75 protein-coding genes, 5 tRNA genes and 1 pseudogene (2 of these 81 only partly in view) are annotated in these 115,343 nt (G+C 55.5%); 29 read left to right on the top strand and 52 right to left on the bottom strand.

Annotated elements, in window-relative coordinates; translation table 11 throughout:
* From RB_RS16520 to RB_RS16490, 7 genes are all read right to left on the bottom strand, one after another.
* Positions 1-1,264, bottom strand: partial view of a C25 family cysteine peptidase gene (locus RB_RS16520; RefSeq protein ID WP_231845707.1) — the 5' portion only. The gene continues 374 nt to the left of window position 1, outside the view; the window shows 1,264 of its 1,638 coding nt (coding positions 1-1,264); its start codon is at positions 1,262-1,264; the stop codon falls past the left edge of the window.
* A gap of 124 nt (positions 1,265-1,388) precedes the next feature.
* Positions 1,389-1,910 (bottom strand): Holliday junction resolvase RuvX, encoded by a 522-nt coding sequence (gene ruvX, locus RB_RS16515; protein ID WP_007331673.1) that lies wholly within the window; start codon positions 1,908-1,910, stop codon positions 1,389-1,391.
* Between the two features lie 177 nt (positions 1,911-2,087).
* Positions 2,088-3,188, bottom strand: a complete 1,101-nt coding sequence (locus tag RB_RS16510) for a glycoside hydrolase family 43 protein (protein WP_011121700.1) — start codon at positions 3,186-3,188, stop codon at positions 2,088-2,090.
* Positions 3,189-3,330: 142 nt separating this feature from the next.
* The gene (pilM, locus tag RB_RS16505) at positions 3,331-5,526 is read right to left on the bottom strand and encodes a pilus assembly protein PilM (RefSeq protein ID WP_011121699.1); all 2,196 of its coding nucleotides are present in this window, start codon (positions 5,524-5,526) and stop codon (positions 3,331-3,333) included.
* 296 nt (positions 5,527-5,822) lie between these two features.
* Positions 5,823-6,416: a hypothetical protein gene (locus tag RB_RS16500; RefSeq protein WP_164922118.1), complete on the bottom strand. Its 594-nt coding sequence runs from the start codon at positions 6,414-6,416 to the stop codon at positions 5,823-5,825.
* Between the two features lie 680 nt (positions 6,417-7,096).
* Entirely contained in the window at positions 7,097-9,199 is a 2,103-nt protein-coding gene (locus RB_RS16495) for an ATP-dependent DNA helicase (protein ID WP_011121692.1), read from the bottom strand.
* The gene (locus tag RB_RS16490) at positions 9,196-10,458 is read right to left on the bottom strand and encodes an N-acetyltransferase (protein ID WP_164922117.1); all 1,263 of its coding nucleotides are present in this window, start codon (positions 10,456-10,458) and stop codon (positions 9,196-9,198) included. Before RB_RS16490 ends, RB_RS16495 begins: the two co-directional genes overlap by 4 nt.
* Here RB_RS16490 and RB_RS16485 point away from each other — a divergent pair.
* The 3 genes from RB_RS16485 (at position 10,457) to RB_RS16475 (ending at position 14,751) form a co-directional block, all read left to right on the top strand.
* Complete coding sequence (locus tag RB_RS16485) at positions 10,457-11,284, top strand: RNA methyltransferase (protein ID WP_164922116.1); 828 nt, start codon at positions 10,457-10,459, stop codon at positions 11,282-11,284. The two genes, RB_RS16490 and RB_RS16485, sit on opposite strands and share 2 nt — an antisense overlap.
* A gap of 409 nt (positions 11,285-11,693) precedes the next feature.
* Positions 11,694-13,433 (top strand): hypothetical protein, encoded by a 1,740-nt coding sequence (locus tag RB_RS16480; protein WP_231845705.1) that lies wholly within the window; start codon positions 11,694-11,696, stop codon positions 13,431-13,433.
* A gap of 79 nt (positions 13,434-13,512) precedes the next feature.
* Positions 13,513-14,751: a hypothetical protein gene (locus RB_RS16475; RefSeq protein ID WP_011121687.1), complete on the top strand. Its 1,239-nt coding sequence runs from the start codon at positions 13,513-13,515 to the stop codon at positions 14,749-14,751.
* 113 nt (positions 14,752-14,864) lie between these two features.
* On the opposite strand, the gene RB_RS16470 is transcribed toward RB_RS16475, so the two are convergent.
* The gene (locus RB_RS16470; RefSeq protein WP_007327008.1) at positions 14,865-15,254 is read right to left on the bottom strand and encodes a DUF4339 domain-containing protein; all 390 of its coding nucleotides are present in this window, start codon (positions 15,252-15,254) and stop codon (positions 14,865-14,867) included.
* Positions 15,255-15,256: 2 nt separating this feature from the next.
* Positions 15,257-15,937 carry a PH domain-containing protein gene (locus RB_RS16465; RefSeq protein WP_011121686.1) on the bottom strand — a complete coding sequence of 227 codons (681 nt, stop codon included), beginning with the start codon at positions 15,935-15,937 and terminating at the stop codon, positions 15,257-15,259.
* Positions 15,938-16,263: 326 nt separating this feature from the next.
* Between RB_RS16465 and nrdR the strand changes: the two genes are divergently transcribed.
* The 3 genes from nrdR to RB_RS16450 all read left to right on the top strand — a co-directional run bounded on the left by nrdR (position 16,264) and on the right by RB_RS16450 (position 22,918).
* A complete protein-coding gene (gene nrdR, locus RB_RS16460) occupies positions 16,264-16,734 on the top strand; it encodes a transcriptional regulator NrdR (RefSeq protein ID WP_007327006.1) in 471 nt (156 codons plus the stop codon).
* A complete protein-coding gene (locus RB_RS16455; RefSeq protein WP_011121684.1) occupies positions 16,734-17,936 on the top strand; it encodes an FtsX-like permease family protein in 1,203 nt (400 codons plus the stop codon). The genes nrdR and RB_RS16455 overlap by 1 nt, the downstream gene beginning before the upstream one ends.
* Before the next feature lie 149 nt (positions 17,937-18,085).
* Positions 18,086-22,918 carry an outer membrane protein assembly factor BamB family protein gene (locus RB_RS16450; protein ID WP_164922115.1) on the top strand — a complete coding sequence of 1,611 codons (4,833 nt, stop codon included), beginning with the start codon at positions 18,086-18,088 and terminating at the stop codon, positions 22,916-22,918.
* Between the two features lie 6 nt (positions 22,919-22,924).
* Here RB_RS16450 and RB_RS16445 read toward each other — a convergent pair whose 3' ends face one another.
* Genes RB_RS16445 through RB_RS16430 form a run of 4 tightly spaced genes read right to left on the bottom strand, consistent with a single transcriptional unit; the run spans position 22,925 to position 29,768 of the window.
* Positions 22,925-26,905, bottom strand: a complete 3,981-nt coding sequence (locus RB_RS16445) for a hydantoinase B/oxoprolinase family protein (protein ID WP_164922114.1) — start codon at positions 26,903-26,905, stop codon at positions 22,925-22,927.
* Between the two features lie 4 nt (positions 26,906-26,909).
* The gene (gene serB, locus RB_RS16440) at positions 26,910-28,178 is read right to left on the bottom strand and encodes a phosphoserine phosphatase SerB (protein WP_007327002.1); all 1,269 of its coding nucleotides are present in this window, start codon (positions 28,176-28,178) and stop codon (positions 26,910-26,912) included.
* 47 nt (positions 28,179-28,225) lie between these two features.
* Complete coding sequence (gene trkA / locus RB_RS16435; RefSeq protein WP_007327001.1) at positions 28,226-29,572, bottom strand: Trk system potassium transporter TrkA; 1,347 nt, start codon at positions 29,570-29,572, stop codon at positions 28,226-28,228.
* A 4-nt stretch (positions 29,573-29,576) separates the two neighbouring features.
* Positions 29,577-29,768 (bottom strand): hypothetical protein, encoded by a 192-nt coding sequence (locus tag RB_RS16430; RefSeq protein WP_007331653.1) that lies wholly within the window; start codon positions 29,766-29,768, stop codon positions 29,577-29,579.
* 204 nt (positions 29,769-29,972) lie between these two features.
* Here RB_RS16430 and RB_RS16425 point away from each other — a divergent pair, with 204 nt between their 5' ends.
* A complete protein-coding gene (locus tag RB_RS16425) occupies positions 29,973-31,181 on the top strand; it encodes a lactonase family protein (protein WP_164922113.1) in 1,209 nt (402 codons plus the stop codon).
* Between the two features lie 66 nt (positions 31,182-31,247).
* Here the strand turns inward: RB_RS16425 and RB_RS16420 are convergent, their stop codons facing one another.
* Entirely contained in the window at positions 31,248-32,594 is a 1,347-nt protein-coding gene (locus tag RB_RS16420) for a sulfatase-like hydrolase/transferase (protein ID WP_231845704.1), read from the bottom strand.
* A gap of 144 nt (positions 32,595-32,738) precedes the next feature.
* Between RB_RS16420 and RB_RS16415 the strand changes: the two genes are divergently transcribed.
* Positions 32,739-33,476: an SDR family oxidoreductase gene (locus tag RB_RS16415; RefSeq protein ID WP_011121677.1), complete on the top strand. Its 738-nt coding sequence runs from the start codon at positions 32,739-32,741 to the stop codon at positions 33,474-33,476.
* Positions 33,477-33,661: 185 nt separating this feature from the next.
* Here the strand turns inward: RB_RS16415 and RB_RS16410 are convergent, their stop codons facing one another.
* The 6 genes from RB_RS16410 to RB_RS16380 all read right to left on the bottom strand — a co-directional run bounded on the left by RB_RS16410 (position 33,662) and on the right by RB_RS16380 (position 42,559).
* Complete coding sequence (locus RB_RS16410; RefSeq protein WP_164922903.1) at positions 33,662-35,377, bottom strand: serine/threonine-protein kinase; 1,716 nt, start codon at positions 35,375-35,377, stop codon at positions 33,662-33,664.
* Positions 35,361-36,023 carry an ECF-type sigma factor gene (locus RB_RS16405; protein WP_007326995.1) on the bottom strand — a complete coding sequence of 221 codons (663 nt, stop codon included), beginning with the start codon at positions 36,021-36,023 and terminating at the stop codon, positions 35,361-35,363. The genes RB_RS16410 and RB_RS16405 overlap by 17 nt, the downstream gene beginning before the upstream one ends.
* A 62-nt stretch (positions 36,024-36,085) precedes the next feature.
* Positions 36,086-37,144 (bottom strand): formylglycine-generating enzyme family protein, encoded by a 1,059-nt coding sequence (locus RB_RS16400; protein ID WP_011121674.1) that lies wholly within the window; start codon positions 37,142-37,144, stop codon positions 36,086-36,088.
* Complete coding sequence (locus RB_RS16395; RefSeq protein ID WP_011121673.1) at positions 37,141-38,472, bottom strand: DUF1552 domain-containing protein; 1,332 nt, start codon at positions 38,470-38,472, stop codon at positions 37,141-37,143. The genes RB_RS16400 and RB_RS16395 overlap by 4 nt, the downstream gene beginning before the upstream one ends.
* Entirely contained in the window at positions 38,469-41,000 is a 2,532-nt protein-coding gene (locus tag RB_RS16390; protein WP_231845701.1) for a DUF1592 domain-containing protein, read from the bottom strand. Before RB_RS16390 ends, RB_RS16395 begins: the two co-directional genes overlap by 4 nt.
* A gap of 260 nt (positions 41,001-41,260) precedes the next feature.
* Positions 41,261-42,559, bottom strand: coding sequence for a sodium:calcium antiporter (locus RB_RS16380; protein ID WP_011121670.1), 1,299 nt, complete (start codon positions 42,557-42,559; stop codon positions 41,261-41,263).
* Between the two features lie 506 nt (positions 42,560-43,065).
* Here RB_RS16380 and RB_RS16375 point away from each other — a divergent pair.
* A complete protein-coding gene (locus RB_RS16375) occupies positions 43,066-44,250 on the top strand; it encodes a DUF1571 domain-containing protein (protein ID WP_011121667.1) in 1,185 nt (394 codons plus the stop codon).
* 252 nt (positions 44,251-44,502) lie between these two features.
* On the opposite strand, the gene RB_RS16370 is transcribed toward RB_RS16375, so the two are convergent.
* The 5 genes from RB_RS16370 to RB_RS16350 all read right to left on the bottom strand — a co-directional run bounded on the left by RB_RS16370 (position 44,503) and on the right by RB_RS16350 (position 49,965).
* On the bottom strand, positions 44,503-44,688 hold the full coding sequence (locus RB_RS16370; protein ID WP_007339170.1) for a hypothetical protein: 186 nt from the start codon (positions 44,686-44,688) through the stop codon (positions 44,503-44,505).
* 117 nt (positions 44,689-44,805) lie between these two features.
* A complete protein-coding gene (locus tag RB_RS16365) occupies positions 44,806-46,008 on the bottom strand; it encodes a DUF1559 domain-containing protein (RefSeq protein ID WP_011121665.1) in 1,203 nt (400 codons plus the stop codon).
* 319 nt (positions 46,009-46,327) lie between these two features.
* Positions 46,328-47,785 (bottom strand): sulfatase family protein, encoded by a 1,458-nt coding sequence (locus RB_RS16360; RefSeq protein ID WP_011121664.1) that lies wholly within the window; start codon positions 47,783-47,785, stop codon positions 46,328-46,330.
* 64 nt (positions 47,786-47,849) lie between these two features.
* On the bottom strand, positions 47,850-48,923 hold the full coding sequence (locus tag RB_RS16355; RefSeq protein WP_011121662.1) for a dihydrodipicolinate synthase family protein: 1,074 nt from the start codon (positions 48,921-48,923) through the stop codon (positions 47,850-47,852).
* A 4-nt stretch (positions 48,924-48,927) separates the two neighbouring features.
* Positions 48,928-49,965, bottom strand: coding sequence for an NAD-dependent epimerase/dehydratase family protein (locus RB_RS16350; RefSeq protein WP_011121661.1), 1,038 nt, complete (start codon positions 49,963-49,965; stop codon positions 48,928-48,930).
* 78 nt (positions 49,966-50,043) lie between these two features.
* Here RB_RS16350 and RB_RS16345 point away from each other — a divergent pair, with 78 nt between their 5' ends.
* On the top strand, positions 50,044-51,894 hold the full coding sequence (locus tag RB_RS16345; protein ID WP_164922112.1) for a sulfatase-like hydrolase/transferase: 1,851 nt from the start codon (positions 50,044-50,046) through the stop codon (positions 51,892-51,894).
* Positions 51,895-51,928: 34 nt separating this feature from the next.
* On the opposite strand, the gene RB_RS16340 is transcribed toward RB_RS16345, so the two are convergent.
* The 4 genes and pseudogenes from RB_RS16340 to RB_RS16330 form a co-directional block, all read right to left on the bottom strand.
* Entirely contained in the window at positions 51,929-53,410 is a 1,482-nt protein-coding gene (locus RB_RS16340) for a DUF1501 domain-containing protein (RefSeq protein ID WP_011121659.1), read from the bottom strand.
* A gap of 44 nt (positions 53,411-53,454) precedes the next feature.
* Positions 53,455-55,464, bottom strand: coding sequence for a DUF1553 domain-containing protein (locus tag RB_RS28600; RefSeq protein WP_338111411.1), 2,010 nt, complete (start codon positions 55,462-55,464; stop codon positions 53,455-53,457).
* A gap of 63 nt (positions 55,465-55,527) precedes the next feature.
* Positions 55,528-56,480 (bottom strand): annotated as a pseudogene (locus RB_RS28140) (DUF1549 domain-containing protein); the annotation flags it as partial.
* Positions 56,481-56,668: 188 nt separating this feature from the next.
* Positions 56,669-58,084 carry an isoaspartyl peptidase/L-asparaginase gene (locus tag RB_RS16330; protein ID WP_011121656.1) on the bottom strand — a complete coding sequence of 472 codons (1,416 nt, stop codon included), beginning with the start codon at positions 58,082-58,084 and terminating at the stop codon, positions 56,669-56,671.
* Between the two features lie 268 nt (positions 58,085-58,352).
* On the opposite strand from RB_RS16330, the gene RB_RS28135 reads away from it, so the two are divergent.
* Complete coding sequence (locus RB_RS28135) at positions 58,353-58,844, top strand: hypothetical protein (protein ID WP_231845698.1); 492 nt, start codon at positions 58,353-58,355, stop codon at positions 58,842-58,844.
* Between the two features lie 57 nt (positions 58,845-58,901).
* Here the strand turns inward: RB_RS28135 and RB_RS16320 are convergent, their stop codons facing one another.
* Positions 58,902-59,510, bottom strand: coding sequence for a hypothetical protein (locus RB_RS16320; RefSeq protein WP_007339182.1), 609 nt, complete (start codon positions 59,508-59,510; stop codon positions 58,902-58,904).
* A gap of 600 nt (positions 59,511-60,110) precedes the next feature.
* On the opposite strand from RB_RS16320, the gene RB_RS16315 reads away from it, so the two are divergent.
* Positions 60,111-64,079 carry a PVC-type heme-binding CxxCH protein gene (locus RB_RS16315; RefSeq protein WP_164922111.1) on the top strand — a complete coding sequence of 1,323 codons (3,969 nt, stop codon included), beginning with the start codon at positions 60,111-60,113 and terminating at the stop codon, positions 64,077-64,079.
* A gap of 545 nt (positions 64,080-64,624) precedes the next feature.
* Here RB_RS16315 and RB_RS16310 read toward each other — a convergent pair.
* Positions 64,625-65,116 (bottom strand): YegJ family protein, encoded by a 492-nt coding sequence (locus RB_RS16310; RefSeq protein WP_011121651.1) that lies wholly within the window; start codon positions 65,114-65,116, stop codon positions 64,625-64,627.
* Positions 65,117-65,246: 130 nt separating this feature from the next.
* On the bottom strand, positions 65,247-66,890 hold the full coding sequence (trpE, locus tag RB_RS16305) for an anthranilate synthase component I (protein WP_011121650.1): 1,644 nt from the start codon (positions 66,888-66,890) through the stop codon (positions 65,247-65,249).
* A 232-nt stretch (positions 66,891-67,122) separates the two neighbouring features.
* Here trpE and RB_RS16300 point away from each other — a divergent pair, with 232 nt between their 5' ends.
* From RB_RS16300 to RB_RS16250, 11 genes are all read left to right on the top strand, one after another.
* Positions 67,123-67,644 carry a UvrB/UvrC motif-containing protein gene (locus RB_RS16300; RefSeq protein WP_007334154.1) on the top strand — a complete coding sequence of 174 codons (522 nt, stop codon included), beginning with the start codon at positions 67,123-67,125 and terminating at the stop codon, positions 67,642-67,644.
* Complete coding sequence (locus RB_RS16295; RefSeq protein WP_007328432.1) at positions 67,641-68,732, top strand: protein arginine kinase; 1,092 nt, start codon at positions 67,641-67,643, stop codon at positions 68,730-68,732. Before RB_RS16300 ends, RB_RS16295 begins: the two co-directional genes overlap by 4 nt.
* Before the next feature lie 53 nt (positions 68,733-68,785).
* Positions 68,786-75,421: an excinuclease ABC subunit UvrA gene (gene uvrA, locus RB_RS16290; protein WP_011121648.1), complete on the top strand. Its 6,636-nt coding sequence runs from the start codon at positions 68,786-68,788 to the stop codon at positions 75,419-75,421.
* 21 nt (positions 75,422-75,442) lie between these two features.
* Entirely contained in the window at positions 75,443-78,253 is a 2,811-nt protein-coding gene (topA, locus tag RB_RS16285; protein ID WP_007328430.1) for a type I DNA topoisomerase, read from the top strand.
* Entirely contained in the window at positions 78,250-78,621 is a 372-nt protein-coding gene (locus tag RB_RS16280; RefSeq protein WP_007334157.1) for a hypothetical protein, read from the top strand. Before topA ends, RB_RS16280 begins: the two co-directional genes overlap by 4 nt.
* A gap of 570 nt (positions 78,622-79,191) precedes the next feature.
* Positions 79,192-80,475, top strand: a complete 1,284-nt coding sequence (locus RB_RS16275) for a tetratricopeptide repeat protein (RefSeq protein WP_011121645.1) — start codon at positions 79,192-79,194, stop codon at positions 80,473-80,475.
* 197 nt (positions 80,476-80,672) lie between these two features.
* Positions 80,673-81,368, top strand: a complete 696-nt coding sequence (rsmG, locus tag RB_RS16270) for a 16S rRNA (guanine(527)-N(7))-methyltransferase RsmG (protein WP_007334161.1) — start codon at positions 80,673-80,675, stop codon at positions 81,366-81,368.
* A 105-nt stretch (positions 81,369-81,473) separates the two neighbouring features.
* Entirely contained in the window at positions 81,474-82,385 is a 912-nt protein-coding gene (gene cysD, locus RB_RS16265) for a sulfate adenylyltransferase subunit CysD (RefSeq protein ID WP_007334163.1), read from the top strand.
* Between the two features lie 143 nt (positions 82,386-82,528).
* Entirely contained in the window at positions 82,529-84,472 is a 1,944-nt protein-coding gene (cysN, locus tag RB_RS16260) for a sulfate adenylyltransferase subunit CysN (protein ID WP_011121644.1), read from the top strand.
* A complete protein-coding gene (locus tag RB_RS16255) occupies positions 84,421-86,661 on the top strand; it encodes a M3 family metallopeptidase (protein WP_011121643.1) in 2,241 nt (746 codons plus the stop codon). Before cysN ends, RB_RS16255 begins: the two co-directional genes overlap by 52 nt.
* 439 nt (positions 86,662-87,100) lie before the next feature.
* A complete protein-coding gene (locus RB_RS16250) occupies positions 87,101-87,445 on the top strand; it encodes a hypothetical protein (protein WP_231845697.1) in 345 nt (114 codons plus the stop codon).
* 1,336 nt (positions 87,446-88,781) lie between these two features.
* Here the strand turns inward: RB_RS16250 and RB_RS16230 are convergent.
* The 3 genes from RB_RS16230 to RB_RS16220 form a co-directional block, all read right to left on the bottom strand.
* On the bottom strand, positions 88,782-91,916 hold the full coding sequence (locus RB_RS16230) for a protein kinase domain-containing protein (RefSeq protein WP_011121636.1): 3,135 nt from the start codon (positions 91,914-91,916) through the stop codon (positions 88,782-88,784).
* A 124-nt stretch (positions 91,917-92,040) separates the two neighbouring features.
* The gene (locus RB_RS16225; RefSeq protein ID WP_011121635.1) at positions 92,041-92,769 is read right to left on the bottom strand and encodes an RNA polymerase sigma factor; all 729 of its coding nucleotides are present in this window, start codon (positions 92,767-92,769) and stop codon (positions 92,041-92,043) included.
* 95 nt (positions 92,770-92,864) lie between these two features.
* Positions 92,865-93,518, bottom strand: a complete 654-nt coding sequence (locus RB_RS16220) for an RNA polymerase sigma factor (RefSeq protein ID WP_007324482.1) — start codon at positions 93,516-93,518, stop codon at positions 92,865-92,867.
* A 129-nt stretch (positions 93,519-93,647) separates the two neighbouring features.
* Here RB_RS16220 and RB_RS16215 point away from each other — a divergent pair, with 129 nt between their 5' ends.
* Positions 93,648-95,927: a serine/threonine-protein kinase gene (locus RB_RS16215; protein WP_164922110.1), complete on the top strand. Its 2,280-nt coding sequence runs from the start codon at positions 93,648-93,650 to the stop codon at positions 95,925-95,927.
* Between the two features lie 40 nt (positions 95,928-95,967).
* Here RB_RS16215 and RB_RS16210 read toward each other — a convergent pair whose 3' ends face one another.
* Positions 95,968-96,681 carry a hypothetical protein gene (locus RB_RS16210; protein ID WP_164922109.1) on the bottom strand — a complete coding sequence of 238 codons (714 nt, stop codon included), beginning with the start codon at positions 96,679-96,681 and terminating at the stop codon, positions 95,968-95,970.
* 143 nt (positions 96,682-96,824) lie between these two features.
* Positions 96,825-97,256, bottom strand: coding sequence for a hypothetical protein (locus RB_RS16205; protein WP_011121631.1), 432 nt, complete (start codon positions 97,254-97,256; stop codon positions 96,825-96,827).
* Positions 97,257-97,502: 246 nt separating this feature from the next.
* On the opposite strand from RB_RS16205, the gene RB_RS16200 reads away from it, so the two are divergent.
* The 4 genes from RB_RS16200 (at position 97,503) to RB_RS16185 (ending at position 101,761) form a co-directional block, all read left to right on the top strand.
* Positions 97,503-98,432, top strand: a complete 930-nt coding sequence (locus RB_RS16200) for a hypothetical protein (RefSeq protein ID WP_011121628.1) — start codon at positions 97,503-97,505, stop codon at positions 98,430-98,432.
* Between the two features lie 82 nt (positions 98,433-98,514).
* Entirely contained in the window at positions 98,515-99,741 is a 1,227-nt protein-coding gene (locus RB_RS16195; protein ID WP_011121627.1) for a S1 family peptidase, read from the top strand.
* A 128-nt stretch (positions 99,742-99,869) separates the two neighbouring features.
* Positions 99,870-100,862, top strand: a complete 993-nt coding sequence (locus tag RB_RS16190; RefSeq protein WP_011121626.1) for a hypothetical protein — start codon at positions 99,870-99,872, stop codon at positions 100,860-100,862.
* Between the two features lie 56 nt (positions 100,863-100,918).
* A complete protein-coding gene (locus tag RB_RS16185) occupies positions 100,919-101,761 on the top strand; it encodes an alpha/beta hydrolase (protein ID WP_007334178.1) in 843 nt (280 codons plus the stop codon).
* Here RB_RS16185 and RB_RS16180 read toward each other — a convergent pair.
* Together RB_RS16180 and RB_RS16175 are read right to left on the bottom strand one after the other, a co-directional pair.
* Positions 101,736-102,434: an RsmD family RNA methyltransferase gene (locus RB_RS16180; protein ID WP_007334179.1), complete on the bottom strand. Its 699-nt coding sequence runs from the start codon at positions 102,432-102,434 to the stop codon at positions 101,736-101,738. The genes RB_RS16185 and RB_RS16180 overlap by 26 nt on opposite strands.
* Positions 102,435-102,448: 14 nt before the next feature.
* Positions 102,449-103,609: an ABC transporter ATP-binding protein gene (locus tag RB_RS16175; RefSeq protein ID WP_164922108.1), complete on the bottom strand. Its 1,161-nt coding sequence runs from the start codon at positions 103,607-103,609 to the stop codon at positions 102,449-102,451.
* 478 nt (positions 103,610-104,087) lie between these two features.
* Here RB_RS16175 and msrB point away from each other — a divergent pair, with 478 nt between their 5' ends.
* Positions 104,088-104,672 carry a peptide-methionine (R)-S-oxide reductase MsrB gene (gene msrB / locus RB_RS16165; RefSeq protein WP_011121622.1) on the top strand — a complete coding sequence of 195 codons (585 nt, stop codon included), beginning with the start codon at positions 104,088-104,090 and terminating at the stop codon, positions 104,670-104,672.
* Between the two features lie 40 nt (positions 104,673-104,712).
* On the opposite strand, the gene rplK is transcribed toward msrB, so the two are convergent.
* From rplK to RB_RS16100, 13 genes are all read right to left on the bottom strand, one after another.
* On the bottom strand, positions 104,713-105,138 hold the full coding sequence (rplK, locus tag RB_RS16160; RefSeq protein WP_007324993.1) for a 50S ribosomal protein L11: 426 nt from the start codon (positions 105,136-105,138) through the stop codon (positions 104,713-104,715).
* Between the two features lie 148 nt (positions 105,139-105,286).
* Entirely contained in the window at positions 105,287-105,964 is a 678-nt protein-coding gene (gene nusG, locus RB_RS16155) for a transcription termination/antitermination protein NusG (protein WP_007324992.1), read from the bottom strand.
* Positions 105,961-106,419: a preprotein translocase subunit SecE gene (gene secE / locus RB_RS16150; RefSeq protein WP_007324991.1), complete on the bottom strand. Its 459-nt coding sequence runs from the start codon at positions 106,417-106,419 to the stop codon at positions 105,961-105,963. Before secE ends, nusG begins: the two co-directional genes overlap by 4 nt.
* Positions 106,420-106,540: 121 nt before the next feature.
* Positions 106,541-106,613 (bottom strand) — tRNA-Trp (locus tag RB_RS16145).
* Positions 106,614-106,683: 70 nt separating this feature from the next.
* Positions 106,684-107,880 carry an elongation factor Tu gene (gene tuf, locus RB_RS16140; protein ID WP_011121621.1) on the bottom strand — a complete coding sequence of 399 codons (1,197 nt, stop codon included), beginning with the start codon at positions 107,878-107,880 and terminating at the stop codon, positions 106,684-106,686.
* 217 nt (positions 107,881-108,097) lie between these two features.
* A tRNA-Thr gene (locus RB_RS16135) sits at positions 108,098-108,169 on the bottom strand.
* A gap of 2 nt (positions 108,170-108,171) precedes the next feature.
* Positions 108,172-108,242 (bottom strand) — tRNA-Gly (locus RB_RS16130).
* A 117-nt stretch (positions 108,243-108,359) separates the two neighbouring features.
* Positions 108,360-108,441: transfer RNA gene (locus RB_RS16125), tRNA-Tyr, on the bottom strand.
* A 166-nt stretch (positions 108,442-108,607) separates the two neighbouring features.
* Positions 108,608-108,680 (bottom strand) — tRNA-Thr (locus RB_RS16120).
* 164 nt (positions 108,681-108,844) lie between these two features.
* Positions 108,845-110,638 (bottom strand): DUF6798 domain-containing protein, encoded by a 1,794-nt coding sequence (locus tag RB_RS16115; RefSeq protein ID WP_011121620.1) that lies wholly within the window; start codon positions 110,636-110,638, stop codon positions 108,845-108,847.
* Positions 110,623-111,678, bottom strand: a complete 1,056-nt coding sequence (gene pdxA, locus RB_RS16110; RefSeq protein ID WP_011121619.1) for a 4-hydroxythreonine-4-phosphate dehydrogenase PdxA — start codon at positions 111,676-111,678, stop codon at positions 110,623-110,625. The genes RB_RS16115 and pdxA overlap by 16 nt, the downstream gene beginning before the upstream one ends.
* Entirely contained in the window at positions 111,675-113,792 is a 2,118-nt protein-coding gene (mutL, locus tag RB_RS16105) for a DNA mismatch repair endonuclease MutL (RefSeq protein WP_011121618.1), read from the bottom strand. The genes pdxA and mutL overlap by 4 nt, the downstream gene beginning before the upstream one ends.
* Positions 113,793-114,102: 310 nt before the next feature.
* Positions 114,103-115,343 carry the 3' portion of a sulfatase-like hydrolase/transferase gene (locus RB_RS16100; protein ID WP_011121616.1) on the bottom strand. 214 nt of this gene lie beyond the right edge of the window, so only the last 1,241 of its 1,455 coding nucleotides appear in the window; the start codon falls outside the window, past its right edge; it ends in the stop codon at positions 114,103-114,105.

The raw sequence follows: 115,343 nt of genomic DNA, 5'->3' as shown, positions 1-115,343 counted from the left end.
GGTCGCCAAGTAGTTGATAGAGCGCAGCGTGTTCGAGTCGTTCTTGCTTGAGATCCGTTCCGGCTGGAGAGATCATCGAGGCGAGCGTGTCGACCATGACTCGCATGGTCGATTGTTTACCTTGTTGTTTGGATTGCAAACTGCGGGCGGCATGCAACATCGCGTCACCGATACGGTCGCAGCCGGTGTTTTGAGGGCCACTCGAGTACACCGATTGCAGCAAGCCCAAGCCCATGCACGCGTTGCCATAAGGCATTGACAAGCGAGACGAAGCGATCACGGCGATCGGGCCACCTTCGGCGAGCACCATCCGCTCGGCCAAGCAGTCTCCGGGGGCGTCGTAGGCACCCGCGAAGCAAGCCAACAGCACAGCGATCGTCGCCCCTTCGGGAGCACGTTCCAACTGCGTTGCGTTTTGATTGTTTAGCAAGGACTCGACCGACCAATGTTCGCGGGCTGCCGGTTTTCCATCCGCCGCAGTGGTTTGCAGCAATTCGAGGCGATCGATTTGGCCGTGACCCGCATACACCCAAAAGCGAGCGCCCGTGCGATAGCGATTCAGGACCGCATCGGTGAAGGATTCACCGGGAGGACAAAACGGATGGTTCGGGCTGGCGTAGGCAATCTGTGGTTTTGCATCGGCCGGCAGCACCGTGGTGATCACGCCTCGGGTGACCGATTCGATGGCGGTGTCAACCATCGCACCAAAGCCACCCACTCCACCGGTCAACTGAAACGATCGTCGCCAGAGTCCGAAGTCGTCGGAGTTTTCATAGGCCTCGATTCGCCCGATCACGCTCGCAAGTTGTTCGGCTGATCGCACAGGTAGACGACCAATGGCAGCGTCGCTGACCCGATCGCCATCTCGGTCGCCGTATGGAAGATCGGTGGGCAGCGTTGATGTGGATCCGAACCGCGAGGTGACCGGGGCCGGGATCATCCAAGTAGGAATTTGATGCGGTTGGTTTCGAGGCGTGTCGTAATCCGGCGTGTCGCCGACCAAGACGATGTAACGAGTGTCTGCGCCGCCCACATTCCAGATTTGCTGGTGAGTGTCCGAAGCATTGTCGGCAGGACGAGCGATGGCCACTCGTAGCCCCTCTTCGGATCGCATTTGGATCCAAGGTTCAAGGGTTTCGTCGAACTCCGGTGAGGCAACGACGACCACGTCCGCGGCATCTGTTGCGGATGGATGGATGAAAGCGGAGCAAAGTCCCAGCAGAGCAAACGTGCACGAGTGGAATAAAATCGAGCGACTGGTCATTGCGATCCATCTCATCAGAGGTTTCTGATTTTGCCAAACGAATGGTTGGCTCATTCAAATCGGCTGCTTATTCATAACAGGCAAGCGTCACACGGGGCATCATCACGCCACGTGTTCTGTTCCATCATGCATCATCGAGCGACTCATCGGAAGTTGAATCTTCCAGGCAATGGCCCGCCAATTCACCGCGGTATCGGCAGGCTTCCAAAAACGATTCCAACAAGACTTGTGCGGCGACGGCATCAACGCGTTGTTTGGTCTTTTTGCGTGTTGTTTTTCCCTGCCGAATTTTGGCGTTGGCCGCGACAGTTGTGAAACGCTCGTCAAAAAGCCGCGTCGGCAGTCCGGTGGTTTCTTTCAACCAAGCGGCAAATTTCCGGCTTTCTTTACTTTTATCGCTCTCGCCGCCATCGCAGTGGATTGGCAAACCGACGACCCAGGCGGCAATTCGCTCCGATTTTGCCAGGTCGATGAAATACTGTGCGTCCTTCTCCGGCGTGCTGACCGGATGAACCTCAAGGGGACTGGCCAGGATCCAATCTGGATCGCAAATCGCAACGCCGATGCGAACGGTTCCGTAGTCGACCGACGCCAAACGACCGGTTGCTGGAAATCCGTCTTCGGCTGTGGTGGTGGTCGTGGGCATTCAGATGGTGGTCGAAATGGAGTCGAATCAAAAAAGAATCACTCGCCGGTTGTTGATTTGTCCGACGAGTGATCCGGTTGATTCTATCTTGCAGGGCCGAAAAAGAGCACTCCAAGTCATGTCCCACTTCAGTGAACAAGACAAGGAATCGTTTCGAACCACGTGAACCGGTCCGCCCTACCTCTCTTCACCGAGTGCTTGGCCGCTCGGACGTTGAATCGGAGTCGTGCGGTCCAGCGGCGAACCCAGAAGAGGCGTTCCATCGTCGGCGACGTTCATGGGTTGCAAATGGAGGGCTCGGTTCCATCCAGGTTCGGGGCCGACCTTTGCGTGAAAGATATGCCACCACTGTTTGCCGTCGAGTGATTGGACAAAGCAAGAGTGCCCAACACCGTAGACTGATTCGGTGCTCTGGAAGGCTGGTTCCGGCATCTTTTGCCATGCACCATCCGCCAACGGATCGTCCTTGACGAGTTCGAGCCGACCAAGTTTGTAGGTTGGCAGCCACGAAGCGCCGCAGGAATAGAGCAGCGATGTCTTTCCCTTCGCTTGGAAGATCTCGGGGCCCTCATTCAACCCACGTTGGGATGCGTCCGGTTCGATGCGTTCCCAAAGATGGTCATCGTTGTCGCAGACAAGAACACGCGGGCCCGAAATTTTCGTTGGGGAACTCATCGGGGCGATGTACAGGAATTGGTTGTCGCTGCCCGGTTGGTCCCACCCAGACCAAATCGCGAAAAGATTGTCGTTGTGTTGAAGGATGGTCATGTCGATCGCCCAAACATTGGGCGATTGGCCGTCTTCGCCATCGCCGGTGGCCATCGGTCCATGCAGGGTGTACTCGCCAAGTGGGTCGGACGTCTTGGATTTTAAGACGTAAGTGAGATGGTTCGCATTGTCGCCATCCGAGGCGGCAAAGTAGACGTAGTACCGATCTCCGATCGCGTGCAGTTCGGGTGCCCAGACCTCTTTTGAATAAGGTCCTTCGTCAGGTGCTTTCCAGACAAGGTGTCGCTTGCCGAGTTTGGTGAGGTCGTCGCTTTCGAAGATCAAAATGCCGTGATCGTTGTCCGATTTGCACCACAGATAACGAGGGTGATGCGGGTCTCGAATGACCCAAGGGTCGGCTCCCTTCGCGATTGGATTGTGAAAGAATGGTTCTTTCTCGGCGGGCGAGGATTCCTGAGCATCCGCTTTGGGCGCAGGCGGGAGGCCGAAAAGACACGTCAAGAACAGTGTCGCCATCAGTTGCACACGCCGTCCGCCATCAACGCTCATCGATCTTTCCGCTTGTAAATGAAATCAACCTGTCTCCATCACAGTGTGTGTGATGCAAAGATTGGTTGTCATCCTAGTCCATTGGCCCGGCCGGAGACAACAGAGAGGAGATTTTGGCGGAATCGGAGAGAGGTTGATTCTGCTATTTCATCATCACACGACGTAGAAAACCGTGTTGTTGATGAGCGGAGCCGACGCACCAAGTTGCTTGGATATCGAAATGGCGGAATGTTTTGTCGGCTTCTTCGTAGAGTTTTCGAAGTCGGGCACGAGTGATTTCCTGTTTCTCGAGAATGTCGTCGTCGACTTCATGAGGCTCCTTGATTGATGCCAGGTTTCGCTTGGATTGCTCTGCATCCTCCGCGGTGGTTTTGGTTCGTCGAGCGACCACGGCGGTGATGTCTTCGCCGCCACTCTCGTGAGACCAAAACCAGATGGATATCGGAGAGATCAAAAGCATCGTCGTTTTGGATGCACCCGCGTCGATCAGTGCGAGCGTCGGTTGTTTGCTCGAGGAGGTCAGGCTGAATGATTCGTCTTCGCTCGACTCGTCCGATGTTTCTTCGACGGTCTTCGATTTCTTCTTTGCCGATTTGTCGGCCGGCGGTGCGAGTAGCTCAGAGAACTCGTGAGCCGCGAAGTTGGCCAGCGCGATGGGAGATGGAACCAAGCCATCCAGTTTCAATCCACCGATGCCAAGTAGGTCGACACGTCGGCTAACGGTGAGCTTTGTTGCGGCGGCCATCACGACGGGACGACCGACGGTGCTCCCCTTTTGCAAAGGTGCAACCCAGGTGATCAAAGCCAGATCTTCGGTTGAAATCGGAATTCGGGTTTTGACCTCTGTTTCAATCAATCGTTCCGCGTCTTTGTCTTTGACTGGGGGCAGTTCGCAGAACCGAGCGATGCCCTCGCAAGCAGGCAAATTCGCGTAGACCTTTGAGTCGGATACATCGATTTCTTCCATCAGTCGCGTGATGGCTTCGGGGATTAATTCGCTTGCCGATTTGGATCCACCGCGGCAAGTTGGATTCTTCAGCTCTACACGATGGGCGGCTTCCACGATCGGCTGGTCAGAGCCTTTTTCGACTCGCATCTTGATCGCGTTGATGCCGGATGCACCAACGTCGATGCCCCAAACCGCTTTGCTTTTACTTAAGCCGAGTTTTGACATCACGCCTTTTTTCGGCAGCAGATTGCCACTGATGCGGCTGAGTCCGAGTGCGTGCAATGCCAGGCCAATGGCTTCCGCAAAAGACGCGAATGATGGCGGGCTTTCAGCCAATTCGTCGAAGTTCAACGATTGCGGATTGGCGAGAATGCCAACTCGTCCACCAATCCAGCTTTCAGCTTTGGTTCGCCAAGGTGCCAAGCCATCTCTTGCAGTGGTGCGCTTCGATTTCACCGCTTTGGAAAGTTGTTTAACACAATCAGACGCCTTCCCGTCAGAAGGAAATTCCTTCGCATAACGCATGGCCAGCCGGCCAAGAGCATTGGTTGCGTACGGTTCCACATCGAATTGTTTCGACAACCAACAAGCCAATTCGCTGCGACGTGAAAGGTCGGCGAATTGAGCGTTGTGGCAAATTGTCGGAAGCGAATTCAGTGCGTTACGGGCCGTCTGGTATTCCTGCCGAGCACACAGTTTCTCAGCACGACGCAGCAGCTTGTCTCCAACTTGTTGCGAAAGTTGTTGATACTTTTGGTTGTCGGGTTGCAGTTCCAACAGTTGCTGCAGAAGTCCAGCGACTTGTGAATAGCTCTTTTCGGCCAATGCTTGCTGCAGTTCGCCATGCAGTGTTTTGAGTTGATCCAGGTGCACCTGACTGCTTTGACGAATGGAGCGGGATTCGTCGTCGAGCAAATTTTCAGGAACTTGAGCCAGCAATTTGACTGCAGTTGAAAGATCGTTTTGCGCGTGAGCTTCTTTTGCTGCGGTGATGCGTTGGCTGGCTTGTGCGTGGACCTTCTTCTGCAGGCTCTCGACCTTGTCTTTCGCAGCAGCAGCTTGTTCGCGAACGGATTGGAATCGGTAGTCACCGCTTTTCGCTAAAAGGTTGAGCAGACCTAGCGCGCGTTCGTACTCGTGGCATTTCACGGCGGCCACCGCATCGGAGAGTTTGGTCTCTTGTTCCGCGATTCGTTTTTCCAGCCACGCGTTCAGGTCTTGTCCGCAGCCAACGCAGAACTTCTGAGTCAGGCTTACCGAGTCGCCACACTGAACACATTTCTCATGCAGGAAATGCCCGCATCCGCCACAGAATTGAGCGCCGGGAGCGTTGTTGTGTTTGCACGCGCCACACGCCAATGATGTGGAAGCAGAAGAAGTGACGGACATCGTTCAGGATCCAAGTCAGGCACTGGAGAAGTCAATCGCCTGAGCTTAGTGATGCTCTGCTTCGCGGGAAGGCTTTGGTACGCCGGTTCATGAATCTCACGCTAAACGTTTATTGTTTCTTCACTTTGGGGCTTGGGGGTAATCGCAGTCGTCGCGATTGAGCGACAAATCAGTCTTGGAGCTGACGAGAAGAAACGGGATCGCTGAAGAGAACGAGATCAAGCCATCACGAAAGAGCAAAACAGCAGTGCCAATAAAAGAGGTTTCCATTAGTGCCCGTGATCCCACGAGCCATGTCAATCGTTTGTCGAAAGTGCTGCTTCAGGACTCGAGTGTGGTTCCAGCCCATTTTGAACCGTTTCTACAGTTTGTTCTTCGGCAAAACCTTGCAAGCGAACGACCAGCACTTGTGTGATTGCTCTTTCACGTCCGCTTCGCTCCAGGCCTGTCAGTACGAAGCTCGTGCCTGGAGACAGTTTGAATGCCGAGTCGACCTTTCTTATCGCGGTTCGTCGGGCGATGTCCTTTCCCGGTGCGAGAGTTTCTAGCGAGGAGGTGACATGGAACGTGTAGCTTCCCTGATCTGCAGGTTGGACCTCCAAGTTCAATTTGAATGTGGTGTCGTCCATTTTGGTCGATTGATTCACCCGACTACCAGAAGTGACACTCAATTCATGCTGCACCATCAAGCGTGCGGATTCGCATTCGCGAAGTTCGGTGAGAACCGTGTCGGAGTTCTTGACCTGACTCGAACGTGCCAGCTTCTTCGTCAGTTCGGGCTGCTCCGTCGAGTCAAGTTCGAACCACTGAATCGTCAAGCGATTCTGTTCGGCAGATAGACAGGGAGCAGCGAGACCAAGCACGATCAGCGGTAGAGCGATGAGACGCATTAGGAAAAACCAAACGGGACAAGAAGAGCGATGGAGGACCCCATTGGATACCAAATCGAAATTTGGTGGTGGGAAATTGATGTCGCCCGCTAAATAGGGTCAGAAATGATCGGGCATAACGATGTGAGCCGGTTAGGCGCGGAAACCGTGGCTAACGCCAAGCGGCCAATATTTCCGACGACACCTGTGTCCATCGATGCCGGTATGATGGCGGATGACCTTGGTCGAATGCAGCGGCTTGACTCGATGAAGGTGCAGCGATCGATGGACCTGTTCGAAACCAATCCACATCGCGAAACATGATTTGGATCATTGTGGCGTTCGCTCGTGGGACACGACTTCTGTATGGCTGACTTTTTTTTGATTCCGACTTCAGCTTTTCTGCATCTCGGAAGGGATCACAGATTGTGGGCGGAGGGTGCCGCGTAGCAGCGCACCCCCGGAAACGAAAAACTCGATCTGACCCTGAAAGGTGCGAAGTCTCTACGACCCCTTCAGGGTCGGAAATTGCCCAAGGGGCATGAATCCGGTGGTGTTCACTGCGTTCAAACCACCGGCTACCGTCTGCAATCCCTTCGGGATAAAGCTTGCGAAAACTTACACCCTTGGCGGATCAACGCTTTGACTGCATCGCATTCGCAACGGTTCCTGCACACATCCAATAAGCGAACTGCGCTTGCTCATTGCTTCTTTGTCTTTTGTCGTGGGACGGTGCCGACATCGTGACATGGCAAAGGCGGAAGTGCGCTGAGGAAAAGTCGGCCGTAGGGTTTGGATCGGATTCGTGGATCCAGAACCACGACCATTCCGGAGTCATCGCGGGTGCGGATCAGGCGTCCAAACCCTTGCCGGAATTTGATCACGGCTTCGGGCAATTGGTAGTCAGGGAATGGGTGGCCGCCGCGGGCGCGGATGGTTTCTAGCCGTGCTTCCAGTAGCGGATGGTCGGGAACAGAGAACGGCAGCTTCGTAATCACGACGTTGGTGAGAGCGTCGCCAGGAACGTCGACTCCCTGCCAGAAGCTGTCGGTGCCAAGCAGCACGCCACGTGGATCTTTGCGGAATGAATCGAGCAGTTGCGTTCGGTTTTGATCGCCCGCTTGGCTGTACAAGTGCAGGTCACGTTCGATGCACCACGGTGTGATCGCCTCAGCACATTTGCGAAGCAACGAGTAACTCGTGAACAGCACAAACGCGTGGCCATCGGTGTGTCCAACGAATCGCTTGATTTGTTGGGGAAGCGCCGCTTCGAATTCGTCTCGTTTCGCTGATGGATCAGGGAGTCCACGAACGATGATCAGCTTGGCTTGCTTCTCATAATCAAACGGGCTGCCGACTTGGAGTGAGCGGCCAGTCGTCAGGCCAACGCGACTGCGGAAGAATTTGAACTTGTCTTGTTCGCCGGTCGCCAACGTGGCACTGGTCATGATGACGGAGCCAATTTGTTCATTCTGAAACACTTCTTCGCGAAGCGTTTGGCCAATATCGATTGGGGAGGCGGACAAAGAGACTCGGTCCATTCCGCGACGGCTGCCGGAGGTTTCAACCCAATAGACCGATTCTTGTTTGAGCGATTGGTCGAGCCATTCGCGAAGGCCACCGGCCAAGGCGAGAAGTCGATCGTGAGCGGATTGGAAGTCTTGCCGATCGGAGTCGTTGTCTTGTGCGTCGGCGTGAGCACGCAGCCGCCGAGCGAGAATCTCCATCGGTTCGCTGAGCGGGTTGGGCACCACTTCGGGATGATGCACCCGGCCGTTGCGAGAGCGTGATTCTTGCATCCAGTCCAGCACACCGGCAAACATTTCGCTGGCCGCAAACCGGCATCGGTCGACCATCTTCTGCAACGCATCCAGGTTGTGCGCGACGAGCAAACCCTTTTGTTGGCGGTCGTTGTAGAGACGGTCGAACAGGTAATCAAATTGGCCGCTGGTCAATCGAATGCCGAGGTGGTCACTGGCGACGGATTCAATGGTGTGGCATTCGTCGAGGATGATCGCGTCGTAGTCAGGCAGCAGTGAAACACCCTGCCGTCGCATTGCGATGTCGGTGAACAGCATCGCGTGATTGACGATCAACAGTTGTGCGTTCTGGGCACGGCGTCGGGCTTGGAAGTAAAAGCAGTCCTTGAAGTTCGGGCATTTATTGCGAAGGCAATTGCCCGTGTCACTGCGGACCTCGTCCCAAACCTGACCGTCGGGTTTGATCGGCAATGTTGAGAGCGAGCCGTCAGGAGTGTTGTCGGACCACTTGCGAATTTCGCGAAGCTGCTGCATTTGGAAATCATTGGCCATCAATGACACTGATTTCTCGACCGCTCGTCCCATCCTTCGTAGCGACAAGTAGTTGTTGCGGCCCTTCACCAGCACCGCAGAAAACTCTCGTGGGATGACGCTATTGAGCAGCGGGATGTCTTTGCCAATCAGTTGTTCTTGCAGGCTGATCGTGTGTGTTGAGATCAGGACGCGTTTTGGCCGATCGGATTCTTTGTCCCGATCACCAGCGGGGCCAATACGATCATCGACATCGTCCGACGAACGCTTGGGTTTTTGCGAACCCGATTCTGTTTGATCAGATGTTGCGTGAAGAATCGCGGCAGCCAGATAGGCAAAGCTCTTACCGGTACCCGTGCCTGCTTCGACGACCAAATGCTCGCGGTCGGTCAATGCCGAAGAGACCGAACGAGCCATCTCGAGCTGCTGTTCGCGAGGTTCGTAGCGTGGTAGTCGTCGGCTGATGCTGCCGCCGGGGCCCAATATCGAATCGATCGAGAGTGGTTCGCTCACGTGGATGCCTGTTCTGATTCCGGTGTCAGCGATCGATCATAAATGCGGTGCGTTTTGCTTCGGGTTGCACCACCGCGCTCGATCGTACCTCGTGAAAGTTGATTGCTTTCGAGCACCCAAGAGAACTCACCCATTTCGATTCCAAATTTGATCGCTTCCGGCAAAATTTTGTAGAGCGTGACCAAACCCAGACCCCATTTTTGGTACTCGGGTAGCACATTGGCGCTGACCAAACGAAGACGCTTGAGTTTCTTGCGTCCCATCAAAAGTTTTAACCAACCGAATGGAAGCAGCTTCCCGTTGATCTTTTTGATCAAAGGGTTGTAGTCCAGCAGACCAAAACCGGCACCGACGGGTTTGCCATCGATTTCGGCGATGCTGGTGAGTTTGGGAAGCAGCAGGTTTTTCAGACCGTTGCTTTGGTCATCGACTTCCGCTTCGCTCATCGGGACGTAGCCCCAAGTTCGCTGCAGTGATTGGTTGTAGATGTCCAGGAACACTCGGACGTCCGCGTTAAAGTTCTTCGGGTCGATCGAACGGCACACAGCATTGAAACGTCGCGTCGATTCTTCGATGACAAACAGTAGTTTCGGGTCGAGCGTTTCGAGGATGTCGATCGAAGCTTCGTAACTGTAGAGATCCTGCGACTTCTCAAATCCAGCAGCTTGAATCAGGCGTTCGTAGTACGGATGGTTGTAGGGGATCAAGAAAGTCGGCGGCGTGTCGAAGCCATCAACCAACAGTCCAACTTCGTAGTTCAGGCTGGGGTGAACCGGGCCGCGTACACAGGTCATCCCGCGTTGCTTCAACCAGTCGCCGGCGGTGTCGAGAAGTTCGATGGCGGCCTCTTCATCGTCCTCGCATTCGAAGAAGCCGAAGAACCCGCGAGTCTCGTCGTGGTAGCGGTTGTGGGCGTGATTGACGACCGCCAAAACCCGGCCGACGACACGATCGCCACGACGAACCAGAAAGGTTTGGCCTTCGGCGTTATCGTAAAATGGGTGGTGCTTGAATCCGACCAATTTGACCCGTTCGCTCCATAGCGGCGGCACCCAGTTCGGATCGTCGCTGTAGAGACGCTTTTCGAGATCGAGAAATGCCTTTTGGTCTTGGCGTCCGGAAACGGGTTGGCACAACACATTTTCGGACATTCGAGCGTTCAGGGGTTGGTAGCAGAGAAGCTGTTTGGCAAACGTTAGAAGATAGCAGACTCGGGTTGGTTCTCCCATCGAAGCGAATGTGCAAAAGTGTTGCCCCATGGAAACCATACGAAGTCTGCAAAATGCCGCCGTCCGCCGAATTGTCTCGCTGCGCCGTTCCCGAAAACGACGCGCCGCAGGAGTCGTTTTGGTCGATGGCCCACGAGAGTCCCTGCGAGCGATCGAGGCGGGGTTGAAACTGACGGCGTTCTACGAGATCGAACCGAAACTATCCGAATCGGCGGGGCCGCCGGATATGCCCGAGCAGGCCGTCGCAAGGCAGCACGCGATTGATTCCGGAGTGCATCGCTGGGTCACGTCAGAAGTGTTTCGCAAAATCGCTTACACGGCTTCGACGGATCGCTGTGTAGCAGAGTTTGTGGCTCCGGACGATTCGCTGGAGCAGCTTTTGGAGCGTTCTTCATGGAATGACGGGTTGATCTTGGTGCTGGATCGAGTTGAGAAACCTGGCAATTTGGGGGCAGTGTTTCGTTCGGCCGATGCGGCAGGCGTATCAGCGGTCCTGTTGTCGGATTGTCCCTCAGATCGATTCAATCCCAACGCGATTCGTGGATCATTGGGAGCCGTGTTCACCGTTCCGTCGGCGTCGGGGAGCGAATCGCAGATGGAGGCATTCCTGAAAACACATGGCTACCGCGTGGCAGCAATGCGAGTGGAAGGCTCGCGGCCCCTTTTCGATTCAGATTTGCGAGGAAAGGTGGCGGTGGTGTTAGGCAGCGAAGCGGATGGGTTGGCGGATCGCTGGGCGGGTGACTCCATCGATCCGGTGGCGTTGCCGATGGCCGGTCACGTCGACAGTTTGAATGTTTCCGTTAGTGCTGCGATTGTGGCTTTCGAAGCGGTTCGGCAGCGAAGTAACGGCTGACGAATCAAACGAGCAAGTGATTCAGTTTGCTTTGTGACATTGCCGTCTCGCAGTGCTGCGTCTCGCGATGCTGTTCGTGAAACACCGTCGCGGCTGAAACAGCCGAGTTGTGAACACGTATCGCCTCGCTGGTGGCTGAGCGTTTCCGCTCAACGGAGTGGGCGTGGCTGGTCCAAGCCGTATCTGTGTCAAGACCGATCCAGCAGAACCAAACGTTCGATCTGGCAAAATCGTTAATGCCGGAACCACCCGACGACGATACAGAGGGTGTTCGGAGGTCCGGTGGATAATTTCACTCGGCCAACGACGCGGAAAATGTGCCGGGGGGGTACATGATCCTAAAAGATCGTGAGCGTAAGGATCCGCCATGCTGATTGGCAAGACAATGAACCCGACGGGCTCGAATCGAATGAGCAGCTGCCGCAAACGCGAAAGGCTGGCTCGTTGGTTGACCCAAGCTTTTGTTTGGGGTGGTTGCATTGCCGCGAGCCAAGTCGCCGGAAACACGGTGTTGGCGGACGACGCGGTAGCCGCGAAACTTCCACCGATTCGCTTGGTGTCAGGGACGATTCATAGCAACCCGTTTGTGGAGCGACCTGCTGCACCGACTGGCGTAGCATCGACCGTCGCCGGTAAGACTGTCTCGAGCAACGTGAACCTGATTCAAACTCAGGGCGATGCTGTGTCGGGCGGAACAACGGTGTTGTATCCAATCCGCCAAACATCCGACCAAACGATGTCGGAGATCAAGCTGAAATCGATTGGCACCGCTGTCGGTTTGCTTCCGATTGGTGCTCCCGCGACGCAGCAGACACCGTTGGTCGTGGAGCCAGCCCGGACTCCTTTGCCGAGAATCAATCCGCACGCTCAACCAGATTACGATCGAGCTGAATCAAACGGCATCGTTGAGCTGACGCCTGCTCAAGTCTCGACCAACGTCGAAGCGAAGCAATCCATTTCGATGGATTTCGAAGTCGACCAAACTGAAGTGCAATGGCAGCAACCCAAGATTGCGAGCGAGCCAGCACCCGTCGTCGAACAAAATGTTGTTGCTGAAGAAGACATCGTTCTAGCACCCGCTGTGCAGGAACCAGTCTCACCGCAGCCAGCCGAAGTCGAAGTTGAAGCCGTTGATGTTGCACCAATCGAAACGCCGGTTGTTGCAAATGCTGAAGTGTCAGAACCGATTGAGTTTTCGCTCAATGACGCGACGGATTCGTTGAGTGATGCAGACGATTCGATTTCGCTGAGTTTCTCTGATTCAGATGAACCGGGCGAGAACTTGGTCGCTGATGAATTGGTCTCGATGCCTGAGCCAATGAAAATTGCGGTGCCGACGAAGATCGCTCCGCCCGTGGAACAACCCACTGACGAATCGACTTTGCCGCGGCTGCCAAAGCCGGTGCAAATCAAGACTCCGTCGGAAATGATGGTCCAGCAACAGCGTCATCTGCCGGTGAAGATTGACTCACCAACGCAGTTGGAACGAGCTGATTCCGAACGCATGCAGAATGCTCCCGTTCGACATCGCGCGGCGGTCGCCGTCGAAGCACCACCAATGGTTGCGGTGGCCAAGCGAACCGCTTCGGTCTCTTCCGAATCCCGAGTCAGTGCCGCACGGATCGTTCCTGCAGCATTGGCAAGTCATCGCGGTGAGTTTCATCGTTCGGTTCCGGCAACCGAGGCCGAACGGTCGTTGCGAATCGAAGACACCATTCAGTGCGACGCGAACGATGTCACTTCGCTGACCGTGGATGGCGTCATTGAAGCGGTCCGCGTCGAAGACGATTCAATCGCTCGAGTCATCGGCAGCACCTCGCGTCACTTGCGATTGATCGGGGTTCGCCCCGGCAAGACTCGAGTGTTGGTGCAGCAAAAATTGGCGGGCGATGCAGAATCGATCCGTGAGATTTACGAATTGCATATCACATCACCCAGCAACGTTCGTGGTGGCGAGAGCCAGCAAGAGCAATCGTTGATGGAGCTGATCGAACAAAAGTATCGCACCGCGTCGGTGCAAATCTCGCGTCAGGGTGATCGCATCATCGTTCAAGGTGAATGTGATGATTCCCGCGACGCAAAAGAAATCGTTCGTTTGATTCGAAAGACCTACCTGGTGCCAGTTGAAGATCAACTGATCCTTCGTTAGTCCCTGTCACGTTCGTCAACCTACCACTACCCAGCCACCGTCGGTCACCGTGCCGCTTTGTTCGTCCTGAGGTTCAATTATGAACAACAACTGGTTTCCACGATTCGCCGCACGATTGTTCGGCACCCTCGCCGCGGTTGGTTTGGCTTGGTCGGGTTTGGGCAACGCTGCCACGCATGCTCAGCAATTCGGCGGCCCATCATCCAGCAACACGATGATGCACGATGGCCAAGCGTTTCGTGTCGTGCAAGCCTCTGATCCTGCAGCCGGTGGCTGGGATCTCGGTGCGATGCAATCAGCCATGAATGCTTCTTCGTCCTCCTTCGGCAACGAAGTCGCTCAGGTTGGGCATCATGGCCTCGGCCAAGCTCAAGCATGTGGCAGTTGCGGAACGCAGTGCGGCGGGGCGTGTGGTTCGGCCGGATACGGCGGTGGAATGGCATGTCCCACGTGCGACCCTTATCGCTACGCCAGCGTCGAAGCGTTGTTCATGCGTCGCGAAGGGATCGACAACTTCACCGTTGCTCGTGACTTTGCTCTCGATGATCTGGATTTCGAATGGGCTCCAAGGATCACGGTTGGCGTCGTTCCTGACTGCGTCAATGGTTTCGAAGTGGGCTTCACCGGCGTCCTGGATTGGGAATCGGATGTGTCGGTCGCAGCGGTCGATGGTCTGTCAACACTGTTGATCGAAGATCCACTGCAACCAGGCACACTTGGGACCTTTGGTTTCGACGCTGCAGACGAAGCCGACGCACAACGCCAAATCTATGAATCCCGGTTCTGGTCGGTTGAAATGAACCGAACGATGATGGCGTGGGACGTGGCTAAGTTGCTGATTGGTGGACGCTATATTGATTTCGAAGAAGACTTCAACTACTCGACCGTCAACGGTGCCAACACTGGCCTGCTTCGGAACAACGCTGCCAACCGAATGATTGGTTTGCAGGTCGGAGCGGATATCTACAATCCAATGGGCCGATTCTCGTCGAGCTATGTTCGAGCTCGAGCAGGCGGATTCCTCAATATCGCTGAATCAAGTGTGTTGGTCCGCAACGAAACCGACATCCTCGCAAACGGCTCGGAAGAATCCACCGAGCTGAGCGGAATGTTCGAATTCGGAACCGGTGTCCGCTATCAAGTTGGCGAACTGATGGCTGTCCGCGGAGGCTTTGAAGCTTGGTACCTGACCGGAGTGGCCACATCCGAAGAGCAAATCAGCTCGGCCACCGTCACGCCAACCTTCGGTCGCTCTCTGATTGCCGATGACGATGTGTTCTTCATCGGTTTGACCTTCGGTGCCGAACTGAAGTATTGATCCTGTCACGCGACATCCATGATCGCTATTGAAAGAGAGCGGTCATGACTGAGCCGCAAGCAAAGACAATTCAATGCCATCGATGAGACCGCAATCGGATCTCATCGGTGGCATTATTTTTTGTCCCGTCGGATCTTCTTTTGAAGCCAACGCTTTGCTGAGTCACTGGGCCCGGCGGAAGGTGTGTCGGATGAGCGTTTGGATTGTCCAATGCTGTGTTCGATGATGCGAGTCTTGGTCCGGTCCAAGTCTTTGCCGCACTCGGGGCAGATCGTGGGCGGTTGGCTCACGCGAACGTTGCACTGTGGGCAGTAGTGTTCAATCGATGGTCGTCGCGCGGCTTCAAACAATCCTCCGACCTCGGAGGCTGTGAACCAGTTGGAATCGTCCTTGCGAATCCTGGTTTCCGCGACGACCGATCCGTCTCGCACCAAAGCCAATAATTCGGCGGGCTTGTACGGACCGAGTTGTTCATCGCCTTTCTGAACAAACCAAACGGACATGCTTAATTTTGCTCGATATGAATGCTGCGCCGTCGTCGTTCGGCACGTCGAATGTCATCGATCAAACCGGCCACTTCACCGACGTTGTTGATTCCAACCAACTCCAGCTTTGGATCGCTCTTGTCGGTGCTGATGATGGAGATTGAACCGACCTTGAACATTCGCTGGATCGGGCCCTGTTCGTAGCTTACATCGCTGATGTCGATCACTTCAATGCGATCAGTGCGGCGAGTCAGGATGCCGGTCCGGTGAATGAATCGTTGGCTAGTGAGTTCGTACTGCACGCCCAATCGTTTTGCGGCATAGTTCAGGCCCACCAGGATCCAAAGCACCACGATCACGATCAACGCGATGCCGAACGTGAATTGTTCGATGAATCCAGCGGCGACCAGCAACACGATGCTCAGTAGGGACAATCCAATCCATGAACCGATCATCGCCTTAGGGCTGTAGCCACCTTCCCAAAGAGATTCCTCCGGATCGTGATCGTCGAGGGATTGCTTCTTGGCAATCTGTTCCATGAAGCGTTCCCGAGGCGTGTCAGCTCTTGGTTGGGCTGGGGCACCAGAATCGGAAACGGGGGTGGACGAAGCGGCCGACGAAAGCGGATCGGGGACCGAATCCGTTTGGGCGGGAGTTTTCGAGGTTGCGTTTTCGTCTGTTGGGTTGGCCGGGTCTGTCATCGTTGAGTCGTTCCTGTTGATTCAATTCGAGGGTTGGTTCACGAGCGGTTTCAATCCAAAAATCATGCCAATGTTGGCAAGTCGTCGCAGAACCAAACAATTGTTCTGAGCCGAAACCGTTGTCCTACTTGGCCGAAATCACCGCGTTCTGGGGCGCTACACTGTGATGGCTCGGTCTGTGATTGTCGGACCAGACACCTCGCATCCGAAGACGTTCTGGACGATCATAGCACACCTTCGAAAGACTCGTGAATCATGCTTGCCCAGTCCACCGGGGCGGAGCGTTTGAATTTCGGGTCAATTTTCTACATTGAATTTGACTGCAAATGCGTTGCCCGTTCTGTCATTCCGATAACGACAAAGTCCAAGATTCGCGGACGGCCGAGGCTGGGTACGTGGTTCGGCGAAAGCGGCTGTGCCAAACGTGTCAGCGTCGTTTTACCACGCTGGAACAAATCGATGCACTGAATGTTCGGGTGGTCAAAAGTGACGAAACCCGCGAGCCGTTTGATCGCGAAAAAATCAAACGCGGAATCGAGCGAGCGTGTTCGAAACGTGCCGTCACCAGCGACGAGATCGAAAAGACGGTCCAGAAAATAGAAGAAGCGATTTACGCCGAATTTGACATGGAAATCCCCACCGCAACGATCGGCGAAGTCGTGTTGCGGAAACTCGCGACGCTGGACGAAGTCGCCTACATTCGTTTTGCCAGCGTTTACCGTGACTTTGACGACGCGAAGGATTTTCTGCAGATCGTTTCCAACCTTCAGCGTGACGCTGAAACAGAGGGTCGCTGATGAGTCCACGCACCCCACTTGCCTGGAAAAATCTGATCGGCAATCCCGCGAGATTGTGCGTGGCCGCGGCGGGAGTGGGGTTTGCCGCCGTGCTGATGTTCACTCAAAACGGTTTTCGCAACGCGTTGCTCGATAGTCCCGTGCGATTGATCGAGGTCGTCGATTGCGAGTTGGTCGCGATCAGCCCTGCTCGTTACATGTTGCCAGTGGACGAAAGGTTCCCGCGTTCTTTGCTCCGCCGAGTCAAAGCGGATCCGGCGGTGACGGACGTGCAAGCGTTGTTGATCGAGCGAACCATGGCACGGGTGCGAGTCGAAGGCAGTCCATCGCGACCGATCCGCGTGATTTCGGTCCCCAACGCAAGTCTTTATTCCACGGGGGCAGGCGATTCACCACGGCCCTGGTTGAATATCGCCGGCCTGGACGAAAACCGAGATGCCCTGCGGCAACGAGATACCGCACTGGTCGATCGCAAAACTCGATCCGAATATGGTTTTCAGTTCGACCATTCAGGAAATCCAGCGGACCAGCGAATCGAGTTGTCGAACCAATCGATCGAACTTGTGGGTTCGTTCACATTGGGGACCGACTTTGCCAATGAGGGATCGTTGCTGATCGCCGAGTCCTCGTTTGCAAACTATTTTCCCCGACGTGGCTACGGCAAGCCATTGGAGACGGTTGACCTTGGTTTGATTCGATTGCAAGACGGCGCATCCCCGGAAGAAGCTGCTGAACGACTAACGGAAATGGCCGCCGGTCAGTGGCAAGTCTTGACTCGACAACAAATTCGAGATCGAGAGCAGACGTTTTGGAGCGAGCAAACGCCAGTTGGAATGATCTTCTTGATTGGCACCCTGATGGGATTCGCGGTTGGAATCATCATTTGCTACCAAATCCTTTTCACCAATTTGCAAGACGCGATGTCGGAGTACGCCACGCTGAAGGCGATGGGATACCCCAATCGATTCTTCGTCGGGTTGGTGGTGCGACAATCGGTGTATCTGTCGGTTCTGGGATTCATTCCCGCCGTCTTGATCGCTTTGTTGTTGTTTCGAATGCTCGAATCGCTGACCGGTTTGCCGATGGCATTGACGGTCTCTCGCGCCGGGTCCGTGCTGGTTCTGACGACGCTCATGTGCCTGATCAGCGGATTGCTGGCCCTGCGGAAACTGGTTCGGGCGGATCCGGCCAGCCTTTTCTAATGCGGCGAAAGATTCCTTCGGCCACCCGTTCGGCGGAAGATCACACTGGTTTGTGAGGAACGCGGGGCGATACAATGAGATCGCGATTTCGTGTGCCCTCGCGGGCGAAGTGCGTTTGTTCGATAGCTTGTTTTTAATTGGTCTGAGTAGTGAATTTCCACGCCAATCTTCGTTTCGATGCCAAGGTCTCCTGGATGACTCGATTAACGATCGCAGCGGTGACTGTTGCCGCAATGTTTTTCGCGATGTCGCTCCAATCGAAAAACGCTCAAGCTCAAGGGCTATTTGATTCGCGGATGCAGATGGGGGATGCGGAGTTTCTTCCCCCACCACGAAGCATGCGGCAAGTCATTCGCGACGCGGAGGAAGCGATCGATGAGAAACGTTACAGCGACGCGGTCGTGCACTTGGGAAACCTGTTGCTTCGATCCGGTGACAACCCGTCCTCTGAAATGATGCAGGACTATTATTATCCGATTGCCAGGGCTGATGATGATGATCAGACCGATCGACCTCTCAGTGACCAACGAGGCATGTTGGACCGCGATGGCCAATTGATTGAGGACGAGACGGATCAAGCGGAGGCTTTGGCAAAATTGCGAAGTCAGTTGCCAGCTAGCTTGCTGGAACATGTTCGTGATCTGATTGGTGAGCTTCCGAACCAAGGTCTGGAAATCTACCAGCTTCGCTACGGTCCCCTGGCGGAAAAACTGCTGGAAGAAGCCGGGCCAAAACGAGATTGGAAAACAGTCGAGCGCGTGCGACGCGAAACGTTTCATACCGAAGCGGGATACAAGGCTTCGGTTTTGTTGGCGGTGCGTGAATGGACGCTTGGGAATCCGCTGGCTTGTTCGCTGCTGCTGGATGATCTGGTCAGTCAGGAACGTATCGTCGAACAAGTTGGTGAGTCCGTGGTGATCTTGCATGCCATCGCGTGTGCTCGGGCGGACCGGATGATTCCATCACCGTTGAAGTATCCTCAATCGTTCACGTCGATGTTCCCGAACGGCGAAGCCGATGAAGTCGCTTGGAAAGAATACATCCGAGCGCAGAGCGAATCCGACTTAGTCACCGCTGAAGCGTTGGCGGAGAATTATCCCTTGTTGGGTGGCAGCGCGGATCGCAACAGTTCAGGCTCCGGTCAAATGCCACTGAGCAACCCGCGATGGATGGTGGAGTCGTCCACCAGCCCTCGCCAAGAACGGATGATTCAGGAGAAGACACAGCAGCTGAAAGCTACCGGTCAATTGCCGCCGCCCTCTTGGACTCCGTTGCAGGTGGGCGATCAATTGTTGATGCGAACAACGCAGCGTTTGTTGGGTGTTGATTTCCGAACCGGAAAACGCGTCTGGCAATACCCATGGTTTGCTACCGCCGAAACCGCTTTGTCGCCCGAACTGACGGACCCGATGGAGGAGGAAGAAGACCCGGTTGATATCCTCGTTCAGCGTGTCTGGAACGACGTGCCGTTCGGTCAAATTTCGAGCGATGGACGCCGAGTCTTTCTGATCGACGACTTGAGCAAAATTGAGATCGAGCGGTTCAGCCCTTTTGCGAGCCGTGGCATGTCTTCATTGGCGAACACATTGGTGGCGTTGGATGTAAAAACAGAGGGCAAAATTCTTTGGCGAATCGGTAAATCAGAATCCACTCCGTCGGAATTGTCCGAAGCCTTTTTCCTGGGGCCGCCGCTTCCGTTTCGAGGTGACCTTTATGTGATTGCCGAGATTGCCGGTGAAGTCGTTTTATTGTGCTTGGATCCCGCCGACGGCTCCGTTCAATGGCAACAAGTCCTGGTCGCGGTGGAGTCCGGCGGGATTGGTTCTGATCCGGTTCGCCGCGTCGCCGGAGCCATGCCAACTTATCATGACGGGTTGTTGATTTGTCCGACCGGAGCCGGCGCCACGGTCGCAATCAATTTGGTTGATCGAACGATTCGTTGGGGAAACCAAATCCCGCGAAGTCAAGAGTTTGTTCACAGCATCTATCGTCCCAACACTCGCGTGTCGGCGAATCAACTCAGTCGTCGCTGGACACATTCGTTGGCGATTGCAAAAGGCACTTCGGTGGTCCTAACTCCGATTGAATGCGATCGATTGCAAGTTCTCGATGTCTTGACTGGACGCAATCGTTTCACACCGAAAAACCGCATCCGATTGGCCTACGTTGCCGGTGTCAAAGATGACTTGTTTTTCGTCGTTGGTGCTGATGAAGTGTCAGCGTGTTCGTTAAACGATGGATCAGAAGTTTGGTCCACGCCACCGACTTTGGTTCGTCCTGGGCAACGGATCTCGGGCCGCGGCGTATTTGGAACGGATCGTTACTATCTGCCCACGACCACGGATGAGCTGATCGAGATCTCATTGCAAAATGGCGAGGTTTTGCAGCGACGAACCGTGCGTTTCCCTTTGGGCAACTTGATCGCGATCGACGGCGAATTGATCTCGCAATCCGCGACGATGGTTGCGGTGGCCTATGGCGAGCGTTCTTTGCAACCACGCGTGGATGCTCTGTTGCAGCAAGATCCCGATAACTTCTTTGCTCTCGTCCGAAAAGCGGAATTGTTGATCGAGCAGGAACAGCGACCTCGAGCACTCGAGTTGCTTCGAAAGGCTCGCGATTTGGATCCCGACAACGATGAAGTGATCATGTTGTCGGTGGAAGCGATGCTGGGCAGTCTCCGTCAAAACCCGAGCGACTCCAGTGTCGATTTGGAAGCTTTGATGAAGCTGATTGATCAACCCGAACAGCGAGCCGAGTTGTTGGTTTTGCAAATCAAAGGATCCGTCGATCAATCGGCTGATTCCATTGATCATCCCAAGGCGTTGGAGTTGCTGCTGGATTTGTCCGAATTGGTGCTGCGACATCCGACGCTCAATCGCGACATGGACGCGGTCTTTCCCAATGCGGCACGACAGTTCACCGTTGACGATTGGATCAGTGCACGCGTGGCACAATTGGTGTCGACTGCCTCGGAAGATGAGTTGGTTGAGATGACCGGAAAGGTCGAGTCACTAGTTTCATCACGGGGAAACATGGATGGAGCGGCGCTGATGCGGACGCTGCAACACTTTTCACCTGTCGTGGCAGCGACCAACGGTTTGCGCCGGGACATGGCCGCCCGTGCGTTGCTCATGGAAGATGGTCTGTTGGCCGAACGTTTGATTTGGGCCGATAAGATGACAACAGACGACGCATTGCAATCATTGAGCAATGAGCGTTTGTTGATGCTTGCGAAACTGTACAGCAAAGAAGCGTGGAACTTAGATCGATTGGCCGTCGGGGAGCTTTTGGGCCAACGTTTGAGCGATAGCGAACCGGTCGGAGCAGACACTTTCATCGAAGACGCACTGCAAGCCAATCCTATCCGAGGACGTGAATATGACATGGGCGAACAGTGGCCTCGCGATGTCGATTTGGAATGGCAGTCGATGAGAATGCCTCGGTCCAGCGGCATGATGATGAATGACCGACGCTACGCAAAGTCGACTCACTTGATGGGACGTCAACTTCGCGGTTGGAATGCGATGAGTGACAACATGAACTCGTTGGCGTTGATTAACCCGTATGGCATTCATCGCTCGATCCCCCTCGAAGGTTTTTCGGGAATGCGATCGCTCGGCAACGAGTTGACGTACAGCGGTGGGTTGTTGCTGTTATTAACCCAGTCGGAACTGATCGCAATCGACCTGTTCCGAACACTCGGGGCGAACGGTGAAGACGCAATTCGATGGAGGCGAACACTCGGGACCGACGGCCAACCGGTCGCTAAACGCCGAAGTGCCGCGACCCCGTTCGGCAACCAGATCTATCGAAACATGATGGTCTCAGCGACCGCAGACAATGGCGAAGCGCAGTTGATTCTCGGTCCCGTCTTGGGCGATCGATTGTTCTTGCTTCAAGGAACCGAACTGATTTGTCTGGATGCCGTCTCGGGCGAAGAACGTTGGCGAACACCAACCGAAGCCGTTGGAAACGCGGTCGTTCACGCCGAAGGTCGGGTGTTGGTGGTCAGTAAGTCGCAAAATCAAGTGGAGAGCTATGACATCCACGACGGTGGATTGTTGGGAATCCAAAAACGCTCGATTGGAACCGTGATCTCGTCGCTTGGATCGCACGTGCTGACGGTGACGCAGGTGAATCGAGAAGCCAAGGTGCCGTCTGATGCGGCCGAAGAGTTGAGAGCGAGCCTGGAGGCTGCCAAGGAGATGCATGACCCTCAATTGGTTGAGTTGGTCGACATGAGTTCCGGAGAAACCGTGCTGCATCGGGTTGCCGACAGCCAAAACGTCAACGAGGCCTCAGCCTATGCGGAGATGACTGATGGACGTTACTTTACGTTGCTGGATCACAATGGACGGACAACGATTTGGGATTTGTTGTCGGGACGTGAAATTGCTGATGTGATGGTGCCAGCTCGAAAGGGCTTGTATGGCGTGTCAGTGATGTCTATCCAGGATCAAATGGTGGTGCTGCCAAGGCATCGCAAGCCGAGTCGCGACCTTGCGTCATTGCGTTCGGTGGCTGTCTCGGGTGGAGCGACGGTTCAGCCAATCACCGCGATGCATGCGATCTCGACCGTGGATGGATCAATTCGTTGGAGTCGTTCATTCGATGATGCCTGGGGCTGCACCGTGGAGCAACCTTGGGTCACGCCGATGCTACTTCTCGTGCGGGCTCACCTGACCGTTCCGGGCAACGGCGTGCGGCGTCGACAAATGGATGTGATGGGAATCAGCTCGGTTGATGGCGAAACGCTGCATGAGATCGATCGCAAAGAAACGAGCAGCAACACGAACGTCATCGAAAGTCGTGTGAAATTGATCCCGCATCGCAACACAATGTTGGCCGAGATTCAATTGGAGCTTTTGACTTACACGTTCAAAGAAGAAGGATCCGATGACAACGGGGATTCTGAAGCGGATGTCAAAACGGATGAAGGCGACGAGTCGGACGAACAAGCAGAAGATGTGTCCGAGTGATCGGCCTCAAGGGAGTTCCGACGTTGCTGTCGATAGTTCTTTGCCGTAACCTCCGCCGCCGGGAGTCTCCATGATCAAGCGATCGCCTGCATCGACTTCTTGGCTGGTCGCGAAGGGAAGTTCCGTCCGCTGAGACTGATGCACCAGTGTTTGACGCCCTGGCTGGCCTGGTTCTCCACCGTTCATCCCGTACGCGCGAGTCGTTCGTCTTGAGGTGATGAGTGATAGCGTTAACGGGCGAAGAAATTCCATTTCGCGAATCATTCCGTCGCCGCCACGATGGAGACCCAGGCCTCCGCTGCCTCGGCGGATCGCGAAACGCCAAAGGCGAACCGGCAACCGCGACTCCAAGATTTCGGGGTCGGTGATTCGCGTGTTGGTCATGTGTGTATGGACAGCGTCCGCTCCCGACGCGTATGCCGTTGCACCCGCCCCGCCACCAATGGTTTCGTAGTATCCGAACGTTGAGTCACCCAGCAACAAGTTGTTCATTGTTCCTTGAGATGCCGCTGCGACGCCCAGTGCGCCTAGCAGCACATCGACCACTCGATTGCTGGTCTCGACATTTCCGGCGACCACCGCGGGGCTGGTCTCCGGCGTTGAACCAGCGAGAGGTGAGAGCAAGCCGTTTGGGATGATCAACTCGATTCGCTTGAGCACTCCGTCGCACAGAGGCAATTCGCCCGGCACGACACAGCGGAGCACGTACAATACGGCCGCGGTCACAATTGACGGTGTGGCATTGAAGCCGTTGTCATGAACTGGGCCGGTGCCCGTAAAATCAATTCGCAAGCGACCGGTGGTTTGGTCCGGTTGCAGTTCGACTTGGATCGGGGTTCCGTCGTCGAGCGCATCCTCAAAGTTTCGCGGTGCGGCTCCCAGGGTTTCGATCCAGGCAGCGGTCGCTTCACCAGCGACATGCAGTAGCTGTTTTAGCAGTTCCGTTAAACGAGTCTTCGTCATCGAGTCGGCAAGGGTTCGAATTCGATTCGCACCAGCCTGCCCTGCCGCTTCCGCCGCCGCAATGTCAGCCATGTTCTCATCGACATTACGCGAAGGATACGTTGCACTGCTGAGCAGTTTGCGAATGTGCGCGTGGTGAGATTGCCCGTTGCGAACCAAACACTCGTTGTGCAGCACAACGCCTTCTTCTGCCAAACAAGTTGCCGCGGGTGCCATGGATCCAGGGACCATGCCGCCGATTTCAGCATGGTGGCATCGCGAAGCGACAAAGAAGTCGCAAGGCCAATGATTTGGGCGTGAAGAGAGGGGTGTGTCATCATCACAAAAGACCGGGGTCACGACGGTGATGTCAGGCAGATGCGAACCACCGGCATACGGATCGTTGCTGATGTAGGAATCGCCCGGCGACATCTTCGGGTAGTCTGCGATCAAACTACGAACCGTGTGGCTCATCGCACCCAAGTGCACGGGCACGTGTGGCGCGTTGGCAACCAAGGAACCGTCGCCGAGGAAAACGGCACAGCTGTAGTCGCGACGCTCTTTCACGTTGACGCTGACGCTGGTGCGGCGAATGACTTCGCCCATTGCTTCCGCGATGCCCTGCACTCTTCTCGCCGCGATCTCCATCGCGATGGTGTCGTCCAGTTGCTCCGTGCTGAGTGCCGATGAGTTTGTGTTGGCTGAACAAGCAGGCTCCTTGCGGATCTCCAAAATTCCGTCGCTCGACATCGTCGCCATCCAACCTGGTTCGACAACCAAAACGGAATAGGGACCCGCCACAACCGATGGTCCGGAAATGACCTGCCCTGCGAGGATCGAATCGCGGTCCCATAGGTCAACTTTTCGAAAAGCTCCTCGAACCCACATCGAAATCACGTCCGCCTTCGCGGGTGTGCGAATCGTCTTGGTTGAACTTGCCGACTTATCGCGTGCCAACTCGTTTGCGTTTGACGTCCGCTCAATCGTGGCTTCGCAGCGGACCGTCACGATTTCAATGGGCATGGATGTCCGGGCATAACCAAACGTGGACTGATGCTTCGCGTCAAAACGATTGGGAAGCGTCTCTAGGGGAAACAGATCGATCGGCAACGTCGACTGCGTCCCCAATGGTCTGGCGTCACACTGATGCACGACGTGCAAAACAGTGTCCCGTGGAATGTTTTCTTCTTGTCGAAGCTGTTGTTCGCATTGGGCGAGTGTCCGCTTCGCGGCCGATTGCAATGCCGGGATCTGCCCGGAAAGGAACGTTCGTGATGCCGTTGTATCGGCAGTTTCAGGAATCGCCGGGGCGACGGTGATTTGCACTGATTCGGTAGCAATACGGCCGATCGACGCGGCACCCATACCGACCGCAGATAGCAATCCCGAATCAGGGTGATCAATCACATGAGTCATTTCGAGCGAGTCCGCGATTTGGCAAAGGTGACCTCCCGCGGCGCCTCCGAAACCGACCAATGCCATTTGTCTCGCATCACTTCCGGCGGCAGTTGTGACCACTCGGACTGCTTCGGCCATTTGCGTGATCGCCAATTGCAGAAAACCGTCGGCGAGTTGTTCCGGTGAAAGAGTGCTGTCGGTTGGCAGTTGTTGATGTGTTTGTCGCAGCACCGTTTGAGCCGCTTCCAAATCCAACGGGAAGGGAAAGCGATCGATCGGCAGACGCCCCAGCAGGACATTGACGTCGGTGATCGTCAATGGTCCGCCATGGCCGTAGCAAGCCGGGCCTGGAAAGGCTCCCGCACTGTCGGGACCAACCGTCAAGCGTCCGTCGCGGATGGCACAGATCGAACCGCCGCCAGAGGCGATTGTGTGGATGTCCATCATTGGAGTGAGCACGCGGATGCCGCCGATCATGCTTTCTTGTCGGCGTCCGACTGCACCTTCAAAGCGACTGACATCGGTGCTGGTGCCTCCCATGTCCAAGCCCACCGCGCCAGAAACGCCACATTGTTTGGCGACTTCACCAAGTGCAACCACACCACCGGCGGGGCCCGACAATACGCTGTCCTTGCCACGGAAACCGGCCGAGGCAACAAGATTGCCACCGCTGGTCATCCATCGCAGATGGCACGTCGTTTCCCCACCAAATTGTTCCCAGACTCTCGCAACATAGGATTCAAGTATGGGCAGCAAGTAGGCATCCAGCGTCGTCGTCTCGGCCCGCGGGACGATCCGAGGAAGCGATGCCACCTCGGTCGAACAAATGACATCGTTGAATCCGACCTCGCGAGCAATCCGTTGGACAATTTGCTCATGGGCGTCATTGCGATGGGCATGCAGTAAGCAAATCGCTAGCACCGCTTGTTCGGAGCTGTTGGCTCTGAGTTGGAGCAAACAGGATCTCAAATGTTGTTCATCAACGGGAATGAGCTCTTCGCCGCTCGCGTTGAGTCGGCCGCGAACCTCCAACACTTGGCTCGTCAACGGTTGGGGCTTCACGATGTCGAGTGCAAAAAGGTTCGGTCGGTCTTGAGTCCCAATGGAAAGCAGGTCCGCAAACCCTTCGGTGATCAACAATGCAGTCGGCGCACCGTTGCGTGTGAGCAACGCGTTGGTGCCTCGCGTGGTGCCCATTCGAACGGAAAGCGGTGGCAGTGAATGTGGCAACGGGCACGAAAGCAATATTCGCGTCGCCAAAATGGGCGATTCAATCTCGGCATCCAGCACCCAGTGTTGATCGCGGCGAAGCTGGGTCGCTGGTTCGTTCAGCTGCAGTTGAACCTTGCCGGAACTTTTTCGCTGGCAATTCAATACAGTGAACGATTGAGGTGCGTTCGCCGGTTCAGCTTGCTCGCGAAGTTTGGCGGTTTCCCAAAACGCGTCGATAGCAAAGGCGGGTGGGAGTTCGACTTCGACCTGCGTGAAGTCGTCGCTGTGGTCCAGCACTCGAACCGACACCAACCCGCTGCTCAGAACTTTGATGGCCTCGCGTTGGCGATGTCCATTTGAATCGGTCTGTTGAACGAGACAATCGGTGAAGGTGCCGCCGACATCAACCCAAACTTCAATCTGTTCAGCGTCCATGGAGTCACTCAACCAGATCGCGGTCTCTGACGCCGAGCAGATAGAGAACGGCGTCCAGCCCCAATGTGGACATCTGATGTTCAGCGGATTCACGCACGATCGGTTTGGCGTGAAAGGCAATCCCGAGACCGGCGCGGGAGAGCATGGGCAGATCGTTCGCACCATCACCGATCGCGATCATCTGTTTGCGATCGACGCCCTCGTTGGCGGCAAGTTGTTCGAGCAGCAACGCCTTGCGTTCGGCATTGACGATGGGGCCGAGGACTCGTCCAGTTAGCTTTCCGTCAACGATCTCCAGTTGATTGGCGTGCACATGATCGATCCCTAACAGCTTCTGAAGGTGTTCGCCGAAGTAGGTGAAACCACCACTCAAGATCGCGGTCGTGTAGCCAAAACGACGCAGGTTCGAAAGCAATCGTTCGGCACCTTCGGTCAACTGCAAACGCTCGGCGACTTTGGGAAGGACGCTCTCGGGTAGCCCTTCCAAGGATTGCACCCGCTGACGAAGCGACTCGTCAAAGTCGATCTCGCCTCGCATTGCTGCCTCGGTGATCGCACTGACTTTCTCTCCAGCACCGGCTTCTTTTGCCAATTCGTCGATCACCTCGGCTTGCAGCAAAGTCGAATCCATATCGAGCGCGACGATGCGTCGGTTGCGTCGGAATGCGTCATCACGTTGCCATGCCAGATCCAAATTCAAGCGATTGGATAATTCCAACAGGCTGGCTTTGAGAGCGTTGACATCCGTCGGATCTCCTCGCAAGGAGAACTCCACGCACGCACGCGTCAGTTCGTCACCCGGTTCGCGTTTGGGGCGTCCGGACAATCGCGTGATCACATCGATGTTCAGTCCTTGGTCCGAAACCAACCGACTGACCGCAGCAAATTGTTCGGCAGTGACCGAACGCGACAACAGCGTCAGGATGAATCGCGATTTTCCTTGTCGATCAACCCAAGCGTCATAGTCCGGATCGCAAACGATCTTGGCTTTGCATTTCAGACCGAGTTTGCGACTCTTTCGCCGCATTTTTCGAATCAGGCGTTCGGGGTCTTCGCTGCCCGGAATCTGGACAAGCATTCCTAACAGCAGCGATCGATGGATCACCGCTTGGTTGACGTCGATGACTCGGCAATTGAACCGATGCAACCGTTCCGAAATGGACGCGGTCAAACCCGGGCAATCGTCGCCGGTAAAACGCAGCAGGACGATTGTCGGCGGACTCGGCGCGATAGGTGAATTCCCAAGAGTGGAGGGCAAAATGGAATCGTTCACAACAGCGTTGGGGGTTGGCTTAGGAGCGTTCGTGGTGACAGGCACAATCAATCGCTGTGAAAGAGTGAAAGGACTTCGTCGGCATCGGATAAATCGATCAAGGCGACAATGATGTCGTTGACTTCCAGCACGTCGCTGGCGGTTGGGACGCGAACAAATCCGTCGCGTTGTATCGCGGCGATCAGGCATCGCCCCGCCAAAGGCAGGTTGGCCAGCGACGCCTGTGTGACGGCGGATCCTTCCAGGATTTCCAATTCGTAGACACCGATGGAACCGTTTGGCAATTTGCTTTGGCTGATGATGGCTCCTTCGTTAAGGAACCCAAGGATTTGGCGAGCGACCACGTCTCGTTCACTGACCGCCAAATCGATGCCGAGCTTTCCGACCACGTTGGCGTAATCGGGACGTCCGACCACGCACATCACACGCGATGCGCCCAACTCGCGAGCCTCAACGCCCGCCATGATGTTGTTTTCATCGTTGCCGGTGCAACCAACGAAGTAGTCGACCGTGCCGCCACCTTCGTCTTCCAAAACGCTGCGCCGGTTGGCGTTGGCATGCACCACGGTGACGTCAGGCAGCAACTTGGCCAATTGCTCGCAACGTTTCGCGTCTTGTTCCAACAGCACGGTGCGAAAGTCTTCCCGACCGAGCAGTCCAGCCAAGTGATAACCCGTTTCGCCGCCGCCGGCGATCATGACCTTGGATTGTTTGCGACGGCGTTTCTCACCACCAAATATTTGGCGAGCAACGCTGACGGCATCCGGCATCCCAACCAGGCTGACTCGGTCACCGGCTCGTGTTTCGTCGGCACCGCTGGCGATCCACATGCGTCCTTCGCGTGCGAGCGATCCAACACGAACGCTCGGCGGAAGTTGCAATTCCATCAACTTCTTGCCTGCCGCCGCGGAGCCCGCCGCGACATCCATTTCATAGACCTGCAGTTGTCCGCGAGCGAAGTGTTCCAGCGGAATCGCATCGGGGTTGCGGATGGCTCGAGCGAGCTCCGAAGCGGAGAGTTGTTCGAGTGACAGCAAACTGTCGATTTGGAAGTGACGTTGGTAGTCAAACGTCGACAGGTCACGAAACGCGGGGGCGTAAACGCGAGCGATCGCGCGGCGAGCCCCCAGTGCTTTGGCCATGCTCGCGGCGACAATGTTGACTTCGTCGTCTCCGGTGACGGCGAGGCACAAGTCGGCACTCAGAACGTCGGCCGAGAACAACACGGTGCTCTGCGAGGCGTTGCCCTCGATTGCCCGGACATCCAATTCGCTATTGATGGATCGAACGATCTCAGGGTCGCTGTCAATCAACGTGACACTGTGCCGGCGTCTGCACAGCATGTCAGCGATCCAGCGTCCAACCGTGCCGCCACCGAGGGTCAAAATCCTCATCGGCTCAGACCATCCAGTCCAAGAAGAGAACCAGGGCGAAAACGACCGCCATGAAGCCGGTGATCCAGCGGGCCGTGTGGAAGGCGTGCCGAAGGATCAGCGACAAATCCTCGTGCCGTGTTGCACCAAATACCAACGAGATCGCAATGATCAATGGCAGGTAGTACAGCAAATAGGTGGGCGAAATTGAAAGCACAGCGGATTCCAGGAAAGGTTCGAAGAACGAGCATCCTAGATCAAACCACCGCCGATCGGCAATGTCACGGGAGGAGAAGCTCCTAGCTCGTGCTCCTGTGGCCCTGTGGCCCTGAGCCACTTTCCTCTCTCTCCCTCCACGCCTACTGGGGTATGATGCCCCCTTCAACGAGTTTTTCTCACCAGACAGCCAAGAATCGCAACCATGATCGGAGAGACGCAGATGAGCAGCGAATTGAGCGGCGACCAGCAAACAACAACGCGAGCGTACTTTGGGATGAAATTTGGCCTGATGGCCATGGTTGTTTTGGCCGTTTTGCAAGGGAGTCCGGTGATGGCGGAAACACTGAACGTTTGGTTTGGAACCACAACGCCCCGAGGCGGTGCCAGCGAAGGGATCTACCACGCCACTTTCGACACCGAATCGGGCAAACTGAGTCCGGCGACCTTGGCGGCCAAGGCACAGCAACCCGGGTTCTTGGCGATGCATCCAAACAAGCCCGTGCTATACGCCTCCAGCGGGAACGGCGTCACGGCTTATCGTGTGCAAGCCGATTCCACGGGCGCAAAATTGGTTGAAATGGGGTCGGTCGAGAGCGGTGATGGTGGAGTCGCACACTTGGCAACCGATCGCACGGGAAGCGTGCTGCTCTCAGCACAATACGGCGGTGGCTCGACGACGTTGTATGAACTGGCCGAAGACGGTTCGGTCAAACGCCGTGTGCAGGTCTATGAACACGATGCCCTGTTGTCACCAGCGGGATCAGGCGTGGTTGGAAACCGCCAGGACGCACCGCACGCTCACTGGGTCGGGACATCGCCCGATAACCGATTCGCTTTCACGCCTGATTTGGGCATGGATAAAGTCGTGATTTGGAAATTGGATCCAAACGGTCCATCACTCACCCATCATGGTTTTGGCGAAGGGATCCCCGGTGGCGGGCCACGCCACATGAAGTTCAGCCCAGACGGTAAACGCATTTATCTGCTCAACGAGTTGGCTCTTTCGGTCACCGTGTTTGATTACGAAGCGAAGGCGGGGACGATGACGGCCGGGCAAACCGTCCCTGCCCTATCGGAAGAAATCAAAGCGAAAGAGCGTTTCAACAGTGCGTCTGAAATTCGCGTTCACCCGTCGGGCAAGTTTGTGTACTCCGCCAATCGCGGCCACGACAGCATCTCCGTTTTTCGCATTGATGAAGCGGGGCAAATGGAACTGGTCGAGGTCGAAGCCATCCGCGGTGGTTGGCCTCGCAACTTCAACCTTGATCCCAGCGGTCGCTGGTTGATTGCCGCTGGCAGAGACAGCCATACCGCGACGGTGTTTGAAATCGACGCGGACACCGGCGAGCTGACTTTTACACGCCAGACCCAACAAGTCCCCACACCGATCTGCGTGCTGTTCAGCAAGTAGGTGGAATCGAGTGGTAATCCGCGACCGAGCTGTCGATTCATCTCGGTCCCGGAAGTTGTTTCTCAATCACTGGGAGGCGTTTTGATGAAGCGTTCGAAAAACTTTCTCGAGTCGGACGCGAGCTGATTCGGCGTGTTCATCATTCGCTGCCGCTGGTGATTCGGCCGGCAGTTCGCGGGCGTCCCACAATTGGTCCTTCTGACTGGATAGTCGCCATGAACCGTCGAACAGACTGTCTCCTTTTCCGCTAATCGCGTGGTGCACCCACGGACGATGCTTCCCGGTTTGGCCGTGAATCTGCGGCGCGATGCTGCGGCCATCGACCCTCAGTGATTCAGGGATTGTCGTACCGGTCAATTCGCAATAGGTGGGGAACAGATCCACGACATCCACCAAGTCGTCACAAACCTGGCCGGCGGGTACCGATGGCGGTCCCCAGACGATCAGCGGAACATGAGTGCCCGCATCATTCAGGTCGAACTTGCCGCCGTTGACATTTCCGGCACGCGTATGACGAGTGTGTTTTTGTTCCCCCGGTTGTCCAAATTTCGGATTGTCAAAGTCAACCTCGTGAGTGCCATTGTCACCCATGAATACCACGTAAGTGTTGTCTCGAATTCCGAGTCTTTCCACCGCATCGAGTAACCGTCCGACCAATTGGTCCATGTATTCGATCATGTGCGCAAGACGAGGTTGCCGCTTCAGCCTTCGATCCTCGGGGGTTTCAACGATTGGATCGTGCGGAAGCAATTCATTGTGGATGATCAAGAAAGGTTGTTGCGACGCTTGCGCCTCGGCCATCTGATCAATCACATGGTCGACCAAAACATCGGGACCAAATCGTTGCTGGATGTCTTCCCGGATATGGCCGTCTTCGTTGAACGTCGGGTTCCAATGACGTGACGTCTTTTCGCCGTCTCGCCAAATTTGCCAGACGCACCAGGAATCAAAGCCTGCGTTGCGAATATGGTTTGGCCAGACTTCAAGAGTCGCCAGTTGCCATTTGCCGGTGACGCTGGTCGTGTACCCACCTTCCCGCATTAATTGCGGGAAGGTCGGCATTTTTCCAAAGTCCACTTTTTGGCGTGTTCCCTTGTGTACCGGTAGGACTCCAAGATGCGAATGTCGAAACGGATACAGCCCTGTCAGTAGGCTGACCCGTGAGGGTGTGCAGACAGGGCTCGCGTAGGCCCGATCGAACCGCACACCTTCCGCTGCCATCGCATCCAGTTTTGGCGTGGCGAAATCGAGGCCGTCATAACACTGCAGTGCTTCATAGCCGAGGTCGTCGGCGTAGATCATCAAGATGTTTGGGTGAGTCGTGACGCCGGAGGGCTCAGTGGCATTGGATGACGCGAAAGGCAAAAAATAAGTGAGTAGCAATGTAGAAAGGAGAGGTAAGACTCGGGACATGAAGAGATTGACCAGGAGAAACGCGTGCCATGAAAACGGGGGTGGGTTTGTTGAAATAGTGTAAAGGGCCGGCGTACTCTTCGGGTGCAAGGTCATTACTTGAGGATCATTTCAACATTTCACTAGCGAAGAAAGCATTTTCAAATGAACAACAACAACCGGGTTGCCATTGTCACCGGTGGGTCACGCGGGATCGGTGCGGCAATTGCCGAACGATTGGCGAGCGACGGATTTTCGGTTGTGATCAACTACGCAAACAGTTCCAAGGCGGCCGATGAACTGACCCAACGCATCACAGAAGCAGGTGGTTCGGCACAGTCATTTCAAGCCGATGTGAGTGACTCGGACGCGGTCGAGAAACTCTTTGATTTCGCGACGGAGTCGTTTGGCGGGGTGGACGTGTTGGTCAACAACGCTGGCGTTCTGAAGATGCAACCGCTTGCTGAGACCTCGGACGAGGATTTTGCTCGGCTGGTCGATGTCAACCTGAAGGGGTGTTTCCACACGATGCGAGAAGCGGCCTGCCGACTTCGCGATGGTGGTCGGGTGATCAATCTGTCGTCCAGCGTCATCGGATTGCGAATGCCGAATTACGGTGTTTACTCCGCAACAAAGGCGGCTGTGGAGGCCATGTCATCTGTGCTGGCGAATGAATTGAGAGGACGACAGATCACGGTCAACTCTGTTGCTCCTGGCCCAACCGCGACCAAGCTTTTCCTGGACGACAAGTCAGATGAGTTGATCGATCGGTTAACGAACATGTCGCCGCTGGAACGTCTGGGACAACCCGATGACATCGCATCCGTGGTGTCCTTTTTGGCCGGTCCGGATGGGTCTTGGGTGAATGGTCAAACGCTGCGGGCAAATGGTGGGGTTGTTTGAGAGTGGAAAGAGCCACAGAGCCACAGAGCCACAGAGCCACAGTAGCCAGTAGCCAGTAGCCAGTAGCCAGTAGCCAGTAGCCAGTAGCCAGTAGCCAGTAGCCAGTAGCCAGTAGCCAGTAGCCAGTAGCCAGTAGCCAGTAGCTAGAAGCTAGAAGCTAGAAGCTAGAAGCTAGAAGCTAGAAATCAGCGGATGTTGGTTTGCTCGATTTCGGCGAGCTCTCGCTCGGCATTGGTGACACTTCGCCCGCCGAGTTTTTGACGCCAGGGTTCTGATTTCATCGCCATCGCGTACAACCCGCACGAGCCAACGAGTCCGATCACACCCAGGATCAGCGATGGATAAAGTGAGTTGGGATGGAGGATGGAATCGAATCCTGCGGCGACGACGACGGGGATCCAAATCAACCACCATGCAATTCCGATGATCGGACCGACCCGAAGTGAGAAGCTTCTGACTGCATTCAGCCTTTCACGGATTTCGTTGATCGGTTGGGAGGTGTCGACGCGTTTGATTCGAACCAAAACGTTGGCAGCCACAATGATCAGCAGCAAACCATAGACGTGCACGATCACGCCGCTGAACAATCGATGTGGCACATGCGTGTTGGGCGCCCAGCAGTAGGCTCCCAGGGCGATCAGTGCCACGCCGACGAAAATCTGAAGCACCTGTCCGGCGAACAGAGGTCGCAGCGATGATTCGACCCGCTCCATGAGTTGGCGGCGGGTCAACAACAATCGGCCCGCGAGTTCCTGGTCGTGGGCGCCCGAGGACGAGTGGGCATGATCACGCTGGGGATCCGATGGCATGACTTGAGTCGGTGCCAATGCGGCACGGTCACCCGAGGCAATGGATTGCACGTCCGATTTGATTTGGCTGGCTCGCTGATACCGACGTTGCGGTTCCTTCTCGAGCGTTCTCAAAACAACATCATCCAATCGAACATCGATCTGGACCTTCTTCGATGGAACCGCGAAACGACCGATTGGAAGTTCACCAGTCAGCATCTCGTAGAAGACCACGCCGAGCGAATAAATGTCGGCGCGATGGTCGACTCCACGGGCACCTTCGAGTTGTTCCGGTGCCATGTACCGCGGGGTGCCCATGATCTGGTGGGTTCCAGTGAGCGCCGAAGGTTGGTCTTGATCGCCAAGGATTCGCGAAAGTCCGAAGTCGGCAATTTTTACCGAACCGTCGACGGCCATCAGAATGTTTTCCGGTTTGATGTCTCGGTGGATAACGCCGTTGTCATGAGCGTACTGAAGTGCGTCGCAAAGATGCGGCACGATCGCCAGTGCATGAGCGGGAGCGAGCTGACCGGCCGCGACCACATCCCGCAGCGTCGACCCGTCCACGTATTCCATCAAGAAATAGTACGTGTCATCGACGTGTCCGAACTCATAGACCGAGACGATGTTGGGATGGTTCAATTTCGCGAGCGTGCGAGCTTCACGAGTGAACCGCAACGCAAACTTGACGTCGTGACCAAATTCTTCGGGAAGGATTTTGAGAGCAACGACGCGATCGAGCCCTTCCTGGCGTGCTTTGTAGACCGCACCCATTCCGCCTGCGCCGAGTAGTTCGGTGATCTGCAACGAGGGGAATTGCTCACTCAGTTGTTCAACCGAAGGCGGCAGGAAGGCTCGCTTGGGTTGGTCGTTCCCGCGGAAAGCGTCGCGGATGACTGAGACGTTGTCGGGAAAGCGATCCAGGTAGTCTTGCTCGTTGGGGCTCTCGGATCGTCGCCGCCGATAGTCGACATCCAAGACAATCAATTCAGCCAGCAAAACGTCCCGTTCGTCGGGTGAAATGTCCTCGGTCAGCGCCGATTCGATGGAGGGGGATTGGTCGGATTGCCATTTTCGTTCGAACTCCGCGCACAGGTCATCGATTCGTTCCAAGGTCGCGATCGGTAGTTTCTTCTGACGAATGCTCATCGAACAGTTCCTGGTGACATTTTTCACGGATGAGATGCAGACGACGTTCAATCGTCCGTTCGGAGCATCCAAATCGTGCGGCAAGTTCCGCGTTGGAATACCCTTCTAACTTGGCACCCGCCAAATCTCGCAACTGCCCGACACCCAAATGCGAAAAAAATTGCTCCACCGATTCTTCCATCATCAAAATCATCTCGGGTGATGGCTCGTCGCCGATGGCTTCGATGAAAGTCTGGTTGTCTTCGCGTTTATCCAACGAATGCAGTTGAACGTCACCACCGCGTCGTTGGCGATGGTCACGACGTTTTTTGTCAACCACTTTTCGAGCGGACATCTTCAGTAGCAAACGCCACAAATCGTCTCGGTCGGACAAATCCGGAAATCGGCCCTTTTGCGCGGCCGAATAGAAACTGTCAAAAACGCTCAGGACGATGTCTTCTTCGTCGGAGACCGCTCGGTTTTGACCGAAAAGCTTGTTTCGGACTGATCTCACCAATCGGTCATAGTAATGCTGCCAAATCTGGTTGGCGGCGATGGAATCGCCGTCTTTGACTTGGTCGATCCAGTGGCTGACATTTTGAGGTTCCGACATGGAAGACAACTGTTGCATCGCGAGGCAGACGTGACAACACCACGTTGATATCACTTTCGATCGTTGGTGGCATCCGTTTGCTATTCTCGGACGACTCGAAACCCGGTGTAGATCGTTGCATCAGACGCTTCTGCAAACGTGCGGATCGAACAGCGAACGGAAGCCGGGGCGCACGTCCAAGCCCCGCCTCGTATGCACCGCCAGTCTCCGTACGCATGTTGCGGTGTCTCTTCCAACATCACCGGATCGGTCATGGTGAACTGGGATCGCTTTGGCCAGGGGACGTCGTCGAGGTAGCGTCGATAGAGGTCCGCCGACCAGCGATCTTGGCACCATTCCCAGACATTGCCGTGCATGTCATGGAGGCCCCACGGGTTGGGGCGAAAACTGGCGACCGCGGCGGTGAAGACCACGCCATCGCCGTCGTCAGCTTCTAGTTTGACCGCTCGCTGATAGCGGGTTGTGTTTGGTTGAGCGGCCTCGAGAGCCCCATCGGCGACGTTCGCATGAACGTAGGCTTCGTCTGGATCGCTTCCCCATGAATACCATGTTGATTGACCGGCGCGGCAGGCGTATTCCCATTCGGCTTCGGTTGGCAATCGATACGTCGTCGTTTCCTGTTCCGACAACCACTCGCAAAACTTCACCGCGTCATTCCAACTGACGGCAACGACCGGATGATCATCGGATTGTTCGAACCCGGGAGTCCTCCAGGTCACATCGGGCGACTTTCGGAAGCGGTCGACGTAGTCTTTTTCTTTTGGAAAGCATCCCAAGGCTCCACCGTTGCTTTCCGCTTCGGTTTGGTAGCCGGTCGCTTCCACAAATTCGCGAAACTGCGCGACGGTGACTTCCGTTGTTTGCAGCTCGAATGGTTTGGTGATCACCACCAAGTGCGATGGTGAATCAAATCGGAATGCTTGAGGGTTGCTGAAGGTGTGAGCCAGTGCGAATTGGCGATCACGTTGCCCTGAACCGTCAAAACCTCGGCGATATTCACCGGGGGCGATCGCGACGAACTGCATGCCAATCGAATTTGGGTTCGATTGCCGTGCAGGTTCCTGTGCTTGGATGGGCACTGTCAGTGTCAACGCCAACACGAGTGCGGCGTGCAGTCGTTTGATACACAGGCGAATCATGCGAGGAGTTCCCCGATCGTTCCGGTGCTGTCTTGGAACTCACCGTCCACGTTCACTCCCATCCGTTCCACCATGGTTTGCCATAGAGAAGAAAGCGGCGTGTTGTCTTTCAGTTGAAGATGCGTTTGATGGCGGATGCCGAGTCCACTGCCACCGGAAATCATTGTCGGCAAAACGTCTTTGCTGTGGCCGATCCCCATGCCGCTGGAGAACCCCAGCAGCGTGTTGTCCAGCAAAGTGCCCTCCCCTTCGCGAATGGATGCCAACCGGTTCAGGAAGTGACTCCAGTGCTGCATGTAAATCGTGTCAACCCGGGCGAGCTCCTCCAGGTTTTTTGGATCGTTGCCGTGATGCGTCAGTTCGTGATAACCCTTGGAGACACCAAATTCTGGGTACACACCGCCGGCCAGTTCGGTTCGAACGACGTAGCTGACCACGCGCGTGGAATCGGTTTGAAACGCAAGGGCGATCAAGTCGTACATCAATTTCGCGTACGTGTCGTAGACAAACTTCCCATTGCCCTCGGGCGCGATGGCTTTTTCGTAATCACCAAACCCATCGAGGTTAGGTTTGGGTTTGGGGCGATCAGACCAATCCATTTCGCGGCCCAACGTCGTTTCAACTTCGCGAATGGAATGGAAGTATTGGTCGAGCTGTTGACGATCGGATTGGCTGAGTCGGGTTTGCAGTCGTTTCGCATCCGAGAGCACTGCGTCGAGCACACTGCCGCGTTGCCGAAATTCGTCGCTTTGTTGGAGCAGTTGTTGTGAGTTGGGCGGACGGAAGAGATGGTTGAAGATGGTCTGCGGATCATTCTCCGCTGCCAATGGGATGCCCTGGCGATTCCACGAGATGGTTGCCAATGCTTGCGAGCCAAAGCCAGTGCCTCGCTTGACCGACAACTGCAGCGACGGGAATCGAGTGTGCTTTCCCTGCACTTCGGCAGCCAATTGGTCAGGCGAAATGGTTTGTTTTTCGCCGCGAGCAATCGATGTCGCAAACGGGTAGGCACCATCGTGACCACCGCCGTGGCTGAGCGAGGTTCCCGACAACACGGTGAACTGATCGCGTTGCTCTTCCAGTGGCTTCAAGATGCGAGACATCTTCGCGTCTTTGCCATAGCCTTCTGGGTAGAACTCACGCATGTTCATACCGGTGCCAAAGTAGAACATGCCCATCCGTGGGACGACTTTGGTCGATTCTGCAGCGGCGGCGGATCGTGGCAACATCGCTTCCAACCAAGGCAGCGCCAAACAGGTGCTGGCACCACGCAGAAGCATCCGGCGGTTGAGCGTCTTGAGTCGTGGTTTGTAGGACGGTTTACTCATCGGGACACAAATGCCTGGCTGGTGACAATGGATTGAATCAGTGCACGGAAGGTGTCGCCTTCCGCTTTCATGTCGGTGACGACGCGAGTCAGGGGGGCGTCGTCCTCCGGTCCAACGGGGCGGCCAAATGCGTAGACAAACACCTTTTCCGCCAAGGCTCGGCGGAAGCGATCGCTCTGCTGCAGCAGCAACCCCCGGAAATCTTCGAAGCCTGTGAATTCGTTGCCGTTGGGGAGTCGGCCGCTGGCGTCGATCTCCGGCAGATTGCGACCGCGAAAATTTTCCCCGTCTTGTTGCTCACGCCATTGGCCGATGACGTTGAAGTTTTCCAATGCCAAACCGTAGGGATCGAGCGAGCGATGGCAGGCTGCGCAGGCTTCGATTTGTTGATGTTGCAGCAACCGTTCTCGGACGGTCAGACGTTGGCCTTGAATGTTGGGTTCGACTTCGCCGGCATTGGGTGGCGGTGGATCGGGCGGGTTGTTGAACAAGACTTCTCGAACATACACCGCTCGCGAAACGGGTTTGGTTCGAGTGCCATCCGAACCGGCTTGGTGCACACCCGCCATGGCAAGCAACCCACCTCGGACGGAACCCGATGGCAAGTCAACCACGCGAAACTCCTCGCCGCTGACACCATCGATGCCATAGTGTCGAGCGAGCCGATCGTTGATGACCACAAAGTCCGAGTCAAGAAAATTCAGCACGCTTCGATCGCTGCGTAAGATTTCGTGAAAGAATTCGAGCGGTTCACGAACGATGGCTTCGGACAGTTTCTCGTCGTATTCCCGGTACAGGGATCGGTCGGGCGTGAAGGTCAGGAATGTGTCGGTCTGCAGCCACTGCCGAGCGAAGCTGCCGACAAAACGATCCATTTTAGGATCCGCCAGCATCCGCTCGACTTGCTGTTTTCGGTGGTTGGGGTCGGTGAGTTCGCCGTCTCGGGCAGCGCGAAAGAGCTCTTGGTCTGGCATGGAAGACCAAAGGAAGTACGACATTCGCGACGCGATTTCGTGGTTGGTCAGCACGGAAGTGTCGGCGGCATTCCCAGTGCCTTCCGCAAGGTAGAGGAAGTTCGGTGACGTCAATGTGGCGGCCAATCCGACGCGAATGGCTTCGTGGAATGTTTCGCCGTTTGCGAGTTCCGATTGAATGACTCCCAAGATCGGTTCGATTTCGCTCTCTTCGACCGGGCGTCGCCAGGCGGTCGGCAAAAGTCGCAAAAGGATCTCGCGAGCGTAAGCCAGGACATCGGTTCCTGCTTCGCCGCGGAACAAGACCGTCGTGTGACTCTTCGGCGGCCATTGGTCGTACAGAGGACCTTCGACTTCCAAATGGTCCAAGAAGACTCGCGGGAATTTTGTGAGGTCGAGTTTCTCGGGATCGGGTGTTGAACGATCTCCGCCCCAGCCCTCGGCGACCTTGCGACCGGCCAGGCGAAGCGACTCGGTGAAGTCGCCGGCTTCACCCACTTCATTGATTCGTCTCATGAAGTTTTCGCCGGGACGCTGACCCATGGACAGCTTTGTGTCGTTCAATATTTCAATGTTGAGTTCACCGCCCAAGGTGTCTCGAGGAATCGTCACGCTGGTTTCGGCGGGAGAGTCCCAAGGTGCCGTCACGTCGTACTCCATGATCGTCTGCATGGAGTCATCGGGATGGTTGTGTTTCAAACGAATTCGCGGCACTTCACCGTCGGCACCCGGGGAACCTCCCGCACGAATGGTGAATCGATAGAAACCATTGATTGGTGCAACGTTGTTGTCCTTGCGACCCGGGTAACGAAGCATCCCAAAAGATCGCGTGCTGCCTTCGATCAATTGCAGTCCACCGGGGACCGGATTCATGCCCCGACGTGTGACGAGATATCCGATCGCATGACTGTCAGCGATTTCCTCAAACTCCAGCCGCATTGTTTCCGTCGGGTATTCCGGTGGACCGTCCACAATCGCACGGTCCGCGATTCGGCGAGCGACTCGGTAGTACTGAGTCATCAGCGAAGGGTCGATCATCAGTGCCGAGCTGACTTTGTCGAAACCTTCTGCGGTTCCATCGGGTGGCAATGTATCGAGTGGACTTTCGCCGGTTGGGAACTTCATCGACAACAGGTCGGAAACCGTGTGCGTGTACTCATGGCGGTTCAATCGACGCAGACGAACTTGTTTGTCCGCTCGAGTTCGCAATCGATCCACTTCTCTCAACTCGCCTGAAACCCACTCGGACGTTTGTGAGATGATGTCGACGGGAAGTGGCGGTTCGCCGTCGGGAGGCATCTCGCCGAGATTGATCGCGTTGCGAATCTCGATCCATTTCAGTGCGTTTTCGCGATCGGCGAGATCGCTGGTCAGTTGATCAATCCTCAGATTTGCTTCAGCTGATTCGGGACCGTGGCAATCAATGCAGTGCGTTGTCAGCGACGCGAGCACGTCGGCCGGTACCGCGGCAAAGATTGGCTCAGTCGCAATGATTTGCGCTGCGACGATCAAGGCGGTCGCGAAGAAGAACGGACGTGGCTTCCAAGTAGTCAACTCGAACGACTTTCTGTAGGTGATCCATTTCGTCACGTCGCCACGATTCCAGGGAAGCAAACGCGGCGAAAAACATGACCAATCAGTCTACAACAAGTGAGTTGATGATTCAGGTTTGGGGATCGTCCAGTCCGAGCGGGCTAACGGGCGGTTGATTTAATGAGCCGTACCGCGTTAGCGGCGGTTAGGCAGACGCCAACCGGGGCTAACGCCCATCGGCTAATTGTTGTCACTCGGTATACGACTAAATCAACAGGCTGCTAAACAATGGCTCCGATCGCTGGCAGCATTTTTAGGAAGGTTTGCAGGTGATCGGAGATCTGGTGGACCACTTCGACATCGTTTTCGTGAGCCAGGATGTAGATCACAAACAGACCGTACATCGTCAGCAAAGCAAACGCTTTGCCTCGTTTCATTTCGACGTACTTGGTTCCATCAGCCGCAACGCCTCGTTTGCCGATGTAGTAAATCAAGAAACCGATGATCGTCAGGATGAAGAGAAACAAACGCAGTTCTCCGCTCTGAGCCGCGATCTCGGGCTCCATTGCGATGGGGCCGTTGATGAGCGTGTACAGGAACAAAGGGAACCCGAGCGCGAAGCAAATGTCAAAGATGTTGCTGCCCAGGGCGTTGGCCACCGCATCGTCGTAGTCGCCATCACGAGCGTCGCGAATGGACATGACCGTGTCAGGAACGCTGGTTGCCATCGAGGCAAAGATGACCGCGACGAACATGGCTGGCATGCCCAGGCCTTCGAAGGTTTGTCCGAACAATTCGTATGATGGATTCTCAACGTTGGCCGGGCCGCTGCCGAGCCATTCGCAGGCCAATACCAATGTCCAGCAGGCCATGGCGATGACTCCCGTGCTGGTCAACAGCAATCCCCAGCCGTTCCAGGTTTCTTCTTTCATCTGTTCGCGATGATGGTCTTTGACGAACCATCGTTCCAAGTCCAACAGCGGGCCTCCGGAGATCCAGTAAAACAAACTGGCGAGCGGGCCGCGTGGGGACTCATCCTCTTCTTCGCCATCATTGTCTGGTTGCTCGTCGTTGGCGGACAACTCAGATGATTTCATCGTCGTCAGCATGTACACCAAGTAAGTCGCGTACATCAGCATCAAGATCAAACCTTGCCACCAATGAAGTTGTTCTCCATTGATCAGCAGGATGAGAATGAACTCACAAAGAATCAACGAGATTCCATCGCGAAGAAGGACGCGTGTGGAAACGTTGACCGAGGTGACACGAACGCCCATCACGACAAAGCCAACCACGCTGAGAATGCATACCGCGGGAATAATCATGCCGTTGAACAACGCACTGCCGGCGGTGGTGCCGATGCCGATCGAAAACCCATCTCGGTCGGAAAGCACGAACAGGGCGATCAGAGTTGTGAAGAGTTCCGGGATGGAACTGGAGATGGCATTGATCGTGCCGCCGCGAACGCCTTCGGAGAGATTGCGTCCGATGTACTCACTCGCGATTTCAAATCCATCGCAGGCTCGCCAGATGACGAGGCAGGTGAGGAAGATCAGAACGAGTGGGATGACGATGCCCATGGATGCCTTTGACGAAGGAAAGAGGAAGTTCGTTTCACGGATTGATCACGACCCCAAAGGATGACATCGCGGAGGTAACAATTACAAGCGGCGGAGGAAGTTTTTCCTGCCCGTCGCTCGAATGGGAGTTTCACGTTGCGTTTCGCGATCGCGTCTCAGAATGCAATCCGGCGATGTCAAATTGAAAGCAGCCTCTCACTGACTGGAGTGGTTGATTGCCCTGCGAGCGATGTTGGTAGCGTCGTGAAACAGACCTCGGCTCCGGTTTTGTGGGGCGAAACGGTAGGAAGGCTATGCGGGTTTTTCCGGTGGTCCAGACGTCCACTCTTTCCTTCCAGAGCAGATTGCTCCTTTTCAGTTGTTTCCCCATGGGGCGTCGCTAATCTGAAACTTGGATTTTTGCAAGCAATCGGCACGTTTCGTGCACAAACGGACTTCGCCGCTTGGGCTGAACGAGCACCACCGGAAACGAACGGAAATTCGACCGCCATTTGGAGCCATCTTCTATGCCGACCTCATCCATGACCCGCCGCCTTCGAACTTCGGCCAACGTCGCATCCACCTTGACACTGTCGTGCGTCGTATTGGGGTCGCTTACCAACTCATTGCCCGTTTGCGCCGACGAAACCGCATCGGTGGCCCAGAGTGCGGTCAAGATGGATGAATCAGAAATCGGTCGAGTGTCGGTGCAGAAGATCGCGGTAGAAGATCAGACGGACCAGTTGGCCAAGCAGGCAATCGCGGAACTGGGTTTGGACGAGGCCAACGTCATCCAACAAGTGTCAGCGACATCGCCGGTGAAGTCGTTCTCGACAAGAGACGCTTTGGCTCCGTTGATGGATGCAAAGGGCACGGCGGGCAACGCGGAGGATCATCGATTGCACCCACCGATCGATGATCACCCTTTGGGTTGGGCACTTGGGTTTGCCAAGGCTCATGCCGACCACATTCGGCAGAATGTCAGCGATTACAGTTGCAAGCTGATCAAACGGGAACGAATCGATGGTGAGTTGCAAACGCCTCAAATCATGGACCTCGCCGTCAGAGTGGAACAGTCCAATGAGCAAGGCGATGTTTCACCGCTGTCCGTCTTCTTGCAGTATCAATCCCCACGTACTCTACGCGATCGACGAGTTCTCTACATCGAAGGTGAGAACGAAGGCAAAGCCCGTGTCCGAAAAGGTGGCGGGGCGCTGAGCTATTTGGTGCTTTCGATTGACCCTCACGGGCGTCAGGCCAAAGAGCAAAGCAACTATCCGATCACGGACATTGGATTTGACAAGATCATGAGTCGATTGATCGGACTGATTGAATTCGACATGGAAAACGATCCCACCGGCGACAACACCGAAGTGACCTATTTTCGGAATGCTCGGGTGATGGGACGGCCAGCCACTCACATTCAGATTGTTCATCCATCCAAAGAAGGCGGTGTCACATTCCATCGTGCCAACGCCTACATCGACGATGAACTGCACGTTCCGATTCGTTTGGAAGTTTACGATTGGCCCGCAGCGGAAGGTGATTCACCCGAGTTAAAAGAGGAGTACACCTACGCGGATCTGAAACTGAATGTCGGGTTGGCGAACGCCACGTTTGCATCGACACGTTTGAAAGGCAAACTCGACGGTCCAGTCGGTTTGACCCAATCGGATGTGAAAGCCAGTCCCAACGCGGTTGCGAAGGATTGAACGGTTCAGGCTGTTGATATAGTCGCATGCCGAATGACAATCATTAGCCGTTGGGCGTTAGCCCCGGTTGGCGTCTAATCAACCGCCGCTAACGCGGTGCGGCTCAATAAATCAACAGCCTGCTAGGCAGTCTTGTCTGTGATCGATGGTGTTGAAGATCTTGAGCGATTGGATCGACCGAGGGCGATCACTCAATGCAAAACGCTGGACCCGTGATCGGATCCAGCGTTGATGGCGATGTGAGCGAATGGCCTACTTTCCGTAAGCTTCTTTCGCCGATGAGTTCATCATCGATTCGTAGTCTTCCATCTCCTGTGCCGCATCAGCGGGTTGCTGGATGACAGTCGATTCGTTGTTGTCGCATCCAGCACAGAGTAACGAGAGGCACATCAGGGACAGAAAGGTGATCAATCGGTTGGAGTGTTTGGTATTGGTCATCTGGTTGCAAATTGAATGAAGAGAAGCGTGAAGAAATCGGAAAGGAAGGAAGCGTTGCTGCGAGATTGCAACAACGCTTCTAATTCTCATTTGCCGGAGCAAATGCCTTTCCGGCTATCAAAGCGAGTCAAATGAGACCGTTTCTTTGTTGGCTTTGGTGCCAAGAGCACCCCACAGTCCGTAGGGGCTCTGAGTTCCTGCGTTGCCTGGGTTGTGATCTTTGTAGACCGTGTGAGCACGCGAGTTTCCTGCTTCGATTGAATCGGTGATGAACTTCACCGCTCCGTCACCCATCAGGACGTGCACCCCACCTTGGTGACGCGAACTGGGCGGGTACATGCCCCAGGTGCTGTCGGCCGTGGTGCGTGAGACGGTTTCACTGTTGGGGGATAGGATGGTGTTCATACCGGAGTGCTGCATTTCGCCGTCGGCCCAGTGAAAACCACGTGCCCAGCTTGCACGGGCACCGTCTCCGGCAGCGTTGTCAGTCGTCAAGTTTTCGCCGGCACGCCAGAACTGTGGTCGTTCCGGATCAATCTTGTCGTTGTCGCGAGCCCAAGAAGGATTGTCTCTCAGGACAGCCGATCCAGGACCGTCGATGGGTGCGGTTCGGATATCGCGGTCACCCAAATCGGTCGCGATTTCGCCGGCGGCGATCGTGTTGGACAATCCGTCCAAGACATCACGGAAGCCGGTGTACTGACGAGCGACAAACATGCCGCGACCCGAGATGCGGATTTGTTCCGCGTATCCCGAATTCATGACGAGTGGATTGGAACCGCTCCACGCACCGACTTCGTTGTATTCGACGGCATCGCCTTGGCACGCGGCGTAGTTGGTTCGGCCCAGTGCGGGCAGACCGGTTCCTGGATCGCTGGGGCAACGAAGCGCAGCCAATTCAGTGATCCAAGGCGTGTAGTCCGTTCGCCATGGTGCTGGTCCCATGCCCGGCCAAGGCGTGGTACGGAGTGTTCCGTCCGTGTTGATTGCCAACGGATGACTGATTTGTTCCCACAATCCTTGTTGTTCGATGAAGGGCAAAATCGTAGGCAACCAACCAAGACGCAATTGGTTTCCGCCCAGCGATCCGTCGTTGGCGTTGTTCGTGCCACCTTTCTGTGCCGGCAGCTTGTTGTAAGCCGAGTGGTAGTTGTGAAGTGCGAGGCCGATTTGCTTGAAGTTGTTGCTGCAGCTCATTCGTCGAGCCGCTTCCCGAGCTGCTTGCACTGCTGGTAGTAACAATCCAACAAGAACGCCGATGATGGCAATGACCACCAATAGTTCCACCAATGTAAAACCGTTTCTGCGCATCTTCTTCATAAGACTCTCCCCGAGAGCTGAATCGCGAATGGATGGCACCAGCCAATGCTGAAGTCGAGAATTCGACTGTGGTGCCGGAGTGGTAGACAAGACAACGTCTTCCAAGAATCGCTTGGTGCTCGTTGTGCCACTTCTAAGGGGATTAAGTTCTCCTGCGATGCAATTGTTTCGCGAGAATCTCAAAAATGAGTGCAACTTTTCACCAGCGGTTGGCGAACCAATCAGGCACCGCCAAACGGGGGCGGTCCCAAGTGAGCGACCCGGGGTTGGTCCAGGAGTGCCGCGTCCTTCGCTCTCGCGAGAAGCAAATCGAGGGCTGTCAGAAATCTCGAAAGGGGCCACGAGGGTCAGCGGCTTCCATTTCGCGAAGCCAATTGGCGTAGCGTTCCTTCACCATCGCGAGGATCTCTGGTTTGGCTTGAGACTGATCGTTCTTTTCGGCGATGTCTTCTTCGAGATTGAACAGGCCGCCTTGTTCACCCATTTGGACCCATTTCCATTGGCCGACCCTTGCTCCGATTTGATCGCGGCGTTTCCAGAACATTTCCTTGCGAGGAGACTCGGCTTCGCCGCGAAGAGTGGGCCACCAATCAAATCCGTCGAGGACGACGCCGGGCGGTGGTTCCACACCTGCGGCTGCTGCAAAGCTCGGCAGCAATTCCAGGCTGGTCAGGAATTCGTCGTTCACCACGCCGGCAGGGATTTGTCCCGCCGGCCAACGAACGAGGCAAGGCACACGGATGCCACCCTCCCAGGTTTGAGCCTTGTGGCCTCGTAACGGCGAGTTGTCCGCACCGCCACTGCCGCCGTTGTCAGAGAAGAAAACGACAATCGTCTCGTCGAGCATTTGTTTCGCTTCCAGGCGGTCCAGTATTTCGCCAATTGCCGCGTCCATGCAGGTGACCGCTGCCCGGTAGTCGCGGCGACGAGCTTGCGGTGTCGCGACCGTTGCGGGCGAGCCGTAGCGATAGCGGTCGGTGACTCTGGTTTCCACCTCAACCGGCGGATACATCGCTTTGAATTGATCCGGGGCCTGCACCGACGAACGAATGGTCGGAACCAAAGAAGATGAATTGTGCGGTGCGTTGAACGGCACATACAAAAAGAATGGCTCGTTGCCCGCGTGCTCATCCAAAAACCGCAGGGCTTCGCGTTGAAACAGGTACGTGCAGTAGGTGCCCTTGTCGGCTTCTGTCGGTTCGAGATTACGAACCATGCAGGGCACGCCGTATCGCTCGTGCGTGAAGTAATCAATGCCAGTGTTCACGAACCCATAGAAATCATCAAAGCCGCGCGATGTTGGCAGCATTCGCTGAAGAGCACCCAAGTCCCATTTGCCAAAAATCCCGCTCTTGTAACCGGCCGGCCGCAGCACGGCCGGGAGGATGACTTCTCGCTCATCCATTCCGCCGATGCGTTCGAAGGTCACGGCGTATTCTTCGGGCGTGTAGCGATGACCGTAGTCGGGGGCCTCGTTGCGGATCATGTCGTAGATCCCGTTTCGCTGCGGGTAGCGGCCCGTCAGCAAGCTGGCTCGTGACGGTGTGCAGGCGGGCCAAGCGACATAGAAATTTGTCAGTCGTGTGCCTTCCTTGGCAAGTCGATCCAGAGCGGGTGTGATGATTCCGTTGCCGAGTTGACCCAAGTCGTTGTACCCCTGGTCATCCGAAACGATCAGCAAGATGTTTGGGCGATCGGCCGCCGAAGCCGCGGTGGCAACCAGCAGCATCACAAGCGTCATCAAAAGGTGGTTCGTCCAGGATCGGATCGGTTGCATCTCGCTGTTCCAGTGAAAACTAGGTGTCAGGCGTTTCGTGTTGTTCTGTTTGTGGTGGGCATGTTCAACGCAGCCACCGGCTCAGATTTTCGCGTACGAATGCGTTGTCATGGAGGTGAGGGTAGGCGGCGATCACACGATCGATTTCTTTGGATTGACCGCTGGAAAGGACTTCGTTTGGATCGAGGCACCATGTTCCGGCCAGCAAGCCTTGGCGACGAAGCACTTCGTGGATTCCAGGGATGCAACCAGCAAAACCGTTGGCCGCATCGAAGAAAGCCGCATTGCAATCCGTGACCTGGATGTTGCGGCTGAGCAGTTCCGACGGAATGTCGCCACCGCGATCCAGTACGGCATGAATTTCATCGAGCAGTTCAACGGCCGTTCGAGTCCACACGCACCAGTGCCCGAGCAAACCGCCGCGAATTCGGACCCGTTTCTCACCGTGGTCCGTGACGATGTGATAGGGAGTCAACAGGTCCGCGATGATGTTGTCATCGTTGCCGGTGTAAAGAGTGATTGCATCGTCGCGGTCGGCGTCGCAAACCGCACGAACCACATCCAAAGTTTGGTAGCGGTTGAAGGGAGCCAGTTTGATTGCGATGACGTTCTCAATCTCAGCGAACTCCCGCCAGAATTCATACGGCAACACACAACCACCGACGGCCGGTTGCAAGTAGAAGCCAATCACCGGCATGACCTGGGCAACTTCTCGGCAATGAGAAATTAACTCGTCGATTGATTCGTCGGCTAATGCCGCCAGACTCAACAGACACGCGTGGTATCGCTGAGAAACGGCGAACTCCGCCTCGCAAATTGCCTGCTTTGTTTTTCCGCAAACACCAGCGACCTTGAATAGTTCTCGGCCCTGAGCACCCGCGTATTCATCGATGACGTCCGACGCCAGACGCAGCACCGGTTCATACAAAGCAATCGACGGATCGCGAATGGCGAACTGGGTGGAATGAACACCAACGGCGATGCCACCGGCACCGGCGTCGATGTAATAACGAGTCAACGCGGTTTGGTATCGCGAATCGAATTGCCGATCGGCATCCAGTGCCAACGGTTGCGCAGGGATAACGACTCCCCGACGAACATTTTCGCGAATGGTGGGTGATAAGTCACTGATCTGCATCGGTTCAATACGCTCCGTCGCTGACTTCGAAATGGGTGGGTTTGTTCAGCGAGCGACCACCGGTCTTGACCCAATGGGCTTGCCAACGAATCAGTTGTTCGGCGTTGACGGATGGAGCCCCAAACAGCTTGGTTGCTCGGGAACTATCGCTCAAGTAAGACGCATTGCCTGGAGTGGTTGTGAAGCGAACGGGCTTGTCCAACAGTTCCCCGAGTTGCATCGCAACATCTTCGGTGAGCAATGTTTCTGGACCAGTGACATTGAGGACGTTTGCCGGTGAAGTGCACTGCCCCAAACACATCAACGCTTGCTGGTTGGCATCACCCTGCCAAATCACGTTGAAGGCTTGGACAGAATTGTCGACCGGTTGATCGTTCCAGATTTTGGTGGCGATGTCATGCAGCACGCCGTACTTCAGGTCAATCGAATAGTTAAGCCGGTACAGGCAAACGCGTGTTCCCCACTCGAGGCTGCCGTACTCAAACATCCGTTCTCGCCCCAGGCACGATTGAGCGTACTCACCAATCGGCCCCGGTGCAGTGTCTTCGTTCGGTGGTTGATCCAAACGAGCCAGCGGGTAAACACACCCGGTGGAAAACGCAACGATGTTGGAATCGCGAAAATGATGGGCGACGTTCGCGGGAACGATCGTGTTCATGGCCCAAGTCAAAGGTTCGTCGCCCTCGGTGCCAAATTTACGCCCGGCCATGAACAGGACATTGGGCACGGAAGGAAGGTTGGCCACCGCTTCTCGGTTGAGCAAATCGCACTGGATCGTCTTGATGCCAGCAGATTCCAGGCGAGCGCGAGCGTCCGCATCAGAAAAGCGAGCCACCCCGAGAACGTTCTTTTGCAGGCCTGCTTTCTCAATGGCAGCGACAGCCAGTTGTCCCAGGCTGACGCCCATTTTTCCGGCAATGCCCAAGATGATCAGGTCGCCATCGAGTTGTTGCATGAACTTCACCAACTCGTCCGATGGCCGGGCGAGCAGTGCGTCAAGTTGGGCTTCGGATTCGATCAACTCGGGAAATTCGAGAGCCATGGTTGGTTGCTTGTGTGTGAGCCAAAGGAAGTGGTTGAAAGTCTAACACTGTGCTCGCCCAGGCGCAGTTATCATGGCGTGGAATCCGTCGCGACGTTGGTTCCGGAAAGCCACAACCACCCCGCCCCACCAATCCTGGACACACTGAGAATCAGAATGGCAAAGACGATTTTTTGTGCAAAGAAGATTTGTCGTACCGTCGTGATGGTTCTCTTCGTGATCGGTGCAGGAACTTCGATCCAAGCAGAGGCTTCCGATCGTCCCAATGTGCTTTTGATTTTGACGGACGACCAAGGTTGGGGTGATTTGGCGGCGCACCGGAATCCAAAGATCTCAACTCCGACGCTCGATGCTCTGGCGAATGAAAGTGCGAGGTTGGACCGCTTTTATGTCTCTCCTGTTTGCGCTCCCACACGAGCGGCTTTGCTGACGGGACGTTATCCCGAACGCTCGGGAGTCGCCGGTGTCACCGGAAGGCGTGAAGTGATGAGAGCGGAAGAGACAACGCTCGCCGAATTGTATCGTTCCGCCGGATATGCGACGGGCTGCTTTGGGAAGTGGCACAATGGTGCCCAAATGCCGCTGCACCCGAACGGACAAGGGTTTAATGAGTTCTTTGGTTTCTGCGGCGGCCATTTCAATCTGTACGACGATGCGTTGTTGGAACGAAACGGCACGCCAGTGCAAACCAAGGGATACATCACGGACGTGTTGACCGATGCCGCGGTGGAGTTCATTCAAAACCATCACGACCGTCCATTCTTTTGCTACGTCCCGTTCAACGCGCCGCATGGTCCGTTTCAGGTGAGACGAGATTTATTCGATCGATACAACGACGGTTCGATCGACGAGAAAACAGCAGCGGTCTACGCGATGGTGCAGAACATCGACACCAATGTGTCTCGATTGCTAAAGTGTCTTTCGGACCATTCGTTGGATGAGGAGACCATCGTCGTGTTTCTGACCGACAACGGGCCCAATGGGAAGCGTTTCAACGGTGGCATGCGAGGAACCAAAGGCAGCGTTCACGAAGGAGGTTGCCGCGTGCCTTGTTTCATCCGTTGGACAGGAAACATTCAGCCGCAAAGCATTTCGCAAGTTGCGGCTCACATCGATCTGTTGCCGACGCTGATGCAGTGGTGTGATATTCCTTTACCGACAAAGGTGCCGCTGGACGGCAGGAGCTTGGTCGAATTGATACGCGATGGGGCCGATCCCACACTTGCCGATCGTTCGATCCTGACCTACCGCCCCAATCCGATGCAATTGCAGAAGTTTGGCAAGGCGGCGGTGCGAACCAATACTCACCGATTGACGATTGAGAAGTCGAAGGCGTCTTTGTTCGACATGACGACCGACGCCGGCCAAACCACCGATATCGCGTCGAGTCATCCGGAACTGACGAAGCAGTTGCGATCGCAGATCCAAAAATATGTTCAGGAAATTACACCCAGTATCACAGCGATTCGGCCGGTGCCCATTGATTCGATGCGGTCCGTTTACTTGCCCGCTGTGGATGCGAAGCTGGAAGGCGGCGTCGGGTTTGCGGATGGAATTTCGTGGGCACACAGTTGGGCTGATCGCTGGACAACGACGCGAGACCGAATCACTTGGCCTATTGAGGTGAAAGAGAGTGGTCGATACGAAGTCGTGATTCACTACGTTTGCGATTCGGATTCGGCCGAGATTGTGCTGAAGGCCGGCGACCAGGAGGCCACCACAACGCTGCCGCGATTCACGATGAAGAGCGTTGTCCGTCCTGATTTGGATTCCAAGGCGACTCCTCGGCGAATGCTGACATTTCAACAGCATTCACTCGGAGTCGTTGACCTTGCCGCCGGTGTCTCAACGATCGCTTTGCAGCGAACCGACCAAGCCGGTGCCATGATTGAATTGAACGGACTTACGATCACTCGGCAGTTGCCCTAATGATGCACTCTCCGGAATGACCGTTTCAAAGGCATCAACTGATGATGTCGTTGACGACGTTTCCGTGTACGTCGGTGAGTCGAAACTGGCGTCCTTGGTAGCGGAAGGTGAGTCTTTGGTGATCGATCCCTAGCAGATGAAGAATGGTGGCATTCAAGTCATGGATGTGCACGCCATTTTCTACAATCCCGTAGCCGAGTTCATCGGTCGCACCATGGGTGTGACCACGTTTGGTTCCGCCGCCCGCCATCCAGATCGTGAACGCTTCTTTGTGGTGATCTCGTCCGACTTTCGTCGGCGTGCCACCACCGTTGCTCGCCTGTGCCATCGGAGTGCGACCAAACTCAGCGGCCCAGACCACGAGCGTATCGTCCAGCATGCCTCGCTGTTTGAGATCTTTGATCAACGCAGCGATCGGTTGATCCACTTCTTTCGTCTTTGCCGCCAAGCGATTCTCGATGTTTCCATGGTGGTCCCATCCTTGGTCGAACAGTTGTACAAAACGTACTCCACGTTCGACCAAACGGCGGGCGAGCAAGCAATTGTTGGCGAAGCTCGTTTTTCCCGGTTCGGTGCCATACATCTGATGAACGTCGGCCGTTTCATTATCGATGTTCATCAACTCGGGAACGGAGGTTTGCATCCGATAGGCCATCTCGTATTGGCTGATGCGGGTCGAGATTTCAGGGTCACCAACATCATCCAACCGCAAAGCATTGAGATCCTTGACGGCATCGACAACCTTTCGACGGTCCGACGGCCGCATGCCCTCGGGATTAGATAAGAAAAGGACCGGGTCACCCTGGCTGCGGAATTCAATTCCCTGATGAACGGTTGGCAGAAAGCCGCTTCCCCATGCACTGTTGCCCGCTCCCAAAACTTGACCCGTGATCAGCGTGACAAAGTCCGGTAGGTTCTTGTTTTTACTTCCTATCCCATAACTGACCCACGAACCGATGCTGGGCCGGCCGAATCGCTCGAAACCACTGAGCAAACACATTTGGGCGGGTGCGTGATTGAATTGGTCCGTATGCAGCGTTTTGATGAAGCACAATTCGTCGGCGACCGTCTGTAGGTTGGGCATCAGGTTCGAAATTTGTGCTCCTGATTCTCCACAACGTTGGAATTGGAAAGCTTGGTCCGTTGGGGTGCCAAACAACTTCGGTTGTTCACGAATGAATGCCAATTGCTTTCCGTTGAAGAACTCATCCGGGCATAGTTGTCCCGAACGCTCCTGCAAAACCGGTTTGTAATCGAACAGATCCAGATGCGACGGGGCGCCCACCATGTGGATGTAGATCACACTTTTGGCGCGAGCTGGATGGTGTGTTCCAACCGCGGATCCAATTTTCTCCTGTCCGAACGCTGCGTTTTGTTCAGACTGGAACAGCGATGTCAGAGCGAATCCTCCGAGGCCCATGCCGGCACGCTGAAAGAGTTGTCGACGCGTCTGGTTCGCTGACATTGCTGCCGCAGCGGACACATTGATTCGTTGTTTGGATCGATAGGTTTTCATCTTCGACGATCATCTCAATGAGTCGAGGGATTTGCGGGGAGGTTTCAGTCCTTCGTGATTGTCTCGTCCAAATTCAACAGGACGTTCGCGACGTAGAACCATGCGCCCAATTCTTCTGTGGATGGATAAACAGTGTTGTTCGGAAACGATTGCTCTCGAACGAGCGACTTGGCAAGCTCGGGATTGGAATGAAGGTGCTGCTTTCGCTCATCAAGGAACGTCATCAACCGAGCGGATTCTTGGGGGGCTGGTCGTCTCGACAAAACGATTTCGAATGCCGCCGAAAGTCGATCGGAGTCGCTCCCGTCAGGGTGTTCACATAAGATGCGATTTGCCAGAGCGAGAGCCATTTCGACGTAAGCCGGATCGTTGAGCAATGTCAGTGCCTGCAGCGGCGTGTTGGTTCTCGGCCGACCCACCACGCAAGAACTTCGATCGGGACCATCGAAATTCACAAAGCTGGGGTAAGGTGCGGCGCGTCGCCAAACCACGTAAACGCCGCGTCGGTATCGGTCTTGATCCGTTGCCGCGATCCACTTCGGTTCGTTCCGCCCTACTTGACGCCAAATTCCCGTCGGCTGATGCGGCATGATTGGAGGACCGTGCATTTTTGCGGAGAGCAATCCGCTGACCGCCAAAGCATTGTCGCGAATCATCTCCGCTGACATGCGAAAACACGGTCCCCTCGCGTACCATTTATTCGCCGGGTCGGCCTCGATCAGATCTGCCCGAACTTTGGAGTCCTGTTGATAGGTTTCCGACATCACGATCGTTTTCAGGACATGTTTCATCGACCAACCTGATTCGACCAATTCAAGGGCCAGCCAGTCGAGCAAATCGGGGTGCGTCGGTGGCGATGACTGCGTTCCAAAGTCTTCCAGCGTGTCTACGATTCCCTGACCAAACAATTGAGCCCACCAGCGATTGACCGTCACACGGGCGGTCAACGGATTCGCGGGATCGACCAACCAACGTGCTAGCCCCAGGCGATTCTTTGGAAGGTCCTCGTTCATTTGATGAAGAGCCATCGGCGTCCCCGGTGAAACTCGGTCCCCAGGTGACAAGTAGTTGCCACGTTGCATCACAAAGGTTTCGCGTGGCTCTTCCATCTCCACCATGACAAGCGTGGTGGCGGGCTGGGTTGATTCCAGTTGCTTCGTCAGTTTTTGAATCTTTCGTTGGAGTGCCCTCGCCTTCGGGTTGGTTTTCTCGAAGTGACTCTCGAGCGTTGCAAAGTCACTGGGGGATCGATCTTTCGCAGGTTTCTTGGCCGCTTTCGCGACTTGTTCGGGGACGTTGATTGCGAGTGGATTGCCGCACAGCGCTGAAAGACGCACGCGACCAATCGTTCGGCCTCTTCCGTAGCGTTGTTCCAAGCGGAATCGCAACGTTGAGTCTTCACTTTGGCGAAGTGGCGTTTGAAGTAGAAACTGTGCCCAGTGCGATTGTTGGAATTTCGATGCAATCGCCCAACCCGTTTTGAGATCACCGTCGATGGCGTTGGCGACGTTCCATGCGGGCTGGGAATAGTCGGCGGATGCTGAATGCAGGTCCAGACGTTGGGTGGGGCTGCCTTCCTTCGAAACAATCTCTACCTCGAATTCACTCAAGATGAAGTTGGACCGGACGGCATCGCCGCGGCCCGGGCCTGTTCCGGGAAGACTCGGATGAGTCAACGCTTCGATTTTCCATCCGATGACATCTGCGGGAATCTCATCACAGTGGATCTCGTAGACAGTCTTGTCGGGAAGCTTGCCTGTGAACAAGACCGACTGGTCATCGAGAATCTTCATCTCTTCGTCACCGGTCGAACTGACCGAGGCGATTGAAAGCGTTTTGAATTCAGGTTGGTTGTCGAGCGCGATTGAGAGTTGCTGTGTCCAGTTCTCGAAATCACCTGCTTCTAACACCGCGTTTCTTTTGGCTTCGAGCGAAGCGATTTCGGCTTGCAGGCGGCTTCGATTGCTCGCTTGATCTGGAGGTAGTGGCAGGTCCATTTTGGGACCCCAGAAGTCAAACGACACGCCTTTGCCGCTTGGGTTTTCGACTTCCATTGGTGTGTTGTTGAAGAACGCGAAGAGCTTGTAATATTCCTTTTGGCTGACCGGGTCGTATTTGTGATCGTGGCACTGCGCGCATTCGATGGTCATTCCCAACCATGCTGTCGCCGTCGCATTGACGCGGTCGATGACTTGGTTCACCCGGTTTTCTTCTGGGTGTACGCCGGCTTCGACATTGCACGGCACGGTGCGATGGAAGCCTGTTGCGATTTTTGATCGATCGTCGCATTCGGCAACAAGTCACCGGCGAGTTGTTCAATCGTGAACTGATCAAACGGCATGTCATCATTCAACGCGTTGATGACCCAATCCCGATAGGCCCAACTGTCTCGCAATTGGTCAGCTTGAAACCCATTGGAGTCCGCATAGCGAGCCAAGTCCAACCAAGGTCTCGCCCAACGTTCGCCGAACTGTTCGGAAGCAAGCAGCCGATCGACCAACCGCTCATAGGCATTCAGAGCAGACTCATTGACGAAGGAATTGACTTGTTCCGGCGTCGGCGGGAGTCCCGTCAGGTCAAGTGAGACTCGGCGAATCAGTGTGCGTCGATCAGCGGTTTTGGAAGGCTCAAGACCTCGTTCATGCAATCGGTTCCAAATGAAGCGGTCCACCGGATGAGAAGAACTCGCGGCTTGATCAATCTCAGGAACGCTTGGCTGAGTCGGTGCGATGAAGGCCCAGTGTTGTTCGTAATCACCGCCTTCGGCGATCCATGATTTGAGAATGAACTTTTGATGAGCCGACAGCTTGCGTTTCGACTCGGGCGGCGGCATCAAACTATCAGGGTCGTCGGAAAAAATCCGCTCGATCAGTCCACTTTGGTCCGGCTCATTTGGCACGACCGCGGGGCTTCCCGAGAGCTCTTGGCGGGAGCCGGTTTGAGTGTCCAGTCGCAGGTCGGCCTCGCGTGATTCCGCATTCGGCCCGTGACAATGGAAGCAGTTCTCTGAGAGAATGGGCCGCACGTCTCGATTGAAATCGATAGCGAATGCGTTGGTTGAGATCGACATCACCCATGCCAGCGTCAGCAGTCCGACGCGCGTTGGGAAGCCCTTTCCAAAGCAGAAAACCATGCTCGTCACGATCGAAGGGGAATTGAAGTGGCACTGATCCGTGACGGAAGAGTCTACCACCCGAGCCGGGTGGAAACGAATCAGCGAGTTCCCTTTCTGCTTTGAAGATCGGCGGTCGTTCACTCCTATTGCGAGTCGGGGGACTTTGAGGTGTGGTCGTGGACGATCTTCCAACCTTCGGGGAAGCGTCGGAAAACGAGCGTGAACTTGCCCTCCATCGGCTCCATTCGATCAAGTTTCCAAACGCCGAGGACTTGCATGGCGGAGTTACCCAGCGGAAGGAATTCCAGGTCTGTGAAAGTGAGCTTTCCCATCTTTTCCGAAGTGGGGTAGCGTTCTTTGTATCGCTGCAATGTCGCGTCGAATCCGCGTGTCACGTCACCACCGGAGGAGAACGTGAGTTGATCGCTCTTCCAATAGACCTTCATGAAAGCGTCAATGTTGCCCGCATTCCAATCGCTGGCCTGTTGCTGAATCAGTTCCCTGATCTTTGATTCGTCGGATGCGGATGGGTTTGATTTGGTTGTCGCTTCCGCCGGTGCTCCACCGTTGTCGAGAATCAAGTGCGTTTCGAAACGTCCGGTGCTGTCGGCTGCTGCGCAGCTCATGCCAGGGGTGTTGTGCTGCATCACGATCTCGCCTTGCTGAGAGACAGCAATCAATCCGCCAACACCCGGATCGAGTCGATTCAGCATGATGTCGGTGACTGCTGACTCGAGCGACTGATTCGCGTACCGCATTTGCGCGGCGATGTCATACGCGACACTGTTGCGGATGTACTCTTCGCCAACGCCGGTTCCTGAAACGGCGCACAATCCATTGGCCGCGTAGGTGCCCGCCCCAACGATGGGTGAATCACCGACTCGACCTGGCAGTTTGTTTGCTGTGCCTCCGGTGCTGGTTCCAGCCGCGAGGTTGCCGTGGGAATCCAGCACGACGCAGCCGACGGTTCCAAGATGCGATTCGTCTTCATCCTGAGTTGCCGAAGCAATGCTGGATGCGTCATCGCCATCGCGTTGGGACAGAAAGTATTTCGGATCGACGAGAGGCACTTGCTGAGTTTCCGCGAACTCGTCGGCACCGGGACCAACCAGCAGCACGTGTTTCGTCTCTGTCATCACCCGGCGTGCGAGTGAGATCGGGTTCTTGACCCGTGTCACCCCAGCAACTGCGCCACACGCGAGTGTCTTGCCATCCATCACCGATGAATCCATCTCGACGCGTCCCTCGTTCGTCACAACTGAACCTCGTCCAGCGTTGAAGATTGGATCGTCTTCCAAGGTTCGAATCACGGCTTCAACCGTGTCCATGGCCGTCGCGCCGTCCGCCAGCATATCGCGACCGGTTTGCAACGCGTGTTGCAGACCTTTGGTGCGTTGCTTACTCGATGCGTCGCCAAGTTGAGCCGGTGAGCTGCCGGCTCCACCATGAATCACAATGGCCCATTTGGTCTTCATGGCAGGCTCTTTACTTTGGATTGTTCGGGGGGCGACAAACGCAAACGCAACGGCCGCAGCAAGGATCGTTGTCTTAAAATTCATGGCACGAGCTCTTCAGCGTCACTGACAAATTAGGAGAGGGACATCGAATCCATTTTCCACCGGTGAGGGAACAGCCGAAAGGGGAGACGTCGCTCATCCCCGGTTCAATCTCATTCGATTTCCGGCTCGGTTCAATAAGCTCTGCCCGCGTTGGATCGACTTCACGTGACGTTTTTTCGCGAAAGTGTCCTTGGTTAGGTAGAGGACGAGTCGTCGCGTTGGCGGCGTCGGTTGCCTTTGATTCTTCGACGACGCGATGGAGTACACAATGAATTTCGGTACAAATGATTTTGGTGCGAAAGATTTCCGACGTGGCGTTTTAGTCGCTACAGCGACTTTGTTATCCGTTGCGTTCTTTGGCGGTGAAGCATTTGGCCAGTGTCGTTCTCGAGGTGGAGGACCGCCATCAGGCAGTCCCACTTCATTCACGAGCGGCTCGCAGTATGCCCAAAATCCATATGGGCAGAACGCATTGGTCAGCAGCTATCCACAAAACAACCTGATCGCGTCGCAGTATCAGCAACAACTGTTGGCAAGCCAGCGTCAAATCGCGAGCTCGGCGTATCGGAACACTCAGCAGCAGCGGCTAGCATTGATGCAAAGTGAGGCGGATGTTCAGGCGTATCGACTCGCACGAGCCGAATCTAAACGCGCGGCTCGGGCAGAACGCATTGCCGCCCGACTTCGTGAACAAGGACGTTCAGAGGATGCGTACACTCTCGCGTCAGTCAACGTCGATAAAAGCCCCCCGAGACGCTGAGCATCTGGCATGGAGCACGCCGATTGCCAGATCTTTCGTTTCTGTTCGGAAGACGTTTCAAACAACGCTTGAAGTCAAAGCCGACGCTTTTGCACGGGCAGCCGGAACGAGGCCGGTGACGTGTGGGGCGGAGACGCCTGGTGAAGCCGTGTGTGCCTTGCGGGCAGCATCGCGTTTGCTTTGTGAGCGGAACGCCCAGCGGACATCGATGTTGTCGAGAGCGACGATTGATGGATCCGCGGTGCGGTCGACGCGGACTTGGTACCGAATGACAACGGTCGAACCACTTTGGATCGCATTGAAATGAAGATCCAAACTCCGGTGCATGGAATGGTTTGTCGGCCGAGCGGGCTTTCCATCGATGTGGGTCGATACAATTTGATCGAACATCAAGTTGGGACCGTAGCTTCGCGAAAGTGCTAGTTGCACAACGTCGCACTCGTCAGTGACCTGTGGCATCTCCAACGTGAGTTGGAACTGAAGGATGTCTCCAGCGATCGCGATTTTCTTGTCACAGGATTCACGCCATCGGAGAGGTCCGGTTTCTCCACGCGAGACTGGAAGCATTTGAGCCTTGTGGACGGTTGTCTGAATCGAGTTGCACGATTCGATGATCTGGTTCAGTGCCAAATCATTCTTCAAATGGTCCACGTTGGTCGTCTTCATGCGTTCCGCTCCTGTGCCACTGCTCGGCGCTGGTTTTCAAAGAAACGGTCCGACGACCGCCATCCATTCGCTGCCTGAAGAGACTTTTGCACCAACAATCGGACGGAGCACGAGCGTCAATGGGAGAAGCGAAGAAACTCCTTGTGCCGAAGGCCACGCGTTCGACCTAGAACGGTTATGAGGGACCGCCGGATAGGGAATGCTGAGGAAACCAGAGACACGAAAAGCGACCAATCCGTTGCATGATAAATTGAGCCACGGCTTGAAGACTCGCGGGAGCGTTCCGAGCTGAAAGCTTAATCCGCGACTTGTCCAGACGGTGGTACGGTGTTTAACGCCCCAGTTCAGTGAACGTCGCAAAGTGTTCGTTGGCTGTCGCATATCGACAGGGGATTCGCTTTCGTGAACAGCTTACGTCGTTCTTTGATGCTGTTGTCTGTTCTTTACGAAGTTACAGTACCAGTCCGCGATACCCCAGCGGAAAACGTGTGCACGTTCCGTCACTCCACGTTAGGATGCTTCGTTTGCAGCCAGTTTCGCTGGCCTGCAGAACAAAAGCTGAAACTGCACTCCAAGATTCGACAACTGAGAAAGCGAACAATGCCGCAAAGGATCACGACTGTCCTCCAATGGAGCCTTTTCTTTCTATGTGCCGGCGTCATTCCGGGCATCGCGCAACGAGCTGATGCACAGGACGCTTTTGAGTTCCAATCGAACGATGTCGTCGCCATCTATGGCAACGGCCTGGCCGATCGGATGCAGCATGATCCTTGGGTCGAAACCTTTCTTCAGCATCAGTTGAAAGGGCTCGACGTCAGTTTTCGAAACATGAGTTTTTCGGGGGATCGTGTTAATCAACGCCCGAGAAACCAGGGGTTCACCAATGACACCGAATATTTGAAGCACGTCGCGCCAAATGTTGTTTTCACCTTTTATGGTTTCAACGAGTCGTTTGCCGGACCGGAAAAAGCCGGCGAGCATCGCGATGAATTGATCAAGCTGGTTCAGCGTTACACGCAGGTGCAAAAAGATGACGGAAAGGATCTGCGTTTCGTCCTGTTCAGTCCGATCGCCTACGAGAACACAGGCGACGCGAGTCTGCCCGATGGGGCGGAACTGAATGTCAACTTGGCCGCTTACACCGAGGCGACTCGTGAGGCAGCCGAAATCACGGGCGCGAAGTTTGTTGACTTGTTCTCGCCGACTTACCAGTTGTTTCAGTCGAGTTCCGAGCGACTCACGCTCAACGGAGTTCACCTCAATGAGGCTGGTTACAAGCAACTCGCTGGTATCATTTCACAGGCATTGCTAGGCGAAAAGCCAGCGTCTGATGCAGAGCTTCAGGATTTGTACGAAGCGATTGAGGACAAAAACTGGCACTGGCACAACCGGTATCGAGCGACCGACGGCAATGACATTTGGGGCAGTCGTTCCACGTTGACGTTCGTGGATGGGCAAAGCAACGCAGATGTGCTGAAGCATGAATTGGTGATGCTCGACGTGATGACCGCCAATCGCGACAAAGTGATTTGGGCAGCCGCAGATGGGCGAACCTTGCAGGCTGACGACAGCAATGTTCCACCGCCGGTCAAAGTGACCTCAAATATCGGTGGTGGGAGTGCCAGTTCCAATGCTATGAAAGAGGGCAGCGTCGCCTACTTAAGTCCAGAGGAATCTCTGGCGAAGATCAACGTCCCGGAAGGTTACGAGCTCAACGTCTTTGCGTCGGAAGTTCAGTTTCCCGATTTAGCCAACCCCGTCCAAATGCAAGTTGATGCTCATGGACGATTGTGGGTGGCCAGTTGGAACACTTACCCAAAGTGGGAACCTGGCAAGGAGATGAATGACTCCTTGATGATATTGGAGGACACTGACAACGATGGCAAAGCTGATGTCCGCAAGATTTTCGCACACGTTCACAACCCTCTCGGGTTTGAATTTTGGAACGGCGGTGTGGTTGTCACGTCCGGACCTGACCTGTTGTTCTTGAAGGACACCGATGGCGATGACAAGGCGGACGTGCGATACCCCATTTTGCAAGGGCTTGGTACCTCCGACACTCACCACGCCGCCAACAATTTGGTTTACGGACCAGACGGTGGGATCTATTGGCAAAGCGGGATTTTCCTCGTTCACAACCACGAGACTCCGTGGAAGCAGAACCTGAACATTGGGGCGTCGGGGATGTACCGATTTGACCCGCTGACGTTCGCGATCACTCCACATGCGGGTAACTCCCCCAATCCGCACGGCACCAGTTTCGACTACTGGGGTTATTGCTATGCCAGCGATGGGACCGGTGGGCGTTGCTATCAAGTTCGGCCCGAAGGCAATGGCTTTAAAATGCACAAACTGCTGGAGAAAGAATTTCGACCGGTGGCAGCCAATGCAATTCTATCTTCCGAGCATTTTCCTGAAGAACTTCAAAACGACATCCTGATCTGTAACACGATCGGGTTCTTGGGGGTGAAGCAATACAAGCTCGATCGAGAAGGTGACGTTGAAGAGGAGGCTGCCGCGGAGAAGACTCTGAAGGAGGAGACGGGGCCGGTTAAGATCACTCGAAATGGCGGGTTGATCACTGTTGACCACCCTGCTCTGAAGGACGCCAAAATCACCGGGTTCAAACTCAGTGTGAATGGTCGGCAACAGATGAACCTTTCGGAAGTGGAGGTCATCAGCGGGGGCCGGAATATTGCGAAAACGGCCAAGCTGGCGCAGTCGAGCGAATACAACAACGGAACCTTTCCTGTGCAACGGCTCGTCGATGGAGACAAGGGAAACTTTGCTCACACGTCGCAGCAGAACAACCCTTGGATGCGAGGTGACTTCCCGTCGCCCGTGCAGATCTCCGAGTTCAAGGTCTGGAATCGCAAAGGCTTCGAAGATCGTTTCAACAACGGAAAGATCGAGTTCTTTGACGGCGATGAGGTTGTCGCTGCTGTGGACATCAAAATCGTTTCCGCTGATCAGGAAGAGCAACACCGCGAGTTCGGTGAGGTTTGGGGAACGCCAGGATTGGAGTTGCTCAACAGTGACGACCGCAATTTCCGGCCCACCGATGCGGTCGTCGGCGAAGACGGTGCTCTTTATGTTTCCGATTGGCACAACGCGATCATCGGCCACATGCAGCACAACATTCGTGACCCCAATCGTGACCACGCTCACGGGCGGATTTTTCGTTTGACGGTCAAGAATCGGCCCCTGCAAAAACCTGTCAAAATCGCGGGCCAGTCTATCGAAGCGTTGCTTGAAAATCTCAAACACCCCGTCAACGGCGTTCGGCATCGGACTCGAGTCGAGCTCACCAAGCATGACTCCGACCAAGTCATCGCGGCGACGCAAAAGTGGATGGCGAGTTTCGATCCCAACGATGAAAAAGAAGCTCATCACTTGTTGGAAGCACTTTGGTTGCATCAAAGAAATGGCGTCAAGAATGAGGCTTTGCTGAATCAGTTGTTGGAATCGGATGTCCGGCATGCGGTTGTTGCAGCCAAGACGGTTCGCCACTTTTGGGAAAACGTCGATACGAAGGGCGGAAGCGAGTTTGCCGCGCCCGCAGAACTTGAGTTCGTCAAGTTTGATCCTCCCAAGCACCTCAGCGGCGCCGATCGGAAGACTTACGAGTTGGGTGCAACGATCTATCAGCGTGAATCGCATTGTGCAACCTGCCACATGACTCACGGCAAGGGAACACCAAACGTCTACCCACCGTTGGTCGGTAGTCCCTGGGTCAACGGGAGCGAAGATCGGCTGATCAAGATGGCTCTGCATGGTGTGTGGGGCAAAATGACCGTGGCAGGGAAGACGTATGACCCCGCCCGAGGTGTGCCGCCCATGACCGCGTTCCGTTCCTTGTTGAAGGACGACGAAATGGCGGCGGTTCTGACCTTTGTTCGGAATACTTGGGGGAATGAAGCGTCTGTTGTCAGTCCAGAGGCCGTCTCGCGTGTTCGCGAGGAGACCAAAGGCCGGACGACGTTCTACAAACCGGAAGAAATTCTTGAGTTGCATCCGCTGGAAAAGGAGCTGATGGATGAGAGCGTCACACCGGAGACGGAGGTGTTCTCGAACGAAGAGTTGGAAAAGGAGTTGTTGGCCGCTTCACCAGCCAAGCTGGCTCAGGTCGCTTTGGCGAAGGGGAATTTTCAGCGTGGCAAACGGTTGTTCCATGAATCGTCAGCGGCTTGCTTTGCGTGTCACTCGCCGCCGGCCGGCACAGTGCGAATGGGGCCAGATTTAGAAAAGGCAACGACCAAACGCTCGAGGGAAGAGTTGGTCGACGCCCTGCTCCGCCCGTCCAAGTTGATTGACAAGGATTACGCACAGGTCAGCGTGCTGACGGCGGATGGTCAGATCTTCACTGGCATTCGTGTGAGTGAAAACGACGACGAGATTGTGTTACGCAATCTCGCTCAACCGGAACCCATCACGATTTCGCAATACGACGTCGAGGATGTGATCGAGTCGGAGGTGTCGTTGATGCCCGAGAACCTGATGCGGCAGATGAAGAATCGTCGAGAGTTCAACGACTTGTTGAAGTACATCATCGAAGTCCGCAAAAAGTGAGTCGGCTTTGATGCAGGCTGAGGATCGATCTTGGCAGCGCGAACGAACCGGTTCACGCTGCCAAGTTGGTTGAGGGCGAACGGTTGGTTGATGACAACGAATATCCCGACGGGATGAAAGATGGTAGCCGTAGGTCGCGATAGCGCACCTACGGTTGACGGTCGCTCGCGAACACCGACCCCGGAGGGCGTCGTAGCGATCGATCTGCGACACCCTCCGGGGTCGAATAGATGCTCGCGTTTTGAATCCGGGGGTGTTCGCTGTCGCTCAAACCCCCGGCTACTTTCTTTCATCCCTTTGGGATGGGGCTTTCGTGAGGCGAGCAACGGAAGTGAGTGAAAGGCTCATAAAACGATTGCCCTGCTGGCAGTTGTGTTCTGTGCAAAGAATCCCGACGGGATGAAAGATGGTAGCCGTAGGTCGCGACAGCGCACCTACGGTTGACGGTCGCTCGCGAACACCGACCCTGAAGGGTGTCGCAGAGAACGGTTTGGCCAGCGGGCATTGTTGCCTCTTCTTTTGGGAGGCTTCTCTTTGGGCCGAGCCTAGTTCGTTGGTGGGTCAACGAACTCAAGTGGTGGAGCGACGTCAGGTTCACGCTCTGAAAGGACTCGGATCGTGTAGCCTCCGTAGCACTTTTTGCCGACGATAATCATCCAGTCGGAGACATCGTTGCGAGTAACCGTGCGCACGTCACCAAGCTTAAGGTTGGGAATATCCTCTGGGTCGTTCGCACACTCCCCGGTGATCTCATCGCCTTCGAATTTGATGGGTGAGAACCAGATGTGTTCCAGTTCGCCGCCTGATGTTGGCATCGCGAATTTGAGGCTGTAGCCATCGCTATCCATTGTCTTCCAGTTGTTCTCGAAGAATGAAAGCGTCTCCTGTGCCTTAGCGATTGCCGCGTTCATTTCTGAGTCGTCGTCTTCGATGCTGACGACCGGAGGTACCGAAGAATCAGCGATGGGCGACTCGCTGCATCCGCAAACTGCAATGAGCGTTGATAGGACGAACCCGGTTAGCAATCTGGGATTCAATGCATTTTCCTTTGGGGAGTTGAGCGTCGCGGTAGCAGGCCCATGGCGGGCGATGCTTGCGGCGATTGTAATCGCACGTGGTCGCGCTCCTGTGGTCAAAACAGGTTGAAAGCCTATCGCTGAAGGTAGTTCAGGCGTTGCGGGATTCTCGGGCGATGGTCCACTCGATCGCGGCGATCAGGGCGCGGGCCTTGTTGAGGGTTTCTTCGTATTCCGAGTCGGGGTTGCTGTCGGCGACGACTCCGCAGCCGGCTTGCACGTGATACGCCCCGTTTTGATGCACGATCGTGCGAAGGGCCAAGCAGGTGTCCATGTTGCCTCGGTAGTCGATGTAGCCCACCGCGCCACCGTAGGGGCCGCGACGATGCGGTTCGATCTCGTCGATGACCTGCATCGCCCGGACTTTGGGGGCACCTGAAACAGTCCCCGCGGGCAAACATGATTTCAGAGCGTCAAAGGCGTCGAGGCCTTCCCGCAGTTTGCCTCGCACCTCGCTGCTGATGTGCATCACGTGGCTGTAACGCTCGATAACCATGATTTCGGTCAAGTCCACGGTGCCGAATTCGGCGATCCGGCCGATGTCGTTGCGACCCAGGTCGACCAGCATCACGTGTTCGGCACGTTCCTTGGGGTCGGCCAGCAAGTCTTTTTCGAGAGCTTTGTCTTCTTTTTCAGTTGCTCCACGGGGCCGCGTTCCGGCAAGTGGACGCACCGTGACCTCACGGTCTTTGACCCGGCACATGATCTCCGGCGAGCAACCCACCAGGACGCATTCCGGGTTGCGGACAAAGAACATGAACGGCGACGGATTGACGACGCGGAGCGAGCGGTAGACCGCGAACGGGTCGACGTCGCTTTTGACGGTCAGTCGTTGGCTGGGGACGACTTGGAAGATATCGCCGGCACGAATGTACTCGACGCAGTGGCGAACCGCGTCACAGAACGACTCACGGGTGAAGTTGGACTCGACCGGCAGCGGCTGGCGTTGGTCTTCTTCGATGATCTCGTCCACCCGGAGGTCGGGTGGACTGGTCATCAGGCGTTTGATCGTTTGGTCGACTTCTTCGGCCGCGGCTTGCCGAGCCTCGGAAATGGCGGTTGAATCGGTTTCCTCGTCAATGCCGCGGCAATCGGCTAGGGAGACCACGGTGATGGTTTTATCGACGTGATCGAACACGCACAGGGTGTGATAAAAGGCGAAGTTCAGATCGGGAAGGTTTCGGTCGTCCTCGGTGGTGTCCGGCAAATTCTCGACATAACGCACCACATCGTAACCCGCGTACCCGATTGCTCCACCGATGAAGGGAGGCAACCCGTCCAGGGTGGCAGTGCGGTCCTGAAAGCTCTCGCGAAAAGCGTTCAGTGGATCATCGCACTGGGATTCAACGACCTCGCCGGTGGACATGTTTGTCCGCCGAACCGTGTTGCCTTTGGCCGTGAATCGGGCCAGTGGTCGAGAGCCCAGGAAGCTGAAACGTCCCACCTTTTCGCCTCCGATCACGCTTTCGATCAGGAAAGCGGGGCCTCCATCGTCCAAGTGCATGAACGCCGTGACGGGGGTCAACGTATCAGAGAGCAAGCGTCGGTAGACGGGAACGAAGTCGAACCGACGGGCCAGCGATTCGAACGACGAAAGCGGCGGTTGGTGCATGAGGTTTCCAAGCATGAAGTTTCGGCGCGTTGTGACGTTGCGATAGTGTGAAGTGCGACGGCGGGCTTGGAAACCGGGTTGGCCAGCGATAGAATTCCAAGGCGTGAACGAGTCCGCCTCCACGGGCGGTCATCACGGAGCCGTGATGCCGACCATGACAGCAATCGTGCCGCGAAGTTCGCTTCGTATCGCGAATTCCGCATCGTGCCACGGAAGCCAGAGCAAGATTCCTGAGCAGTATCTTTGACCCGAACAAGGGTGAAAGAGCTCGGAAGAGCAGAGAGCCTTGAACACGGGACGTTCAAGGACACGGAACCAGTGTCACGAATTTAGCGAGCCATCCTGCGAGACTCTCATGAAATGCCAGTACTGCGATAAACCGGCGACTTTCCACATCACCGAATTGACCGAACCCGATGGGCCGCAAGTGTTGCACTTGTGCGAGCAGCATGCTCGTAACGTGCTGCAAAAAGGCGAGCCAACTCCGGTTTCCAGCGTCGCCGGTGCGTTGGCCAAGCAACTGCAATTGGGCCAAACCAAGGAAGAATTGCGGAAGCTGGACCAGAAAGAATGCCCTGTCTGCGGAATCACTTTCTTTGAATTTCGCAATTCGGGACGGTTGGGTTGCCCCCTGGACTACGACCACTTCGAAGCGGATCTCAAACCGTTGTTGATCAACATTCACGACTCATTGGAACACACCGGAAAGCGGCCCACCCGAGCGGCCGCAACCGCGGATTCTCAGGCGGATCTGATCCGTTTGCGAAAAGAAATGGAAGCCGCGGTGGAACGAGAAGAATACGAACGAGCGTCCGAATTGCGAGATCAGATCAACGCGATCCAAGGCGAGCCAAAACGTCGAGGAAACGCGATATGAAAGAAGCCACCGACTTGTCGGTGTTGGTCAAAAACAGCGGTGAATGGTTGCGTGGCACGGGCCCGGAATCCGATATCGTGATCAGCAGCCGCATTCGTTTGGCCCGCAATTTGGCGGGATTCCCCTTCATCCGAAAATGCAGCCCTGAGGATCGTGAAAAGATCGAACGTCAGGTTCGTTCGCGGCTGGAAAATTTGCCCGATTGGGACGAAATTCCCTACGTCGACATCGCGACGTTGAGCGAAGTGGATCGCCAATTCTTGGTCGAACGCCAGCTCATCAGTCGAGAAATCGCGGACTCCGAAGGCAGCCGCGCCGTGGCGATCGATCCCAGCGAGCAATACTCGGTGATGATCAACGAAGAGGACCACTTGCGCATTCAGGTGATGCACAGCGGACTGGATCTGGTCAGTGCGTGGGAACAAATTGACCGAATCGACGATGCGATCGAAGGTGAGGTGCTGTACGCATTTCACAACAAATTCGGCTACCTGACGGCTTGTCCGACCAACGTCGGCACGGGGCTGCGTGTCAGCGTGATGCTGCATTTGCCCGGTTTAGTGATCACCCAGCAAATCGAAAAAGTGTTCCGCAGTATGCAGCGGATCAACGTGACCGTCCGCGGTTTGTACGGCGAAGGGTCGCAGTACACGGGCGATTTCTATCAAGTCAGCAACCAAGTGACGCTCGGGCACACCGAGAAAGAATTGCTAGAAATGGTCGGCCAAGAGGTCGTGCCACGGATCATCGATTACGAACGCAAGGCTCGCGAATTTTTAATTGACAAAGGCCAGCAGGATCTGCATGACGATGTCAGCCGAGCGCTCGGAATTCTCAGCACCGCCCGAAAGATCAGCAGCGAAGAGACGATGCATTACTTGTCCAAGGTTCGCATGGGCGTGAACCTGGGGCTGATCGACGACGTGCAATTGGCAACGATCAACAAATTGTTCATCCACACTCAGCCGGCTCACTTGCAAAAGTTGCATGGCCGAGTGTTGACGACCAGCGATCGGAACGTCCAGCGAGCCAGCTACTTGCAACGTCATTTGTGTGGGCCAGCCGATCGCGCCGACGAACTGAACTGACTTTCTCGACGATGCGTCTGACTGAATGGATGTATCAAACGCCGACCCAATGAGTGGACAAGTTGCAACGGGAAATCATCGTCAAAGGCGCTCGCGAACACAATTTGCGCGACGTCGATTTGACGCTCACGCGAGGGGAGCTGATTTGTTTCTCGGGTGTATCGGGAAGTGGCAAGAGTTCGCTCGCGTTTGACACGCTGTACGCCGAGGGGCAACGTCGATACGTCGAAAGCCTGAGCAATTCGGCTCGGCAATTCATGGGGCAGATGCCCAAACCCGATGTCGATCTAGTGACCGGGCTGAGCCCGTCGATCTCAATCAGCCAAAAGTCGACCGGCAACAATCCTCGCAGTACCGTCGGCACGATCACGGAGATCTACGACTTCTTGCGAGTCCTGTACGCTCGTGTCGGCACGGGACACTGTCCGGCATGTGACGTCGAAATTGCGGCTCAAACGACGGATGTCATCGTGAACCGTCTGTTGGAATTGGCATCCGATGGTTGGCAAGACGAGCAATCGTCCGAAGATTCCGATACCGAAGCCGCGATCGAAGACGGCACCTTGTGGGTGATGGCTCCGCTGGTTCGCGGCCAAAAAGGTGAATTCCGTGATTTGTTTGAGGACCTTCGCAAACAAGGTTTCAACCGCGCCCGAGTTGATGGGGAAACGTTCCGGCTGAGCGACCCTCCTCCGCTGGATCGAACTCGCCGTCACGATGTGGAAGTCGTGATCGATCGAATCGTCGCGGACCAAATTGAACGACCGCGATTGATCGAGGCGGTTGAGTTGGCACTGAAGTTGGGCGAGTCGTCCTTGATCGCTTCGGTGGGGCCGCCCAACGGAGAGGATGTGCCTCCGGTTCGCCATGATCAGCTGTTCTCGTCGAAGTACTCGTGCGGTAATTGCGGCCGAAGCTTCCGGCCACCGACGCCCCAGTTGTTCAGCTTCAACAGCCCACAGGGGATGTGTGCTTCGTGCGACGGGATCGGCCGTCTGTACACGTTTGTGCCCGAGTTATTGATCCCGGATGAGTCGCTGTCGATTCGCAAAGGTGCGATCGCGTTGCTCGGCAAATGGGGAGACCTGGGACGCTATCGGCGTCACATCTATCGCGGCGTTGCTGACGCGATGGACGCGGAGTTGGAACTCGAACCCGGCACGATGCTGGAAACCCGCTGGGACAAATTGCCGGAGATCGCTCGCCACATTTGGTTGTGGGGTGCCGATGATTCGATGCAGTTCACTTGGCGAGGCGGACGCAAAGCGAAGAAGTACGTCGGCAATTTTGAGGGTTTCATTCCCGAGTTGCTCGATCGCTATCGAACCAGTCGCAACAAGATGCAGTTGCGTCAGTTCGAAAAGTACATGAACACGATGGATTGCCCGGATTGTCATGGGAAGCGACTGAACGATCAGGCTTGCGCGGTTCGTATCTCGACGGGCTCGAAAGACTTTGCCGAATCGAAAAGCAAATCGCTGCCAGAATTGTGCGAGCTCTCCATTGATTCCTTGATGGAGTTCTTCGGCGACATTCCGCTTTCAAAAACCGACACGCAAATTGCCGGTGAGGCTCTTAAAGAAATTCGCGGGCGAATTGGGTTCCTGCTCGGTGTGGGTTTGGAATACTTGACGCTCGGCAGAACGGCTCCAACCTTGTCCGGCGGTGAATCCCAACGGATTCGACTGGCCGGTCAAATCGGATCGGGTTTGTCGGGGGTGCTCTATATCTTGGACGAGCCTTCGATCGGTTTGCACCCGCGTGACAACGATCGTTTGATCACGACGTTGACCCGTTTGCGAGATGCGGGCAACACCTTGATTGTGGTTGAGCACGATGAAGACACCATGCGTGCGGCGGACACGATCGTGGACTTTGGTCCGGGGCCTGGCGTCAAAGGCGGTCACATCGTGGCGGCTGGATCGATCGATGATCTGCATCGATCCAAGGAAAGCGTTACGGGAGCGTTCCTGTCGGGGGCTCGTGCAATCACGCCGAGTGAAAAGCTACGTCCGGTCGATTCCAAGAAACAACTCACCATTCGTGGGGCGCGGTTTCATAACTTGAAGGACATCGATGTTTCCATTCCGCTGGGCGTGGTGACTTGCGTGACCGGGGTTTCCGGCAGCGGCAAGAGTTCATTGATTGGCGGGATCGTTGAACCCGCTCTTCGCAATGCGCTCAACGGGGCCGAAGCGGAAGTCGGCGATCATGATTCCATCGAGGGTCTGGAGCATCTCGACAAAACGATCGCGATCGATCAGTCGCCGATTGGCCGTACGCCTCGCAGTAATCCTGCGACCTATGTGAAGGTGTTCGACGAGGTTCGCAACCTGTTTGCGAAGTTGCCGGAAGCAAAGGCTCGTGGTTACTCGGTTGGTCGATTCAGTTTTAACGTTGACGGCGGGCGATGCGCCGCGTGCGATGGAAACGGTGCGACCAAGTTGGAGATGGACTTTCTGGCCGATATCTGGGTGACTTGCCCGGTCTGCCAAGGCCAACGTTACAATCGCGAAACGTTGTCGGTTCAGTTCAAAGGCAAGTCGATCGCCGATGTTCTCAACATGGATATTTCGGAGGCTTTGGATCTGTTCCAAAACATACCGAAGATCGCCGAAAAGTTGCAGACGTTGGTCGACGTGGGGCTGGAGTATTTGAAGCTCGGCCAGCCATCGCCGACTCTGTCCGGTGGTGAAGCTCAACGCATCAAACTTTCGCGAGAATTGAGTCGACGCGATACCGGAAGCACACTGTACGTGCTGGATGAGCCAACGACCGGTTTGCACTTTGCCGACATTGATTTGTTGCTGGGTGTGATCAACCGTTTGGCCGATCGTGGCAATACCATTGTGATTGTCGAGCACAATCTGGACGTGATCAAAACCGCGGATTGGGTGATCGACATCGGTGTCGAGGGCGGTGCCGGTGGCGGTCGAGTGGTCGGCGAGGGGCGTCCCGCTGAGGTCGCGAAAGTTGACGACAGCTACACTGGTGCTGCACTCGCCGAAGTGCTCGGTATCAAACGACGACAGGCCAAGAAGCGTGCCCAAGCGATCCGCGACATTGTGGCTCCTCCGGCTAAGTCACGGACCCACGTCGTGGTCGAAGGTGCTTGCGAGCACAACTTGAAGTCGGTCGACTTAGAAATCCCTCGCGATGCCATGACTGTGTTCTGTGGTCCCAGCGGTAGCGGCAAGAGTTCGCTGGCGATGGACACGATTTACGCCGAAGGTCAGCGGCGTTATGTCGAGTCGTTGTCCAGTTACGCGAGACAATTCATCGGGCAGGTTCAAAAGCCCAAAGCGGAACGCATCGAAGGCCTGTCTCCCGCGGTGGCGCTGGAGCAAAAGAACCTCGGCCATTCGCCTCGTAGTACCGTCGGTACGGTCACGGAGGTTTACGACTACTTGCGGATTTTGTACAGCAAACTCGGCACGATGCACTGCCCTGATTGTTCGGTGCCGGTGGGAACGCAAACGCCCGATCAAATCATCGACAAGGTGATGGGATTGCCAAAGGGCACACGAGCTTTGTTGCTGGCGCCGATCGAGGTTCAATCCGGCGAAGCATCGCTTGCAACGTGGCAAAGCTATCGTGCGATGGGCTATTCCCGCGTTCGTATCGATGGTGAAACGGTGGAACTGGACGATGCGAAAGCTCTCGATCCTCGACGGGTTCACTTGGTGCAAATTGTCGTCGACCGAATCAAGATCGCTCCGGAGGAACAGTCCCGGATCAGCGATAGCGTCGAACAAGCGTTGTCGCTGGGTGTCGGTGTGTTGGATGTGGCGATCGCGGATTCGGACCAACCCGAACGGGATTGGCATGTGCTTCGACACAGTCAGCATTTGGTTTGTGAGTCCTGCGGGCGTTCGTTCTCGCAATTGACCCCGCACCACTTTTCGTTCAACTCTGGCATTGGTTGGTGTCCCGGTTGCGAAGGATTGGGGACGCAGACGGGCACGAATCCGGCTGCTTTGATGGGAACGCCTCAGACAACGTTGGCAGTCGGTGCCGCATTGCTGTGGCCGTCGGTCGATCACGCGGTCAGTCGGTGGATGTTGCGGGCTCTTTCTCGCACCACGGGTATCCCGATCCATCAACCAATTGATCGGCTGACGGTGTCACAGCGTCGTCTTTTGTTCCACGGTTTGGGGCCGCGTTGGGTCGAAGTTCGGCAAGGCGACACGACCGATGAAAAATCATCTTCTGAAAATGAACACGCCGAAGAGGTACGCGATCACTTTGGTGAAGGCAACGTGCTGTTTCGGTTCCAGTTCAAAGGGTTCTACCCCGCATTGGAGGAAGCGTCTCGTTTGACGCCGGGATTGCGAATGCGATTGGAAGCGTTCGTGGCCGAAATTGATTGCTCGGTTTGTGACGGTTCGCGTTTGCGAGATGACTCAGCGGCCGTTCGTTTTCGAGATTTGACGATCGGCGACTTGGTGCACATGCCACTGGATCGATTGTCCGAAGAAGTCGATTCTTGGGATCTGGATCGTCGCGAATTGAAGATCGCGGGTGAGCTCATTCGTGAAGTCCAATCGCGCGTTCGATTCTTGCGAGACGTGGGACTGGACTATCTGACCTTGCATCGCGGTGCACCAACCTTGTCGGGCGGTGAAGCTCAGCGAATTCGTTTGGCATCGCAACTCGGCAGTGGATTATGCGGCGTGTTGTATGTGCTGGATGAACCGACGATTGGATTGCACCCGCGAGACAACCGACGATTGCTCGCGGCGCTGCACCGACTGCGAGATCAAGGCAACACGTTGTTGGTGGTGGAACACGATCACGATGTGATTTCAGGAAGCGACTATTTGTGTGACTTTGGGCCTCGAGCCGGTCGCCACGGTGGTCGCGTCGTCGCACAGGGAAAACCCGACGCGGTGGAACCAGCCGACCAATCTGTCACGGCGCCTTACCTATTGGGCGATAAACAGATTGAGTTGCCCGCGGTTCGCCGTCCGGTGCTCTCTGAATCGGGCAAGCCGATGGTGGAGTTTTTGTCTGTCAAAGGTGCTCGTGAGAACAATCTTCAAGACGTGGACGTTGACATTCCGTTGGGCGTTTTGACTGCGATCACGGGCCCCAGCGGCAGCGGCAAAAGCTCGTTGATCAACGACATCGTCTATCCGGTTTTGGCCAGGCGTCTGCACCGGGCCAAAGTGAAACCCGGTCAGCACGATGCGATCGATGGTCTGCGGTACGTCAACAAGGTCATCCAGGTCGATCAATCACCGCTGGGGAATTCACCCAGCAGCAACCCGGCGACCTATACCGGCGTGTTTGATTTGATTCGTGGGCTCTTTGCGGAACTGCCAGCCGCGCGTGAACGCCGATTCACGCCGCGAACGTTTAGTTTCAATGTGTCTGGTGGTCGTTGCGAATCGTGTGAAGGCAGCGGACAACGCAAAATCGAGATGCACTTCTTGCCAGATGTTTGGGTGCCTTGCGACGATTGTGGTGCACGACGCTACAACGAGGATGTGCTGGAAGTCAAACTGCATGGGCAATCGATTGCGGATGTGTTGGAGATGCCATGCGGCGAAGCGGTCGAGTTGTTTGCATCGCATCCACGCATCGCTCGCGTCATTCAAACGCTTTGTGATGTTGGATTGGATTACGTCACGCTCGGTCAATCGGCTCCGACTCTTTCTGGTGGAGAAGCCCAGCGGGTGAAGTTGGCGGCCGAGTTGGCTCGTCCAGCAACCGGGCACACGATTTACTTGTTGGACGAGCCAACAACGGGTTTGCATTTCGGTGACATCGAAAAATTGCTGGTTGTGATGCAGCGTTTGGTCGAGCTCGGAAATTCCGTGATCGTGATTGAGCACAATTTGGACGTCATCAAGTGCTGCGATTGGTTGGTTGACATTGGGCCTGGTGCCGGAGTCCATGGTGGGCAGGTCGTCTTTGCCGGAACCCCAGAAGGTTTGGCTGCGAAGGCGGACCCGGTCAATCGCGAAAGCGACGAATGGGTTTCCGCGACCGCGCCGTTCTTGGCGGATGCACTGGCGGGAACGCGAACGGCTCAGCCGCGTGAGGTGCTAGATTGGCAACCCGCAGTGAACGGCCGAGTGTTGGAGTCCAATTCCGCTGCAGCGACAACGAACGAGATCGCAAGGGAACCCAAAGCCGTTCTTCGTGTGGATTCGCCCGAGCCAATTTCGTTGCTGGCAGACGATGCGGAGGTCGAAACCGAAAGCGATTCGGCAAACGCCTTGCTGCAACCTTGGCGAGCCTTAGGACGTCGGTGGCACACGTTGCCGAAAGGTTTTCCTGAGAACGCACCGCCTCAGTGGCCGCTCGAGCTGGTCGAGGGTTTGCTAGATATGTTGTCAAACGTCGCCGGCGAGGGTGCGGTCGAGTACCCTGCCCCGGACCGCGTGTCGGTTCGGCTAGAATCGGGCGAAGAGGACGTTCCGTTGCCTCACTGGGCGGAAGTCGAAACCAAGGTGAGCAATTGTGTCCGGCTGAAATTGAGCGGGCCGCAATCCGCGATCGATTTGGAGCAATTGTTGGCTTTGGATGTGCTTCAATCTCGCTCCGACACCGGCACGTTGGACCTCAGCGATGCTGAACGCGTGACGCTGACATTTCATTTGACTGACGTGGATCATGCACGCAGTCGAAAGCTGAAGACGTTCTTGAAAACGCACTTGGATCGGACGCGGTCCTCGACCTGACGTGTTGACGAGGCGACAGGTTTGAGCGACAAACCCGAGTCACGCACTTCTGAAACCCCCATCTTTCCACCTCGAATCGGTTCGTTCTTGCTCATGGCCAAATCGACCAGCAAAAGTTTGGTGATCGTCGAATCGCCCGCGAAAGCCCGGACGATCTCGAAGTTTTTGGGAAGCGGTTACCAGGTCGAAGCCAGCGTTGGACACGTTCGGGATTTGCCAGGCGGGGCCAAGGATATCCCCAAAAAGTTCAAGAAAGAACCTTGGGCGTACCTCGGAGTGAACGTCGAAAAAGACTTCGAGCCGGTTTACATCGTGCCGGCGGACAAGAAGAAACAAGTCGACAAATTGAAGGCCGCGCTCAAGGATGCAGATAGCCTGTATCTCGCGACGGATGAAGACCGCGAGGGAGAAGCGATCAGCTGGCACCTCTTTGAGTTGCTGAAACCGAAGGTGCCCGTTCACCGTTTGGTTTTCCACGAGATCACAAAGGAAGCGATCCAACACGCGTTGGAAGACCCTCGTGAAATTGACGATGGTTTGGTTCGTGCACAGGAAACCCGCCGGATTCTGGACCGTTTGTACGGTTACGACGTTTCCCAGTTGCTGTGGAAAAAGGTTGGGCGTGGTCTATCGGCCGGACGCGTTCAGAGCGTCGCGGTTCGATTGATCGTTCAACGTGAGCGTGAACGAATCGCCTTCCACGATGCGACCTATTGGGATCTGGAAGCGATCTTTACGACCGACAATGGCGACTCGCTGCCCGCCATGTTGGCGACCGTCGATGGTCGAAAAATTCCAACCGGGAAGGATTTTGATTCGACCAACGGCCAGTTGATCAATCCCGAACTGTTGCAAATGGACGAGCAACAGGCCAAGGAATTGAAGCAGAAGCTCGAAAAGGAAAACTTCCGCGTCGCGAAGGTGGAAGTCAAACCGTTCACCGAACGCCCCAAGGCTCCCTTCACGACCAGTACGTTGCAGCAGGAAGCCAACCGGAAGCTCGGCTTCACCGCTCGTCGCTGCATGCAAGCGGCCCAGCGGTTGTACGAAAACGGTTACATCACCTACATGCGTACTGACTCGACCACGTTGTCGAAGGAAGCCATCAACGCGGCTCGGGATTTGGTACGCAGTGAGTACGGCGAGAAATTTTTGCACGACTCGGTTCGAGTCTACAAAGGCAAGGTCAAGAACGCGCAAGAGGCTCACGAAGCAATTCGACCCGCGGGTACTCCGTTCCGTGTTCCTGGTGCGGTTCAGAACGAATTGGACCGAGACCAATTCCGTTTGTTCGAACTGATTTGGAAGCGAACCGTTGCGTGCCAGATGGCCGATGCAAAAAAGCAACGCATCAGCGTCACGATCGAAGGCGGAGGCACCACGTTCACCGCCAGCGGCACGAGCATCTTGTTCGAAGGTTTCTTACGAGCCTATGTCGAAGGCAGCGACGATCCCGAAGCCGAACTCGCGGACAAAGAGCGTTTGCTTCCAGCGGTCAATGAAAACGATGGTTTGTCGGTCGCGACTTTGGATCCCAAAAGCCACACCACTCAGCCACCATCGCGTTTCAGCGAAGCATCGCTAACGCGGACATTGGAAGAGAAAGGAATTGGTCGCCCCAGTACCTACGCGTCGATCATCGATACGATTCAGCGTCGTGACTACGTGTACAAGAAGGGCAACGCGCTCGTCCCCAGTTGGACGGCATTCAGTGTCATTCGTTTGATGGAGACCCACTTTGAGCCATTGGTCGATTACGACTTCACGGCCCAGATGGAAGATTTCCTGGACACGATCAGCCGCCAAGAGGCTGAGTCCTTGCAATATCTCAAACGCTTCTATTTCGGTGACGAAACAGAACCGACCGGAGACGAGAAGGCTGCGATTGGTTTGAAACCTCGTCTGGAAAGCAAGATCGAAGAAATCGATCCACGCGTCACGGCGAAGTTCTCGTTGGGGATTCCAACCGAAGGCGAAAACCGCGAAGAGGTTTTTGTACGAGTCGGAAAGTATGGGCCGTTCTTGGAACAAGGCGAACGCAAGGCTCCGATCCTTGAGGGGATGGCACCTGACGAGATGACTCTCGCCCGTGCGATGGAATTGTTCGAGGATGCCGCTCGCGAAGATGAGCCTTTGGGGGTTCACCCGGAAACAGGCAAACCGATTTACATCAAGGCCGGTCGTTTCGGTCCGTACGTCCAAATGGGCGAGAAGGACGACGAAGAAAAGAAGAACGCGTCGATCCTGAAAACCATTGCGGTCGAAGACGTCGATTTGGAAATGGCTTGCAAGCTGCTTTCGTTGCCGCGGGATCTCGGTGAGCATCCGGAAATGAAAGAGCCCATTTTGGCTCACGACGGACGCTATGGTCCGTACGTGAAGTGTGGCAAGGAAACTCGCTCCTTGCCGGCTGACAAGTCGCCTTTGGATGTGACGTTTGATGAGGCGATTGAGTTGCTCAAGCAACCCAAGACTCGTGGACGCGCCGCACCGAAAGAACCAATCAAGAAGTTCGAAAAGCCAAGCCCGGTCACCGAGAACGAGATCAAGATTTTGGAAGGACGCTTTGGTCCTTATGCGACTGACGGCGAAACCAACGCGTCGATCCCACGCGGCACTGATCCGAAAGAGATGACTTTCGAAAGCGTTCTCGACTTGTTAGCGGAACGTGCCGCGAAGGGGCCGACGAAGAAGAAAAAGAAGAAGAAGGCGGTCAAGAAAAAGACGGCTAAGAAGGCGGCCAAAAAGAAAACGGCGAAGAAGAAGGCCGCTAAAAAGAAAACTGCCAAAGCAGCCGCGAAGAAGAAAGGCATCATCAAGAAGTCGTCGTGAGATACTCTGCCGAAGAGATCCAGTTGGCCCACGAACTGAAGGCGGCCGGGTTGCCTTGGCAACCCGAGCCGGGGCACTTTGTGTGGGACGGCGAACCATTGATCGAACACGATTCACCGTTTCACGATCGGGTTTTTTTTATCCTCGATCTGAAACACTTCTTGCGTCGTAGCGAATCGATGGATCACTTGATCGCGTCGATGGTCTGGTTGCCGACCTGGCAACAAGTTCGCGAATTATTGGCCGGGTTGAATGTCTCGGCCGATGTCATTCAGTCGCGATTGATTGAGTCCAAAGCGTTGGCAAACGGCAACGAACGTTTGGTGTTGTATCAAATGCTGATGGAAGCCTTGCCCGAGCGTTCTTGATTCGCTGTCGAGACGCGGAGACGGAATGATTGAGAGCAAACCATCAGTCGTTCGAGCCTCAACGCTGTGGCCAACGTCAAGTCAGCGAACGCGGGGCGGACTTGCTGCTCACCTGCTTCGTTTAGATCGCTCCCGTTCAAAGATCTGAACTCGCCGAGTGGTTGTCATCGAGGGTCTCTACCGGTCACGCGTCGCGATCGCGAATCGGGTTTCACCGTGTTTCATGGTGGATCGAAGAACCTGGCGTTGGGGCCAAATTGGATCGAATCGATGACGAGTTCTGGCCGATAAGAATGCCGCAGTGGCTTCACAATCCGCAACGTTGAGTTGAATCGGTTGCACAGCAGCGTTCGTCTCGCAACGCTCACATGTGTCTGAAGAAGTATTTTCAGAAAAATCGTTGTGGACGCTAAAGTCGTTGAAGTTGGTCAAGTGAATGGTCGATCATTGCCAATGGAATGATCTGCTGTGATCGGATTTTCCATCGAAATGTCCGTTTCACATACGTTTGAAACGGGCGGAGCCGGTTGCAATGGCCGGTCACGAATGCTCCTCATCGAAGTGTGAAACATGGACGCCACACGTCAGCCAAACGCAACTCGCAAGACTCGCCCAGCCAAGCGTGAACTCGTTTTCTCGTTGGTTGTGGGTGGTTGCCTCACGTTGACTTCAACCGGTTGCGCAACTCGTTCGATGTCCTTGGCATCAATGAATCCGTTCGCAAGCAAAAGCACGGCAACAGTTAGCGAACCCAACAAAGGTCCCAGCTTCATCGCTTCGGCAGGTGACTCGGTGGGCAAAGCTGCCGGCGGCGTCGGCACCGCGACCAAGAACGCTTGGGGCAAGACCACCGGAACGGTCGCTGGTTGGTTCAACCGAGGTTCGTCCGACGTTAACAGCGATCCGCTCTCGTTGGAAAACGAACCTGGACAGTTGGAACCCGATGTCTTGGTTGCCAACGGACAACTTTGGGAATCAACCGGCAATTTGACCAAAGCCATGGAAAGCTATTCCAAGGCATTGGAAGATGCGCCAAATCATGCCTCCGCGTTGACAAGTGTGGCTCGTCTTCACTTTCGTGAAGGCAATCACTCCAAAGCGGCTGAATTCTTTCAAAAAGCAATTGCACAGAATCCAAACGACGCTGCCCTCTACAACGACTTGGGGCTGACGTTGGGCAAATTGGGGCAGCACCCGATGGCCGTGCAAACCTTGGCACGTGCGTTGGAACTGGCTCCCGGAACTTCGCGTTACGCCAACAACTTGGCGAGCGTGCACTTCGAATCGGGACAAAGCGAACAGGCCTTCAAGGTTTTGGCGGCCAACAACAAACCCGCTGTGGCTCACTTCAACATGGCGTTCTTGCACTACAAGAAAGGCCAGAACGCAGACGCCCAAATTCACCTGCAGCAAGCTGTCACGCATGAAGCAGCTGCGGCAGGCGACCCGGCGACCAAACGTGCCATTGACCGTTCTCGCGAAATGCTGGCTCAGTTGAACCCAGGTCTGGGGACTTCGCCGGCGGCCAACATCGCATCCGCGGCGACTCCTGGCAAAAACATTGGTGCGGCGGCGGGCCCTGTGGCCACGGTTGCTTCGGCACCCGCTCACCTCGCCAACCAGACACCGCCCAGCTATGCCGCTCCACCGAGCTACGCAATGCCCGGTGCGACCCAGCCAAGCGGACAGCAACCTGTTGTTCCTGGCAGCAACTCCGCGGTGAGCTACCAAGACTCGAGTGCCGCTGCACCGGCGGAATCGCCGAAGGCGGATGCACCGAAGGCCGAAGGAGCCGCTCCAGCCACGGAATCGAAGGAATCGGCTCCACCGATCAATTTCAGTCTTCCCGAGTGAATCGGCCTGACTGTATCGGAGCGTTCTCGCAAGAGGATAGAATCAGCCGCCGGATCGCCGCGGCTTGCATTCGCCAACGCCGCCGGCCCGTTTTCGGCCCTCGAAGTTCGTTGCGTGGCCGTTTTTGTCGCCTTTCGGGGTTTCTGGGCCACTGTTCCGCTACCCAGCTTCGATCGCCCCTGGTATGACCTGCGGGCATGATTGACGCAGAATTCAAAACGGCCTTGGAACAATTCGGACTCGAGCTCGATGAGCCTTTGGGCATGTCGCTGCAGCAATACGCGCAGTCGCTGTGGCGGTACAACGAGCAGATCAACCTCACCCGGCACACGACGTGGGATTTGTTCGTCACGCGTGATCTACGCGATTGCTTGCAATTGGCTCAGTTGATCCAGCCTGGCGAAGAAGTCCTGGATATGGGCAGCGGAAATGGCGTGCCCGGTATTCCACTGGCCATGTTGCGGCCCGATATCGACGTCGCTTTGGCGGAATCGGTTGGCAAACGAGCCAAGGTGTTGGACGAATTGGTGACCGAACTGAATCTTCCCGTCCCGGTCTATGCGGCTCGCGGGGAAGATTTGCTGGAAGATTTTCGCTTCACCACGATCGTCAGCCGAGCCGTTGGCAGCCTTCTAAAGTTCTGCCGCTGGGTCGAGCCTCACTGGAGCCAGTTTGATCGATTGTTGCTGATCAAAGGTCCCAAGTGGGTCGATGAACGGGGTGAAGCCCGTCATCACGGAGTGCTCAAAGGTCTTGAACTCCGCGTTGTTGCGACCTACCCGTTGGGGAGTGTCGCCCCCGAATTGGCGGAAGCCGAAGAGGGAGACTCGCCCGAGGCCGCCGACGCCAGTCGTGGTGTGATCTTGGAGCTGACGAAGAAAAACAAGGGCTGAGTTCGCTGGATCGAGTTCCGACTGGATCGATTCCGCACCCCGTTTATACTGCTGCGCTCGATGACGCGGCGAACCCGAATCGTTTTCACCTAATTTCGAATATCTATGTCCGATTACAGCCTCACTCACCTGAAACAGCTCGAGGCCGAGAGCATCCATATTTTCCGAGAAGTGGTCTCGGAATTCCAAAAACCGGTGATGCTGTATTCGATCGGCAAAGATTCCGCGGTGCTGCTTCACTTGGCTCTGAAGGCGTTTTACCCCGCTAAATTGCCCTTCCCGCTGCTGCACGTCGACACGACGTACAAGTTCAAGGACATGATCGAGCACCGCGAAAATTATGTTCGTGGGAAGTTGGGGCTGGATGTGTTGGTCCACATCAACGAAGAAGGCCTGAAAGCTAATATTCCCCCGTGGGAAGACAGCGAGCGTCACACTGAATTGATGAAGACGGACGCTCTGAAAGCGGCTTTGGATAAATACCAGTTCGACGCCGCGTTTGGTGGGGCTCGCCGTGACGAAGAAAAGAGCCGTGCAAAAGAACGCGTCTTCAGTTTCCGCGACAAATCGCATCGCTGGGATCCAAAGAACCAACGCCCCGAACTTTGGAATCTCTACAACGGACGCGTCAACAAAGGCGAGTCCATTCGCGTCTTCCCGATGAGCAACTGGACCGAGTTGGATGTGTGGCAGTACATCCATATGGAAAACATTCCGATCGTCCCGTTGTATCTGTCAGCGCCTCGCCAAGTCGTCAATCGTGACGGATTGTTGCTGATGCGAGATGACGATCGCATGCCATTGTTGCCAGGCGAAAAGGAAGAAACCCGCATGGTGCGTTTCCGAACGCTGGGTTGCTATCCGCTCTCCGGGGCCGTCGAAAGTGAGGCGACAACGTTGCCCGAAGTCATCCAAGAGATGCTGCTGACCCGAACCAGCGAACGCCAAGGTCGAATCATCGACCAAGACGAAGGCGGCGTCGGCATGCAAAAGAAAAAAGAACGCGGCTACTTCTAGGAAGGTTGAAAGGGAAACAGAGGCACAGAACCACAGGTCTGCGCCGATGCCACTTGCTCCTAAATCACTTCGATTTGCTTTCCGATGCACCCGTCCATTTGCCAACCTGTGGCCCTGCGACACTGAAATACTGAGACACTTTCATGAGCCATCAATCTGATCTGATCGCTACCGACATCGATGCTTATCTGAAGCAGCATGAGCAAAAGCAATTGCTGCGTTTCATCACCTGCGGCAGCGTGGACGATGGCAAGAGCACGTTGATTGGCCGTCTGCTTTATGATTCCAAGCTGGTCTACGAAGACGAATTGGCAAAAGTCCAAAGTGACTCGGTTCGCCAAGGCAGCGTGGCTGGTGGATTCGACCCGTCGTTGTTCATGGACGGGCTGAAAGAAGAACGTGAACAAGGCATCACGATCGATGTTGCGTACCGCTACTTCAGCACCGCGAAACGCAAATTCATCATCGCGGACACGCCTGGTCACGAACAATACACTCGCAACATGGCGACCGGTGCCAGTAGCGCTGACCTGGCGATCATCTTGATCGATGCCCGGCATGGCGTTCTGACTCAAACCCGTCGTCACTCGTTCATCGTGTCTTTGTTGGGTATTCGCCATGTGGTCGTGGCAGTCAACAAAATGGACATCGATGGTGTCGACTACAGCGAAGATCGCTTCAACGAAATCTGCGACGACTATCGCAGTTTCGCGACACGTTTGGATTTGCCCGATCTACATTTCATTCCAATCAGTGCGCTCAACGGCGACAACTTGGTTGACCGCAGCGAGAACATGCCGTGGTACACCGGCAGCACGCTGATGAACTTCCTTGAAACGGTCTACATCGGTTCGGACCGCAACCTGCAAGACTTCCGATTGCCGGTTCAATTGGTCAATCGTCCCAATCTTAACTTCCGCGGTTTCTGTGGAACGATCGCGTCGGGAATCATTCGCAAAGGCGAAGAGATCACGGTTCTGCCAAGCCGTCAAAAGTCCAAGGTCAAAGAGATCGTCACCTACGACGGCAACTTGGATGAAGCCTACGCACCGCTGGCAGTCACGCTGACGTTGGAAGATGAAATCGACGCCAGTCGCGGCGACATGATCGTCCGCAGTGGCAACCTACCGCGAAGTGAGTCCGACGTCGAAGCGATGTTGGTTTGGATGAACGAAGAAGCGATGGTTCCTGGCAAAACCTACTTGGTCAAACACTCCACGCAAACGGTTCCCGGGAATGTCGAGACGTTGGCTTACAAAGTTGACGTCAACGATCTGCATCGCATGCCAGCACCGACGTTGGAACTGAATGAAATCGGACGGGTTCGATTGTCGTTGTCCGCGCCAATCCACCACGACCCATACCGTCGCAACCGAACGACGGGAGCGATCATTTTGGTCGACCGCATCACCAATGCGACGGTCGCTGCGGGCATGATTTTGGATCGCGGGACGACCGGAAGTCACAAATCCGTTTGGGATGATGAAGTCTCCACCGATGATTCATCGGATGCACTGTCGACCGTTACCACGGAAGAGCGAGCGGCTCGATTTGGTCAGAAACCCGCCACGGTGTTGTTGACCGGTCTGACCGGCAGCGGCAAGACTTCGATCGCTCGGGCGGTTGAGCGCAAGTTGTTCGACGCGGGACGATCGGTTGCCGTGGTCGATGGCGAATTTGTTCGTCGCGGACTAAGCCGAGACTTGGGCTTCAGCGCGGACGATCGCAGCGAGAACTTGCGTCGTAGCGGTCACTTGGCTCATACCCTGAACGACGCGGGGCTGATTTGCTTGGCGTCTTTGGTGGCACCGTCTGATGATGTGCGTCAAAAAGTCGGCAAGTTGATCGGTGAAGATCAGTTCTTGGTCGTGCACGTGGCAACTCCTTTGGACGTTTGCCGCGAGCGTGACACAAAGGGACAATATGCCAAGGCAGATGCGGGTGAGTTGTCCAACTTCCCTGGCGTGACTGCGAAATACGACGTTCCGACCAATCCAGATTTGGCCGTCGATGCCTCCACCACTTCCATCGCCGAATGTGCGGATGCGGTGGTGGAACTTCTGAAATTAAAAGGGTTCATCAAATGAGATGGTGTGTTGTTCCGGCAAGCTTCCTTGCCGTGATCGTGTTGGTCCAACCTTCCTATTCACAAGAATCTTCCGTGAACAGCTCGCAATCTCTTCTGTCCTCCTCACCGCTTCTGAAACCCTGGTTGGGACCGCATGGCGGAGTGCCGCCATGGAATGAAGTTCGTGTTGATGAATTTGATGCCGCCTTCGACGCCGCGATTGAGCAGGCTGAAAAGGAGATCAACCAAATCGCCAATCAGTCCGCACCGCCCACGTTCGAGAACACCATTCTCGCGATGGAAACGGTCGGCGAAGCCCTGCACCGGGTCGAGGTGTTGTTCGATGTTCATGCCGGTAACCTAAATCTCGGGCCGATCCCGGATTTGGAACGCAGCATCACGCCGAAGCTGGCGGCTTATTCTGACTCCGTCACCCAAAACGCAGCGTTGTTCGCTCGGATCGAAGCGATTCACGATGACGTTTTTGAGAAGAAGACTGCGACGCTGGACGACGATGCAAAACGTCTGCTCGATGAAACGTTCAAAAGTTTTGTTCGCCGAGGGGCTCGGTTGAGTCCTGAGGACAAATCAAAATTGTCCCAGATCAACACTCGATTGGCTCGGTTGTTCACAGACTTCAACCAGAACGTTCTCGAAGAAGAAAAGGGACACGTCACTTGGATTGATGATGAGTCGCGATTGTCCGGTGTGCCCCAATCGACTCGCGACGCAATGGCGGTCGCGGCTGAAGAAAAGGGTGGCAAGGCCAAGTGGGCCGTCACCAACACGCGTTCGTCCATGGACCCGTTCTTGACCAATGCCGACGATCGTGAGCTTCGGGAAGAGGTTTGGCGAAACTATTACTTCCGCAGTGACAACAACGATCAATACGACAACAAAGGCATCATTCGCGAAATCCTGAACCTGCGAGCGGCGCGAGCCAAGTTGCTCGGGTATCCAACCCACGCCCATTGGCGCATGGAATCCACGATGGCGGGTACCCCCGACCGTGCAATGGATTTGATGATGAAAGTCTGGCCTCACGCTGTGCAGCGTGTCGCGACCGAAGTGGCGGACATGCAAGCGATTGCGGACGCCGAGATGGAAGCGGCTGGCAAACCGAAGATCAAAATCGAACCGTGGGATTATCGCTACTACGCCGAGAAAGTCCGGGCGAAAAAATACGACTTGGACATGGCGGAAGTTCGTCCCTATTTGCAGCTCGATCGTTTGGTCGAAGCGATGATGTGGTGTGCGGACGAATTGTTCGGTTTCCAGTTCCGTCCGATCGGCAACTTGCCGGTCTTCCATCCCGATGTCACCGTTTACGAAGTGGTGCAGAAGTCCGACGGAAGCCATGTGGGACTGTTTTATCTCGACCCGTTCGCTCGCGAAGGCAAACGTAGCGGCGCATGGATGATGGATTACCGAGGCCAATCGGGATGGGATCTTGATCCCGCCTCCGCGGACGTTCCTGTTCGAACACCCATCGTTTCAAACAACAGCAACTTTGTTCCCGCTGCGGACGGCAAGCCAGTTTTGATTTCTTGGGACGATGCGACCACACTGTTCCACGAATTTGGGCATGCTCTGCATGGGCTTTCTAGTCGCGTGCATTACCCATCGCAGTCCGGCACCAACGTGGCTCGTGACTTCGTTGAGTTCCCGTCGCAGGTGCTGGAGCATTGGTTGTCGACTCCTGAAGTGTTGACTCGCTACGCGACGCACTACGAGACGGGCGAGCCCATGCCGAAGGAATTGCTCGACAAGATCGAAGCTTCGTCAAAGTTCAACAGCGGGTTCGAAACCGTTGAGTATCTCGCTTGTGCGATCCTGGACATGAAGCTGCATCAGTTGCAGGCTGGCGACATTGATATCAGTGAGTTTGAAAAGTCGGCACTCGCAGAAATCGGCATGCCAGACGAATTGCCGATGCGTCACCGTCTGCCTCACTTCAGTCACCTGTTCAGCAGCGACGCTTACTCGGCCGGTTACTACAGCTACCTTTGGAGCGACGCGCTAACGGCGGATGCGGCGGAGATGTTCGTTGAGGCCGGAAGCTTCTTTGACGAGGAAACCGCCGCGAAGTTGTTCGATCACATTCTCAGCGTCGGCGACACGATTGACCCCGTCGAAACCTACCGCAATTTCCGCGGTCGAGATGTCGATACAGAAGCCTTGCTCCGCAAACGCGGTTTCGCGGAATGATCCGAATCATGATCGCCGTCGGAATGGCGATTTTCCTTCAGCGTGCAATAGCAATTCTCTTTCGTGCGATCTGAACGAAGCGGCTTGTGTTATATGCCGTCCTGGCGTGTAAATTGATAAGATGATTTAGGATCGATGCCCTGCCTGATCCAATCGACTGGAATGTGCTTGCAACGGATTGGAAGAACATGTGGACGGACAGCCATGACATGCAAGCGAAGGAGGGGATGCGTTGTCTGAAAATGAAATGACGGCCATTCCCGTCGACTGATGCCGGCCAGTTGTCCACGAAGCGAAACTCCGTCTCGGGTAGCACATGAGGTTAAGCATGAGTCTCTCAATCCGTGAACTTTTGATGCTACCCACATTGGTTGGACTTGCCCTTGCCGGTGTGATGTTTGGTCCACCTATATCATGGGTTGCTTTGATAATGGTGATCATGCTTTTGAACGCAATCGCCATTGATGCGTTTGTTGCGTCGCCTCGGCGACGCTCGTTTGCAATTGGCTTTTTACTGCCGTCTCTTGTCTACCTCGGAACCACGATCGCCGTCGGCAGTACGGAATATGCCGCTCGGGGTGGAATCCTGCCTACCACAGAGCTTTTGCAGTACATGCTCAGGCCTGCATATGTATTTGGCATCTCTCCGGAGTCGGATTCTGCACTACGGCAAGCGAATGCTCTGTCAGTCATGCCGTTGGGGCAATTGTTTTTCGCGTGCGTCTTCGGGTACTTGGGTGGGTGGTACGCGAGGTTGGCTTCGCGTTCTAGTGATGCCAAATAGCGTGCATGTTCGGAGCGTTGTTCCCTGGACCGCACATCCCGTCGGTTTGGCACCTTAGAATTATGGGTACGGTGGCCTTCGTCGATTCAATGGGAGCACACCGCAACGCATGTGCGACGAACGGTGGTTGCGGCGGCTTTCTTTTTCAATCAAGTCGGCTTTCACCTTCAAGGAAAACTGGCCATTGTCTAGTCGGGGTTGTCGATGTCTTCCCAAAATCGACCGGTCGAATTGAATCCCTACGATTCGCCAATTCATTGCGATGGTGCGAAGCGGCTGACGCCGAGTCGACACCCATTACTCTTGCTGCTGGCAAGCATCTTCGGGGTAGCAAGCATTGGCCTCGCTCTGCTGGTTTTGATTGAGTCATTCAATATGGCACAGCGACAGGGCTACAATGTAGAAATTGCCAAAGGGCTGACTGTCGCGGTTGGTTTCGCTTTGCTTGGCAGTTGTTGGGCGTGCTCGTGCTGGCTTTACTGGATACGGCGACCGCGGTTGGCCACCGCAATCAATCTCGTTGCTTTGGGTTCTGGCGGTTTGTTCTGGACGCTTCTTGAACTCGGCGTTGTCCCTTGAATTCGCATTCCAAACGCGATTTGCTTGTTTCGTTGGTTGCCAGGATGTGCTCGTAGCAATCAACGCAATCGGCAGTGCTCAAGCGCGAGGCGACGTGAAGCTTGCTGGATGATGTCTGATGGCAAACGAGGACGCCGTTTTAATTCTGTTGGCGCTGCTCGAGTTTGCAAATCGAAAACCGAAGGCCATTGCTCTGCTGTCTGCGATAGCCGACGGTGGCTGGTCAACTCCGGTATGGTTTTTGAAGCATTCAACTTGGTATTTGTGTTATGAGAACCCTGCGTTTGGATCCTGTACGTGGTACGACGCGGTCGCATCGTCAATGGCGATACCGGATGCAGGTGCTTGGCACGGTGCTGATCTGGGCTCATCGAGCAAACGCTACCAAAGTTGATTTCTGCTCTGAGCGGAGCGAGCCGTTTCGCTATTTTGACCGAGCGTCCAATGAGGTTGACAGCGAGTTTGTGCAGCCACCCGAAGAATTGCGATCTGAACTGTCGGATGTGCTTTTTCTGAATGCAATTGATGGTCATCCGCTCGTCCGCCCGTTACGACGGTCACTACGGTGGAGCTTCGGTTGGTACACCACTGCCCTACTTCGCGTTCCTGACCTAGACAACCGACTCGAGTCTGAATGGATGATGGTGGTAGATGGTAAACACGCAAAATTCGAACTGCTGACCACACGGCCATATGTTTCGGCTGGCTGAATGATAGGCCTCTTGAGGCCGGGCAGGTGGTTTGGTGGACATTGCAATTAGCGAGCGACCAAGTAGGTGCCGGCAAAACGGTCGCTGAACAAACGGCGACGGCTTCGGTAAATCACGATCGCGAGACAGACCGTGATTACGGTGCCGGCTGCTGAGAATCGTTGTACCGTTTCAATCGGCCAAAGAGCACTGACTTCGCCTCGCCAAGTCCAAAGCAATATCAGCACACAGGCGGGAGTGAAACCTGTCGCAAACATGCGAATGAAGACTCGCAACCCGGAGGCGAGTTCGCCTCGTTTGTTGACGACCGCTAAGCCGAACAGTCGTAGGATCATTCCGCCTCGAAAGAGTAGCCCGGTCACCATGCTTGGCACCCAAATCAGTTCCAACCACGTCAGGGTTGCCCAAAAAACACCGCCGCCGAGTCCGATGAACTCATTTCCTAGGCGAGGCAGTTCGTCATGAGATGATCGGATCTCTGCGACCAAGGCTTCTGCCGATTCGATTTCCGATTCACTAAGTTCGGGTAAGGCATCAATCTCGTTCAGCGTTGTTCGGTGCGCCGCGAACAAAATTTGACCATAGACCGATAGCATGACCTCGTCATCGTGTATCAGGTGTTCGTAGTTGGCTTTGGCGTACGTTTTCAAAGCGTTTAGACGCAACGTTTTGTCTGGTTGGCCTGCTCCGCGTTCTTGTGCGGTCAGAGCCAACACCTCCTGCAACTCGCGTGCTTCGGGCATCGATGCCTCTTGTTGCTGGACGACGACTGTCATCATCACGCTCGACAAAATCGTGAACATCGGCAACACAAGGGTTGCCGCGATCATGCCAGCGACTCGATTGGAAACGCGGATTGGCCGTTTCGTGAGCAGGGCACTCAAAGTCTTCGTCACCGATGTGAGGGAAGAGGCATGCTGTAGTTCGCCAATCAATTTTGCTTCGGAAAGCGACATCGCGTGACTGCTGGATTGCGTCGTGCGATAGCGGTCGGCAAATAAGCTTGCGACGTTGGACAGCGTGCTTAACCAGGCGGAATCATCTGTGCTTTGCAGTTGTGTTGTCAGTTCAGCTGATGATTCCGGCTGCCTCACTTTTTCGCCTTCCGATGGATCGACCATTCCAAACGGCAGCAGTTTGACGTGGCCGGTTTGTGTCACCCACACTTGATTGATTGACAAAGATCTTGTTTGATCGTCCGCTTGCGAGCTGGCGGAAAACTCATCTACAAGTTGTCGAAGCACGTTCTTGGCAGTCGACCATGAAAGTGATTTTGATTCTTCGTCGGCGATCGACCAACCTGAAAGGGCTTCAAAGGCGTCCCAGGTTTGCGTTGGTTCGGCTTGTCCACCCAGCCATCGCAGAACACAGGGGCGACTCGAGTTTTTTTGCATCGATGTCAGAGGCGAAGCACCACTCGGTCGAACGTGCAACCAGATTCGGCGAAGCAACGTGGTGTCGTACCCGAGCAACAGTTCCCCCTGGTCGGTCCGGCCAAGCGACTGCAGGACGTGGTAGGGGCCGATCTTTTCCGTGCCGGATCCGCGATCGAATGATTCGCCAGCATCTGAACGTGGCTTTTCGATGACAATATTCATCTTTTCCACAACACGCGTTCCCGTAATCAGGTCATGGATGGCCGCATTGCCATTGCGTGCTCGAGCGGTCAGGAACATGCCCGCCAAGATCAGGTAGTGAGCCCAACCCAGCAGCAGTGCAACAGCAAACGTGCCGAAGGACGTGACAGGATTGAATAGCACGTCGCCCAACGCATAACGACCGATGTGTCCTGGAAGAACTGGTGGAATCGTAAACAGCAACGAACGCATGGCTGCGGTTGCGAGCGTGGGACGACCACCTGCTTGGACGACCTGCAATCCCAAGAGTCGCTTGCCAAGCGTTTTCCCGTAGCGCCATTCGCTTAGTGCGAAATAGAAGAATTGGGTTGATATCCCAAACACAGATGCAATCACCGCACTGAACCCAGGAAACGGCTCGCCCTGGGCTACCGATGCTTGGCTTGAAAACAGGAACAAGCTGATCGGAGTCAACACGATTGCTAAGACGAGGTAGTCCAACACTGCCGCCAACGTGCGACTGCCCAGCGTTGCTGGTGTTGGTACTCGTGAACTTAGGGGCAGCAACGCCGTGCGTAGTTCGTCGTAGCTGGCGAAACGATCTCCCGGTGCTTTCTTCAAGCACTTGGCGATGACACGATCCAGTTCCGTATGGGCTTCCAGTCCAGAATCACGAAGCGATGGCGCCGCGTTGTCGAGCACACGGGCAAGCAGTTGCACCATGTTGTCAGCGGCGAATGGAACTTTTCCGGTCACCAAGTAGTACATTGTGACACCGATCGCGTAGATATCGCTGCGGTGATCAAGAGGTTCGCCGCGTAATTGTTCTGGCGAGGCATAGGCCGGCGTGCCTAGGAACGTGCCAACTTGTGTGATCTCAGTTTGCGTTTGGGCCAGTTCCGAGCCAGCCGGTAAATCACGCCCCACCGCGGTGATAGACAATCCAAAGTCGCCAATCTTGACGTGCCCATCTTCATCGACGAAGCAATTGTTTGGTTTGATATCGCGATGCAGGATGCCTGCATCATAGGCCGCGTCCATCCCGTCGATGACCTGCAGGATCACATCAACGGCGGCTTTTGGTTGGAATGGACCGTTGGCTTTGACAAATTGGTGAAGTGTGCCGCCACGAACCAGTTCCATACTGATCGTTGGTCGACCTTCGATCTCATCAGTTCCATAAACGTAAACGGTGTTGGGGTGATTGATCGATGCGGCCAGACGTCCTTCGCGAAGAAACCTGGCACGTGAGTCACGATCTTCGAGTGAGTGTCCCATCACCTTCAAGGCCACTCGTCGAGAGGTCGGTATGTGATCGGCTTCATAGACCACTCCCATGCCACCGTGCCCGAGTCGGCCCACGATTTGATAGTCACCAAATGCTTGGTCAGGGACTAGATCGGGAAATTCAATGTCGTCACTCGATCCGACACCGAGCACGACTGACTGGGTGACGTCGAGTGTGGGAGCAGCAACCTCGGACGGCGTTGGCTGCATCGCTAACCGCATCATGCAGGCGGGGCACGCCAATTGCCCTGCCGCCACTGTCAGTTCCTTGCCACATTGCGGACACCGGCCGCTGTAGTCGTCACGGTTGTTCATCATCCAAACTCCTGTTGAAAAGGCTGGCTCAGGAGTTGGTAACGAAAAACGGACAGATGGTTACAGTAAATTGGACGGTTTTCTTCGAGCGAGTCATTGAGGTTCTTCTATCGCTGAGGAGCTAAACCTAGGAGATCGCCTTCAACAGCGTTTCTAGCTCATCGGTGACATCGTTCTCGTCTTCAACTGTGGCCGCCACGGCATGTCGCAATTGCTCACGATATTCTCGCCGTAACCGATGGACAGCCACCTTCACGGCCCCGAGTGTCATGCCCAATTTACTAGCGGTCTCTTCGTATTTGACGTGACCACTTTCCAAACTCAGGTAAGTCGACAAAACATCAAATAACTCGGGTTTTCCACGGGCAGCGTACTTCCTCGCGAGCAAACTCAACGCTTCTTCCAGGACCGTGAGAGCCCAGCGGCGTTCAAACTCCGCTTCAGGTGATATCGCCGTAGCTGGTTCAGCGATAAGTGCGCCCTCCGCGTCTCGCACATCCAGGCTCAACAAACGCCGGCCACCGCCACGCCGTAAGGCATTGTCTCGCGCGTGTTGGTTTCGCATGAAATTTTGCAATGAAGACAGCAGGAACGTGCGAAAACGTCCACGTTTCCGATCCGCAATCGAAAGGGCATCGCTCGAAAGTAGATGGACAAAAAACGCTTGAACGGAGTCCTCCGCGGCTTGCGTTGATTGACCACTTCTGCGAGCAAACCCATAGAGTGGACGCCAGTATCGTTGGCACAGATCGCTTAGCAGATCGTTGTGTGACTTCCCAACCTGATCGCCAGCTGCAAGCACCAAACTCCACTGCGTTGTTTCAAATCCAAAGTTCTTCTCGTTGGAATCTACCATTGATCAGACGTTTAGATCGAGTGATTGGCAGTTTGTGATGTTTCGCTCATTGCTAAGTTGACGTTCAGGCGGCTTCATGATCACCGACCTTTGGATCAGCGAGTCGGGCGGTTGGCTTCGAGTTGTTTCTCGAGTTGTCGCATGCTGCGTGACAGCAGGACTCGGATGGAGACATCGGTCTTGCCGAGTTGTTCCGCGATCTGTTTGGTCGGCATGCCATCGACGTAGCGAAGCCGGATGACGTTTTGCTGCTCTTCACTCAGTTGCCCGATTGCTTGGGACATCGCGTTGAGCCGAATGTTTTGGCTGACCACGGCACTGGGTGACGTCATGCTGGCGGCGAGCAATTGTTCCATTCCCATCGCACCGTCATCGCTGCCTGACGCACCGCCACCGTGGATCGATTGTTGCCGACCGGCATCGCGTCGTTTGGCATCAAAGTGAAATCGGTGGGCGTCGACCACGCGTCTGCGGGCGAGTTGTTGCAACCACTGCATCACCGAATACTGGTCCAGCGGTGCGGTCGGCAAACCTGAGATGGCGGCCGTCGCGATTTCTTGGATCAGGTCGTCGACTTCGACCAATGCCAACAGGTGTTCGCCGGTGATGGATTTCACAAATCGAAACAGAGAATCGCGATTCTGAGCGATGTATTCGCCCAACGCGTCGACGTCTCGCTGGCGAATTTTCTGAATGAGCGGATCATCCGCTGGTGAGTTCGATGAGTCGATTGAGCTTTCGTCGTTCATCGTGATAGCCGAAGAGGAACAAAGACGGTGCATGCCATCTTACCGAGGTGCTCGCTATCATGGGCACGCGGCACCTTTTTCGTGTACCGTTTTCCTGTTCGACGAATCTCGAAACAAACGTCCTGTGTCATGACGTCTCGACAGTCAGCCCAACGTCGTGCATCGACCACCGCGGAGGATTCCACACTGGATCTGGACGAGATCTTGCTGGCGTGCCTGGAGTGTTTGGCAGAGGATGAGGAGGGTGGCAATCCTCAGCGAGTTTGGGAGTTGCTTCCCGCTCGGTTTCAAAACGATGCGGCGGCGGGCGATCGATCAGGCCGCTTCGTCTTGGTGGAAATGGTGAAGATGAGCATGGCGATCGCGGTGCAGAATGAATGCCCACGATGGTTGGACGATTACTTTGATACCTTTCCCGAATGGTTTTCCGCTGAGTCGGCTCCGTTTGATTTGGTGATGGAAGAGATTCAACTTCGTCGCGAATGCGGGCAGACTCCAGAACACGCGCATTATCGAAACCGGTTCCCTCATTTGGAATCGGTTTTGAAGCCACTGTTCGATTCTTCGGGCGATCAACACGCGTCCATCGCGAAAACACCTCGTCGTGGGACGCCGACCGAGTTGGCGGTTGGAGCGGTGGTGGATGATTTTGAGATCATTCAAAAACTGGGTGAGGGTGCGTTCGCTCATGTGTATTTGGCTCGTCAGAATTCCATGTCGCGATTGGTCGCGTTGAAAGTCGCCAACGACACCGGGGACGAACCGCAAGCACTTGCCCAGTTCGACCATCCGAACATCGTGCGAGTGTTTGATCAGCGTCAGGTGGCGGTTCGTGATGATGAAGCGGCAGGTCGCTTGTCCGAGTTGTATTTGCTGTACATGCAATTTCATCCCGGTGGCACATTGGCGGACGTTGTCCGTTTGGCTCGTTCGGTTCCGCTTGTCCAACGCGACGGGGACATCCATTTGCGGGCGGTGGATCAAGCGTTGTTGGAATCGGCGCAGGTCGTGCCGGATCGCTCGACCACTCGAGCATGGTTGGTTGGATGCGAATGGCCCAAGGTGGTCGCTTGGGTTGGTTTGCAATTGGCAGACTCTTTGCATACCGCACACGAAGCCGGGGTGCTGCACCGCGATGTCAAACCGGCCAACGTTTTGTTGACCGCCGAAGGCTTGCCGCAGTTGGCGGATTTCAACGTGTCGATGGCGGGGACTGCCGGCCGTGCCGGTGCCGCATCCTCGTTGGGCGGTTCGGTCGGTTACATGGCTCCCGAACATCTCGATGCGATGAGTATCACGCGGGACGGGCGTCCAGAAGATGTCGGTGAGGCCGCGGATTTGTATTCTTTGGCGGTTTTGCTGTGGGAATTATGGCAAGGGAAGCGACCGTTTGACTGTTCGCATGAGACTCATTCTTGGACGGAGTTGTTGGAGGAACAGCATGCGGCGCGGAAACGCGAATTCTTGGTTCCGGATCGGTTGGACACACCGTCGGAACGAGTTCTGGAGAGCGTGCTTCGATCCGCGTTGTCGGTGAATCCCGGGGATCGTCCGGAGAATGGCGCGGCGATGAGTGGTAGCCTGCGTTTGGCGATGCACCCAGAAGCCGCACGCTTGTTTGATCCAAAACCTGGCTCTTGGATGCATGTGCTGGGAAAGGTTTCACCATGGTGGCTGTCCGTTGTTTCAATCTTGCTGCCCAACATCGCGGCGGGATTTATCAACTACTTTTACAACCACAGCGAGATCATGCCGGCAGAGATGCGAGCAAGCCTGGATGAATTCGCGATCTGGGTGAATTCAGTTGCGTTTCCGTTGGGAGTTGGATTGATCGTCGGCTACACGCGTGCGTCCGCGAGAGCGTTGAAGGCAACTCGGCAGGGTGAATCCGTGGGAGAAGATGAGCTCAATTCCATGTTGCGGCTGGGTTACCGGGCCGCATCGATTGGAGGTACGTGCTGGCTGATCGCGGGATTGGTTTATCCGCTGTTGTTGAAGGCGAGGTTTGATGAGTTCACCGATGGTCAGGCGGTTCACTTCTTCATCTCACTGCTGATTTGTGGTGGGGTGGCGATGGTGTACCCGCTGTTCGCGTTGAACGTGGTTGCGACTTGTGTGCACTATCCCAAGATGATTCGACAGACGATGCGGGATCCAAACTTCGAACGCCATTCGCAACAAATGATCGGCGATAGCGAATCGTTCTTGCTCATCGCCGCTGTCATCCCGTTGATGGGAGCTGCCTTGATGGTCTTCAGCGAAGGGCAGACGAAGGAGTATTTGCTGATTGCAATCATCGCTGGCATGATCGGTTTGCTCGGCGCGTTCGCAAGTTATCGCATCATCGTTCGAACCTGGGCCGTTCTGTCGGAGGTGCTCTCCAACGAAACAACGGCCACGCCGCGTTGAGGCCTGGCCGTTGGTTCGATGAAGATGGTGTCGAGACGAATCACTGCGAAAGGTTGTTGCCATTCGGTGTGATCTGCTCGATTGCTGAACGCAGCGGATCCTGAGGTGAAACCGCGGAAGTGGCGGGAGCCGGTTGCGTGATGCCACCGTTCTGTGGGGCGACATTGACGGCAGGTGCCGTGTTGGGTTGCACGGTTGGCTGCAACGTCGCCGCTTCGGGAACGACTTCCGTGGTTGTTTCGATTGTGACCGACTCGACCGTTTCGATCGGCAAGGAATCCATCGAGAAGCATTTGCGATTGTTGAACTCGTTGCATTCGAAGAACTCATCCCAACTGTCGATGATCACGGTCAAGTGTTGCAGGCCGATGATCAGCCCACCGCGATTGCCCATGGCGAGCGTCTCAATTGGCAGGGAGACTTCGACTTGGAGGGCTCCATTGGCGGGTATCTGTCCGGCGACCACGGTGGTGCGAGGTGAATGCGGCAACGCTTGGCCAAGCGAACCGATCGCGGTGACATGGAAGTCTTCGACGCAGCGATTGCTTTTGTTGGCGATCACGATCCCGAAGCGAGGGCCACAGGATCGATCCACGACAGGAAGTTGTTTGACCTCGACGATTTCCAAATCGCCGATGTCGTCGGGAGGAACGATGAAGCCTTGGCCTTGGCATGCGACGATGCCGATGGTCACAAAGGCGATGAACAGGATAGCCGTGTTGAGTGCCTTCACGGAAAAGGATGTGCGATACATGAGATTGTGCCTCGTAGAGAATTTTGCAGGTTCATGAAAAAGCCCGGCAATCCACTGTTGGGATGTACCGGGCATGCCGTGCGATGAGCGTGATGCGTTGTTTGGGTTCGATCACTCGGTGAAATGGATCACCGTGAAGTGGCTCACCAGCAACCCCAGTAGCTTGTGTAGACGGGGGTGTAGTAGTGGTGCACGACAGGCTTGTAGTGCACGACGGGTGTGTAGTGATAAGACGAGTAGCTGTAGGGGCTGTAGTACGAGTTGTAGTGGGTGTAGCCGTAGCTGCGATGGCCATAGCTGCGGTACCCGTAGCTGCCGCGGAAGCGACGGTAGCAGGCTGCGACTGCTTCTTCGGAATCCACTTCGTCTTCACCGTCGTTGAGCAGCGATTCGACATCAGCCAGCCCGAGTTCCATGTCGTCAGCCGAAGCTTCGGCGATGTTCTCGATGTCGGCGGTGTTGTTGCTTTCGGCGGCGGCCAAGCGAGCGAGCAAGTTGTCGTCAGCTTTCACGGCGGTGCCGACCAAGCAGAAGGTCATGGCCATTGCAGCGGTGATCAGAGTTCGTTTGGACATCGTTCAGTCTCCAGGAAGTTTGTTTTGCGGCGTTGTAAGAAAGTCGCCAGCGAGTTTGCCGCGTCGTTCGCTGTCGTTCGTCTTGTGACTGAACGGCTAAGCGGAGGAGGTCCAAAGTTGTTACTGGAAAAAACGAATTTGTTTTTGAAACATCGAATCTGTAACAACTTGACTGCAGATTCGCTTGGAAAGCATCGCCCACACGCGTGCGTGATCCTTTCTTCCTTCTGACCAACGAGTGAACCGATGCGACTTTCTCACCGCAGTCTCTGCTTCTCACTGTTGTTTGTTGTTTTGCCCACTCTTCAAGTTCGGGCGGATGACGAGCTGTTTTCGAAAGTTGCCATCGACTCCGTTTTCACGACGGCATCGTCGAAACAGACCAGCGAGTCATCGAGCCCTTCGATCTCGATCGAGGCTGGATCGCCGAAGGTGGAAACGATCGATGATTTGGACGAACTCTTTCCACTCGCCAAAGAAATCGATGATGACGCTGTCCGCGAATTTGGTGCGATTCGGTTGGTCAGTCGATCTGACAAATGGAGCTTCTCGACTCGGATGACCATTCAGGGAGATTCGCCAAAGGTGGTCTTTGAAATGGCGCTCGTGACGCTGGACGAGGCTCCGATTGAAAACGAACGAGCGATCTGGCTGTCGCTGATGGAGGCCGGGCAAGCGAGCCGGGCAACGTTCTTCGGGATCAACCGCGAGACGGCAGAGGATGGCAAGCAAGGCCAATTGGTGCTGCGTTCGACGATGTCGGCTGTGGGGCTGACCACGGAATCGTTGCGTTCAAAGCTGCAATCGCTCAGCCAATTCGCCGTGGAAAACTCATCGGCTTGGTCGCAATTTCGAGCCAAACCAACGGAAAACACGGCGAAAGCGGCTGTCAAAGAGTTCTCGTTGGTCGGGCAATGGCTGGCGACTCCGGTGTCCGGCGAAGCTTACGCGATCGATTTGAAAGCCGTTTCGAATGGCTCGGGGGCGTTTCAATTGGTGCACGTCAAGGATTCCAAATCGACGGTGTCATCCGGCAAATACTCGCTGAAAGACGGCCAATTCTCGTTGGCCGCGGAATCGGGAGATCCGTTGGTTTTTCCGCTGACGTGGAGCGATGCTGACCAATTCGAGCTGGAAATCGGGACGGTGAAGGTCAATTTCAAACGTCAGAAATGATTTTCGGTAACACCTGGCCGGAATTTTCGCTTGGTCGTTTGTTCCCAACTTCACACCACACCTGATTTGATGAGGTGATCCAATGTTTCGCTGCCGCCTGACTCGAATGCTTCGAATTGCTTTTCACCGTTGGATGTCGTTGCTCTGCCCAGCCATCATGCTGGTCATCTCGCTCCAAGCGACCAGCGCCATGGCGGGCGGGGAAACCTACAAAAAAGTCCTTCCTTCGACCGTGTGGATCATCACGGCAAACGGGGAAGACCAAACGTCCACCGGAACGGGCGTCTTCGTCGACGCGGACAAAAAGCTGGTTCTGACCAACGCTCATGTGGTCGGTGACAGTCGGACTGCCGTGGTGTTCTTTCCCGAGAAAAAGAACGGTGAAACGTTGGTCAAACGCAAGCAGTACCTGGATTCGGTGCTGAAGTTGGCTCAGCCGGGCCGGATCGTCGCGGTGGATCGCAAACGTGATTTGGCTTTGATCGAGTTGTCCGAAGTGCCCGAGCGAGCCGAAGCGATCACGTTGGCCGAATCGAGTGTAACGGTTGGCGAATCAGTCGATTTGATCGGAAATCCCGGTGGATCTGACGTGTTGTGGGTCTACACCAGCGGCACGGTCCGCTCGGTCTATCAAAAGAAATTCAAATCGGATCACGGCGAGCACGATTTTCGCGTTGTCGAGACTCAAACGCCGATCAAGCCCGGCGACAGCGGTGGTCCCGTGGTCAACCAAGCCGGCGAGCTGATCGCGATTGCCCAGTCGTTCTCGCCGTCGCAGATCCTGGTCAGCTACTGCGTGGACGTCCAGGAAATCAAGGCGTTCATCCAAAGTCCTTGGAAAGCGGCTCCGTTGGGCACCAAGGTGGTTTTGAAAAACGCGGAGGTTGATTTCGAATTGCATTCGACTGGTCACTACGAGGTCAAGCAAAAGCTTTCCTCAGGGGCGACGCAGTCGGTCTTCGTCGCGAAAGACACTGAGTACTTCCAGCGAGCTGACGTGCGAAAGGTTTGGTCCTTGGTTTCGGTCAGCAGCGAGCAGCCCACGGCCGAGCTGATGATGCGACTGATGCGGCAAAACTCGGCGACCAAGATTGGTGGCTGGGTGGTGGAAAAGAACGGGGCGGGCGAGTTTTTGATCCTGTACGTCGCGAAATTGGATGCGACTGCACCCGATGAAGCCGTCGCCGCCTCGATCGACTATGTCGCCCGAATCGCGGGAGCGATGAGCAAGCAACTGGAATCCAAGACGAAGGAGGAGGCCAAACCGGAGTCGTCGACCCAGACGCTGGCATCGTGGTTGGCCAAGTGAATTCCCGGACGTTTGAAAAACTCAAAGTTTCTCTGTAACGCATTCAGAAGTCTGCCGCTTGGCAGTTTGTAAGGCGAAGACATCGCCGCGACGCAAATCCAAACTTTCCAATGACCGGAGACTGAACGATGAAAATTCAAGCTAAAAAATGGATCTTGGCCGCTTCCGTGATCAGCACCGTTGCTGGACCCGCGATTGATGCCCAAGCCTGTGGCGGAGCCCGTCGCAGTGGCGTTTCGCGAATCGTGTCGCAGATCCACTCGTCTCGCACGACCAATCGCTACCCATCATCGACGCCTCACTACTCATCGATCCAGCCCACTTATCGTCAGGCTCCCGTTTATCACAACGCTCCTGTCAGCGTTCAGCCTTCGCCGGTCGCTTCGCAGTCGTTCTCCGGTCAGGCTGTTTCTAACCAACCTGTTTCCGGTCAATCGTTCGCTCCACAGCAACCCGTTCAGCAACAGTTTGCTCCTCAGCAACCTGCTCAGAACAATTTCGTCGACCAGCAGGTCCAAGGCTCGCAAGCTGCACCAACGCTGCAGGCTCCCGTTCAGCAACAGGCTCCTGTCCAGCAACAAGCCGCTGTTCCGCAACAAACTCAAACGCAGCCAGCGACTCAGGCTGCTCCTTCAACTCAGCCCGCTGCATCGGCGGAAGCATCGGCACTCGCCATGTTGGCCTCGATCAATCAGCGAACCACCACGCCAACCCAGGCGACTGCACCAACTCAAACCACGACGCCAGCACAAGCCTCCGCACCTGCAACTCAACCTGCAGCCACTCCATCGCAGATCCCAACGTTTGGATCGGCCACGTCGGCTTCCAGTGTCAGCACTCCGGCACAACCTCACGTGGGATCGTGGAACGTTTCCTTGCCTGGTGAGCAATCGGTGTCGCTGAAGTTGAACTCCGACGGTTCATTCGTTTGGGTCGCTTCCAAGTCGGGACAAACCAGTCAGTTCTCCGGCCAGTACCGTTTGGATGGTGGCAGCCTGACCTTGGTCCGCTCGCAAGATCTTCAAAAAATGGAAGGCACTTGGACGGCCAGCCAGAACGGTGGCTTCGTCTTTCGAGTTGGCGGCGGCACCAATGGTGGACTCAGCTTCACACGTTCGTGAACCATCGATCGACTATCATGCAGCGGTTCCAATGTCCCGCTGCATGAGGTTTTGAAGTGCAAAGAATTGTCGACTCGCGAATCGCACTCGTTGCGATTCTTTTTGTTTGCGCCGGTTCGGTCACCGCCCAAGAATCGACCGCCCCCAAACGATCCACTCAAACCCACAAAGACGTTCCTTATCGGTCCGGGGGCGATCTGACGGATTACCAAAAAGAACGTTGCCGTCTCGATCTGATTCATCCAACCGATGAAGACGGATTCTCGACCGTGGTTTGGTTCCACGGTGGCGGATTGACCGGTGGAAGCAAATCCTTTCCCGAAGGTCTGCTCGATCAAGGGATCGCCATTGCGGCGGTGAACTATCGCTTGCATCCGAAGGTCAAATCACCGGCTTATGTGGAAGACGCGGCTGCTGCGGTCGCTTGGGTTTTCAAGAACATCGAGCAATACGGTGGTGACCCGAAACGCATTTATGTCAGTGGTCATTCGGCCGGCGGCTATTTGACCAGCATGGTCGGACTGGATCAGCGTTGGCTCGCGGAACACGAAATCGACGCCAATCAGATCGCAGGTTTGATCCCTTACAGCGGTCACACGATCACGCATTTCACGGTTCGCAAAGAGAACGGTATTGATGGTCGCCAGCCGATCATCGATGACATGGCACCGCTGTTCCATGTTCGCAAGGATGCTCCGCCGTTGCTATTGATCACGGGAGATCGCGAACTCGAAATGCTCGGTCGTTATGAGGAGAACGCTTACCTTTGGCGGATGATGCAAGTCGTCGGGCACCCTCACACCAAGTTGATGGAACTCGACGGATACAACCACGGTCAGATGGACGAGCCATCACATCCGTTGCTGCTGCGGTTCATTCAGAAACTGGAAAAGGAGTGACCAAGCCGCAGACATTGCCGGGCTCTAGAAACGCCAGGTGAGTGATGCCATAGGTTCGGATGTCCCAGTCGCCCGGCGGCAGTTGTTCCAAGTCGAACGTGTTGTCAGTCTCCACGACTAAGACACTGCCGGGAGGGGCGTATTGCTGGACTCGGAGGATGATCGATTTCAACTTGGGGTAGAACTCAGGGTCGGTCCACATGCGATAGGGCGGACTGAGGAAAACGATCCAGGCGGTGTCGTCTTCCGGGCTGGATGGCTTCAGCAATTGATCCGCCAACGCGAAGGCGTCGCCCATTACCAAGCGGACTTTGTCTTCAATCCCCAAACGCTCGGTCGTGTCGCGAATTTGTGCGATCGCCTTTCGCATCGGTTCGACGAGGACGGCGCTGGTGGAACCACGGCTGATCGATTCCAGTCCCAACACACCGGTCCCGGCGAACAGGTCAAACGCGATCGTGCCCCGACAGGCTCGGCCCAAAATGTTGAACAGATTTTCGCGGACGCTGTCCCGCATCGGGCGAGTGAATTCCTCGCCGTGATAGGTCACGGGACGGCCACGCATGTCACCGCCGATGATTCTCAGCTTGGTGGGCTTGCCGTCGTCGGTTCCGCCCTTGAGGTTTCGTTGCTTGGGCTTGCCGCGTCGATTGTTGGTGCGTTTCGATTTCATCGAGACATCGTAACCTACGATTCCGTCCTGCCACAGGTCGTTGAAGTGCCAAGGGCGGAGTGTTGGAGCGACTCGGCGACCACACGAAGCTGGGCGACCGGGATTTGGCAGGACCACCGAGTCCCGGTTTCTGATGGAATCGAGTTTTGAAAAGTGGTTGCTGAGAGGAGCGGTGAGTCCTCGAGGCCGATGCGTTGCAACTGGAGGAGATGGCGACCGCCCAAATCGCGTTGTTCCAAGAGTGTCACCGGAAACCGCCACATGCCCGTTTCGGTGACGGTGGGCACTGTTTGTCCATTGAGATCTGGCTCTACCAATTCGATCGCTTCCGGGCGGATCATCAAAGCGAGTTCATTGTTCGAGTAGCCCGGTGGTGATTGCAGTGCCTCGCCAAGTTTTGGGGAAGACCGAAGCACTTCGTCCATCGGCAATAGATTGCACGAGGGTGAACCGAGAGCCAGTGCGACGGCCGTGCAATTCGGCGATTGATAGATCTCCCGCGGCGTCCCGGTTTGGAGAATGCATCCGTTCGACATGACGACAATTTTGTCAGCCATTCGCATCGCTTCGTCGCCGTCATGGGTCACATGAACGAACGTCGTCGAGTCAGTTTGCCTCGAAACGTCTGCTAGGTGCTGCATCAAATTTTCGGCTGCCAGACGGTCGATCGCCGCCATGGGTTCGTCAAGTAAGCAAACCGACGGTTCTCGGATCAGAGTCTTCGCGAGGGCAACCCGCCGTCGCTGTCCACCGCTGAGAGTTTCTGGCCGTCGCGGCAGCCATGCGGGATCCAGGTTGAGTGTCCGCAACATCGATTGAATCTTTTGATTCGTCTCCGTCGCCGATGGGCGACCATTCAGATTGGCTCGGCATGCGATTTGGAGCGTTTGTTCGACCGTCAGGTGCGGGTACATCGTGTCATGTTGGAACAGCAGCCCAACATCTCGCTTTCTTGCCATCACGTGGGTCACGTCTCGTCCGTCAATCGAGATTGATCCGCAAGCGGCATCGAGTAGGCCCGCGATGCAGTGCAGCAACGTGCTTTTCCCACACCCACTCGGTCCGAGCACAACGCAGTACTCGCCTGGGGCAAGTGCCAGATCAAAGTCATCCACGATCCGGGTGGACCCTCGATCGATAGCCAGCCCGTTGATCTCAAGTGAATGCGTGGACATCAGTTGGCGTCGAGATGTGGCGTGAAGTTTGTGAGGCACGCATTGTAGAGGCTGATTGCCGAGCACGGCGAAACGATGGGGTTCGGTTGCCTTGCACCGTCACTGCCTGATTCAAAGTGAACGTCAAAATCGTCGATTTCGGTGTGTTTGATCGCGAATTCGACTCGCCGGTCGTTGCCTTGGATCGGCAAATTGTCCACTAACCGACTTTCGAAGCTCCGCTATCTGCCGGCCGCCGTACGATCAATCAGCGGAAAAAACGCTGTGCCAGTCGCATTGGAGCGAGGCTGGCCAGGGTTTTGGCGGCCAACAGAGGTGACAGCCCATTACAATGGAGGGCGTTTGACGCGACGGGCGACCCGCTGGGTTTCTTCGCTGCAGCAGGATAGGACTGACGGAAGGACCCATGTTTCGCGTCAATTTGACGGTCTCGACACGGTGAGCTTTTGGTACACGGACTGATCTTGGAGACGACGCGATGCAAATTTATTCACGACACTCTCGTTCGTTTCGGACAATCTCGTTGAGCGTGCTCAGTGCGAGTGGTCTCCTACTAGGTGGACTGGCTTTACGAGCCGACGAGTCTCGCTCCCGTGGAAGTGCATCGCCGCTTGAGGTCACCCAGGAAAAGCGTGCGGATGAATCTTCGGAAGAGGACTACGTTCCGGCGACAAAGGCCGAGTTACGTCGTCGCCTGAACCGGATTCAATACGACGTGACTCAGAATGCAGCGACCGAACCTGCGTTCAGCAATGCGTACTGGAACAACAAGAAGACGGGCGAGTATCACTGCATCGTCTGTGACAAGCCACTGTTTGATAGCAAGACCAAGTTCAAGTCAGGAACAGGGTGGCCGAGCTTCTACTTGCCGATTGAGAAAGATGCCGTCGGGTATCAGACGGACTACAAGATGATCTATCCGCGAACGGAAGTTCATTGCAAACGCTGCAAGGCTCACCTGGGGCATCTATTCGATGATGGCCCCGCGCCAAGCGGCAAACGATTTTGCATGAACAGTGCCTCGATGAAATTCGTCGAGGCAAAGTCCGAAAGCAAGAAATAGTCGAGTCCCGATGAAAAGTCGGGACGATCGTGGTCGTCGATCAGCCGTCGACGATGATGCCCATGCTGCGAGCGGTGCCTTCGATCATGCGAGTCGCTTGATCGATGTCGCGAGCATTGAGATCTTCCATCTTCTTTTGAGCGATCTCTTCGCATTGTGCTCGGGTGACCGTTGCAACTTTGTCCTTGTTGGGGACGCCGCTGCCTTTGGCGATGCCGGCTGATTGCATCAACATCGAGGCCGCTGGTGGGCTCTTTGTGATGAAATCAAAGCTGCGGTCGTTGTAAACCGTTACGATCACAGGTATCGGCGTGCCGTTGTATTCCTTGGTGCGATCGTTGAACTGTTGGACGAATTGTCCCAAGTTCACGCCGTATTTACCCAGCGATGTACCAACAGGAGGTGCAGGAGTGGCTTGACCGCCGGGGACTTGGAACTTGGCTTGGCCGGTGACTTGTTTTGCCATGGGTAAACAGCTTTTAGCGATTAACGATTAGCGGTTAGCTCTTGAGGTGCAGCGTTCTGCTGGAAGGCCAACGCAATCTGAGGTGTTTGAAGTTGGGATGGGTGAAGATAATAACGCGAGCAGCTAATAGCTAGCAGCTAGCGGTTTTTTACAAAGGCTCTACTTGCCAGTGATCCAATTCCATCGGAACGCTGCGTCCGAAGATGTTGATGATCACCGTCACGCGGCCGTTGGCTTCGTCGACCACATCGACTTCGCCTTCTTGGTTTTCGAAGTTGCCTTCTTTGACACGAACGCGGTCGCCGACTTTGAAAGGAATCGCCGTTTTGATCGGAGTTTCGTCTTCGTCGTCGACGGCGGGACGATTGATAAATCGCTCCACGTCTTCCGGTTCCATCGGCTGGGGCTTTCCAGCCGAACCGGTGAAATCGCTGATCCCGCCGACTTCACGAACGAGGAACCAGGTGTCGTCGTTGATCGACATGTACACCATGATGTAACCGGGCAGCAGTTTTCGTTTGCTGACGCGGCGTTTTCCATCGCGGGTGAATGTGGCGACGTCCTCGGAAGGCACCACGATGTCGCCGAAGTATTCACCCATGTCTTCCATACGAACCTTCTTGCGAAGGGCTTCTGCGATGGAATCTTCGCGGTTGAACGCGACTTTCAGGATGTACCAATCCATTGGGGACTCATCGTCCACTTCTGGTTTGGGCGGCGCGTTGGGATCAACGGGAGCCGGAGGCGGGGGCGCGGGAGCTTCCGAAGCGGCGGGAGAGGCTTCGGTTTCTGGCGAGTCGACGTCTTGCACGTCTTCATCACTCACGATGTTACCCCGATGAAGTTAAAGATGAATTGCCAGAGAACATCGAACAGGAACAATGTGATGGCAAGGAAGAAGATAGTGAAAATCACGACCACGGAAGCCCGGATCAATTCATCCTTGCTTGGCCAAGTCACCTTGTTCATTTCCGCTTCGACGGCGATTAGGAAATCGGCGAATCGAGGCCAGTTGACGACACGGAATCCGAACCACAGGCCAGCAGCCAGCAAGGCGGCCGGGATAGCACGTGCGGCGAGGGAGGATTCTCCCATGGCCGAAGGCAGGAACGAATACAAACGCCAGCAACCCAACGCAACGATCACCCAAACGGCGAGGGCCGTCAGTTGGCGAACGATCCGGCCTTGGTTGGCTTTGTACACACCAGCATGGAACAGTTCGCTGCTCAGCGAACTGCCTCCGGCGCCGGCCGTGCCGGATTGGGTTAGATCTTTGGACACCCGTGGACTCCTTCGTGAATTGATTCTGGTGTTGAGCCAAATTGGTCATGGGCCAGTTTGCTCAGACCTCTACCGCGGTCACATCCTATTGATCGCGGGGGCAAACCAGAATTCTGGACAGCAGGGGCGGCGAGAGTCGAACTCACAACCGCTGGTTTTGGAAACCAGTGCTCTGCCAATTGAGCTACGCCCCTGAAACAACGATAAGCTACTAGCTATCAGCTACCAGCTTATCGCTTACAAGCAACTTTCTGCAAACGCAGATTATTCGAGAATCTTGGTCACAACGCCTGAACCAACGGTACGGCCGCCTTCGCGAATAGCGAAGCGAACACCGTCATCCATTGCGATTGGCTTGTGCAATTCAACTTCAACCTTGACGTTATCGCCAGGCATGCACATGTCGGCACCGACCAAGTTGGCCGTTCCGGTGACGTCAGTCGTGCGGAAGTAGAACTGAGGACGGTAACCGCTGAAGAATGGCGTGTGACGGCCACCTTCGTCTTTGCTCAAGCAGTAAACTTCTGCTTCGAACTTGGTGTGAGGCGTGATGCTGCCTGGCTTTGCCAGAACTTGACCACGTTGGATGTCTTCGCGTTTAACACCACGAAGCAAGCAACCAACGTTGTCGCCCGAACGACCTTCGTTCATTTCCTTGCGGAACATTTCAACGCCGGTGCAGGTGGTCTTGGTCGAGTTTGGACCAAGGCCGATGATTTCAACTTCTTCGCCGACCTTCACGACACCACGCTCGATACGTCCGGTAGCAACCGTACCACGACCTTCGATCGAGAAGACGTCTTCGATCGCCATCAGGAATGGCTTGTCGTCTTCACGGGTAGGCTCAGGAATGTGCGAGTCAAGTGCTTCCATCAACTCAGTGATGCACTTGCTGGCTTCTGGATCGCTTGGGTTGTTGTAAGCAGGCAGCGAGCTACCACGAACGACAGGAACGTCGTCGCCTGGGTAGTCGTACTTGCTGAGCAATTCGCGAACTTCGAGTTCGACGAGTTCGAGCAATTCTTCGTCGTCGACCAAGTCGCACTTGTTCAAGTACACAACGATGTAAGGAACGCCAACCTGGCGACCGAGCAACACGTGTTCCTTGGTTTGTGGCATTGGGCCGTCAGCTGCCGACACAACCAAAATCGCACCGTCCATTTGGGCGGCACCGGTGATCATGTTCTTGACAAAGTCAGCGTGGCCGGGGCAATCGATGTGAGCGTAGTGACGATTTTCACTTTCGTACTCAACGTGAGCGACCGCAATGGTCACAGTCTTCGTTGCATCACGGACAGTACCGCCCTTGGCGATATCAGAGTAACCCTTCGCTTTTGCCAAGCCCTTAGCGGCTTGAACAGCGAGGATAGCACCCGTCGTCGTCGTTTTTCCGTGGTCAATGTGACCAATCGTACCTACGTTGACGTGGGGCTTGGTACGTTCAAATTTGTCCTTAGCCATTCTGGTTCACCTGCATTCGCGATCCGCACCACTGTTCTCGGGGAGATACGCTCCTCGAAAACCCTTGCTGCCGTCGACCGCGTTCACACCCACGGTTACTCGCCGGCAATTCGGCCGTGTTGATCGCATTCGATCTACTTGAAAATCGAAACGAAACAAAAACGATGTTGCACTCAAAATCAGCTCCCCAGTGGGAACTCAACTTTGAGCGACTTGAAGCTGCTGATGGGATTTGAACCCATGACCTCATCCTTACCAAGGAGGCGCTCTACCCCTGAGCTACAGCAGCGAAGCGGGTGAAGGGAATCGAACCCTCGTATTCAGCTTGGAAGGCTGCTGCTCTACCATTGAGCTACACCCGCGTCTTTCACTGCCAGCGACCGGCCACTATTTGCTGGTTTTCCGGGGAAACCCGTCGCCGGGCAGGGAAATCAGCAGCCAGTAGCTTGCAGCTAACAGCATCTTCCATGTTCTTCGAATGGGGGCTACAGGATTCGAACCTGTGTAGGCATAGCCAGCGGATTTACAGTCCGCCCCCTTTAACCACTCGGGCAAACCCCCAAATCTTGTTTTTCGAATCGAAAGTGTGTCTTGCGATTCGAATGACTTCTTTTTTTGAGTGCTTTCGCACTCCTTCTTCGTCTACTTCTGTGAACTTGCTTGGCAGACTGTTTCGGTTGTCTGTTGTTCGGTTCACTCGCCATCGGCGTTGAATCGATTTCGCAAGAGCCAACGGAGGGATTCGAACCCACGACCGGCTGATTACAAATCAGCTGCTCTGCCAACTGAGCTACGTTGGCCAGCTCAAGTTCACCCCGCGCGAGAACCGATAAACCGGCCTTGCGATGGGGAAGGCAGAGTGTACCGATCCGCGAACAGGCGACAAGACGGAATTGGGGCAAAATCGGGCTCCCCACAAAATTCTTGGGCGAATTTTGTCGCAAAAAGCCAAATGGTCCATCCGTCAAGGGAGTTCGTAGACCGCATAGGTCGAATTCCGCTGATTTGACGCCGGGTAAATCTGCACCAAGGGCAGTTCAGGACCCACGACTCGTCGGTCCACCACGATCCAGTCGCAGCCATATTTGGCCCGCATGGCTCGTAGGTCGTCGTACCGAATCGTGACTCGCATGGTCGACAATCGCGCGGGGTAAACCTCCAGAAATCGTTTGGCCCACTCTCGCAATGCAACCGCGTTTTGGGGCGTGTCTTTCCAGTTGACCACTTCGGCCCGATGGGCGTACCACTTGAACGTTTGTTGGTGCCTCGGTGTCAGCAATACCGCGTCTTCAGGCGTGCTGGATCGGATGAACTGACACACGGCAACCCAGTCTTCCATCGTGCGTCGCTGCTCGGCGTAGTTGGCATCTGCGTTGAGCCCCAGCATTCGATTGCTGACCGAAACGGGCACTCCGGTTTGAATCCGCTCCCAACTGGCCTGGGCGAACAGCACGATCGCGGCCACCATTCCGGCTCGACCCAGCCAAACCACTGCGAAAGGTTGGCTTCCGAGTTGGTCCGCAGTCGTCGAGATGTTGTTTCTTGGCGAGAAGAAATGAGTTAGCAAAAACGCGAATACCAGCGGCGTGACCGCGTCGGCCAATCGGAACCAATAAAATCGCAGTAATTTGGCGGCTTGATCGGGATAAATCGCCGGAAGCAGACCGATCAGCAATCCGACGAGACTGATCGTCATCGCACCGATCGCGAACCAACCCAAAATTCGAAACGCGACGGCTTGTTCCGATCGGGATGAATCAGTCGCGGATTCCTTGGGTTGTTTGATCCCCGCAATTGGCATTCGCCACCACGCAAACGCCAGAGATCCCAAACAGCCAATCGTCAGGATGGAATGCCGGATGTACCAATCGAAATGGAACGCCGCCGGCATCAAGTGATGTGAGATTCGGAAATACGCGTAGATCCGGGCGGCGGAAATCTGCTCGGCATCGGTCGCTCCCCACGACATCGCCGCGGCGGGAATCAGTCCAAATAGCGATAACGCTCCTCCGACAAACAAACCTCTGCTGAAGAACAGCGGATGAACGTCATTGTCTTGGGATGATTGCTTTCCGGGCGATTGATACCCGCCAGAGGATCGATCATCGGCGATCGATCGTGAAACTCGCCATTGTTTTGGGCCTCGTTCGGCCAGCCAAAATGCGATTGCAGCGGCGACGACCGACCAACCTCCGGTCAGCACGTGAAATCCTGCGGCCGCTCCGAACCAAATCCAACCTCGCGACCATCGGCGTTGGACGATTTCGGCCAAGCCGAATAGCACCAATCCATAGGCGGGAACCTTGGCTTCGATTCCACCGATGACCCATTCGCCAGCCAAATTGCCATGCTGGATCCCAAGAATCCAAAGGATCATGACCCAAACGCTGCTCATCGGCGGCATTCTCATCGCTCGGGTCAGCCGAAGCAGGCCTGCCGCCAACAATGACCAACCGACCAGTCTTCCGGCCCAGGCGGTGGCGTTCAGCGAAAGAAAACGGGTCGGCCATCCAAACAGCCAATAGTAGGTTGCATGTGCCTTTCCCGATGCGGCAAAAAGATCATTGGCACACCAGTCCGGTTGCCAGAAATTTTTGGCTTTGACGAAGTAGTGTGCTTCATTGACCCCAGGGGCCGCATCACCAGCGTAGAGAAAGCAAACACCCATCAATGCTAGCCAGCTCCAACCCAAAGTCCATCGGGAGGAGTTGTCCCTGGTTTCCTGTCGCGACGCAGGCAACGTCACGGCACCGCCCACCGAATCGCCGCCAACATACTATTGATGCTGGCTTTGCCTTGCCAAGCCAAGTCCATGGCCGTCCCGTGGTCGACGCTGGTCCGAATGATCGGCAGTCCCAGCGTCACGTTGACCGCGTCATCAAACGACAACGCTTTCAGCGGGATCAATCCCTGGTCGTGATACATGCAAACGTAGATGTCGATTCGCTCTCGCATCGCGGGCGTGAAGGCGGTGTCGGGTGACAGCGGTCCTTCGATCGTCCATCCCGATTGCCTCGCTGCTTCAATCGCGGGCAGGATGATTTGTTCTTCTTCTTGGTGGCTGAACAGACCGTTTTCACCGGCATGCGGATTCAGGCCACAAACAGCAATGCGAGGTGGCAGCAAACTGCCGCGGTTTTGGTTGCGACGCTGCACCGTTTCGCCGGCCAGGTTGATCGTGCGAACGAGCGATTCAGTATTGAGCTGCGACGCCACATCGGCCAGCGGAATGTGGATCGTCTCAAGAACGCAGGCAATCGTGTCGCTGGCCAACATCATGCGAACATCCGCTGGTTCGCCCTGCACTGCCCTGCCCGCTCGATCGGCCAACAATTCGGTGTGACCAGGGAAGTCGATCCCGGCTTGATGCCAGGCTTCCTTTTGGATGGGCCCCGTTACGATGGCGTCGACATGGCCCGACACCGCCGCGTCAATCGCGTCGGTGACGGATTGATAGGAGGCTCGCCCGGTGGCGGCACTGAATTTTCCTGGGGTGAAGGAGCCGAGTTCCTCCGTGGTGAGTTTCCCACAATCGACAATCACCCCGTGTGGTGCATCGCTTGGTATCGATTGCTTTGGCATGTCCAGAAACTCGGCCAGCGAGATCGTGCCGGGGCAATCACAGCCCAGCTTTTTCGCGGCTCGGTGGTAGATCGCCGCGTCGCCAAACAGCAGCGGGTAGCCCTGCGATTGGACTTCCGGTGAGTCCCATACTCTGAGCGAGATTTCGGGGCCGATGCCAGCGGCGTCCCCCATCGTGATCGCCAGCTTGGGACGCGTCTGATTCGCGTCCGTCATGGCGACACCGAAGCTCGGCCGCGCGGTCCAAGTCGCCCAAACATCCGGTCGAGCTCATCGCGGCTGAAGAACAACGCCGTTGGCCGACCGTGTGGGCAGTGATGCGTTTCTTGGTAGAGGTCTTTTTGTTCCAGCAGACTGGTGATCTCTTCCGGCGACAGCGGATCGCCCGCTTTCACGGCAGCTTTGCAAGCAACGGTGCTGAGCAGGTGATTCAGAAGATCCTTCGGGTTGGGATCACGGCCGGCTCCCATCACGGATTCCAAAACCGTTCGCAGCATGTCCGCAGGCGGTTTGTTGGGCAGCATCGCTGGGTAGGACTGAATCAAAATCGTTTCGCCGCCAAAGTCCTCGATCTCCAATCCGATTCGGCTGAGCGTGTCCTTCACTTCCAAAGCCGCAGCCCGCTCGGCCGGAGTCAGTGAAACAGGTTCGGGAACCAGCAACTGTTGGGCTTCCAAGGAAGCGTCTTCGTGAAGCACTTTTTGGCAGACTCGTTCGTACAACACTCTTTCGTGAAGAGCGTGTTGGTCGATCACAACCATGCCTTTCTCATCTTGCGTGACGAGATAACGCTGATGCACCTGAAATCCAAGGTGACTCACGCTGGGTGTGGGAACTCCGGCTGACTGTGAAGCATCGTGCGGTGATATAGTTGTTCCCGAATCATTCGCGTTTGACTCACCTGCGTTGTCACCGTCCCACGGTGTCATCTCAATGCCTTCGGCGGCTGTCGATGGCCGTTGCGAATCGATTCCGGAAGCGGATCCCGGTGACCAAGTGTTCGGCGAAGCGAGCGGCGCCGATGGGGCTGTCATGCCTGTGGAGGCTTGCGAACCATGGCCGATGGAATTGGATTCGCCGAATGGTCGAAAGTCCGGCGTGCCGCTTGCTCCACCTAGCATTTGAGAATTGGAGGTTGCGGTTGGTCCCGATGGAGGCCCGCCGGTTCGGGCCCATTCGATCACGGACTGACGCTGTTGGTCGACTTCGTTGGGACGCATGCCCATGACCGATTCGGGAACGGTCTGGCGTTGTTCCTCTTCGCTCATCGGTGCGGGGACAGGGTTGGAACCCACACGATGAGTCATGTCGGTGGAAAGAAAACGCTGGCGAAGCGTTTGCAGCAATCGGCTGTACACGCGTCCGCTGTCGGTGAAGCGAACCTCCAGTTTGGCGGGGTGCACGTTGACATCGATCATGTCCGCCGGCATCCGCATTCGCAGGAAGCAAACCGGATGGCGGCCGACCATCAACATGCCTCGGTAAGCTTCCCCCAACGCATGTTGCAAGGCCCGGTCTCGGATGTGCCGTCCGTTGAGAAACAGGTACTGCATTCGGTTGTTGCCTCGGCTGACCGATGGATCGCAGGCGTAACCGGAAATTTGAACCGTCTCGTCCTGGTTCTCAATGGGGATCAACGCTTCTGAGATTTCGGTTCCGAAGAACGATTCGATCCGGTCCGCCCAACGTGTCGTCGGCAAGAGATCGAACATCTCTTTGTCGCCGTTGCGAAGGACAAAGTGAACCTTCGGGTTGGCCAGGGCCAATCGTGTGAAGGCTTCGACAATGTGCCCGCGTTCGGTTTGCGGGGTCTTCAAAAACTTGCGGCGAACCGGCGTGTTGAAAAACAAGTTTCGGACTTCGATCACCGTGCCGACCGGGCATCCGCAGGGGCCAGGTGTTTCGATCACTCCGCCGCGAATGTCGATTTGGCACCCGCCGTCTTGGCCTTCGGCGCGGCTGCGGATGGTCATTTGAGAAACGCTGGCGATCGACGCCAAAGCTTCGCCGCGAAAACCGAGGGTGCCGACGTGAAAGAGCGATTCGTCGTCGGGCAGCTTGCTGGTCGCGTGGCTGGTCACGGCCAGTGGCAATTGCTCGGCCGTCATTCCGCAACCATCGTCGCTGATCCGGATCAGCTCCACGCCGCCCCCTTCGAGGCTCAGTTCAATCCGAGTCGAACCGGCATCGATGCTGTTTTCGAGCAATTCTTTGACCACCGAGGCGGGCCGTTCAATCACCTCGCCAGCGGCGATTTGATTGACCAAGTGGGCCGGCAATTGGCGGATGATGCGAGGTGGCTGGGCGGTCGTGGCGGTGGGCGTGTTCATGGCCCCAACTTACCGCGCGAGGCCTGCATCGCACCAGGATCATCGTTCGGTGAACAGGCAGATTGATTGGTTCTCACGAGAGAGGAAACGATTCGCCGGGACGGCCGGGAAATTCTTCGCAATCGGCAGGGTTGCCCGAATCGTGGAGGTTTTGTTCGCCGTTTGTGGCATAGCAGCTCGTTGATTTCGTCATCCGAAATGCGATAGTGTTCGGTTCGTCTCCCGAAAACGTAGGCTATCGCCCATCGGCTGATCGCTGGTTCTACGAAACGATCTCAATCATCAATCATGCCACTGGTAAGGAGAGGCTTCACTCTTTTGACGGCGCCCATCCTGGTCGGCCTCGGCGGTTGTTTCTCACCGATTGTTCCCAGGCCAGGTATCTGCCTCTCAGACGGTCCAATTCGTCGGTGGATTGAGAGGCTAAGTCGGTTTGCTCGCTGATGTCGTCGGCCAGGTTGAATAACCACTCTTGGATGGAGGTTCGACCGTCAACGGTGGCTTTTTCTTGACGGACATATTTCCAGTTCCCGTCACGCATGCCGCTCCAGACTTGAGGGTCGCGAGGCTTTCGCCAATACAGCGTGCGAGGTTGAACCGGTTCATCGTTCGCGGCGAGTGAAAGTACATCAATTCCCTCCATCGCGTCCTCTTGAGTGGGCGTGATCCCAGCGGCGGCCAACATCGACGCGGTCAGATCGAATGTGATCGTGACTTGGTCGCTGACCACGCCCTCGGGCAAATGTCCGGGCCAACGAGCGATCAGCGGAACACGGATTCCTCCCTCAAACGCCTGGCCTTTGAATCCTCGCAGTGGTTCGTTACGACTCGCGGAAGTGCCGCCATTGTCACTAGCGAAAATCACCAGTGTGCGATCGGTCATTTTCGATTCCTCGATTGCATGCAGTACCTTTCCAATGCCTTCGTCCATGTGACGCACCATGGCTCGGTAAACACCCGGCGGATCGGCGTTCTGTTTCCAAAGCGGGGAATCAATCGGCAGTGGATCGACGGGAGACTCGCCGGGCGCCTGGTAAGGAGTGTGCGGTGCGGTGTAAGGCAAGTACAGAAAGAATGGTTTGTCGTTGGCGTTTCGGTCGCCGATAAATCGCACTGCTTGATCTGTGATCGTGTCGGTGAAGTAACCTTCGCCGCTGATCGGTCGACCGTTGTGGAACAGGTTGTATGTGGCGACGGAGTCGAGGTAGTGGTAATAATCCATTGCACCGCCGATGCAGTACAACGCCTCATCGAACCCGTGCATCATTGGTGAGAACTTGGCTTCGTACCCGAGATGCCACTTGCCGAACAATGCGGTCTCATAGCCGACGGAGGACAGTCGCTTCGCCAACGTCGGCCGGTTGGCGGGCAATCCCAGTTCGTTGACCAAGTGCAATCGAATCGCATCGTCGTAGCGACCGACGTTGCCAACTCCAATCGCGCATTCCAAACCGCCCACGTGTTGTTGATAGCGACCCGTTAAAAGCGCTGCTCGAGTGGGTGAGCATTCTGGACCGTTGGCATAGGCTTGCGTCCAGCGGACACCTTGAG

The organism is Rhodopirellula baltica SH 1 (assembly GCF_000196115.1).
Classification (GTDB): Bacteria; Planctomycetota; Planctomycetia; order Pirellulales; family Pirellulaceae; genus Rhodopirellula; species Rhodopirellula baltica.
The sequence above is the reverse complement of the archived record's forward strand: the minus strand, read 5'-3'. Positions and strand labels throughout refer to the sequence as shown.

What these genes read in the sequence shown, in the direction of transcription:
- ruvX (WP_007331673.1), bottom strand. Translation starts at nt 1,910, where the DNA reads ATGCCCACGACCACCACCACAGCCGAAGACGGATTTCCAGCAACCGGT.
- RB_RS16510 (WP_011121700.1), bottom strand. Translation starts at nt 3,188, where the DNA reads ATGAGCGTTGATGGCGGACGGCGTGTGCAACTGATGGCGACACTGTTC.
- pilM (WP_011121699.1), bottom strand. Translation starts at nt 5,526, where the DNA reads ATGTCCGTCACTTCTTCTGCTTCCACATCATTGGCGTGTGGCGCGTGC.
- RB_RS16500 (WP_164922118.1), bottom strand. Translation starts at nt 6,416, where the DNA reads ATGCGTCTCATCGCTCTACCGCTGATCGTGCTTGGTCTCGCTGCTCCC.
- RB_RS16485 (WP_164922116.1), top strand. Translation starts at nt 10,457, where the DNA reads ATGGAAACCATACGAAGTCTGCAAAATGCCGCCGTCCGCCGAATTGTC.
- RB_RS16490 (WP_164922117.1), bottom strand. Translation starts at nt 10,458, where the DNA reads ATGGGGCAACACTTTTGCACATTCGCTTCGATGGGAGAACCAACCCGA.
- RB_RS16480 (WP_231845705.1), top strand. Translation starts at nt 11,694, where the DNA reads ATGAGCAGCTGCCGCAAACGCGAAAGGCTGGCTCGTTGGTTGACCCAA.
- RB_RS16475 (WP_011121687.1), top strand. Translation starts at nt 13,513, where the DNA reads ATGAACAACAACTGGTTTCCACGATTCGCCGCACGATTGTTCGGCACC.
- RB_RS16470 (WP_007327008.1), bottom strand. Translation starts at nt 15,254, where the DNA reads ATGTCCGTTTGGTTTGTTCAGAAAGGCGATGAACAACTCGGTCCGTAC.
- RB_RS16465 (WP_011121686.1), bottom strand. Translation starts at nt 15,937, where the DNA reads ATGACAGACCCGGCCAACCCAACAGACGAAAACGCAACCTCGAAAACT.
- nrdR (WP_007327006.1), top strand. Translation starts at nt 16,264, where the DNA reads ATGCGTTGCCCGTTCTGTCATTCCGATAACGACAAAGTCCAAGATTCG.
- RB_RS16455 (WP_011121684.1), top strand. Translation starts at nt 16,734, where the DNA reads ATGAGTCCACGCACCCCACTTGCCTGGAAAAATCTGATCGGCAATCCC.
- RB_RS16445 (WP_164922114.1), bottom strand. Translation starts at nt 26,905, where the DNA reads ATGGACGCTGAACAGATTGAAGTTTGGGTTGATGTCGGCGGCACCTTC.
- trkA (WP_007327001.1), bottom strand. Translation starts at nt 29,572, where the DNA reads ATGAGGATTTTGACCCTCGGTGGCGGCACGGTTGGACGCTGGATCGCT.
- RB_RS16425 (WP_164922113.1), top strand. Translation starts at nt 29,973, where the DNA reads ATGATCGGAGAGACGCAGATGAGCAGCGAATTGAGCGGCGACCAGCAA.
- RB_RS16420 (WP_231845704.1), bottom strand. Translation starts at nt 32,594, where the DNA reads ATGTCCCGAGTCTTACCTCTCCTTTCTACATTGCTACTCACTTATTTT.
- RB_RS16415 (WP_011121677.1), top strand. Translation starts at nt 32,739, where the DNA reads ATGAACAACAACAACCGGGTTGCCATTGTCACCGGTGGGTCACGCGGG.
- RB_RS16405 (WP_007326995.1), bottom strand. Translation starts at nt 36,023, where the DNA reads ATGCAACAGTTGTCTTCCATGTCGGAACCTCAAAATGTCAGCCACTGG.
- RB_RS16400 (WP_011121674.1), bottom strand. Translation starts at nt 37,144, where the DNA reads ATGATTCGCCTGTGTATCAAACGACTGCACGCCGCACTCGTGTTGGCG.
- RB_RS16395 (WP_011121673.1), bottom strand. Translation starts at nt 38,472, where the DNA reads ATGAGTAAACCGTCCTACAAACCACGACTCAAGACGCTCAACCGCCGG.
- RB_RS16380 (WP_011121670.1), bottom strand. Translation starts at nt 42,559, where the DNA reads ATGGGCATCGTCATCCCACTCGTTCTGATCTTCCTCACCTGCCTCGTC.
- RB_RS16375 (WP_011121667.1), top strand. Translation starts at nt 43,066, where the DNA reads ATGCCGACCTCATCCATGACCCGCCGCCTTCGAACTTCGGCCAACGTC.
- RB_RS16370 (WP_007339170.1), bottom strand. Translation starts at nt 44,688, where the DNA reads ATGACCAATACCAAACACTCCAACCGATTGATCACCTTTCTGTCCCTG.
- RB_RS16365 (WP_011121665.1), bottom strand. Translation starts at nt 46,008, where the DNA reads ATGAAGAAGATGCGCAGAAACGGTTTTACATTGGTGGAACTATTGGTG.
- RB_RS16360 (WP_011121664.1), bottom strand. Translation starts at nt 47,785, where the DNA reads ATGCAACCGATCCGATCCTGGACGAACCACCTTTTGATGACGCTTGTG.
- RB_RS16355 (WP_011121662.1), bottom strand. Translation starts at nt 48,923, where the DNA reads ATGCAGATCAGTGACTTATCACCCACCATTCGCGAAAATGTTCGTCGG.
- RB_RS16350 (WP_011121661.1), bottom strand. Translation starts at nt 49,965, where the DNA reads ATGGCTCTCGAATTTCCCGAGTTGATCGAATCCGAAGCCCAACTTGAC.
- RB_RS16340 (WP_011121659.1), bottom strand. Translation starts at nt 53,410, where the DNA reads ATGAAAACCTATCGATCCAAACAACGAATCAATGTGTCCGCTGCGGCA.
- RB_RS28600 (WP_338111411.1), bottom strand. Translation starts at nt 55,464, where the DNA reads ATGGAAGTCGAAAACCCAAGCGGCAAAGGCGTGTCGTTTGACTTCTGG.
- RB_RS16330 (WP_011121656.1), bottom strand. Translation starts at nt 58,084, where the DNA reads ATGAATTTTAAGACAACGATCCTTGCTGCGGCCGTTGCGTTTGCGTTT.
- RB_RS28135 (WP_231845698.1), top strand. Translation starts at nt 58,353, where the DNA reads ATGAATTTCGGTACAAATGATTTTGGTGCGAAAGATTTCCGACGTGGC.
- RB_RS16320 (WP_007339182.1), bottom strand. Translation starts at nt 59,510, where the DNA reads ATGAAGACGACCAACGTGGACCATTTGAAGAATGATTTGGCACTGAAC.
- RB_RS16315 (WP_164922111.1), top strand. Translation starts at nt 60,111, where the DNA reads ATGCCGCAAAGGATCACGACTGTCCTCCAATGGAGCCTTTTCTTTCTA.
- RB_RS16300 (WP_007334154.1), top strand. Translation starts at nt 67,123, where the DNA reads ATGAAATGCCAGTACTGCGATAAACCGGCGACTTTCCACATCACCGAA.
- RB_RS16295 (WP_007328432.1), top strand. Translation starts at nt 67,641, where the DNA reads ATGAAAGAAGCCACCGACTTGTCGGTGTTGGTCAAAAACAGCGGTGAA.
- RB_RS16275 (WP_011121645.1), top strand. Translation starts at nt 79,192, where the DNA reads ATGGACGCCACACGTCAGCCAAACGCAACTCGCAAGACTCGCCCAGCC.
- rsmG (WP_007334161.1), top strand. Translation starts at nt 80,673, where the DNA reads ATGATTGACGCAGAATTCAAAACGGCCTTGGAACAATTCGGACTCGAG.
- cysD (WP_007334163.1), top strand. Translation starts at nt 81,474, where the DNA reads ATGTCCGATTACAGCCTCACTCACCTGAAACAGCTCGAGGCCGAGAGC.
- cysN (WP_011121644.1), top strand. Translation starts at nt 82,529, where the DNA reads ATGAGCCATCAATCTGATCTGATCGCTACCGACATCGATGCTTATCTG.
- RB_RS16255 (WP_011121643.1), top strand. Translation starts at nt 84,421, where the DNA reads ATGTGCGGATGCGGTGGTGGAACTTCTGAAATTAAAAGGGTTCATCAA.
- RB_RS16250 (WP_231845697.1), top strand. Translation starts at nt 87,101, where the DNA reads ATGCTTTTGAACGCAATCGCCATTGATGCGTTTGTTGCGTCGCCTCGG.
- RB_RS16230 (WP_011121636.1), bottom strand. Translation starts at nt 91,916, where the DNA reads ATGATGAACAACCGTGACGACTACAGCGGCCGGTGTCCGCAATGTGGC.
- RB_RS16225 (WP_011121635.1), bottom strand. Translation starts at nt 92,769, where the DNA reads ATGGTAGATTCCAACGAGAAGAACTTTGGATTTGAAACAACGCAGTGG.
- RB_RS16220 (WP_007324482.1), bottom strand. Translation starts at nt 93,518, where the DNA reads ATGAACGACGAAAGCTCAATCGACTCATCGAACTCACCAGCGGATGAT.
- RB_RS16215 (WP_164922110.1), top strand. Translation starts at nt 93,648, where the DNA reads ATGACGTCTCGACAGTCAGCCCAACGTCGTGCATCGACCACCGCGGAG.
- RB_RS16210 (WP_164922109.1), bottom strand. Translation starts at nt 96,681, where the DNA reads ATGTATCGCACATCCTTTTCCGTGAAGGCACTCAACACGGCTATCCTG.
- RB_RS16205 (WP_011121631.1), bottom strand. Translation starts at nt 97,256, where the DNA reads ATGTCCAAACGAACTCTGATCACCGCTGCAATGGCCATGACCTTCTGC.
- RB_RS16200 (WP_011121628.1), top strand. Translation starts at nt 97,503, where the DNA reads ATGCGACTTTCTCACCGCAGTCTCTGCTTCTCACTGTTGTTTGTTGTT.
- RB_RS16195 (WP_011121627.1), top strand. Translation starts at nt 98,515, where the DNA reads ATGTTTCGCTGCCGCCTGACTCGAATGCTTCGAATTGCTTTTCACCGT.
- RB_RS16190 (WP_011121626.1), top strand. Translation starts at nt 99,870, where the DNA reads ATGAAAATTCAAGCTAAAAAATGGATCTTGGCCGCTTCCGTGATCAGC.
- RB_RS16180 (WP_007334179.1), bottom strand. Translation starts at nt 102,434, where the DNA reads ATGAAATCGAAACGCACCAACAATCGACGCGGCAAGCCCAAGCAACGA.
- RB_RS16175 (WP_164922108.1), bottom strand. Translation starts at nt 103,609, where the DNA reads ATGTCCACGCATTCACTTGAGATCAACGGGCTGGCTATCGATCGAGGG.
- msrB (WP_011121622.1), top strand. Translation starts at nt 104,088, where the DNA reads ATGCAAATTTATTCACGACACTCTCGTTCGTTTCGGACAATCTCGTTG.
- rplK (WP_007324993.1), bottom strand. Translation starts at nt 105,138, where the DNA reads ATGGCAAAACAAGTCACCGGCCAAGCCAAGTTCCAAGTCCCCGGCGGT.
- tuf (WP_011121621.1), bottom strand. Translation starts at nt 107,880, where the DNA reads ATGGCTAAGGACAAATTTGAACGTACCAAGCCCCACGTCAACGTAGGT.
- pdxA (WP_011121619.1), bottom strand. Translation starts at nt 111,678, where the DNA reads ATGACGGACGCGAATCAGACGCGTCCCAAGCTGGCGATCACGATGGGG.
- mutL (WP_011121618.1), bottom strand. Translation starts at nt 113,792, where the DNA reads ATGAACACGCCCACCGCCACGACCGCCCAGCCACCTCGCATCATCCGC.